108 protein-coding genes, 3 tRNA genes and 1 pseudogene (2 of these 112 only partly in view) are annotated in these 112,391 nt (G+C 63.5%); 57 read left to right on the top strand and 55 right to left on the bottom strand.

Features of this window, described 5'->3' with window-relative positions:
• The 13 genes from P9228_RS15480 to P9228_RS15420 form a co-directional block, all read left to right on the top strand.
• Positions 1-94, top strand: the final stretch of a protein-coding gene (locus tag P9228_RS15480) for a peroxiredoxin (RefSeq protein WP_095779635.1). Its footprint begins 374 nt before the window's first position; the window shows 94 of its 468 coding nt (coding positions 375-468); the start codon falls outside the window, past its left edge; it ends in the stop codon at positions 92-94.
• A 165-nt stretch (positions 95-259) separates the two neighbouring features.
• Positions 260-1,543, top strand: a complete 1,284-nt coding sequence (locus tag P9228_RS15475; protein ID WP_278054207.1) for a M23 family metallopeptidase — start codon at positions 260-262, stop codon at positions 1,541-1,543.
• A 98-nt stretch (positions 1,544-1,641) separates the two neighbouring features.
• Positions 1,642-3,114 carry an FAD-binding oxidoreductase gene (locus P9228_RS15470; RefSeq protein ID WP_278054206.1) on the top strand — a complete coding sequence of 491 codons (1,473 nt, stop codon included), beginning with the start codon at positions 1,642-1,644 and terminating at the stop codon, positions 3,112-3,114.
• Positions 3,111-3,845, top strand: a complete 735-nt coding sequence (locus tag P9228_RS15465) for a FadR/GntR family transcriptional regulator (RefSeq protein WP_066995066.1) — start codon at positions 3,111-3,113, stop codon at positions 3,843-3,845. The genes P9228_RS15470 and P9228_RS15465 overlap by 4 nt, the downstream gene beginning before the upstream one ends.
• A 2-nt stretch (positions 3,846-3,847) precedes the next feature.
• Complete coding sequence (locus P9228_RS15460) at positions 3,848-4,282, top strand: VOC family protein (RefSeq protein WP_067328264.1); 435 nt, start codon at positions 3,848-3,850, stop codon at positions 4,280-4,282.
• A gap of 65 nt (positions 4,283-4,347) precedes the next feature.
• The gene (locus P9228_RS15455; protein ID WP_278054204.1) at positions 4,348-5,400 is read left to right on the top strand and encodes an ABC transporter substrate-binding protein; all 1,053 of its coding nucleotides are present in this window, start codon (positions 4,348-4,350) and stop codon (positions 5,398-5,400) included.
• Positions 5,400-6,173 (top strand): ATP-binding cassette domain-containing protein, encoded by a 774-nt coding sequence (locus P9228_RS15450; RefSeq protein ID WP_278054203.1) that lies wholly within the window; start codon positions 5,400-5,402, stop codon positions 6,171-6,173. Before P9228_RS15455 ends, P9228_RS15450 begins: the two co-directional genes overlap by 1 nt.
• The gene (locus P9228_RS15445; protein ID WP_278054201.1) at positions 6,170-6,925 is read left to right on the top strand and encodes an ABC transporter permease; all 756 of its coding nucleotides are present in this window, start codon (positions 6,170-6,172) and stop codon (positions 6,923-6,925) included. Before P9228_RS15450 ends, P9228_RS15445 begins: the two co-directional genes overlap by 4 nt.
• A gap of 141 nt (positions 6,926-7,066) precedes the next feature.
• Positions 7,067-8,233 (top strand): ROK family transcriptional regulator, encoded by a 1,167-nt coding sequence (locus tag P9228_RS15440; RefSeq protein WP_095780641.1) that lies wholly within the window; start codon positions 7,067-7,069, stop codon positions 8,231-8,233.
• The gene (locus P9228_RS15435) at positions 8,230-8,994 is read left to right on the top strand and encodes an ATP-binding cassette domain-containing protein (protein ID WP_095779583.1); all 765 of its coding nucleotides are present in this window, start codon (positions 8,230-8,232) and stop codon (positions 8,992-8,994) included. Before P9228_RS15440 ends, P9228_RS15435 begins: the two co-directional genes overlap by 4 nt.
• A 40-nt stretch (positions 8,995-9,034) precedes the next feature.
• Positions 9,035-10,075, top strand: coding sequence for a sugar ABC transporter substrate-binding protein (locus P9228_RS15430; protein ID WP_066995049.1), 1,041 nt, complete (start codon positions 9,035-9,037; stop codon positions 10,073-10,075).
• Positions 10,076-10,172: 97 nt separating this feature from the next.
• A complete protein-coding gene (locus tag P9228_RS15425; protein WP_067328248.1) occupies positions 10,173-11,168 on the top strand; it encodes an ABC transporter permease in 996 nt (331 codons plus the stop codon).
• Positions 11,169-11,181: 13 nt separating this feature from the next.
• A complete protein-coding gene (locus P9228_RS15420) occupies positions 11,182-11,952 on the top strand; it encodes an SDR family oxidoreductase (protein WP_067328246.1) in 771 nt (256 codons plus the stop codon).
• A gap of 22 nt (positions 11,953-11,974) precedes the next feature.
• Here P9228_RS15420 and P9228_RS15415 read toward each other — a convergent pair.
• Positions 11,975-12,050, bottom strand: a tRNA-Val gene (locus P9228_RS15415).
• Between the two features lie 219 nt (positions 12,051-12,269).
• Between P9228_RS15415 and P9228_RS15410 the strand changes: the two genes are divergently transcribed.
• Both P9228_RS15410 and P9228_RS15405 read left to right on the top strand, forming a co-directional pair.
• Positions 12,270-12,346 (top strand) — tRNA-Asp (locus P9228_RS15410).
• Positions 12,347-12,575: 229 nt separating this feature from the next.
• Positions 12,576-13,922 (top strand): FAD-binding oxidoreductase, encoded by a 1,347-nt coding sequence (locus P9228_RS15405; protein ID WP_278054197.1) that lies wholly within the window; start codon positions 12,576-12,578, stop codon positions 13,920-13,922.
• Between the two features lie 451 nt (positions 13,923-14,373).
• Here the strand turns inward: P9228_RS15405 and P9228_RS15400 are convergent, their stop codons facing one another.
• The 4 genes from P9228_RS15400 to ugpC form a co-directional block, all read right to left on the bottom strand.
• Positions 14,374-14,619, bottom strand: a complete 246-nt coding sequence (locus tag P9228_RS15400; protein ID WP_067328240.1) for a hypothetical protein — start codon at positions 14,617-14,619, stop codon at positions 14,374-14,376.
• Between the two features lie 300 nt (positions 14,620-14,919).
• A complete protein-coding gene (gene rbsK, locus P9228_RS15395; protein ID WP_067328238.1) occupies positions 14,920-15,849 on the bottom strand; it encodes a ribokinase in 930 nt (309 codons plus the stop codon).
• 4 nt (positions 15,850-15,853) lie between these two features.
• The gene (locus tag P9228_RS15390) at positions 15,854-16,306 is read right to left on the bottom strand and encodes an RbsD/FucU family protein (RefSeq protein ID WP_095825238.1); all 453 of its coding nucleotides are present in this window, start codon (positions 16,304-16,306) and stop codon (positions 15,854-15,856) included.
• Between the two features lie 24 nt (positions 16,307-16,330).
• Positions 16,331-17,389, bottom strand: a complete 1,059-nt coding sequence (ugpC, locus tag P9228_RS15385; protein ID WP_067328236.1) for a sn-glycerol-3-phosphate ABC transporter ATP-binding protein UgpC — start codon at positions 17,387-17,389, stop codon at positions 16,331-16,333.
• Positions 17,390-17,667: 278 nt separating this feature from the next.
• Here ugpC and P9228_RS15380 point away from each other — a divergent pair, with 278 nt between their 5' ends.
• The 3 genes from P9228_RS15380 to P9228_RS15370 all read left to right on the top strand — a co-directional run bounded on the left by P9228_RS15380 (position 17,668) and on the right by P9228_RS15370 (position 21,532).
• Positions 17,668-19,332, top strand: a complete 1,665-nt coding sequence (locus P9228_RS15380) for a sugar ABC transporter substrate-binding protein (RefSeq protein ID WP_067328234.1) — start codon at positions 17,668-17,670, stop codon at positions 19,330-19,332.
• Positions 19,333-19,484: 152 nt separating this feature from the next.
• Positions 19,485-20,606: a sugar ABC transporter permease gene (locus P9228_RS15375; RefSeq protein ID WP_095802242.1), complete on the top strand. Its 1,122-nt coding sequence runs from the start codon at positions 19,485-19,487 to the stop codon at positions 20,604-20,606.
• Positions 20,607-20,614: 8 nt separating this feature from the next.
• The gene (locus P9228_RS15370) at positions 20,615-21,532 is read left to right on the top strand and encodes a carbohydrate ABC transporter permease (protein WP_066998838.1); all 918 of its coding nucleotides are present in this window, start codon (positions 20,615-20,617) and stop codon (positions 21,530-21,532) included.
• A 39-nt stretch (positions 21,533-21,571) separates the two neighbouring features.
• Here the strand turns inward: P9228_RS15370 and P9228_RS15365 are convergent, their stop codons facing one another.
• Positions 21,572-22,315: a creatininase family protein gene (locus P9228_RS15365; protein WP_278054195.1), complete on the bottom strand. Its 744-nt coding sequence runs from the start codon at positions 22,313-22,315 to the stop codon at positions 21,572-21,574.
• Positions 22,316-22,319: 4 nt separating this feature from the next.
• The gene (locus P9228_RS15360; RefSeq protein ID WP_278054193.1) at positions 22,320-22,886 is read right to left on the bottom strand and encodes an SIS domain-containing protein; all 567 of its coding nucleotides are present in this window, start codon (positions 22,884-22,886) and stop codon (positions 22,320-22,322) included.
• Between the two features lie 188 nt (positions 22,887-23,074).
• On the opposite strand from P9228_RS15360, the gene P9228_RS15355 reads away from it, so the two are divergent.
• On the top strand, positions 23,075-24,097 hold the full coding sequence (locus P9228_RS15355; protein ID WP_278054192.1) for an aldo/keto reductase: 1,023 nt from the start codon (positions 23,075-23,077) through the stop codon (positions 24,095-24,097).
• An 81-nt stretch (positions 24,098-24,178) separates the two neighbouring features.
• On the opposite strand, the gene hupB is transcribed toward P9228_RS15355, so the two are convergent.
• The 4 genes from hupB to clpP form a co-directional block, all read right to left on the bottom strand.
• Positions 24,179-24,451, bottom strand: coding sequence for a DNA-binding protein HupB (gene hupB, locus P9228_RS15350; protein WP_027166452.1), 273 nt, complete (start codon positions 24,449-24,451; stop codon positions 24,179-24,181).
• A 195-nt stretch (positions 24,452-24,646) separates the two neighbouring features.
• Positions 24,647-27,058 (bottom strand): endopeptidase La, encoded by a 2,412-nt coding sequence (lon, locus tag P9228_RS15345; protein ID WP_278054189.1) that lies wholly within the window; start codon positions 27,056-27,058, stop codon positions 24,647-24,649.
• A 274-nt stretch (positions 27,059-27,332) separates the two neighbouring features.
• Positions 27,333-28,607 carry an ATP-dependent Clp protease ATP-binding subunit ClpX gene (gene clpX / locus P9228_RS15340; protein ID WP_059185169.1) on the bottom strand — a complete coding sequence of 425 codons (1,275 nt, stop codon included), beginning with the start codon at positions 28,605-28,607 and terminating at the stop codon, positions 27,333-27,335.
• 295 nt (positions 28,608-28,902) lie between these two features.
• Positions 28,903-29,532, bottom strand: coding sequence for an ATP-dependent Clp endopeptidase proteolytic subunit ClpP (gene clpP, locus P9228_RS15335; protein ID WP_066998854.1), 630 nt, complete (start codon positions 29,530-29,532; stop codon positions 28,903-28,905).
• A gap of 432 nt (positions 29,533-29,964) precedes the next feature.
• Here clpP and P9228_RS15330 point away from each other — a divergent pair, with 432 nt between their 5' ends.
• Positions 29,965-30,513: a hypothetical protein gene (locus tag P9228_RS15330; protein ID WP_278054188.1), complete on the top strand. Its 549-nt coding sequence runs from the start codon at positions 29,965-29,967 to the stop codon at positions 30,511-30,513.
• 64 nt (positions 30,514-30,577) lie between these two features.
• On the opposite strand, the gene P9228_RS15325 is transcribed toward P9228_RS15330, so the two are convergent.
• Positions 30,578-30,781, bottom strand: a complete 204-nt coding sequence (locus tag P9228_RS15325) for a DUF3126 family protein (RefSeq protein WP_040969488.1) — start codon at positions 30,779-30,781, stop codon at positions 30,578-30,580.
• A 138-nt stretch (positions 30,782-30,919) separates the two neighbouring features.
• Entirely contained in the window at positions 30,920-31,768 is an 849-nt protein-coding gene (gene cysE / locus P9228_RS15320) for a serine O-acetyltransferase (protein ID WP_067328223.1), read from the bottom strand.
• A 121-nt stretch (positions 31,769-31,889) separates the two neighbouring features.
• On the opposite strand from cysE, the gene P9228_RS15315 reads away from it, so the two are divergent.
• Both P9228_RS15315 and speB read left to right on the top strand, forming a co-directional pair.
• Positions 31,890-32,504, top strand: a complete 615-nt coding sequence (locus P9228_RS15315; RefSeq protein ID WP_278054187.1) for a hypothetical protein — start codon at positions 31,890-31,892, stop codon at positions 32,502-32,504.
• A 41-nt stretch (positions 32,505-32,545) separates the two neighbouring features.
• On the top strand, positions 32,546-33,511 hold the full coding sequence (speB, locus tag P9228_RS15310) for an agmatinase (RefSeq protein WP_127215142.1): 966 nt from the start codon (positions 32,546-32,548) through the stop codon (positions 33,509-33,511).
• 122 nt (positions 33,512-33,633) lie between these two features.
• On the opposite strand, the gene P9228_RS15305 is transcribed toward speB, so the two are convergent.
• The 3 genes from P9228_RS15305 to P9228_RS15295 form a co-directional block, all read right to left on the bottom strand.
• Positions 33,634-34,401 (bottom strand): alpha/beta hydrolase, encoded by a 768-nt coding sequence (locus tag P9228_RS15305; protein ID WP_067328218.1) that lies wholly within the window; start codon positions 34,399-34,401, stop codon positions 33,634-33,636.
• A gap of 15 nt (positions 34,402-34,416) precedes the next feature.
• Positions 34,417-34,929, bottom strand: a complete 513-nt coding sequence (locus P9228_RS15300; protein ID WP_127324109.1) for a DUF192 domain-containing protein — start codon at positions 34,927-34,929, stop codon at positions 34,417-34,419.
• A gap of 192 nt (positions 34,930-35,121) precedes the next feature.
• Complete coding sequence (locus P9228_RS15295; RefSeq protein ID WP_066998870.1) at positions 35,122-35,715, bottom strand: cold-shock protein; 594 nt, start codon at positions 35,713-35,715, stop codon at positions 35,122-35,124.
• 259 nt (positions 35,716-35,974) lie between these two features.
• On the opposite strand from P9228_RS15295, the gene gloA reads away from it, so the two are divergent.
• Positions 35,975-36,415 carry a lactoylglutathione lyase gene (gene gloA / locus P9228_RS15290; RefSeq protein WP_066998873.1) on the top strand — a complete coding sequence of 147 codons (441 nt, stop codon included), beginning with the start codon at positions 35,975-35,977 and terminating at the stop codon, positions 36,413-36,415.
• 125 nt (positions 36,416-36,540) lie between these two features.
• On the top strand, positions 36,541-36,828 hold the full coding sequence (locus P9228_RS15285; protein ID WP_067328442.1) for a DUF2218 domain-containing protein: 288 nt from the start codon (positions 36,541-36,543) through the stop codon (positions 36,826-36,828).
• 12 nt (positions 36,829-36,840) lie between these two features.
• On the opposite strand, the gene P9228_RS15280 is transcribed toward P9228_RS15285, so the two are convergent.
• Complete coding sequence (locus P9228_RS15280) at positions 36,841-37,413, bottom strand: DUF1697 domain-containing protein (RefSeq protein WP_278054184.1); 573 nt, start codon at positions 37,411-37,413, stop codon at positions 36,841-36,843.
• Positions 37,410-38,666: a threonine ammonia-lyase IlvA gene (gene ilvA / locus P9228_RS15275; protein WP_067328212.1), complete on the bottom strand. Its 1,257-nt coding sequence runs from the start codon at positions 38,664-38,666 to the stop codon at positions 37,410-37,412. The genes P9228_RS15280 and ilvA overlap by 4 nt, the downstream gene beginning before the upstream one ends.
• 215 nt (positions 38,667-38,881) lie before the next feature.
• On the opposite strand from ilvA, the gene P9228_RS15270 reads away from it, so the two are divergent.
• Complete coding sequence (locus P9228_RS15270; RefSeq protein ID WP_164746833.1) at positions 38,882-39,991, top strand: alpha/beta hydrolase; 1,110 nt, start codon at positions 38,882-38,884, stop codon at positions 39,989-39,991.
• A gap of 106 nt (positions 39,992-40,097) precedes the next feature.
• Positions 40,098-41,261: an alpha/beta hydrolase gene (locus P9228_RS15265; RefSeq protein ID WP_127241123.1), complete on the top strand. Its 1,164-nt coding sequence runs from the start codon at positions 40,098-40,100 to the stop codon at positions 41,259-41,261.
• A gap of 60 nt (positions 41,262-41,321) precedes the next feature.
• On the opposite strand, the gene ade is transcribed toward P9228_RS15265, so the two are convergent.
• A complete protein-coding gene (gene ade, locus P9228_RS15260; protein WP_278054180.1) occupies positions 41,322-43,133 on the bottom strand; it encodes an adenine deaminase in 1,812 nt (603 codons plus the stop codon).
• A gap of 162 nt (positions 43,134-43,295) precedes the next feature.
• On the opposite strand from ade, the gene P9228_RS15255 reads away from it, so the two are divergent.
• From P9228_RS15255 to P9228_RS15240, 4 genes are all read left to right on the top strand, one after another.
• Positions 43,296-43,508, top strand: a complete 213-nt coding sequence (locus P9228_RS15255; RefSeq protein ID WP_278054178.1) for a hypothetical protein — start codon at positions 43,296-43,298, stop codon at positions 43,506-43,508.
• Positions 43,509-43,598: 90 nt separating this feature from the next.
• Positions 43,599-44,267, top strand: a complete 669-nt coding sequence (locus P9228_RS15250) for an outer membrane protein (RefSeq protein ID WP_278054177.1) — start codon at positions 43,599-43,601, stop codon at positions 44,265-44,267.
• Positions 44,268-44,542: 275 nt separating this feature from the next.
• Positions 44,543-45,199 (top strand): class I SAM-dependent methyltransferase, encoded by a 657-nt coding sequence (locus P9228_RS15245; protein WP_067328201.1) that lies wholly within the window; start codon positions 44,543-44,545, stop codon positions 45,197-45,199.
• Positions 45,200-45,360: 161 nt separating this feature from the next.
• Positions 45,361-45,446 (top strand) — tRNA-Leu (locus P9228_RS15240).
• A 32-nt stretch (positions 45,447-45,478) separates the two neighbouring features.
• Here P9228_RS15240 and P9228_RS15235 read toward each other — a convergent pair.
• Positions 45,479-46,057, bottom strand: a complete 579-nt coding sequence (locus P9228_RS15235) for an NUDIX domain-containing protein (RefSeq protein ID WP_095802227.1) — start codon at positions 46,055-46,057, stop codon at positions 45,479-45,481.
• Between the two features lie 153 nt (positions 46,058-46,210).
• Here P9228_RS15235 and P9228_RS15230 point away from each other — a divergent pair, with 153 nt between their 5' ends.
• From P9228_RS15230 to P9228_RS15220, 3 genes are all read left to right on the top strand, one after another.
• The gene (locus P9228_RS15230) at positions 46,211-47,314 is read left to right on the top strand and encodes an NADH:flavin oxidoreductase/NADH oxidase (RefSeq protein WP_278054176.1); all 1,104 of its coding nucleotides are present in this window, start codon (positions 46,211-46,213) and stop codon (positions 47,312-47,314) included.
• Between the two features lie 90 nt (positions 47,315-47,404).
• Positions 47,405-47,683 carry a DUF982 domain-containing protein gene (locus tag P9228_RS15225; protein ID WP_066998903.1) on the top strand — a complete coding sequence of 93 codons (279 nt, stop codon included), beginning with the start codon at positions 47,405-47,407 and terminating at the stop codon, positions 47,681-47,683.
• Between the two features lie 32 nt (positions 47,684-47,715).
• The gene (locus tag P9228_RS15220) at positions 47,716-47,955 is read left to right on the top strand and encodes a DUF2188 domain-containing protein (protein WP_067328195.1); all 240 of its coding nucleotides are present in this window, start codon (positions 47,716-47,718) and stop codon (positions 47,953-47,955) included.
• 70 nt (positions 47,956-48,025) lie between these two features.
• Here P9228_RS15220 and P9228_RS15215 read toward each other — a convergent pair whose 3' ends face one another.
• Together P9228_RS15215 and P9228_RS15210 are read right to left on the bottom strand one after the other, a co-directional pair.
• Positions 48,026-48,367, bottom strand: a complete 342-nt coding sequence (locus tag P9228_RS15215; protein WP_306462642.1) for a hypothetical protein — start codon at positions 48,365-48,367, stop codon at positions 48,026-48,028.
• Positions 48,368-48,495: 128 nt separating this feature from the next.
• The gene (locus P9228_RS15210; protein WP_095825227.1) at positions 48,496-49,464 is read right to left on the bottom strand and encodes an alpha/beta fold hydrolase; all 969 of its coding nucleotides are present in this window, start codon (positions 49,462-49,464) and stop codon (positions 48,496-48,498) included.
• A 127-nt stretch (positions 49,465-49,591) separates the two neighbouring features.
• Between P9228_RS15210 and P9228_RS15205 the strand changes: the two genes are divergently transcribed.
• From P9228_RS15205 to P9228_RS15185, 5 genes are all read left to right on the top strand, one after another.
• Entirely contained in the window at positions 49,592-50,332 is a 741-nt protein-coding gene (locus P9228_RS15205; protein ID WP_278054173.1) for a competence/damage-inducible protein A, read from the top strand.
• Between the two features lie 103 nt (positions 50,333-50,435).
• The gene (locus P9228_RS15200) at positions 50,436-51,269 is read left to right on the top strand and encodes a universal stress protein (RefSeq protein ID WP_067328185.1); all 834 of its coding nucleotides are present in this window, start codon (positions 50,436-50,438) and stop codon (positions 51,267-51,269) included.
• A gap of 211 nt (positions 51,270-51,480) precedes the next feature.
• Complete coding sequence (gpt, locus tag P9228_RS15195) at positions 51,481-51,981, top strand: xanthine phosphoribosyltransferase (protein ID WP_066998919.1); 501 nt, start codon at positions 51,481-51,483, stop codon at positions 51,979-51,981.
• Positions 51,982-52,200: 219 nt separating this feature from the next.
• On the top strand, positions 52,201-52,689 hold the full coding sequence (locus tag P9228_RS15190; RefSeq protein ID WP_095802221.1) for an NUDIX hydrolase: 489 nt from the start codon (positions 52,201-52,203) through the stop codon (positions 52,687-52,689).
• 115 nt (positions 52,690-52,804) lie between these two features.
• Complete coding sequence (locus tag P9228_RS15185) at positions 52,805-53,116, top strand: PilZ domain-containing protein (RefSeq protein ID WP_066998925.1); 312 nt, start codon at positions 52,805-52,807, stop codon at positions 53,114-53,116.
• Between the two features lie 51 nt (positions 53,117-53,167).
• Here P9228_RS15185 and P9228_RS15180 read toward each other — a convergent pair whose 3' ends face one another.
• The 3 genes from P9228_RS15180 to P9228_RS15170 form a co-directional block, all read right to left on the bottom strand.
• Positions 53,168-54,973, bottom strand: coding sequence for an ABC transporter ATP-binding protein (locus P9228_RS15180; RefSeq protein ID WP_067328181.1), 1,806 nt, complete (start codon positions 54,971-54,973; stop codon positions 53,168-53,170).
• 408 nt (positions 54,974-55,381) lie between these two features.
• On the bottom strand, positions 55,382-57,061 hold the full coding sequence (locus P9228_RS15175; RefSeq protein WP_095825225.1) for an NAD+ synthase: 1,680 nt from the start codon (positions 57,059-57,061) through the stop codon (positions 55,382-55,384).
• 104 nt (positions 57,062-57,165) lie between these two features.
• A complete protein-coding gene (locus tag P9228_RS15170) occupies positions 57,166-57,885 on the bottom strand; it encodes a DNA-3-methyladenine glycosylase I (protein ID WP_278054169.1) in 720 nt (239 codons plus the stop codon).
• Positions 57,886-58,082: 197 nt separating this feature from the next.
• On the opposite strand from P9228_RS15170, the gene P9228_RS15165 reads away from it, so the two are divergent.
• Positions 58,083-58,643 (top strand): DUF1003 domain-containing protein, encoded by a 561-nt coding sequence (locus tag P9228_RS15165; protein ID WP_127215169.1) that lies wholly within the window; start codon positions 58,083-58,085, stop codon positions 58,641-58,643.
• Positions 58,643-59,251 (top strand): DedA family protein, encoded by a 609-nt coding sequence (locus P9228_RS15160; protein ID WP_067328172.1) that lies wholly within the window; start codon positions 58,643-58,645, stop codon positions 59,249-59,251. The genes P9228_RS15165 and P9228_RS15160 overlap by 1 nt, the downstream gene beginning before the upstream one ends.
• Before the next feature lie 23 nt (positions 59,252-59,274).
• Here the strand turns inward: P9228_RS15160 and P9228_RS15155 are convergent, their stop codons facing one another.
• Together P9228_RS15155 and P9228_RS15150 are read right to left on the bottom strand one after the other, a co-directional pair.
• Positions 59,275-59,634 (bottom strand): diacylglycerol kinase, encoded by a 360-nt coding sequence (locus P9228_RS15155; RefSeq protein ID WP_067328170.1) that lies wholly within the window; start codon positions 59,632-59,634, stop codon positions 59,275-59,277.
• Between the two features lie 77 nt (positions 59,635-59,711).
• Positions 59,712-60,131, bottom strand: coding sequence for a GFA family protein (locus tag P9228_RS15150; protein WP_067328168.1), 420 nt, complete (start codon positions 60,129-60,131; stop codon positions 59,712-59,714).
• Positions 60,132-60,454: 323 nt separating this feature from the next.
• Between P9228_RS15150 and P9228_RS15145 the strand changes: the two genes are divergently transcribed.
• The 3 genes from P9228_RS15145 to P9228_RS15135 all read left to right on the top strand — a co-directional run bounded on the left by P9228_RS15145 (position 60,455) and on the right by P9228_RS15135 (position 62,695).
• Positions 60,455-61,525, top strand: coding sequence for a diguanylate cyclase (locus tag P9228_RS15145; protein WP_278054167.1), 1,071 nt, complete (start codon positions 60,455-60,457; stop codon positions 61,523-61,525).
• Positions 61,526-61,590: 65 nt separating this feature from the next.
• Positions 61,591-61,968: an MbcA/ParS/Xre antitoxin family protein gene (locus P9228_RS15140; protein ID WP_127240955.1), complete on the top strand. Its 378-nt coding sequence runs from the start codon at positions 61,591-61,593 to the stop codon at positions 61,966-61,968.
• Positions 61,928-62,695: an RES family NAD+ phosphorylase gene (locus tag P9228_RS15135; protein ID WP_066998946.1), complete on the top strand. Its 768-nt coding sequence runs from the start codon at positions 61,928-61,930 to the stop codon at positions 62,693-62,695. Before P9228_RS15140 ends, P9228_RS15135 begins: the two co-directional genes overlap by 41 nt.
• Here P9228_RS15135 and P9228_RS15130 read toward each other — a convergent pair whose 3' ends face one another.
• The 4 genes from P9228_RS15130 to P9228_RS15115 form a co-directional block, all read right to left on the bottom strand.
• Entirely contained in the window at positions 62,696-63,400 is a 705-nt protein-coding gene (locus P9228_RS15130) for a hypothetical protein (RefSeq protein WP_095825335.1), read from the bottom strand.
• 188 nt (positions 63,401-63,588) lie between these two features.
• Positions 63,589-64,962, bottom strand: a complete 1,374-nt coding sequence (locus tag P9228_RS15125) for a 3-deoxy-7-phosphoheptulonate synthase class II (protein ID WP_067328161.1) — start codon at positions 64,960-64,962, stop codon at positions 63,589-63,591.
• A 211-nt stretch (positions 64,963-65,173) separates the two neighbouring features.
• Positions 65,174-68,671: a transcription-repair coupling factor gene (mfd, locus tag P9228_RS15120; RefSeq protein WP_067328159.1), complete on the bottom strand. Its 3,498-nt coding sequence runs from the start codon at positions 68,669-68,671 to the stop codon at positions 65,174-65,176.
• 7 nt (positions 68,672-68,678) lie between these two features.
• Positions 68,679-68,966, bottom strand: a complete 288-nt coding sequence (locus P9228_RS15115; protein WP_067328436.1) for a succinate dehydrogenase assembly factor 2 — start codon at positions 68,964-68,966, stop codon at positions 68,679-68,681.
• A gap of 93 nt (positions 68,967-69,059) precedes the next feature.
• Between P9228_RS15115 and recG the strand changes: the two genes are divergently transcribed.
• Entirely contained in the window at positions 69,060-71,168 is a 2,109-nt protein-coding gene (gene recG, locus P9228_RS15110) for an ATP-dependent DNA helicase RecG (protein ID WP_067328157.1), read from the top strand.
• Here recG and P9228_RS15105 read toward each other — a convergent pair.
• From P9228_RS15105 to P9228_RS15090, 4 genes are all read right to left on the bottom strand, one after another.
• Positions 71,120-71,875 (bottom strand): DUF502 domain-containing protein, encoded by a 756-nt coding sequence (locus P9228_RS15105; protein WP_067000327.1) that lies wholly within the window; start codon positions 71,873-71,875, stop codon positions 71,120-71,122. The genes recG and P9228_RS15105 overlap by 49 nt on opposite strands.
• Before the next feature lie 290 nt (positions 71,876-72,165).
• Complete coding sequence (gene glmS / locus P9228_RS15100; protein WP_067000325.1) at positions 72,166-73,989, bottom strand: glutamine--fructose-6-phosphate transaminase (isomerizing); 1,824 nt, start codon at positions 73,987-73,989, stop codon at positions 72,166-72,168.
• Positions 73,990-74,221: 232 nt separating this feature from the next.
• Positions 74,222-75,589, bottom strand: coding sequence for a bifunctional UDP-N-acetylglucosamine diphosphorylase/glucosamine-1-phosphate N-acetyltransferase GlmU (gene glmU / locus P9228_RS15095; protein WP_278054166.1), 1,368 nt, complete (start codon positions 75,587-75,589; stop codon positions 74,222-74,224).
• Positions 75,590-75,736: 147 nt separating this feature from the next.
• Complete coding sequence (locus P9228_RS15090) at positions 75,737-76,483, bottom strand: cytochrome c biogenesis CcdA family protein (protein ID WP_278053899.1); 747 nt, start codon at positions 76,481-76,483, stop codon at positions 75,737-75,739.
• A 403-nt stretch (positions 76,484-76,886) separates the two neighbouring features.
• Here P9228_RS15090 and topA point away from each other — a divergent pair, with 403 nt between their 5' ends.
• From topA to rpmG, 7 genes are all read left to right on the top strand, one after another.
• A complete protein-coding gene (gene topA, locus P9228_RS15085; protein ID WP_278054164.1) occupies positions 76,887-79,454 on the top strand; it encodes a type I DNA topoisomerase in 2,568 nt (855 codons plus the stop codon).
• 6 nt (positions 79,455-79,460) lie between these two features.
• Entirely contained in the window at positions 79,461-81,770 is a 2,310-nt protein-coding gene (gene rnr / locus P9228_RS15080; protein WP_278053897.1) for a ribonuclease R, read from the top strand.
• Complete coding sequence (locus P9228_RS15075; RefSeq protein ID WP_278054162.1) at positions 81,770-82,210, top strand: DUF983 domain-containing protein; 441 nt, start codon at positions 81,770-81,772, stop codon at positions 82,208-82,210. The genes rnr and P9228_RS15075 overlap by 1 nt, the downstream gene beginning before the upstream one ends.
• Before the next feature lie 184 nt (positions 82,211-82,394).
• Positions 82,395-83,135, top strand: coding sequence for an NUDIX hydrolase (locus P9228_RS15070; protein ID WP_278054161.1), 741 nt, complete (start codon positions 82,395-82,397; stop codon positions 83,133-83,135).
• A gap of 19 nt (positions 83,136-83,154) precedes the next feature.
• The gene (locus P9228_RS15065; RefSeq protein ID WP_067328142.1) at positions 83,155-84,330 is read left to right on the top strand and encodes an MFS transporter; all 1,176 of its coding nucleotides are present in this window, start codon (positions 83,155-83,157) and stop codon (positions 84,328-84,330) included.
• Positions 84,331-84,427: 97 nt separating this feature from the next.
• Entirely contained in the window at positions 84,428-84,886 is a 459-nt protein-coding gene (locus P9228_RS15060; RefSeq protein ID WP_067328140.1) for a hypothetical protein, read from the top strand.
• Between the two features lie 155 nt (positions 84,887-85,041).
• Positions 85,042-85,209: a 50S ribosomal protein L33 gene (gene rpmG / locus P9228_RS15055; protein ID WP_040995604.1), complete on the top strand. Its 168-nt coding sequence runs from the start codon at positions 85,042-85,044 to the stop codon at positions 85,207-85,209.
• A 510-nt stretch (positions 85,210-85,719) separates the two neighbouring features.
• Here the strand turns inward: rpmG and P9228_RS15050 are convergent.
• Both P9228_RS15050 and P9228_RS15045 read right to left on the bottom strand, forming a co-directional pair.
• Complete coding sequence (locus P9228_RS15050; protein ID WP_278054160.1) at positions 85,720-87,093, bottom strand: PleD family two-component system response regulator; 1,374 nt, start codon at positions 87,091-87,093, stop codon at positions 85,720-85,722.
• A gap of 15 nt (positions 87,094-87,108) precedes the next feature.
• Complete coding sequence (locus tag P9228_RS15045) at positions 87,109-87,480, bottom strand: response regulator (RefSeq protein WP_027166515.1); 372 nt, start codon at positions 87,478-87,480, stop codon at positions 87,109-87,111.
• Between the two features lie 238 nt (positions 87,481-87,718).
• Between P9228_RS15045 and P9228_RS15040 the strand changes: the two genes are divergently transcribed.
• Together P9228_RS15040 and P9228_RS15035 are read left to right on the top strand one after the other, a co-directional pair.
• A complete protein-coding gene (locus P9228_RS15040; RefSeq protein WP_278054934.1) occupies positions 87,719-88,018 on the top strand; it encodes a DUF3572 domain-containing protein in 300 nt (99 codons plus the stop codon).
• Positions 88,015-88,668: a hypothetical protein gene (locus P9228_RS15035; protein WP_278054158.1), complete on the top strand. Its 654-nt coding sequence runs from the start codon at positions 88,015-88,017 to the stop codon at positions 88,666-88,668. Before P9228_RS15040 ends, P9228_RS15035 begins: the two co-directional genes overlap by 4 nt.
• Positions 88,669-88,677: 9 nt before the next feature.
• Here the strand turns inward: P9228_RS15035 and P9228_RS15030 are convergent, their stop codons facing one another.
• A complete protein-coding gene (locus P9228_RS15030) occupies positions 88,678-90,261 on the bottom strand; it encodes a hypothetical protein (RefSeq protein WP_278054157.1) in 1,584 nt (527 codons plus the stop codon).
• Positions 90,262-90,362: 101 nt separating this feature from the next.
• Entirely contained in the window at positions 90,363-90,938 is a 576-nt protein-coding gene (locus P9228_RS15025; protein ID WP_095779266.1) for a GNAT family N-acetyltransferase, read from the bottom strand.
• Positions 90,939-91,003: 65 nt separating this feature from the next.
• Between P9228_RS15025 and P9228_RS15020 the strand changes: the two genes are divergently transcribed.
• Positions 91,004-92,332 carry a DNA polymerase IV gene (locus P9228_RS15020; RefSeq protein WP_278054155.1) on the top strand — a complete coding sequence of 443 codons (1,329 nt, stop codon included), beginning with the start codon at positions 91,004-91,006 and terminating at the stop codon, positions 92,330-92,332.
• 27 nt (positions 92,333-92,359) lie between these two features.
• Here P9228_RS15020 and P9228_RS15015 read toward each other — a convergent pair.
• The 5 genes and pseudogenes from P9228_RS15015 to P9228_RS14995 all read right to left on the bottom strand — a co-directional run bounded on the left by P9228_RS15015 (position 92,360) and on the right by P9228_RS14995 (position 96,958).
• Positions 92,360-92,863: pseudogene (locus P9228_RS15015) on the bottom strand (hypothetical protein).
• 155 nt (positions 92,864-93,018) lie between these two features.
• Positions 93,019-94,197, bottom strand: a complete 1,179-nt coding sequence (locus tag P9228_RS15010; RefSeq protein WP_278054933.1) for a hypothetical protein — start codon at positions 94,195-94,197, stop codon at positions 93,019-93,021.
• 36 nt (positions 94,198-94,233) lie between these two features.
• Complete coding sequence (locus P9228_RS15005) at positions 94,234-95,244, bottom strand: succinylglutamate desuccinylase/aspartoacylase family protein (RefSeq protein WP_278054153.1); 1,011 nt, start codon at positions 95,242-95,244, stop codon at positions 94,234-94,236.
• A 9-nt stretch (positions 95,245-95,253) separates the two neighbouring features.
• The gene (locus P9228_RS15000) at positions 95,254-95,598 is read right to left on the bottom strand and encodes a RidA family protein (protein WP_067000282.1); all 345 of its coding nucleotides are present in this window, start codon (positions 95,596-95,598) and stop codon (positions 95,254-95,256) included.
• 34 nt (positions 95,599-95,632) lie between these two features.
• The gene (locus tag P9228_RS14995) at positions 95,633-96,958 is read right to left on the bottom strand and encodes an alanine racemase (RefSeq protein ID WP_278054151.1); all 1,326 of its coding nucleotides are present in this window, start codon (positions 96,956-96,958) and stop codon (positions 95,633-95,635) included.
• A 68-nt stretch (positions 96,959-97,026) separates the two neighbouring features.
• Between P9228_RS14995 and P9228_RS14990 the strand changes: the two genes are divergently transcribed.
• A complete protein-coding gene (locus tag P9228_RS14990) occupies positions 97,027-97,971 on the top strand; it encodes an amidohydrolase family protein (RefSeq protein WP_278054149.1) in 945 nt (314 codons plus the stop codon).
• Here the strand turns inward: P9228_RS14990 and P9228_RS14985 are convergent.
• The 4 genes from P9228_RS14985 to P9228_RS14970 are packed head-to-tail and all read right to left on the bottom strand — an operon-like array spanning position 97,945 to position 102,451.
• Entirely contained in the window at positions 97,945-98,916 is a 972-nt protein-coding gene (locus P9228_RS14985; RefSeq protein ID WP_127324471.1) for an ABC transporter permease, read from the bottom strand. The two genes, P9228_RS14990 and P9228_RS14985, sit on opposite strands and share 27 nt — an antisense overlap.
• Complete coding sequence (locus P9228_RS14980; protein ID WP_127248447.1) at positions 98,913-99,878, bottom strand: ABC transporter permease; 966 nt, start codon at positions 99,876-99,878, stop codon at positions 98,913-98,915. The genes P9228_RS14985 and P9228_RS14980 overlap by 4 nt, the downstream gene beginning before the upstream one ends.
• The gene (locus tag P9228_RS14975) at positions 99,875-101,374 is read right to left on the bottom strand and encodes a sugar ABC transporter ATP-binding protein (RefSeq protein ID WP_278054148.1); all 1,500 of its coding nucleotides are present in this window, start codon (positions 101,372-101,374) and stop codon (positions 99,875-99,877) included. Before P9228_RS14975 ends, P9228_RS14980 begins: the two co-directional genes overlap by 4 nt.
• 24 nt (positions 101,375-101,398) lie before the next feature.
• Complete coding sequence (locus P9228_RS14970; RefSeq protein ID WP_278054146.1) at positions 101,399-102,451, bottom strand: ABC transporter substrate-binding protein; 1,053 nt, start codon at positions 102,449-102,451, stop codon at positions 101,399-101,401.
• 239 nt (positions 102,452-102,690) lie between these two features.
• On the opposite strand from P9228_RS14970, the gene P9228_RS14965 reads away from it, so the two are divergent.
• Positions 102,691-103,491, top strand: a complete 801-nt coding sequence (locus P9228_RS14965) for an IclR family transcriptional regulator (protein ID WP_278054145.1) — start codon at positions 102,691-102,693, stop codon at positions 103,489-103,491.
• Between the two features lie 80 nt (positions 103,492-103,571).
• Positions 103,572-104,453 carry a DMT family transporter gene (locus P9228_RS14960; RefSeq protein ID WP_278054143.1) on the top strand — a complete coding sequence of 294 codons (882 nt, stop codon included), beginning with the start codon at positions 103,572-103,574 and terminating at the stop codon, positions 104,451-104,453.
• Between the two features lie 73 nt (positions 104,454-104,526).
• On the opposite strand, the gene P9228_RS14955 is transcribed toward P9228_RS14960, so the two are convergent.
• From P9228_RS14955 to dnaE, 7 genes are all read right to left on the bottom strand, one after another.
• The gene (locus P9228_RS14955) at positions 104,527-106,218 is read right to left on the bottom strand and encodes a hypothetical protein (RefSeq protein WP_278054142.1); all 1,692 of its coding nucleotides are present in this window, start codon (positions 106,216-106,218) and stop codon (positions 104,527-104,529) included.
• 193 nt (positions 106,219-106,411) lie between these two features.
• A complete protein-coding gene (locus P9228_RS14950; protein ID WP_278054140.1) occupies positions 106,412-107,545 on the bottom strand; it encodes a glycosyltransferase family 4 protein in 1,134 nt (377 codons plus the stop codon).
• A 12-nt stretch (positions 107,546-107,557) separates the two neighbouring features.
• A complete protein-coding gene (locus P9228_RS14945) occupies positions 107,558-108,226 on the bottom strand; it encodes a class I SAM-dependent methyltransferase (protein WP_278054138.1) in 669 nt (222 codons plus the stop codon).
• Complete coding sequence (locus P9228_RS14940; protein WP_095826101.1) at positions 108,223-108,615, bottom strand: GtrA family protein; 393 nt, start codon at positions 108,613-108,615, stop codon at positions 108,223-108,225. Before P9228_RS14940 ends, P9228_RS14945 begins: the two co-directional genes overlap by 4 nt.
• Positions 108,612-109,187, bottom strand: a complete 576-nt coding sequence (locus P9228_RS14935) for a methyltransferase domain-containing protein (protein WP_197504263.1) — start codon at positions 109,185-109,187, stop codon at positions 108,612-108,614. Before P9228_RS14935 ends, P9228_RS14940 begins: the two co-directional genes overlap by 4 nt.
• Positions 109,188-109,385: 198 nt before the next feature.
• The gene (locus P9228_RS14930; RefSeq protein WP_127240809.1) at positions 109,386-110,606 is read right to left on the bottom strand and encodes a glycosyltransferase family 2 protein; all 1,221 of its coding nucleotides are present in this window, start codon (positions 110,604-110,606) and stop codon (positions 109,386-109,388) included.
• A 258-nt stretch (positions 110,607-110,864) separates the two neighbouring features.
• Positions 110,865-112,391 carry the 3' portion of a DNA polymerase III subunit alpha gene (gene dnaE, locus P9228_RS14925; protein ID WP_278054135.1) on the bottom strand. Its footprint extends 2,001 nt past the window's final position, so only the last 1,527 of its 3,528 coding nucleotides appear in the window; its start codon lies off the right edge, out of view — the gene reads right to left on this strand; it ends in the stop codon at positions 110,865-110,867.

Here is a 112,391-nt window from a genome sequence, read left to right as displayed (position 1 = left end):
GATCGGCCAGGACGGACGCATCGCCCGCATCTGGCGCAAGGTGCGCGTCAAGGGCCATGCCGAAGAGGTGCTGGAGGCGGTGCGCGCGCTCTGAAGCGGGGCAGACCCAAAGCTTCCGCGATTTGCTGGCCTCCTTCCCTGCAAGCTGCCACCCGCGCTGCGGGAATTGGTTAAGCCGACATCGCGGCCAGCAAAGCTTTGTTAACCCTAATAATGTGTAATCGAGCTGTCGTTGGAGTCGTAACGAAAGCTTGGTCCCGTGAATTCAAACGGTCAGTCAGCGGTCTTCGGCAGGCGCAAGGAGCCCCATACGGTCATTATCGCCCGGGGCAACGAGATCCGGCATTTCACCATCCGCCCGTGGCTCGCCGCCTTCATCGGGTCGGCGCTTGCGGCGATCGCCATCGGCTATCTGCTCGCCACCTCCTACCTGGTGCTGCGCGATGACCTGATCGGCGCCACCACGGCCAGGCAGGCACGCATGCAGCAGGCCTATGAGGATCGCATCTCCGCGCTTCGCGCCCAGGTCGATCGCATCACCAGCCGCCAGCTTCTCGACCAGCAGCTCATGGAGACCAAGGTCAGCGAGTTGCTGGCCAGGCAGACCCAGCTCAGCCAGCGCCACGGCCGGCTCGGGCCGATCCTCGAACGCGCCGAGAGCGAGGTCGGCGATGTGCCCGCCGCAGCCAATGCCACCGCGACTAAACCCGACGAGCGCGCCGAGATCACCGGCGGCCTTTCGCAGGCCCCGACCTACTCCGTCGCATCGTTGGGCGCCGGCGACACGAGGCCATTCTCCCTGTGGTCGACACGCTCCGACCCGCTAGACAACGAAACGGCGGCGGATCGTGCCGACAAGCTCTTCGTGTCGATCAACGCTTCGCTCAAGGCCATCGAGAACCAGCAGCTCACCCGTATCACCACGCTTGCGGATAATGCCTACCGCAACGCCGACGCGATCTCGCAGGCGCTGCAAGCCGCCGGGCTGCCGGCCGACACAGATCTCGACAAGAACGGTGTCGGCGGACCGCTGGTGCCGCTCGATTCTTCAATGATCTTCGACAGCAAAGTCAAAGAGCTGGATGAAGCTCTTGATGCGCTGGATCAAGTCAAGAAAGAGGCGCGCAAGCTGCCGCTCAGCAATCCCGCGCCGGGCCATACTGTGACCAGCCCGTTCGGGGTGCGCACCGACCCGATCCTCGGCACGGCCGCCCTGCATACGGGAATGGATTTCAGGGCGCCGATCGGCATGCCGGCGAAGGTCACCGCTGCCGGGATCGTCACCAAGGCCGGCTGGAACGGCGGCTACGGCCGCATGGTCGAGGTCGACCACGGCAACGGCTTTGCGACGCGCTATGGCCACCTCAGCGAGATCGACGTGACGGTTGGCCAGAAGCTCGCCGCCGGCGACGTGATCGGCAAGACCGGCAGCAGCGGCCGCTCGACCGGTCCGCATCTCCACTACGAAGTGCGCCACAACGGCGAGGCGGTCGATCCGCTGCGCTTCCTCGCCGTCGGCAAAAAGGTCGCGCAATACCTTTAACGCACGCCTCGCGGCCGACTGAGGTCCCTCCAGACTTATCCACCGTTTTGCTTGGCAGCGCTCGCTTTGGATTGACTCAATTCAAGTTGTAGGATGATATGCATCACCCTATCGCCTCACCGATTGCGCCGCTGATGACCATTCGCAGCCTCTCACCGCAAATCCTCAGCGTTTTCGAAGACGCAGTGGGGCCGAGCGGTCTCACCGCCGACACTGCTGGAATGGCGAAGTATCTCGGCGATTGGGCCGGCGACTATCGAGGCAGCGCGCTGGCCGTGCTGCGCCCCGCGTCGGTGGCGGAGGTGCAGGCGCTGATGCGTCTGTGCGGCGAGTTGGGGCTCGGCGTCATTCCACAGGGCGGCAACACCGGCTTGGTTTCGGGCGCCATCGATGACACCAGCGCCGGCGTGATAGTCGTCAGCCTGGAGCGGCTGAACGCCATCCGCCGGATCGATCGCGCGAACTTCACACTTCAGGCGGACGCAGGCTGCGTGCTGCAGACGATCAAAGAGGCAAGCGAGGCCGAAGATTGCCTGTTCCCACTGGCGCTCGGCGCACAAGGCAGTTGCCAGATCGGCGGCAATGCCGCGACCAATGCCGGCGGCGTCAACGTGCTGCGCTACGGCATGGCGCGCGACCTGATCCTGGGGCTGGAGGTTGTTCTGGCCGATGGCGAGCTGTGGAACGGCTTTTCCGGGCTGCGCAAGAACAACAGCGGTTATGACCTGAAGCAGCTGTTCATCGGCTCCGAGGGCACGCTCGGCATCATTACCGGTGTGGAGGTCAAGCTGTTCCCGAAGCCGGCCCGTGTCGAGACCGCCTATCTCGGCCTCCTCTCGTTCGAAGCGGCCATCGGCCTTTTCAACCGAGCGCGCCGCGGCTGCTCCGATCTGATTTCCGCCTTCGAGATCATCGGCTCCGAATGCATCGATTTGGCCCGGCTGGTCGATCCTGGAATGACGGCGCCTGTCGCAGGACCCGTCCATGCGCTGATCGAATTGTCCTCCGGACCGACCATCGACCTCAACGGCGTGCTCGCCAGTTTTCTAACCGATGCGCTCGAAGGCGGCCTGGTGGCCGACGCAGTCCTCGCGACCAGCAACGCGCAGGCTAAGGCCTTCTGGGCGATCCGCGAGGGACTGGTCGAGGGCCAGGCGAAGCGCGGCTACCACGTGCGCACCGATCTCTCGGTGCGCATTTCCGATATCCCTGCCCTTGTCGAGCGCGCCCGCCGCTTCGTCGCCACCGAACATCCGGGCTGGATTGCACTGGCCTATGGCCATGCCGGCGACGGCAACATCCATTTCAATGTGCTGCCGCCGCTCGATCTCGCTGATGGCGAAGCGCGGGTGCGCGGCGAAGAAATCACGGCCGGACTCTACGACATCGCCGTCGGCCTCGGCGGCTCGATCAGCGCCGAGCACGGCATCGGCCGCAGCCGTGCCCGAGAATTCTGGGCCGGGCTTTCGCCAGCGCATCGCCGCATGGTTGCCGCGCTGAAGACTGCGCTCGACCCTAAAGGGGTGATGAACCCCGGCTGCCTGCTGCCCTCGACGGAGCGTTTTTTATGAAGCAGAGACTGGCCGCCATCGGCACCGTCGAAACCCTGCCGCACCGGGTCGCGGCCTTCCTCAGCCGCGAGATCGAATCCGGCGAGTTGAATCCCGGCGCGCGGCTGCCGACCGAGCAGGAGCTTTCCGAGAAATTCGGCGTCAGCCGCAATGTGGTGCGCGAGGCGATCGCCCAGCTCAGGGCCGACGGCATGATCGAGGCGCGGCAAGGCATCGGCGCCTTCGTGCTGGCGCCCGAGCAAAGGGCGGCGATCCGCATCGACCGCGAGGCGCTCAAGGATACCCACAATATGGAGCGGCTGTTCGAGCTGCGTTGCATCCTCGAGGCCGAGTCGGCGGCGCTCGCCGCGGCGCGGCGCGGGCAGGAGCATCTTGATTCGATCAAGGCGGCGCTCGACCGCATGGGCGGCGAGGAGCGCTGGGAAGAAGGCAGCATCGACGCCGACCTGCTCTTCCACCGCGAGATCGCGCGGGCGACCGGCAACAGCTACATCCACACCTTCATCTCTTTTGTCTGTGAGCAGATCCGCCAGTCGATCCACTATGCCCGCATGACCAACCCGCTGCACGATCTCGTCGAGATCAATGTCGGCGAGCATGTGCGCATCTACGAGGCGCTGGTGGCGGGCGATCCGGCGGCGGCGGAAGCAGCAATGCGTACGCACATCATCGGCGCTGCGAACCGCGTCGGCGTGAAGCTGCCACTCTCCAAGACCGGCGGGACGAAATAGTCATGCCGGCCAACCTCACCCGCATCTCCGACGTCTGCCTGCTGGTGGAAAATATCGAGCGTACGGTCGACTTCTATGTCGGGAAACTCGGCTTCCGGCTGCGTCGGCGTGCCGAAGGCTTTGCCGATTTCCATGGCGAGGGCGTGACGCTCGCCGCCTGGGAGCTCGACCACATCAACCGACACACCGGCGTCTCGAACCAGAGATCGCCGCGCCAAGCGCACAAGGTTTGCGTCGCCGTCCAACTCGGATCGCCAGCCGAGATCGACCGGCTGCACGGCGAATTAAGCGCCAAGGGCGTGCCCTTCTATGGACCGCCCGAAAACTACGTCTGGAATGCGCGCTGCGCCTATTTCACCGATCCGGACGACACGCTTTGGGAGCTTTACGCCTGGCTCGACGGCGGCCCTGGCGACTACCACGACCAACAGCCGTAGCGACGCCGCGCCGAGGGAGCGGCGCTTGGAAAGAAGAGACAAGAAGTCTGCAACAGGAGCGAAAAATGAGTGGGAACCAAGACTACGAATTGAACCGCCGCGCTTTCGTGAAGGGCGGCCTCGCAGCGGTCGCAGCCGCGTCAGCCGGTATGCAATTGGTGTTGACGCCGGGCGCCAGGGCCGCCGGCAAGGTCGTCATCCAGTATGACTGGCTGATGTCCAATGGCCAGATCGGTGACATCGCGGCCGTCGCCAACGGCTATTTCAAGGATGCCGGGCTCGAGGTGGAGTTCAGCCCTGGCGGGCCCAACGCCTCGACCGTGCCGCCGGTGATCTCCGGCGCCGCGCAGCTCGGCCAGTTCTCGGAAACGCCGCAGCTTTATGCGGCGCGCGCCAGCGGCGTGCCGATCAAAATCATCGCCTGCGGCTTCCGCACCGGCCCCTATGCGCTGACCTCGAAACCGGGAAAGCCAATCCGCAATGTTGCCGACCTCAAGGGCAAGAAGATCGGCATCCAGCCGACCGCGCGCTTCGTCATCGATGAGATCCTGGCCAAGAACGGCATCGACCCGTCGGAAGTCACCATCGTCAATGTCGGCTTCGACAAGGCGCCTCTGGTGCGCGGCGACGTCGACGCCATCGGCGGCTGGATCACCAACACCCAGGCGCTGAGCGCGGTCGGCGAGGACCGCATCGATCTCCTGGTGCGCGACCTCGGCCTCGCTTCCTACGCCGACGTCTATTTCGCGACCGACGCGGCGATCGAGAAGGACCCCGACACACTGGCGAAGTTCGTCGGCGCGGTCGGCAAGGGCTGGGGCTGGGTTCACGCCAACCCCCAGGAAGCGGTGAAGAAGATGGTCGCCGCGTATCCGGAGATGGATCTCGGCTGGGAAGAGAAGACCGTCAACCTAGTGCTGAAACTCTCCTTCGACGGCGCGACCGCCAAAGATGGCTGGGGCACGTTCGACCCTGCCTCCATCGAGGAGCAATTGACGCTGCTCGACAAGGTCGGCCAGTACCCGAACGGACGCCCGGCCGCCAAAGATGTCTACACCACGAAGATCCTGGAGCTTTCGGCCGCGGACCGGCCCAAGCTCGACGCGCCCGCGGCCTGATGCCGAACGCCATCGAAGCGCAGAAGCTCGATGTCGGCTATGGCGGCCGGCAGAAGGTCGTCAAGGTGCTGTCCGGCCTCGACCTCACGGTCGCGGCCGGCTCCTTCCTGTCGATCCTCGGCCCGTCGGGCTGCGGCAAGTCGACCTTACTTCGCGTGGTGGCGGACCTGCTCGACCCGCTGGACGGCACGATCAGCGTGCTTGGGGCCACACCGCACGCGGTGCGCTCGCGCCGCGACGTCGGCTTCGTCTTCCAGGATTCCACCCTGCTGCCCTGGCGCACGGTGCGCGACAATGTGCGCCTGCCGCTCGGCGTCGGCCAGCGCAGCCTCACACGCAAGATCGATGACCGCAGCAGCGAACTGCTGGAGCTGATGGGGCTTGGCGGACTCGGTGAACGCCTGCCGCATCAGCTTTCGGGGGGCCAGCGCCAGCGCGTCGCCATCGCGCGCGCCCTGCTTAGCGAGCCCAGGCTGCTTCTGATGGACGAGCCGTTCGGCGCGCTGGACGAGATCACGCGCGATCGCCTCAACGACGAATTGCTGACGCTCTGGCGGCGCACCGGCACAACGATCCTTTTCGTCACCCATTCGATCGCCGAAGCCGCCTATCTCGGCGAGCGCGTCATTGTGCTGGCTGCCAATCCGGGACGGGTGGTGAAGGACCTCGACCTGCGGCCCTTCAAGCAGGAAGGCAACCGCTGCAAGCGCGAGGATGCGGCGATCGTCGGCGCCATGGCCGAGTTGCGTGCAGCGCTGGAGCGCGCATCGTGAGACCGGCGCCGCTTGCCCCGCAAATGGCGATTGCACTTCCGGTTCTGGGCGCGGCGTCGATCCTGATTGCCTGGCAGTATCTCCTGCCGCTGCTCGGCGTGCCGGCCTATATCGTGCCGACGCCGACGGCGATCTTCGGCGTCTTCCAGAAGAATTTCGCCCTGCTCATCGACAATCTCAGACCGACGCTGATCGAGGCGCTGGCGGGCTTCGTCATCGGCAATCTCGCCGCCGTGCTGCTTGCCGTGGTCTTCGTGCACAGCCGCATCCTGCAGGCCGCCTATTTCCCGATCGTGCTGTTCTTCAACACCATTCCGATCCTGGCGCTGTCGCCGATCATCATCCTGATCTTCGGCCTCGGCATGACGCCAAAGATCGTCATCGCCGCCGTGATCTGCTTCTTCCCGACCCTGGTGAACATGATCCGGGGCCTGGATTCGGCAAGCGACAACGAACACGAGCTGTTCCGCGTGCTGTCGGCGACACGCTCGGAGATCTTCTGGGCTCTGCGCCTGCCCCGCGCCTTGCCGATGCTGTTCTCCTCGCTGCGCATCGCCTCGGCCACTGCGATAATCGGCGCCATCGTCGGCGAATGGATCGGCTCGGACAAAGGCCTCGGCGCGCTGATCATCCAGGCGACGTTCAACTATCAATCCGACCGGCTCTACGCCGCGATCGTGCTGTCCTCGTCGCTGTCGATCGCGCTTTTCTGCATCGTCGTGCTGATCGAGCGTCGCGTCATCAGATACTAGCTTTCCGCACACTGCCCGGGTCGCAAGCGCCGGGGCCGCAGGGAAACTTGCTCCGGTCGGGAAACCGGGCAATTATTTTTGAATTCCATTTGACTGAATAAATCTTCTCTGCGAACCTTGAAGCCGTCAGGAGCGCAAGCCATGGCGTTGCGGGGAACCAATCAGGAGTTCGGGCGGCCGTACAACCGGCGCATCGTGCTCGAATCCATCCGCCGCTTCGGTCCGATCGCCCGCGGCGACATCGCGCAGCACGTCGGGCTCACCGTTCAGACGGTCTCGACTATCGTGCGCGAGTTGGAGGAACAGGGTTACATACTGTCGGTCCGCGAGGAACCGAAGGGCCGCGGCCAGCCGCCGGCCACGCTGCGCATCAACCCGGAAGGCGGCTATGCCGTCGGCATCCACCTCACCCCACTGGGGATAGACGCCGCACTCATCAACCTGAGCGGCGACGTGATCGAGAGCGTCCATCGCGAAGCGCCGAGCCCGACACCCGATCTCGCCTTCGAGGCGATCGGCGCCATGGTTGCCGATCTGACCGGGCGCCGCGCCGGAGGACGGGTCATCGGCGTCGGCATGGCGCTTCCCGGCCCGTTCGGCGTCGAGTCCATGAGCTTCGTCGGACCGACCACAATGGCGGGCTGGAAAGGCGTGCCGCTGCGCGAGCGCCTTGCCGCCGCGACCGGCCTGCCAGCCTTCTTCGAGACCGATATGGCGGCGGCGGCCATGGGGGAACGCCTCTACGGCCTCGGCCTCCAGCGATCCGACTACTACTATCTCTATTTCAGCGTCGGGCTTGGCGGCGCCATGGTGCATGACGGCGGCGTGCTGCGCGGGGCCTGGGGCAATGCCGGCGAGATCGGACACATCCCCGTCGTTCCGGAAGGCGAGCTTTGCCCCTGCGGCAACCGGGGCTGCCTCGAACGCTATCTGTCGCTCGAGGCGCGCGGCCGCTGGAACGGCAACGACGCCGGATGGGTGGCCGAAGTCGCTCCGATCTTCCGCAACGCCGTCGCAGTCATCGAGAACCTTTTCGACCCCGAGACGATCGTGCTTGGGGGCCTCGCCTCGCCTCAGTTGCTCGAACGCCTGGCTGCATTGGCGGAGCCGCTGCACAATTCGGTTTCGGCTCGCAAGGATCGCGCCGCGCCGCGCATCCTCGTGGCGCAGGGCGGGCAGCATGCCGTGTTGCGCGGCGCCGCGGCACTTGCCGTTTCCGGCGTGCTTTCGCCGCGCTTCGGCCAGATCTTCACCGCCAAGCGGCAGCGCGAAGGCGACCTTCTGAACGGCGGAGACATCGCGGCATGAGCGAACCCCTGCTGGTCCTTGACAACGTCACCAAGAATTACGGCGCCATCCGGGCGCTGAGGGGCATCAGCTTCTCGATCGCGCGCGGCGAGGTGGTGGCGCTGCTCGGCGACAACGGCGCCGGCAAGTCGACGCTGGTCAAGATCATTGCCGGCGGACTCGAGCCGACCTCGGGTCGCATGCTGTTCGAAGGCAAGGAGTTCCTCGCCAAAACCCCCGCCGAGGCCAAGGCCGCCGGCATCGAGACCGTCTACCAGGACCTCTCGCTCTGCACCAATGTCGACGTGGTGGCCAACTTCTTCATGGGCCGCGAGATCACCCGCAAGGTGCTGGGCGTTCCGGTGCTCGACGAGCGCGCCATGGAGTCAGTAGTGGCGAAGGCGCTGGCCAATGCCGGCACCCGCATTCCCTCGCTGCGCACCAAGGTCGAGCACCTCTCGGGCGGCCAGCGGCAGGCGATCGAGCTCAACCGTTTCGTTCATTGGGGCGGCAAGCTGGTGCTGCTCGACGAGCCCTTCGCCGCGCTCGGCGTCGAGCAGACGCGCCGCGGCCTCGACATGATCCGCAAGGTGGCGAGCCAAGGCATCGGCGTCGTCATCATCACCCACATCATGCAGCAGGCCTTCCAGGTCGCCGACCGGATCGTGGTGATCCGCCAGGGCGTCGTGGCGGGCGACGTTGCCCGCAACAAGACAAGTCCCGATGCGGTGATCAACATGATCACCGGGGAAACGCTCGCCGGTGCCGGACCGGCGGGCTGAGGGACAAATGAGGGGTCCGGCGAAAAGAGGAGCGAACGACATGAAGCGAATGCTACTTTCTGTCTTCGGTATCCTGGCCCTGGCCATTGCCACGCTCACGCCGGCATTCGCCCAGTCCAAGGGTACCGTCTACTACCTGGTGCCGACCTTGCTCGACGAATTCCAGACCGGCTCGGTGAGCGCGCTGGAACTGTTTCTGAAACAGGTCGGCTACGAGATGAAGACGCTGAACGCCGACAACAAAACCGACGCTCAGCAATCGCAGATGAACGACGTGATTGCGCTTAAGCCGAAGGCGATCATCCTCGCCGCGGTCGATTTCAATGCGTTGAAGCCATCCGTTGAAGCCGCCCGCGCGGCCGGCATCCCTGTGGTCGAGTTCGACCGCCAAATCACCGCCACGCCGTCCGACTTCACATCGGTCGCCGGCACGGTCGAGATCGGCCACATTGCGGCGGAGCAGGCCGAAGCGCTGCTGAAGGCCAAGCATGGCTCGGTCAAGGGCAAGATCCTGCAGGTGCTCGGCGATCCCGGCGATCCCTACACGCTCGACATCCAGAAGGGTTTCGAGGAGAAGATGAAGGCGTTTCCGGACGTCAAGATCATCTCGCTGCCCGCCATGCAGTGGGAGGCGAGCAACGCCGGCACCATCGTCGCCGACCAGATCTTGGCCAATCCCGACATCGACCTGATCTTCAGCCACGCTGCGCATCTTTCGGTCGCGGGCGTTGCCTCGCTGGAGGCCGCCGGTAAGAAGCCGGGCGATGTGATGATGATGAGCTCGAACGGCGCGCCGGTCGGCCTCGACCTGATCCGCAAGGGTTGGCTCAACGTCGAAGTCGAACAGCCGCTCTACGCCCAGGCCGCGGCCGTCGCCATGTTCATGGACAAGGTCGTCAACAAGCAGGAGATCAAGCCCGGCGAATATGACGTGCTCGGCCTGAAGTCGGTGGTGACCAAGGAAGCCTGGGGCCCGAACATCAAGATCCCAGGCGCGGCGATAACCAAGGAGAATGTCGACAACCCCGCTTTCTGGGGCAACCTGAAGCCGCCGACGGACACCGTTAAGCCCGTCGAGTAGGCCTTTTCCATCGAGCTCCGGGCCTCCCGGCCCGGAGCCTCGCGGGCCCGCCCCGCGGCAGCCGCACATTCAAATCCGACGCTAACCGGATCGGCCGATGAGCCCACGCACCCGCCACAGTCTCGAGCTTGTGCTCGACAATCTCGTCTGGTTCATGCTGGTCTTCGTGCTGGCCGTGTTCTCGACCCTCATTCCGAACTTCTTCCAGCTCGGCATCTTCGCCAACATCGTCGAGGCATCGAGCGTGCTGGGCGTGATGTCGATCGGCCTGGCGCTGGTCATCATTGCCGGTCACATGGACCTGTCGGTTGAATCGGTCGCGGCGCTCAGCGCCATGGCAGTGGGCATCATGTTCTGCTCGTCAGGCATAGGCCTCGGCCTCCAGTTGCATCCGGACTGGCTGATGGTGCCGGTCTCGCTCGCCGCAGCCCTGGCGGTGGGAGCCATTATCGGCGTCATCAACGGTTTCCTCATCGTCAGGCTGCAGATGAGCGCCTTCATCATCACGCTTGCCTCCTATATCTGGGTGCGCGGCCTCGTGCTTGTCGTTTCCGGCGGACGCTCGGCGCAGGATTTGGCGCCGGCCATCCGCTGGTTCGGTATCCAGCGGCTCGCCGGCCTGCCGCTCACCGCCTGGATCGCTGTCGGCTGCTTCGTCGTCTTCTCGCTGATTCTCGCCAAGACGCCGTTCGGCCGGCATCTGGTGATGATCGGTGGCAACGAGACCGCGACCTTCCGTGCCGGCATCCGCGTCAATCGCAACCTGATCATCGCCTTCGTCCTTGCCGGCGCCATCGCCGGCCTCGCCGGCTGGCTGCTCGCCATCCGCACCTCCGGCGCCACCGCCAATCTCGGCGTCGGCCTGCTCTTCAACGCCTTCGCCGCCGTCGTCATTGGCGGCGTCAGCCTGAAAGGCGGCGTCGGCACCCTGCCCGGCGTCTATGCCGGCGTGCTGCTTCTGTCGGCCATCAACACCGCCATCAACCTCATGGCCCTGCCGGCCAACTTCACCCAGGTCATCCACGGCTTGCTGGTGCTGGCGGCCGTGCTTCTCGACGCTTTCAAGCAAACCATTCGCCAAAGACTCGCATGACAGGACGGCTGGCATGACCGGAAGCATCGAAGGCAAGGTGGCGGTGATCGTCGGGGCCGCGCGTGGCATCGGCAGGGGCATAGCCCAGCGCTTCACCGAGGAAGGCGCCAGCCTTGTGCTGGCCGACAGTGAAGCCGAAGCCGGCAGAGCGAGCGCCGACGAACTTGGTGCCGCCTTCATCCGCACCGATATTTCCAAGATGGCCGACGCCGAAGCGGTGGTGGCATTGGCGCTGCAGCGTCACGGCCGCCTCGACATCATCGTCCAGAACGCCGGCATCTATCCCTGGCAACTGATCGAGAACACCAGCCCGGAAGATTGGGACCGGGTCATGGCGGTCAATCTGCGCGGCAGCTTCAACGCCGCCCGGGCAGCGCTTCCACCGATGAAGGCTCAGGGCAGCGGTCGCATGCTCTTCACCTCTTCCATTACCGGCCCGCAGGTGAGCAGCCCCGGCCACGGCCATTATTCGGCAAGCAAGGCCGGCATCAACGGCTTCATCCGCTCGGCGGCGCTGGAGTTTTCCGGCTATGGCATCACCGTTAACGGCGTCGAGCCTGGCAACATCCTGACCGAAGGCATGAAGCTTCACCGCGATGCCGCCTTCATCAAGAGCATGGAGGACGCCGTGCCGCTCGGACGTCTCGGCACGCCGCGCGACGTCGCCAACGCCTTCCTGTTCCTGGCCTCCGACGACGCCAGCTACATCACCGGCACGACGATCGTCGTCGATGGCGGCCAGCTCCTGCCCGAAGGCCAGGATTTCCGCCTGACGCCGCCGTGAGTTCTTGATTGTGCCGGGAAAGTGGTGGGCGATGACGGGCTCGAACCGCCGACATCTTCGGTGTAAACGAAGCGCTCTACCAACTGAGCTAATCGCCCGCTCCGGGCCGGACCTTTAAGCAGTTAGAGCTCTATTCGCAAGGCCCAATGAACAGCCGGCGCACCCGCTATCGGACGGGATTTCGCCAATGCCGGCGCACTTGTCAAAAAACCTTCTGCTGATTGCTGTTATGCTCACATGCCGCGCTTGACACCCGCAAACGAACCCCTTATCCAGCGCCCCAACGACGAACACGCCTGACACGTGCTCGTCAGTGCGCGGGTGTAGCTCAGTCGGTTAGAGTGCCGGCCTGTCACGCCGGAGGTCGCGGGTTCGAGCCCCGTCACTCGCGCCAGTCTTTTCAAGGGTTTAGGCCCTGCTCTTCAAAAGCTTGAACTTTCATTTTCCGGAGAGTTTCAACTTTTTGTATTCGCTGCGGCCAACATTCGCGATCCACCGCGTCTGAATTGGCGACTACGGGAGCCGCTCGTCAGGCGCCTGTGCTCCACCTTCCCCAGAACTGCCTCAAGAAAGGTTGGCTGCCGGTGGGCCATAGCTGACGCAGCCTTTTCAGGATTCTCCCCTTGCCTACTTTCCCGTTCTCCGAAGCAGATCCGATTCAATTTCCCGGCCCCCCACCTAAAAGCGCTGACGTGGTGATTATCGGTGGCGGCGTTATCGGCGTCACGACAGCGCTTTTTCTTGCGCGGCGCAACATCTCGGTGACGCTGTTGGAAAAGGGACGCATCGCTGCCGAACAGTCCTCCCGCAATTGGGGATGGATCCGCAAACAGGGACGCGATGCGGACGAACTGCCGATCGTGATCGAGGCGTCGCGTCATTGGCGGCAGCTGGCCGAGGAATGCGGCGAAGACATCGGCTTGAAGCAGACCGGCGTGACTTACCTGGCAAGCTCCGACCGCGAAGTGGCCCGCTTCGAAAAATTCATGAAGATCGCTGCCGTCCATGAGATCGACACGCGCCTGCTGAACGCACGCGAAACCGCCGGTCTCATCAAAGGCATGTCGCGCAGTTTCAAGGGCGCGATGACAACGCCTTCCGACATGCGGGCGGAGCCTTGGCTGGCCGTGCCGGCACTCGCCCGGCTTGCCGCCCGCAGGGGCGTCAAGATTGTGGAGAATTGCGCGGCGCGAGCCCTGGAAATCTCGGCCGGGAGGATCAGCGGTGTGTGGACAGAGGCGGGTCACATCGAGACGTCGGGCGTTCTGCTCGCCAGCGGTGCGTGGTCTTCCCTGTTCCTGAGAAGACATGGCGTTTCCATTCCCCAGCTCAGTGTAAGGTCGACCGTCGCGGCAACCGAGCCGATGCCTGAAGTCTATGCAGGAGCCGCGGCAGGAGAGCATATTGCTTTCAGACGCCGTCAGGATGGCGGATACACGCTCGCTGCCGGAGGCAGTCATTTGCTCCACCTTGGCCCGGACGCATTCCGGCATGCGGGGAAATACCTTCCCGCGCTTATGGCCAATCCTTTCGGCTCTCGCTATTCGCCGGCTGCGCCGGCGGGCTACCCGGATGGCTGGTCGACGCCGCGGCACTGGGGGCCGGATTCGCAAAGTCCTTTCGAAAGAATGCGGGTGCTAAATCCGGCTCCCGAACGTTCTGGTCTGCGTTCCATCGAGCGCAATTTCAGGCGCCTGTTCCCACAGCTCGACGCGGTGCGCCTAAAGGCAAGCTGGGCTGGCATGATCGACGCGATGCCGGATGTCGTTCCTATAGTGGACAAAGTGCAGGCGATAGCTGGCCTCGTTGTCGCAACCGGCATGAGCGGTCACGGCTTCGGTATCGGACCCGGAATCGGCCGCGTCGTCGCCGACATGATCCAGGGAAACCAGATCGGGCACGATCTCACCCGCTTTCGCCTGTCGCGCTTTTCTGACGGAAGCGCCATTCGGCCAGGCCCGGCCCTCTAGAGCAGTCACCGAGCGGCCAGCCTGCAGTGAGCAGCAAAATTCTTCAGCTGCGCTTCGGCGCCCCTGTTCACTCGCCCAATATCACACCGGAGGCGACAATCTGCGCGGTTCGGGCGGTGAGCTTCTCGCGCTTTACAAGCGTGGGCTTTTTATAGGGGTTTTTCATCTCACCGTTCCGGGAAACCAGGCTGCCTGTGCTGGTCAAGACGGTGAACGCGCTGGCACTGCTTGCGTTCCGCAGGCGCGTTTGGCGGGTTGAGCCAGCCTTGGCCGGCCCCGGTCATCAAGCCATGGCACGTAATCGCAACGGCTTTACGTTTCCGAAAACCCAGGTCTTGAAAGCCTTGTCGGCTCGAACTGCTGCCCGGTCGCGCAGTTCCATGAGAAGGGCGGGACGGTTTGGTCGTCGCCAAGGGTTTACGGTCTGCACTCGCTCGGGAGGGTGAGCCCTCTAGTGTGGACGCGCTCGCTGCACCGGTGGCGCCGCATTTGCCGATATAAAGTCAGCTCCAGTGCCTTGCGATCCCCGCTTGTAGATGAGCCGCATGACCAGTCCGGCATATCCAATCTGGAGAATGATCATTGCAAGCATAGCGCAGCCGAGCGCCTTCCAGGCGGAGCCGGTTTGCAACCCGACCCAGATTGCGACGGTGAACGACGTCGCGAACATGCCCACCAGAAATTGCGGAAAATACATCGCCAGTACCCTCGACCCTTAAAGCGCCGCCGCTCCATCGCGGAGCGGCGGGCCCCCCAAAATAGCCCCCCGGCTACCGAGGCACGGTCCACCCCGGCATTGCTGACAGTGCAATTGCGATGCCAGACACGGTGGCCCATTACGGGACACCTATGCCGTTGATGCAAGGCGTTGGCGCCGATTAATATTAACCGTGGCTAATATGCAACCCTGGGGGCCGTGAGAGACCAACTTCTGTGAGTTGTGGCCAAGCCGATGGCCGGCTAGCGCCGCTGAAACGCCACGCGAGATTTGGCGGCTTCAACCGCGCGCCAGCAGCGCCTCGACTTCCTGGAGCGTCGGCATCGAAGGCGCGGTACCCGGCCGGGTCACCGAAATGCCTGCGACGGCACAGGCGAAGCGCACCGCCTCCAGCGGCTCGACGCCCTTGGCAAGCGCTGCCGCCAGTCCGCCATTGAAGGCGTCGCCCGCCCCCGTGGTTTCGATTACAGGGCCGGCAGTGACGGCGCCGACGTGATCGGATCGCTCCCTGGTGTGCAGCAGCGCGCCCTTCTCGCCAAGCGTCACGATAACGGCGCCGACGCCCTTTGCCAGCAGGCTGTCGGCGGCGCGGCGGGCATCGTCGACCGAAGAGACGGCGATGCCGGTCAGCCCCTCGGCCTCGGACTCGTTGGGTGTGACGTAGTCGCAAAGCGCGTAGATGCTGTCCGGCAGGGTGGCGGCCGGCGCCGGGTTAAGAATGGTAGTCACCCCTGCCCCGCGCGCGATTTGCAAAGCTTTCAGCGCCGCGTCAATCGGCTGCTCGAGCTGGGTGACAAAGACGCCCGCCGAGCGGATCAGGTCAGCATGCGCCTCGATGTCAGCGGACGAGATCAGCATCGCAGCACCCGGGCTGACGATGATGGCGTTGTTGCCGCTGCCCTCCTCGACAAAGATATAAGCCGCCCCGGTGTAGCTGTCCGGCGTGTCGATGACCGCGCTCTTGACGCCCGCATCCTTCCACGTCTGCTTGGCCATGTCGGCGAAGGCATCGATGCCGAGCCGGGTCAGGAAGGTGATGTCGGCGCCGAGTTTGCCGGCTGCGACCGCCTGGTTCGAGCCCTTGCCGCCGGGTCCGAGCTTGAACGAATTGCCGAGGATCGTCTCGCCCATGCGCGGCTGGCGGTCGGCGCGATAGGCGGTGTCGGCGACGAAGACACCCAGGATGACGACTGGCTTGCTGGCGGACATCTCCTTACTCCGCATCCGGCGGAATGACGCCCTTGCGGAAGGCAAAGCAGCCATAGAAGCGGCGCTCACCAGTCTGGATGACGCAATACGCCTTCTTGGCCCGCTCGTAGAAGGCGTAGCGCTCGATCGAGATCATCGGCCAGGGTTTGCCCTCGGCCGCGTCGATTTCCTGCTGCACCTCCTTCTGCACCGGCGGGATCTCGTTCGGCTTGCCGACGATCTCCATACGCGCGGCCGCGTCGTTGACGAAGCTGTCCAGCGGATAGAGCGACAGCACCGCCTTCACGACTCCAGCCGCCGGTGCATCGATGCGCAGCAGCTTGCCGAGCACCGTCTGCTTGGCGACGGAGTCGGATGGGAAATTGGTGTCGGCGATGATCAGGTCGTCGCCGTGCCCCATCGCCCGCAGTGCCTGGAGCACGTCGGCGTTGAGCAGCGGATTGATCCCTTTGAGCATGGTTTCCTCGATGTGTGTTTGCGGTCAGAGACGCTTGCCGGTCCCTGCGTCGAAGAGATGGACATGGTCGAGCCGCGGCCTGAGCTTCAGCGTATCGCCAGGCTTGAAGTCGTGACGCTCGCGGAACAGCGCCACCATCTCGCCCTCGCCGAAGCGCACGAACACCAGCGTTTCCGAGCCGGTCGGCTCGACCACCGAAATCGTGGACGCCACACCGTCGGGATGGATCTCCAGATGCTCGGGCCGCACGCCATAGACGACGGCCTGGCCGTCCGCCGCGGCGATGCTGGCAGGCATCGGAAAGGCCGAGCCTGCTATGTCGACCTCGGACCTTTCACCCTTCTTCACCGTGCCCTTGAGCAGGTTCATCGCCGGCGAGCCGATGAAGCCCGCGACGAACAGGTTGGCCGGCCGGTCGAACAGTTGCAGCGGCGCGCCGATCTGCTCGATGCGGCCGTCGCGCATCACCACGATCTTGTCGGCCATGGTCATGGCCTCGATCTGGTCGTGTGTGACGTAGATGGTGGTGGTCTTCAGCCGCTGATGCAGTTCCTTGATCTCGGTGCGCATCTGCACGCGCAGCTTGGCATCGAGGTTTGAGAGCGGCTCGTCGAACAGAAACACCTGCGGGTTGCGCACGATCGCGCGGCCCATGGCGACGCGCTGGCGCTGGCCGCCGGAAAGCTGGCGCGGATAGCGCTTGAGATAGGGATTGAGGTCGAGGATGTCGGCCGCACGCTTCACCCGCTCGGCGACGATGGCCGGATCGGTGCCGCGCAGCTTCAGCGCGAAAGCCATGTTCTGCTCCACCGTCTTGTGCGGATAGAGCGCGTAGTTCTGGAACACCATGGCGATGTCGCGCTTGGCCGGCGGCAGGTTGTTGACGATGCGGTCGCCGATCGAAATCGTTCCGCCGGAAACCGTTTCCAGCCCCGCCACCATCCGCAGCAGCGTGGACTTGCCGCAGCCCGAAGGGCCGACCAGGACGACGAATTGACCGTCGGCGATATCGACGCTGACCTCATGTAGAACCTTGACGGTTCCGAAAGCCTTGGCCACATTGGCGATCGCGACTTGAGCCATTGTCTCCCCTATCTTTTTCGGTGAAGCTAGCCATTGCCAACGGCAAGGGCAAGTCGGTATCTTATAGATAAAAAGCCAATCTTGTTGACAAGGTAATCGATTACGCGAATAGTGACGAGTGCCAATCCGAATGCCGGTCCTTGTCCCGAAAATCGGATCTCCAGGCGACGCAGGGTGGGGTCCCACGCTGCCCTATGGTATAGGAGAACCGCAGACGTTTCGACGTCGAGAGATTGGCAGAATCAATTCACGACTGAAGTTCTGGGAGGAACCTTGAGATGAGAGTCGATCTTTACGAAAAACTGGTGCGTGCCGGGGCGACCCGCCGCGATTTGCTGAAGGGCGCGGCCAGCATGGCGGCGCTCGCAGCGGCGTCCGGCACGGGGCTTGGCGCGCTGACCAGGCCGGCGGCTGCCGCCGACGACCTGCGCGCGAAAATCCTGCAGATACCCGGCGTCGGCAAAGGCCAGCCGACGGACGCCGACTTCCAGAAAGTCGGTGAGCTCTGCCTGGAAGCGACCAAGGCCAACGTCAAGCAAGGCGAGTTCGCCGGTGTCGAGCTCACCTTCATGGGCCTCAACAACCAGAACCTGCACAACGTGCTGTTCCGCGGCTTCCTGAAGCCGTGGGAGGCCTATACCGGCGCCAAGATCAGCTGGATCGACCTCGCCCAGGCCGACTACAACGCCCGTCTGCAACAGTCGATCGCGACCAAAACCGTCGACTTCGACATCATCGAGATGGGTGCGCCCTTCGAGGGCGACGTCTGCGGCAAGGGCCTCACCTCGGAGATGCCCGACTGGGTCAAGAAGCAGATCGACATGGACGATCTCGTCAACTACCTCAAGCCGCCGGTTGGCACCTGGGACGGCAAGCAGTATCGCGTGACCATCGACGGCGATACGCACAACTTCAACTACCGCACCGACGTATTCTCCGATCCCGACCTCGCCAAGGCCTGGAAGGAGAGCGGCGCGACGACCGAATGGGGCGTGCCCAAGACTTGGCAGGAAGTGCAGGCCGTCACCAAGTTCCTCAAGGGCAAGCAGTTCAAGGGCCAGGACGTCTATGGCTATCTCGACGCGCCCAAGCCCTGGGGCGGCTTCGGTTTCTACTTCCTCGGCAGCCGCGCCTCTGCCTATGCCAAGCACCCCGACGACAAGGCCTGGCTGTTCGATCCGGATACGATGAAGCCGCGCATCAACAACCCGGCTTGGGTGCGGGCCATCCAGGACGTCATCGACGCCCTGCCCTCGGAGCCGCCGGATCAGATCAACGCCGATCCGAACACCACCGGCTTCCAGCAGTTCCTGGCCGGCACTGGCTCGATGATCCCGTGGTGGGGCGATATCGGCTCCAACGTCAAGACCAACGACTCCTCGGTCATCGGCGACGTCACCGGCTTCTCGATCCTGCCGGGCTCGGACGACGTCTACAATTCGAAGACCGGCAAGTGGGACAAGCTGGCCAGCGGCCCGAACTATGCGCCGAACTGCGCCTATCTCGGCTGGGGCGTCTATGTCATGGCCCGCGTCGACAGCGACGAGAAGAAGAAGAAGGCGGCGTGGTCGGCGGCGGCCCATCTCGGCGGCAAGGATCTGTCGCTGTGGTGCGCGGCCTATCCTTCCGGCTTCCAGCCCTACCGCAACTCCCATTTCAACATTCCGGAATGGGTGGCGGCCGGCTATGACGAGGCCTTCATCACCTCCTATCTGAAGTCGGAGGGCGACTCCTACAACCATCCGAACGCCGCGATCGAGCCGCGCATCCCCGGCATCTTCCAGTACTACAGCGCCGCCGAGGACATCCTGGCCAACACCTTCGCCGGCAAGATGAAGGCGCAGGAAGGTGCGGATGCCATCGCCGCCGCCTGGGAGAAGCTGACCGACCAGATCGGCCGCGAGAACCAAATCAAGCTCTACAAAGCCTCGCTCGGCATGTAGGCTGTCCCGTGAGAAGTCGCGGCCCGGCGACCTCGTCGCCGGGCCGCATGTTGACCGGCAATGGCCGGTCATTTGGACTTCCAGCAATTCCAGGAAAAGCGTGAAGCGGTTTTCCTCCGGAATTGCATCAAAGCAAGGTAGAGGCGAGAGGCGTGGCTGAGCAGACTTCAACCGCCAATGCATGGCCGGCTAACTCCGCAGCGGCCGATCTGATCCCTCCCGGCCGCAAGCGCCTCGGCTGGGCCCTGATGATCGCCGCGACGCTCGTGCTGCTGGCGACGATCGTCATGCAGATCCTTTACAAGACTGAGGTCGACACGATCGGCTTCTATACCTGGCGTCCGGTGGTCTACGCCTATGTGCTGTGGGGCGTGGCGCTCGGCGCCTGGCAAGTGCTGACGCGCGGCGAGGACGGCCAGCGCGCGCTGTTCCTGCTGCCGGCGCTGCTCTTCACCGTCGCCATGGTGATCTTCCCGACGCTGTTCGGCTTCTATATCGCGCTGACCGACTGGAACCTCAGCTCCTTCGCTGGCCGCAGGTTCAACGGTCTCGACAATTTCTGGCAGATGCTGGCCGACCCCTACTACCGCAACGCGCTCTTCAACATGGTCCTCTATGTGCTGGCGGTGCTGGTCGAATATGTCATCGCCTTCGGACTGGCGCTGCTGCTCAACGCGCAGATCCGCGCCAGAAAATTCTTCCGTGTGGTCTTCCTGCTGCCGCTCATGCTGTCGCCGGTGGCGGTCTCCTGGATGGTTGGCAAGTCGCTGATGGAATACCGGTTCGGACCGGCATCGACGCTGGCGCGCCATCTCGGCTGGGACAATCCCGCCTTCTTCTCCGACCCGATCATCGCGCGCATCTCGATCATGGTGCTCGACGCCTGGACCTTCATTCCGTTCATGATGATCATGCTGCTCGCCGGCCTGCAGGCCATGTCGCGTGAGGTGATCGAGGCGGCGCGCGTCGACGGCGCGACGACATGGCAGACCTTCTGGCAGGTTACCTTCCCGCTGATGCTGCCCGTGTCCGTGACGGCGGTGATCCTGCGCATCATCTTCAAGCTGAAGCTCGCCGACATCATCATTACGGTGACGTCCGGCGGGCCCGGCGGCGCCACCGATTCCGTTTCGAGCTTCATCTACCGCGAATATCGCGACCGTTCGAATGTCGGCTACGGCACCATGCTCGCCATGGTCTATCTGATCATCATCGTCGTGTTCGTCACCTGGCTGCTGAAGCTCGCCAGTCGCTTCGTGCGCAACGTCAACTGAGCGTCCATATGAGCGTCCAGACCACCGAATATACCGTTTCCGATATCCGCTCCCCGGCGGCCTTCCTCGCCAGCCGCGTCTTCATCTATGGCGCCCTGGTGTTCTGGTCCTTCGTCTGCCTGTTCCCGATCTATTGGACGATCACCACTTCGTTCAAGTCGGCGGTCGATGTCACGCAGGGGCACCTCATCCCCTTCGTCGACTTCCAGCCAGACTGGAAGGGCTGGCGCTCACTCGGCCTGTCGCCGGATTCGATCGTCCAGACCTCGACGGTGCGCGACGAGTTCCTGAAACGCTTCATGAACTCGGTCATTACCTCTGTCGGCGCGTCGAGCCTCGCCATCATTATCGGCAGCCTGGCCGCCTATGGCCTGACGCGTTACCGCTACAAGTTCGCCTGGTTCAAGAACGAGGATATCTCCTTCTTCTTCCTCTCGCAGCTGATCCTGCCGCCCGTGGTGCTGGCGCTGCCCTTCCTGGTGCTTTACCGCGAAGTGGCCCTGCTCGACACCCGCATCGGCCTTGTGCTCCTCTACACGCTGATGGTGCTGCCGATCGTCATCTGGATCATGCGCGACCAGTTCAACTCCATTCCCGTCGAGCTCGAGGAGGCGGCACTCGTCGACGGCCTGTCGATCTGGGGCGCCTTCTTCCGCATTGTCATGCCGATCGCGCTCCCCGGCATGGTCGCCGCCTTCATCCTGGCGATGGTGCTCTGCTGGAACGAATATTTCTTCGCCGCCCTTCTGACGTCGACGGATGCCAAGACCATCCCCGTGATGGTGGCGAGCCAGACCGGCTCGCAAGGTATCAACTGGTGGTCGATGGCAGCCCTGGCGACGGCAGCCATCACGCCGCTGGCGATCATCGGCATCGCGCTCGAACGCTATCTGATCATGGGCATGACGGCCGGTTCGGTGAAGTAGGCGCCGTGCCCTTCCCCCTTCTTGTGGGGAGAAGTTGAGCTAGACCCGCAATATCGCCCGCAAATGCTCGAGGATCATCGCCACACCCTTCCGGCCCAGCTCGGCCGACGCATCCGATGCGCCTTTTGTGTACCAGCCGGTATTGTCCGCGAAATGACCGGCATCCACCGCTTCGGGACATAGCGCCTGCATCAGCGATGTCTCGCCGATGCCGGCATGGTCGAACGGATATTTGCCGGTCATTGTGGCCGGCATCAGCGGGTGCACCTGCACCCAGTTGAAGACGTTCTCGCCCGGGGCATGGCCGGCATAGTAATCGACCATCGTGTCCGAGCCCCACCAGCCCTCGCCGCGTTCCTTCTCCAGGAAGCGGAAAATTGCCTGCCGGCCGGCGGTCTTGAAGGCGAGATCGGTCGGCATGCCGGCAACGAAATTCTCGGTCTGGTGATGGATGATGGCGTGGATGTTGCGGAAGCCGATGCGCAGCAGGCCGTAGAACAATTCCTCCGCAAAGGGCGCCAGCACCGGACCGCCGACCTGCACCGAGCCGCTGCCTTCCGGTGGCGCCACGGCATAACTCGCCGCGCCATAATAGAAGGGCGGCAGGATGACGATGTCCCGCTCCTTCTCGATAAGCTCGAGCGTCTTGATGACGGCCAGCGTGTCCATGCCGACCGCCATGTGCTCGCCATGGTATTCGAGCACGCCGAGCGGCAGCGCGACCGGCCAGTTCTCCTCGATCGCCTTGCGGATCTGGTGCGGCAGCATCAGTTCGTAGCGCATGCCCCTACTCCATGTTGGTGTGCCGGGCGCGCATCGTCTCCGGCGTTGCGCCGGTGAGCGCCTCGAGTTTCAGCACCATCACCTCGAACAACAGGAAAAGCGCTGCCTCGAACAGCGAGCCCATCGGCAGCACCGAGCTTCTGGCGGCGCCTTGGTCGCTCGCCATGGTCTGGGCCGGAACGAGCAGCGTGAAGTCCGAAAGCTTTGCCGCGCTGCCCGCCGGTTCGGCCGTGAGCAACACCACCTTGGTGCCGGCCGCCCTGGCCACGCGCATCAAGGTGAGAACGGTGGCGGTCTCGCCCGGTCCGGAACTCGCCAGGAATACATCGCCCTGGCCGAGTGGCGGCGTGGTCATATCGCCGACCACCGAAACCGGCAGGCCGAGATGGAAGAGCCGCATTGCGAAGCCCTTGACCTGCAGCGCTTCGCGGCCGCAGCCATAGACGACGATCTTGCCAGCGCCGGCGAGCATTTCGCAGGCGGCGTCAACCCGACCGTCATCGATGCGCCCCAACACGGCGCCGAGCTCGCCCAGCGCTGTCGCAAACAACTCCGATCCGGCTTGCGTCATGGCTGCCTAATCCTGTCTGCCGATGTCTTGATAGGCATGCGGCTTTGCGGTCGCGTTCGGCGCGAAACGCTTGTTTTCGTTCATGCTATCACCGCGAAAATTCGTGTCCAACGAGCCTCGGCGCTTTTGCTGTGCCACCGGCGTGATAGTGTCATGTCAGACAAATCAATCCAGGACATCGTGCGGATATGAAGACACGGCATTTCGACCGCATTGGCAATGGCGGCATCACCTTCACCGAGCTTGGTTTCGGCACCGCGCCGCTCGGCAATCTCTACCGCGCCGTCTCGGACGAGGATGCCAATGCCACGCTGGAGGCGGCATGGAAAACCGGCTGCCGCTATTTCGACACCGCTCCGCTCTATGGCCTTGGCCTTTCCGAAACCCGGCTCAACCCCTTCCTGCGCGGCAAGAAACGCGAGGACTTTGTGCTGTCGAGCAAGGTCGGCCGCCTCATGCGCGTCTCTGCGCCCGACCAGCGAACCGGCATCGGCAAGTTCTTCGAGACGCCCTCGCGCCGGGAAGTCTACGATTACAGTTACGACGGCGTGATGCGTTCCTTCGAAGCCTCGCTGGAGCGTCTCGGCGTCGACCGCATCGACATCCTTTATGTGCACGATGTCGACATCTTCACCCATGGCAGCAAGGAGGCTTCCGACCGGCGCATCGAGGAGTTCATGTCTTCGGGCTATTACGCGCTGCTCGCGCTGCGTGACCAGGGCGTGATCAAGGCCTTCGGAGGCGGTATCAACGAGTGGCAGGTTTGCCAGACGCTCGCCGAGCGCGGCGATTTCGACCTCTTTCTGCTCGCCGGCCGCTACACGCTGCTCGAGCAGGATGCGCTTGCGAGCTTCCTGCCGCTCTGCGAGAAGCGCGGCATCGGCATCGTTCTTGGCGGGCCCTACAATTCCGGCATCCTGGCGACAGGGCCGAAGCCCGGCGCCTTCTACAACTACACAGAGGCGCCAAAAGACGTGCTCGATCGCGTGGCACGCATCGAGGCGGTCTGCAAGCGCCATGGCGTGCGGCTGATCGAGGCGGCGTTGCAGTTCCCGCTGCGGCACCCTTCCGTCATGTCGGTAATACCCGGCGGCCAACGGCCGGCCGAAGTCGAAAGCAACCGTGCGCTGCTCGACGTCAAGATCCCGGCAGCCTTGTGGGCGGATCTCAAGCAAGAAGGCCTGATGCGCGCCGACGCGCCCACCGGCTGATGCCACACATGTGCCCCTGCCGCGGGTCACAAAGGAAGAGCCGGGCAAGCCCGGCTCATCTGATCTTAAAAAGAAAAGGTCTTAGTTGACCGCGTCCTTGAGGCCCTTGCCGGCCGAGAACTTGGGCACGGTGCGCGCCGGAATCTTCACTTCCGCGCCGGTCTGCGGGTTGCGGCCGGTCGAAGCAGCACGTTTTGACACGGTGAAATTTCCGAAGCCGACAAGCCGGACATCGCCGCCCTTCTTCAGTTCGCCAGTGATCACAGAGAACACCGCATCGACGGCGGACTGCGCATCAGCCTTCGAAATGCTTGCGGAGTCGGCGACGGCGGACACCAGTTCGTTCTTGTTCATAAAAATTCCCTTCCATGAGAAAACCGGAACTACGACTCATCCGGCAGGAAACGGACTTTAGAAAGAAGCGTTCCGGAACCCAAGCCGAAAACCGCAGAATTCCGGGCTTTTTTCCACTTTTTCGGAGATTTTTCACATGAAAAAGCCGGGCTGAAAGCCCGGCTCTCTCTTTGTGCATTGCAACCTTAGAAGAAACTAATGCGCAAGCGACTTGCCGGCGTCGTCGCCGGCGTCCGCGCCGGCCGGCGGATTGACCGGCTCGACCCATTCGATCGGCTCCGGCATCCTGACCAGCGCGTGCCTCAGCACCTCGCCGACCCGCGACACCGGAATGATCTCCATGTTGTTCTTCACGTTGTCCGGGATCTCCGCCAGGTCCTTGGCATTGTCTTCCGGGATCAGCACCTTCTTGATGCCGCCGCGCAGCGCGGCAAGCAGCTTCTCCTTCAGGCCGCCGATCGGCAGCACCCTGCCCCGCAGCGTCACCTCGCCGGTCATTGCCACATCGGCGCGGACCGGAATACCCGTGAGCACGGACACGATCGCCGTCACCATCGCCACACCCGCCGACGGGCCGTCCTTGGGGGTCGCGCCCTCCGGCACGTGGACGTGGATGTCGCGCTTGTCGAACAGCGGCGGCTCGATGCCGAAATCGATGGCCCGCGAGCGGACGTAAGAGGCCGCTGCAGAGATCGATTCCTTCATCACGTCGCGCAGGTTGCCGGTCACCGTCATGCGTCCCTTGCCGGGCATCATGACGCCCTCGACCGTCAGCAGCTCGCCGCCGACTTCCGTCCAGGCAAGACCCGTGACGACGCCGACCTGATCGTCGGCCTCGACCTGACCGAAGCGGAAGCGCGGCACGCCGAGATAATCGGCGAGGTTATCGGCCGTGATCTTCACCGTCTTCTTCTTCGTCTTCAGGATCTCGGTCACCGCCTTGCGCCCGAGCTTCATCAGCTCGCGCTCGAGGCTTCTGACGCCCGCTTCACGGGTGTAGGTCTGGATGATGCCGCGGATCGCGTCCTCGCCGACCGAGAACTCGTTCGGCTGCAGCGCGTGATCGCGGATCACCTTCGGCATCAGGTGCCGCTTGGCGATCTCGATCTTCTCGTCCTCGGTGTAGCCGGCGATGCGGATGATCTCCATGCGGTCCATCAGGGGCGCAGGGATGTTCAGCGTGTTCGCCGTCGTCACGAACATCACGCTCGACAGGTCGTATTCGACTTCGAGGTAATGGTCCATGAACGTCGAGTTCTGCTCCGGATCGAGCACCTCGAGCAGGGCTGACGACGGATCGCCGCGGAAGTCCTGGCCCATCTTGTCGATTTCGTCGAGCAGGAAGAGGGGGTTGGACTTCTTGGCCTTCTTCATCGACTGGATGACCTTGCCGGGCATAGAGCCGATATAGGTCCGCCTGTGACCGCGGATCTCGGCCTCGTCGCGCACGCCGCCGAGCGCCATTCGGATGAACTCACGCCCCGTGGCCTTGGCAATCGACTTGCCGAGCGAGGTTTTGCCGACGCCGGGCGGGCCGACGAGGCACAGGATCGGACCCTTGATCTTCTTCTGACGGCTCTGCACGGCGAGATACTCGACGATGCGCTCCTTGACCTTGTCGAGGCCGAAGTGATCGGCGTCGAGCACGTCCTGGGCGTAGCCGAGATCCTGCTTGACCTTGGAGTTCTTGCCCCACGGGATCGACAGCAGCCAATCGAGATAGTTGCGCACGACCGTCGATTCAGCCGACATCGGCGACATCGACCGCAGCTTCTTCAACTCGGCTTCCGCCTTCTCGCGGGCTTCCTTGGAAAGCTTGGTCTTCTTGATGCGCGCCTCGATCTCGGCAGCCTCGTCGCGGCCGTCCTCGCCCTCGCCGAGCTCCTTCTGGATCGCCTTCATCTGCTCGTTGAGGTAGTACTCGCGCTGCGTCTTCTCCATCTGGCGCTTGACTCTGCTGCGGATGCGCTTCTCCACTTGCAGCACGGAAATCTCGGCTTCCATGAAGCCCATCGCCTTCTCGAGACGCTCCTTGACGGAGAGCGTGGCGAGCATCTCCTGCTTCTCGGGGATCTTGATGGCCAGGTGCGAGGCAACGGTGTCGGCGAGCTTGGAATAGTCGTCGATCTGACTGGCGGCACCTACCACTTCGGGCGAAATCTTCTTGTTCAGCTTGACGTAGTTTTCGAAGTCGGTGACGACCGAGCGGGCCAGCGCCTCGATTTCGACCTCTTCCTCCTCCGGCTCGACCAACGCGGTCGCGCGGGCCTCGTGGAAGTCGGCACGTTCGCTGAACGAGACGATCTTGGCGCGCGAGGCGCCCTCGACCAGCACCTTCACAGTGCCATCGGGAAGCTTCAGGAGCTGCAGCACATTGGCGAGCGTGCCGATGTCGAAAATCGCATCGGGTTCAGGATCATCGTCGGCTGCGTTCATCTGGGTGGCAAGCAGGATCTGCTTTTCCTGACCCATCACTTCTTCCAGCGCCTTGATCGACTTTTCACGCCCGACAAAGAGCGGGACGATCATGTGCGGGAACACGACGATGTCGCGCAGTGGGAGGACTGCAAACACGCCGTCGCCGGAAGCCCTGGATATTTTGGCCATTGTCCAACCTTTCATGTCGCGGCCGCTAATTGAGCCAACCGCGAATCTTATATTAACGACCGAGCGTCGTTCCGCCTACCACCGTTTGTGACGGGAATTTTACAGCGCAGAATTCAGGCCCTCGGCCTTCCGCTGTTAGGTGGATGCGGGCGGTGCAAAGATCAAGGGTTAGCATGCTTTGATCAGCCACTCCATCACCTACAGGTAAGCCCCTCACAGCAAAACGGCGCCACACGGGCGCCGTTCCATGAAAATTTGCCGGATCAGTGCCATTTCAGGCGCTGACATTGCCCTTCTTTTCCTTCTGCTCGGAATAGATGTAAAGCGGCCGGGCGTTACCCGAGACCACCTCTTCCGAGATCACCACCTCGCGCACGCCTTCCAGCGCCGGGAGCTCGAACATCGTATCGAGCAGGATCGCTTCCATGATGGAACGCAGGCCGCGCGCGCCGGTCTTGCGCTCGATGGCGCGCTTGGCGATCGCCGACAGCGCGTTCTCGTGGAAGGTGAGATCCACATTCTCCATCTCGAACAGCCGCTGATACTGCTTGACCAGCGCGTTTTTCGGCTCCGTCAGGATCTGGATCAGCGCCGGCTCGTCGAGGTCCTCGAGCGTCGCCAGAACCGGCAGACGGCCGACGAATTCCGGGATCAGGCCGAATTTCAAAAGATCCTCCGGCTCGACCTGGCGGAACAGGTCGCCCGTGCGGCGATCCTCGGGCGACGCCACGGTTGCGCCGAAGCCGATCGAGGTCTTGCGGCCGCGATCCGAGATGATCTTGTCCAGTCCGGCAAAGGCGCCGCCGCAGATGAACAGGATGTTGGCGGTGTCGACCTGCAGGAATTCCTGCTGCGGGTGCTTGCGGCCGCCCTGCGGCGGCACGGAGGCCACCGTGCCTTCCATGATCTTCAACAGCGCCTGCTGCACGCCCTCGCCCGAGACGTCGCGGGTGATCGACGGGTTGTCCGACTTGCGCGAGATCTTGTCGATCTCATCGATATAGACGATGCCGCGCTGCGCACGTTCGACATTGTAGTCGGCCGACTGCAAGAGCTTCAGGATGATGTTCTCGACGTCCTCGCCGACGTAACCGGCTTCGGTCAGCGTCGTGGCGTCGGCCATGGTGAAAGGCACGTCGATGATGCGGGCGAGCGTCTGGGCGAGCAGCGTCTTGCCGCAGCCGGTCGGCCCGATCAGCAGGATGTTCGACTTTGCCAATTCGACGTCGTTGTTCTTGCCGGCATGCGCGAGGCGCTTGTAGTGGTTGTGGACCGCCACCGACAGCACCCGCTTGGCGTAGGGCTGGCCGATGACATAGTCGTCGAGAACCTTGAGGATCTCTTGCGGGGTCGGCACGCCCTCGCGCGACTTCACCATCGAGGTCTTGTTCTCCTCGCGGATGATGTCCATGCAGAGTTCGACGCACTCGTCGCAGATGAAGACGGTCGGACCGGCGATCAGCTTGCGCACTTCGTGCTGGCTTTTGCCGCAAAACGAGCAATAGAGCGTGTTCTTTGAATCGCCGCCGTTGTTGCTAACTTTGCTCATTTTTCTGTCCTTTCACCGCCTGCCAGCCGATGGTCTGGCCGCATTGGCGTCTCATCAATCTATCGCAGGAATCCGCCGGCGCCAGTGTCCCGGCTCACACAGCGCATTCCGTCCGAAACACAATCAGAAAACGCGACAATGATTCGCAGCAACCCCATGCAAAGCTAAGCCGTCGAAAATCAACATAGCCTTAACGTAGGCAATCCCGAACCTTGAGGGAACAGGCAATTGTGGCCGAAATGCCGCAAGCCGCGCCAAAAGCGCGTTATCCCGCCATTCAGCCCCCAATCAGAGCCTATGCGGCGGGGGTTTCGCCAAGTTCGCGCGTCGTAATGACCTTGTCGATCAGACCAAACTCCTTGGCTTCGTCGGCGGTCATGAAATGGTCGCGGTCGAGCGTCCGCTCGATCTCGTCATAGCTCTTGCCGGTGTGCTTGACATAGACCTCGTTCAAGCGGCGCTTCAGCTTGATGATGTCCTGCGCATGACGTTCGATGTCCGACGCCTGGCCCTGGAAGCCACCGGACGGCTGATGGACCATGACACGGGCGTTCGGCGTGGCAAAACGCATATCCTTGTGGCCGGCGCAAAGCAGCAACGAGCCCATCGAGGCTGCCTGGCCGATGCAGAGCGTCGATACCGCCGGCTTGATGAACTGCATGGTGTCGTAGATCGCCATGCCCGATGTCACCACACCGCCCGGCGAGTTGATGTACAGGTTGATTTCCTTCTTGGGGTTCTCCGCCTCGAGGAACAAAAGCTGTGCACAAACCAGCGTCGCCATCCCGTCCTCGACCGGGCCGGTGATGAAGATGATGCGTTCCTTCAACAGGCGGGAGAAGATGTCGTAGGCACGCTCGCCGCGATTGGTCTGCTCGACCACCATCGGAACGAGGTTCATGTAGGTTTCGACGGGGTTCTTCATGGACTACCCTTGTTGGATGGATTCCGGCACCGTAGACCTGAGCAATCGGACGGAATCGGTTCTGGATCGTTGAATCCTAAATAGGATGCCGGCTCACCCTAGCGCAAGGCCGCCCCTCCTAGCCATCTGGTTAAGTCGAAGCAAGCGGCTCGGCCCAAGGAAATGCTGCAGGTTGCGCCGGAGATGGCCCTTTGCCCAAAATGCGAGGGCGCTACCCGGCCGCCACGGTAGCAGTTTCTTAACCGCGCTGCTTAACGACAAGCCGTGAAATCCCCGTCCATGGCGGACCTTCCGATACGCTCCCGCGTTGAACCGGCGTCCTTTTTTCAACGGGTGAACGTTATGTTTAGCCAGAGTTCCTTTTGCACGAGTTCCTTTTGCAAGAGCTCCCTTCGCAAGGGTGCCGCATCGCTCGCCTCGACCAGCCTCGCAATGCTTGCGGCCGTGTCGCAGGCCGCGGCCGGCGGCCGCACGCTCGAATGCTACGAGCCGGTGCATCGGCCGGCGATCTACGACACGGTCTATGAAGACGTGATGGTGAGCCCCGGCGGCCAGCTCGTCCACTATGACCCGCCGATCTACGGCACGACCGAGAGCATCGAACAGATCGCCACGCCTCGCATCAGCTATGAAGTCGTGCCGGCCGTGACGCGCACCGTCTATCACACGGTCAAGGTGGATGACGGCGGCTATGCCTGGGAATGGCGGGTCATCCACGGCCGCAAGGTGCTGTGCAAGGTGTGGCGTGAGGCGCGCTACGCGCGGGTTGCCAAAACGGTCATCGTCGAGCCGGAGCGCGTCCGGCGCGTCGTCCTTCCGGCCGAATACGAAGGCGTCGCCCGCGAGGTGCTGGTGCGGCCAGGAGAGCGGCGCATCACGGAAATCGCGCCCTCATACCGGAGGGTAGCGCGGCGGGTGGTGGTGCGGGAAGGCTCGACCGACTGGCGGCGGGTGCATATCCCGCGGCACTGCGTGGACTAGCCGGAAAATCACGCAGGGGTGTTTCCGACCGGGGCGGCATGGCGAGCCCGGCCGGAAAGCCGGCTTAGGCCAGGTCGACGTCGAGGATCGCCATCGAGAAATTATAGTCGCCGTCGTCCTCGTCCTTGAAGACGATGCCGAGGAATTCGTCGCCGACATAGACCTCGGCAGAGTCTTCCTTGCGCGGGCGCGCCTTCACCTGCAGCTTGGGATTCTGGAAGACGCGCTTGAAGTAGGCGTCCAGCTTTCTGATTTCGTCTGGCTTCAAAGGTCTTCTCCGAATGCGGCTGTTCGTTGGAACGCGCTTCTGACACGCCGACGATGGCGATGTAAAGGCAAGCCGGCAGCATAACAACCGACGCCTGGAGTGGCGACCGGACTCCGGCCGCTGGCGATGACCGCAGAATCAGATGTCGAAGCTGACGACGTGGTCCATCGTCTGCGAGGGCAGGAGCTGGTCCATCTGTCGCGAGGGCTGGTCGCAGCCGGTCTCTCCGACGACACGCGCCGGCACGCCGGCGACCGTCTTGTTGTGCGGCACGGGCGACAGCACCACCGAACCGGCCGCGATCTTCGAGCAATGGCCGATCTCTATGTTGCCGAGGATCTTGGCGCCGGCGCCGATCAGCACGCCGCGGCGGATCTTCGGATGGCGGTCGCCGCTGGCCTTGCCGGTGCCGCCCAGCGTCACGCCGTGCAGGATCGAGACGTCGTCCTCGATGACGGCGGTCTGGCCGACCACCAGGCCGGTGGCGTGATCGAGGAAAATGCCCTTGCCGATGCGGGCGGCCGGGTTGATATCGGTCTGGAACACCGAGGACGAGCGGCTCTGCAGGTAGAGCGCGAAGTCTCTGCGGCCCTGGTTCCACAGCCAGTGCGCCAAACGGTGCGTCTGGATGGCATGAAAACCCTTGAAATAAAGCACCGGCATGATGAAGCGGTCGCAGGCCGGGTCGCGATCGTAATAGGCTTGGATGTCGACGCGGACCGTCGTGCTCCACTCCGGATCGTCGGCAAGCATGGCCTTGAAGGTCTGCCGGATGAGGTCGGAGCCGATATCCTGATGCGCCAGGCGCTCTGCCAGGCGGTGAATGACCGCTTCTTCCAGGCTCTCCTGGTTGAGGATGGTGGAATAGAGGAAAGCAGCCAGCAACGGATCGCGGTTTACCGCTTCCATCGCCTCATCCCTGATCGCGCGCCAGATCGGGTCGACCGGCTGCACCATGCTGGGGCGGGCTATCGTAACGCTGTTCATCGACGGTCTCCGGCCTGCTCATTCATCCGGCGGCACATATAGGCCAGATCATAACACGGTTGAACTCAATTTTCCTTAGTGCTTTGTCAAATGGACTTGGTTCACCGAGATTCAAGCGGCGATGGAAAACGAACCCTTGATCGACGATGCGCTGAAAAGCGAGCTTGCCGCGCTCTATCAGAGCGCGGATCGCCACTACCACGGCTTGCCTCACATCGAAGCAATGCTGGCGTTGGCAGCCGAACACCGGCACCTTCTTGACGATCCAGAAGCAGTCGTAGCGGCGATCTGGTTCCATGACGCGGTCTATGACAGCCGCGCCAAGGACAACGAGGCAAAGAGCGCGGTGCTCGCAGCAAGGAAGCTCTCCGGCCGCACCGACCCGGCCCGGCTTGCCCGGATTCTGGCCATGATCAGCGCCACCGCCACGCACCAGTTGCCGCCGCTCGAAGATGAGGGTGCCGCGAGTGATGCCGCCCTTTTCCTCGACATGGACCTCGCGATCCTCGGTGCCGACCCGAACCGCTTCGACGCCTACGAGAAGGCGGTCCGGCGCGAATATGGCTGGGTCGAGGAACCGATCTGGCGCGCCGGCCGCACGGCTGTCCTGACGAGCTTCCTGGCCCGTCCGCATATTTTCAACACACAATCGTTTCGCGATCGGTTCGAGGCTCGGGCCAGGGAAAATCTGGTCCGATCGCTGCAGGTCCTGCAAGACCAGTCTCAACAGACCTGATCGCCACGCCGAACGTGAACGCCTCTGGGATGACCGAAACCATGGAAAACAACTTCTTCCAACCCGTCGACGCCGCCCAGGTGCCGCGATTTGCCGGGCTTTCCACCTTCATGCGGCTGCCGGCGGTGCCGAACGCGAAGGGGCTCGATATTGCCCTTGTCGGGATTCCTTGGGATGGCGGCACGACCAATCGGGCCGGCGCCCGCCACGGTCCACGCGAAATCAGGAACCAGTCGAGCCTGATGCGCCGCGTCCACCACGTGTCGGGAACCGAGCCGTTCAGCATTGCCAATGTCGCCGATGTGGGAGACCTCTCGGTCAATCCGATCAACTTGCTCGACGGATTGAAGCGCATCGAGGACGGCATTGCCGCCATCGTTGCTGACGGCGCTCTTCCTTTGGCCGCCGGCGGCGATCATCTGACGACCTTGCCGGTGCTGCGCGCCATCGCCCGCAAGGAACCCGTCGGCATGATTCACTTCGACGCGCATTCCGACACGAACGACCGCTACTTCGGCGACAATCCCTATACACACGGGACGCCCTTTCGCCGCGCGATCGAGGAAGGGCTGCTCGACCCGAAGCGGGTTATTCAGATCGGAATTCGAGGCTCGATCTATGAGCCGGGCGAACACGACTGGGCGACCGCTCAGGGCGTGCGCATCGTATATATGGAAGAGTTCGTCAAACGCGGCACCGCTTCCGTCATGCAGGAAGCACGCGATCTTGTCGGCGACAGCCTCACTTACGTGACCTTCGACATCGATTGCATCGATCCGTCGATGGCCCCTGGCACCGGCACGCCGGAGCTCGGCGGCTTCACCACCCGCGAGGTGCAGGAGTTGGTTCGATTGCTCGACGGATTGAATTTCGCCGGAGCCGACGTCGTCGAGGTCGCGCCTCCTTTTGATATTGGCGGCATGACGGCGCTTGCCGGCGCGACCATGATGTTCGAGCTGCTTTGCGTCATGGCGAAATCCATCGCCGACAGGAGAACGCGCGGCTAGTCTAAAGCATTCTCCCCGAAGTGCTTCCAGTTTCGGGAAAAGGACATCGCAAAGGTCAAAAGCAGGTCGCGTTTCGCGCAACCTGCTTTAGACGCGTCGTCGCCCGCAGCGGACGGTATGGGTCAGAGCGGATTTTCGGCGTAGAACTCCAGCACGCGCTGCTTGAAGCTCTTGTCGCCGACGGCGAGCATGTGGTCGCGGGCCTCGATGCGAAAAGCCTCTGCGTGGGGCATCAGCGCGGCAAGCTCGTCGGGCGAGCCGGCGATGTCGTCCTTGGTCCCGACGGCAATCAGGGTCGGCTGGGCGATCCGCGCGACATCGTCCTCGCTCATTGACGCGCGTGAGCCGACTATGCAGACGGCCAGCGCCCGGCGGTCGCTGCGCGTCTGGTCGGCGAAGGCGCGAAACGAGCCGCCGCGCGCATGGCTGATCGTACCAGGATCCTCGGCCAGAAGCGCATCGGCGATTGGATCCCAGTCGCCGACGCCGTCGACAAGACCGATGCCGAGGCCGCCGAACACCAGCGTCGCCACCTTGTCCGGATTGGACAACGCCATGAAGGCGGATACCCGCGCGCCCATCGAATAGCCCATGACATGGGCGTGCTCGATGCCGAGGTGATCGAGCAGCGCGGCCGCGTCCGAGGCCATCTTGGCCGGCGTGTAGTCCGCCTCCTGGTAGCTCTTCGTCGACGCACCGTGGCCGCGATTGTCGACGGCGATGGCGCGGTACCCCGCGTCGTTCAGCGTCTTGAACCAGCCCGGCGAGACCCAATTGACGTAGTGGCTGGAGGCGAAGCCGTGGATCATCAGCACCGGATCGCCCTGACCGGACGCCGGTCGGCGGTCGAGGTAAGCGAGTTCGAAGCCGTCATGGGAAAAATATTGCATCTGGTGCAGCCGCGGTCAGTTGGAGCCGGCGCCCGAGGTCTTATCGATCGCTGGGTGACGCAGGAGATCGCCGTCCTTCAGACCGTCCTTGGCGGCCGTTCCCGCCTTCAGCTCAAGCACGAAGCTTACCGGCTGTCCGGGCGAGATGATCGCCTCCGATTCCGGTTCGCCACGCTTGACGGCCTTGATCCTGCCGTCCTGGCCGATAAAGACCAGGTCGAGCGGCATCGGTGTATTCTTCATCCAGAAATTCACCTCAGCGGGCCGCTCGAACACGAACAGCATGCCGTGATCGTCGGCCATGTCCTTGCGGTACATCAGCCCGGCCTCGCGTTCTTCCGAGCTGTCGGCTATCTCGATTGAGAAGGAATGCTTGCCGGAGCCGGTGATCGCGACGAGCGGCGTCGGATCGGCAGGCAGCATCATCGCCTGACCGTCCGCCGAACTCGGTCTCAAGGCGCTGAAAATGGCGGCCAGAGCGATGGCGGCGCAAAGCGTGCCTGCGGTCAGCCAGTTGCGATGAGCCATGTGATACCTCGTCCAGGCCCTGTCCTAGACCATGATCCGAGCGAGTGGAACTGGTTTTTGGACAGGAACGGCCTTGCACCGGGCAGGGCATCCCGATCGTATCGACAGAGCCCGATGCATGTCGCCCAAAACTGCCAAGCGGTTTTGGGCGACCCTGCATCAAGCAAAAAATAAAGTGCGTCGGGCCGCGCTTTAATGCGAGACCGGCAAGGTGCCCATATCGGGGTGTATTTCGGCGGCCATAAGGCCTTTGTCGCCGCGTCCGAAACGGACCAGAACGACCTGGCCGGGCCTCAGCTCGGTAATGCCGTAGCGGCGCAGCGTCTCCATATGGACGAAGATGTCCTCGGTGCCCTCGCCCCGGGTCAGGAAGCCGAAGCCTTTGGTGCGGTTGAACCACTTCACCAGCGCCCGCTCGAGCCCGCTCTCGGCAGTCACGGTGACATGCGTGCGCTGCTCCTGCTCGGCCGGATGCACCGCTGTCGAGGCGTCCATGGAAAGAACCCGGAACGCCTGCAGGCCACGCTCGCCCTGCTTGACGAGACAGACGACGCGCGCGCCTTCCAGCGCGGTCTGAAAGCCATCTCTTCGAAGACATGTCACATGGAGGAGAATATCACCCGAGACGCCGTCGTCCGGAAGAATGAAGCCGTAGCCCTTGGCCACGTCGAACCATTTGATAGCGCCGGCGATTTCGACAAGCCCGGCGGAGTCGCCGCCACTGTCTCGCGTCAAGGCGTCGTCAAGGCTTCCGTCCCGCCTCGTGAAAGAGGCTTTTTCCCCCATAAGAACGCCCCCTTTTCCAACTGCAACCGCTAGTGATTCTTGCCATCAGATTAACACTGCGGCTTCCGGGGTGTGCAAGACCTGACGTGCCTTTTTTCACCGTTGAGCACCGGAAAGCCTCAATTGTTGTTTACCGGCGCGGCCTGAAGCGCAAAGGGGCGGCTGAAATCGATCCCTCCATCGGATTTGTCGGACGATTGCCCTTTGGCGGAGCGGCTCCTATGGTGCGCCGCAAACGTAACGCCGCGAGGAATCCGATATGCGCTATCTTCACACAATGGTCCGCGTCGCCGACATCGATCAATCGCTCGATTTCTACTGCAACAAGCTCGGCCTCAAGGAAGTGCGTCGCTACGAGAACGAGCAGGGACGCTACACGCTGATCTTCCTCGCCGCGCCCGATGACGAGCAAAGCGGCATTGCAGAGAAGGCGCCGCTGGTCGAGCTGACCTACAATTGGGATCCGGAGGAGTACAAAGGCGGCCGCAACTTCGGCCACCTCGCCTATGAGGTCGACGACATCTACGCCACCTGCCAGAAGCTGATGGACAATGGCGTGACCATCAACCGGCCGCCGCGCGACGGCAACATGGCCTTCATCCGCTCGCCGGACGGCATCTCCATCGAGCTGCTGCAGAAAGGCCCGGCCAAGGCAAAGGCGGAGCCATGGGCCTCGATGTCGAATACGGGAAGCTGGTAGGCGCCTGCCCCTCCCGGGGATTTGACCGGCCGGTCTATGGCGTTTTGCCGGATCGCGCCTATCTAAGCGCTTGTGGCGCCAGCCAGATCAGGCTGGCGCTTTTCTTGATCCGCCGGGAGAATTTCATGCCGACCAGCCGCGCCGACGTCGCCACTGAAAACGCCAGCCGCTATCTGCAGCAGCTCTGCAAGCACTGGGCGCACAAGTTCCCGGTCGAATTCGACCCGCATCACGGCGCCATCCAGCTCTCGCTCGGCCGCACCGTGATGGATGCAGACGACAAGGCTCTCCACATCGCGGTCGCCGCTGACGACGCCGCCTCGCTCGAGCGGCTGGAAACCGTGGTCGCCGACCACATCAAGCGCTTCGCCTTCCGCGAGGAGCTGACCTTCGACTGGCAGAAGGCTGCCTGAAAGAATTGAGCGTCAGCCGGCGGCCTTGCTGGCCATTTCGAGCAGCGCAAGCACGCTGCGCCAGTTGCGCGCCGTGCCCGGCACCTTGAGCGTTCGCCCAATAAGATTGGCAAACACCGATTTGCCAAGCCCTTCCGGCGCATGCAGGTAAAGCACGTCGCCTTTGATCTCGAAGCGCTCTGGGCCGGCACACTTTTCCGCCAGCCGCTTCGCCTCTTCCGCGGTCGGCTCTCGCTCCAACGCATAGGCATGCAGCTTGGTAGGCTCGCCCGCAACCTCCGGATAGGGATTGTCCTTCACCAGGCGCTCGAACCAGCCGGTATTGCGCACCATGATGCGGGAATTGAACCCCCATTTCTTCTCGAAGGCCGCTTCGAGTGCTTTGGTCAGCGCCGCAGCATCGCTGTTGTTGGCACGAAACACGACGTTGCCGCTTTGCACGTAGGTCGATACATCGGTGAAGCCGAGGTCTTCGAAGAACGACCTCAGCTCCGCCATCTTGACGATGCGGTTGCCACCGACATTGATGCCGGAAAACAGGGCTACGAACACCGTTCCTTTGTCGCCCGTTTTTGGCCCGCTCATATGATGAACCCCGCGAGCGTCTCGTTGTCGGTGATGTCCTGATACTGCACGCCCTCGGCGTCGAAATTGGCCTTCAGCAGATCGAAATTGCGCCGGTCCTTGGTCTCGATGCCGATCAGCACCGAGCCGAAATTGCGCGCCGACTTCTTGAGATACTCGAAGCGCGTGATGTCGTCGTCCGGGCCGAGCATTTCGAGGAAATCGCGCAATGCGCCCGGCCGCTGCGGGAAGCGGATGATGAAGTACTTCTTTAGCCCTTCGAAACGCAGCGCTCGTTCCTTGACGTCCGGCAGGCGCTCGAAATCGAAATTGCCCCCCGAGACGATCGCGACGATGGTCTTGCCCCTCATCTCCTTGCGGGAAAAATCCTTGAGCGCGTCGATCGCCAATGCGCCGGCTGGCTCCAGCACCACGCCCTCGACATTGAGCATCTCGATCATCGTCGCGCAAAGCCGGTTTTCCGGGACAAGGCGCACCGCGTCGGCGGTGAATTCCTTGAGATGGCGCAGCGGCTCGCGGCCGATTTCAGCCACCGCCGCCCCATCGACGAAGTTGTCGACCTTGGCGAGCCTGATCCGCTTGCCGCCGGCGAGACTCTCGCTAAGGCTAGGCGCGCCCGCCGGCTCGCAGAATACGAAGCGCAATTCACGCTGCTGGTCGGCGAAATAGTGGGTGACGCCTGCAGCCAGGCCGCCTCCGCCCACAGGCAGCATGACGATGTCGGGCATGCGTCCGCCCGGCATCTGGGCTGCGATCTCATAGGCAACGGTCGCCTGCCCCTCGATGATGTCCTTGTGGTCGAAGGGCGGCACCATATGCGCGCCGGCGGCTTCTGTGAACTCGAAGGCGGCGCGATAGCAATCGTCGAAGAAGTCGCCGACCAGCCTGATCTCGACGAAATCGCCGCCGAAAAGGCGCGTCTTGTCGATCTTCTGCTGCGGCGTCGTCACGGGCATGAACACCACGCCCTTTTTGCCGAAATGGCGGCAGACGAAGGCAAAGCCCTGCGCGTGGTTGCCCGCCGAGGCGCAGACGAACAGCTCGGCATTGTTGCCGGCGGCGAGCGCCTTGCGGAAGAAGTTGAAGGCGCCCCTGATCTTGTAGGAGCGGACCGGCGTCAGGTCCTCGCGCTTCAGGAGGATGCGGGCGCCGGTCTTTTTCGACAGGTAGTCGTTCTCCTGCAGCGGCGTTTCCGGAAAGATCCCGCGGATCGCCTCCGCGGCGCCTGCGACGCGGGAAGAAAAACTGTTCATGAGGCAACCGGCTCCGAGACCATGTGGTTCGCAGCCCAAGCCTATTGCATAGTTTGGTTTTCGCGGCCACCGATGCAGCCGCTCGCCGGCCTGCTGCCGCCACTTTGGTTTTCGCGCAACAGTGCCAAGGCCGTTGGCACCCGCCGATCAAATTTCCGCTGGACACGACTTACTTCCGCCGCACTTCCCCTGTCCGGGAGATTTCGCGGAGGCAGATGGCCAATTGCGGCCGGAATGGAAGTTTCGACGTGCATTTGAAGACGATTTGCATCATTGCCCTGGCCTTGCTGGTTGTAGGCTGCGCGGGACGACCGTCACAGGAAATCCTGGGCAGCGTCGTGGTGCCGACGACGGCGACCGAGATCGCCGGCAACCATTCGATCTTCATCGCCACCACCCGCAAGCGCTCAGACGACCCGAACAAGGTTTTCGACGGCGAGCGCTCGGCGACGCTCAATTACGCCCGCGTCAACGTCACCGTCCCGCCGGTTCATGAGACCGGTCAGATCGAGCGTCGCTCGCGCGGGACGTCGAACGATCCGACCAAATATTTCATGGCTTCCGAGGTCGTCGGCTACGACACGCAGCCGAAATTCTCCAGCGCGCTCAATGCCGACATCGACGCCCGCGGCGGCCGCGTCATGGTCTTCGTCCACGGCTACAACACCGGCTTCGACGATGCCGTCTACCGTCTGACCCAGATCGTCCATGATTCCGGCTATCCCGGCACGCCGGTGCTTTTTTCATGGGCTTCGGGCGCCAAGACCACCGACTATGTCTATGACAAGGAAAGTGCCGCCGCCGCCCGCGACCAGTTGGAAGTGACGCTGAGAATGCTGGCGCAGACCGGTGCGCGCCGCATCGACATCGTCGCCCATTCGATGGGGACGTGGGTGACGATGGAAACACTGCGACAGCTCGCCATCACCGGTGACCGCGACCTCGGCGGCAAGCTCGGCGATGTTCTCCTGGCCTCGCCCGACATCGACGTCGATGTCTTCAAGAGCCAGATGCGCCGCTACGGCAAGCCCGACAAGCCGTTCATCCTGCTCCTGTCGGACGATGACCGCGCTCTCAGGCTCTCCGGCCTGATTGCCGGTGCACGGCCGCGCGTCGGCGACTACAGGGACGCGGCCGACCTCGCCTCCTACGGCGTCACGGTGGTCGACCTCTCCAAGGTGAAGGGCAACGACAGCTTCAACCACACCAAATTCGCCGACAACCCGATGCTGGTGAAGATGATCGGCCAGCGGCTGCGCGAGGACGACGGCTTTGCCAGCGACCGCGACGTCACCGACCGGATCAGCCAGCTCGCCACTCAATAACCGTGTTCACGCGGTTGCCGCCCTGCACGGACTTTGAACTGGACCAGACCGCTCGCTGGCTTTATCGAAGGAGCCCGAGAGGTTTGCCGCCCTTGGGGGATCCCGGGTGATCGTGCGTTGGAAGATCGTCCTTGGCCTTGCCTTCACGCTCGCCCTGACGGGCTGCGCCGGGCAGAACGCGCATGACCTGCTCAATCGGAAGGCCGTTACCGCGCCTGCATCCGAAATTGCGGCCAAGCACGAGATCTTCGTCGCCACGACCCGGCAGCAGGCGACCAAGGACCCGCGGCAGGTTTTCGACGGCGACCGTTCGCTGACCACCAGCTACGCGCGCGTCGATGTCACGGTTCCAAAGACCCACCAGGTTGGCGCGATCGAGCGCGCCAAGGGTTCGGCCGACAGCATTCCGGCCAGGCAGTTCACCGCAACCGATGTCGTCCACTATGGGAACGCTTCGCAATTCGCCAAGGCGGTCGGCACCGATATTGCCATACGCGGCGACCGCGCCCTGGTCTTCGTGCACGGCTTCAACAACGGCTTCGACGATGGCGTTTACCGCCTGACGCAGATCGCGCACGACACGAATTATCCGGGCACACCGGTGCTGTTCTCGTGGGCGTCGAGCGGCAAGACAACCGGCTACATTTATGACAAGGACAGCTCCACCGCCGCGCGCGACGACCTGGAAGCGACACTGAGGATGCTTGCCAAGTCACGCGCCAAAAGCATTGACATCATTGCCCATTCGATGGGGACCTGGCTGACGATGGAAGCTTTGCGCCAGCTCGCCATCACCGGCGACCGCGATCTCAACGGCAAGCTCGGCTACGTCATCCTCGCCTCGCCTGACATCGACGTCGATGTCTTCAAGAAGCAGATGATCCGCTACGGCAAGCCCGACAAGCCTTTCGCCATCCTGCTCTCGGGCGACGACCGGGCGCTGAAGCTGTCCAGCTTCATTTCCGGCGAAAAGCCGCGCGTTGGCGATTACGACAACGCGGCTGATCTCGCCAACTACGGCGTGACGGTTGTCGATCTGACCCGAACCAAGGGCGGAGACCGGTTGAACCATGCCAAATTCGCCGACAATCCGATCCTGGTACAGTTGCTCGGCAATCGGCTGCGCACGCCTGCCGGTCTTGCCTCCGACGAGCCGGATCCAACGCAGCTCAACAATATCGGTCAGGGTCTCGGCAAGGCGGTCGGCTCGGTCGCCGAGGTGGTCATCACCACGCCGTTCAGGGTGCTGACGATCGCCACCGGCGGCTGAGCACCGGTTAGGGCGTGTCGAGGTTCGGTCAGGCTGACCTCACCCGAACATCGGCACATGCTAGACGAACAGATTGACCTTCTGGAACGACGTCACATCGACAAGTCCGACATCGGAAATCCTGAGCTCCGGGATAACGACCAGCGCCAGCAGCGAATGCTGCATGTAGGCGTTGTTGAGCGAACAGCCGACCTTGCGCATCGCTTCCGTCAACTGCTCGGCTTTGGCCGCGACGATCTCGGCGCGCTCGTCCGACATCAGCCCAGCGATCGGCATTTCCACCAGCGCCAGTTCCTTGCCCTTGGAGTAAAGCACGACGCCGCCGCCGACCTCGCTCAGCCGGTTGACGGCTAAAGCCATGTCCTCCTTGTTGGTTCCGACGGCGATGATGTGGTGCGCATCATGCGCCACGCTCGAGGCCATCGCGCAGTCTTCCACATAGCCGAAGCCCGACACGAAGGCGTTGGTGACGCCGCCCGTGCCCCTGTGGCGTTCGACCAGGGCGATCTGGCAAATGTCGTTGCGGCGATCCATGGCGACCAGCCCGTCCTCGACGGGCAGGTCGGCCTCGAGCGCTCTGGTCGGCGCCTGGTTCTCGATCACGCCGATCACCCGCGCCCGCACCTCGTTGGCACCCTGTGGCGCGGCGATGTCAAAGTCAGACGCCTTGAGCCTTTTGCCGAGCTTGACCGTGTTTTTCGCCGTCCCGGGATAATCATAGGCCGGGATGTCGATCTCGAGCTTGCCGGCTTTCGCCAGCCTGACGCCGCGGCCATACACCTCGTCTATCGTCATTTGGGCAAGATTGGAGACGATCAAAAGATCCGCCAGCCGCCCCGGCGCGATCGAACCGACCTCGCGTTCCAGCCTGAAATGCTGGGCGGTGTTGAGCGTCGCCATCTGGATCGCCGTCACCGGCTTCAGGCCCTGGCTGATGGCGTGCCGCACCACACGATCCATATGGCCTTCGTGCACCAGCGTGCCGGAATGGCTGTCGTCGGTGCACAGGATGAAGTTGCGCGGGTCGATGCCGCCTTCGGTGATCGCCTTGATCTGCGCAGCGACGTCGTACCAGGCGGACCCCAGCCTAAGCATCGCCTTCATGCCCTGGCGCACGCGGGCGATCGCATCCTCGGCGCGCGTGCCCTCGTGGTCATCTTCGGCGCCGCCGGCGACATAGCCGTGGAACGGCAACCCGAGATCGCGCGAGGCATAGTGGCCACCGACGGTTTTGCCGGCCTTCACCGTCTCGGCGATCTCGCCCGACATCACCGGATCGTTGGCGGCGACTCCCGGGAAATTCATCACTTCGCCAAGGCCGATGATATTCTCCCAGGTCATCGCCTCGGCGACGTCTGCGACCGTAAGCTCCGCGCCGGCATGCTCCAGGCCGGGCGCCGAAGGCACGCAGGACGGCATTTGCACATGGACGTTGATCGGCATCGCGACCGCCTCGTCATGCATCAGCCGAACGCCCGGCAGGCCCAGAACGTTGGCGATCTCGTGCGGATCGATGAACATCGAGGTGGTGCCGTGCGGGATCACCGCGCGGCAGAATTCCGTCACCGTGACCATGCCGCTTTCGACGTGCATGTGCGCATCGCAGAGGCCGGGCACCAGATAGCGGCCGCCCGCATCGACCACCTTGGTCCCCTGCCCGATCGTGTGGCCGGCATTCGGCCCGCAATAGGCGAAACGTCCGGCCGCGACGGCGATGTCGGTGCCCGGAATGATCTCGCCCGAATGGACATTCACCCAGCGTCCGTTGCGGATCACGAGATCGGCAGCCCGGCGCCCCATCGCGACGTCGACCAGTTGCGTCGCCACTTCGGTCCAGGGCTTGGGTTTCGTCGGATTGGTGCGGCTCGCCATGAAGAAACTCCTGTTTGCCCGACTGTGCCAAGCTGGCGCGGTTTTGACCAGTTGGCAAAACTGCTTTGTTTTTAAGGCAGGACCGGTTCCCGACAGATCTCTCCTGCGGCAGGGCGAAATCTCGCCTAGACTGGATCTCCGGCTATTTGGGTTGCAGAAGAGATGGCAAAAACGATCCGGTTCGCAATTTTCATGCTGTCGGCATGTAGCGCCGGCCTGGCCTTCTTCACCTTGCATTCATTCTGGGCATGGGCCGCGCCGATCGCCATCTTCATCGCCGGTTCGTTACTAGCCGAATATGCTTTCACGCGGCTGGCCACTCCCGAGGAGAAACAGCGCGACCTGGAGGATCGCGTGCGCAGCCCGCCGAAGTAACCCACTGTTGCAGGAATACAATTCCGTTTTCGGGCGAATAACGCTAGGTTGCACCGAGAAGTTTTCGAAACCGCCATTTCGGAGCGCTCGATGGGTCGCCTGACACTTGCCAGTGCCGGCTTTTTCGCCCTGCTGTCCGGGCCGGCCTTGGCCGCGGACGCGATCGCCGACCTGCCCATGACTGCGCCGGGCTTCGATTGGACAGGCTATTATGCCGGCCTGCAGGCCGGCTATGGCTGGGGCTCATCTGACATCTCCGGCACGGAAGCCGAGCCGTTCGCCGCTTCTCCCGATGTCGACGGCGGCTTCGTCGGCGGCCATGTCGCCGGCCTCTGGCAGTTCAATCAGGCGGTTATCGGCGCGCGCGCTGAGCTCAACTATGCCTCGATCGACGCTTCGGCCTTGCTCGACCCTGGCAATGCCGTCGGCACCGAGGTCAAATGGCTGGGATCGATCAATGCCGAAGCCGGCTTGGCGGTCGATCGCTGGCTGATCTATGGCGTCGGGGGCGTCGCCTTCGCCGGTATCGAGACCTCGCAAGACGTCGGCGGCAGCGGCTTCGCCAAGACACGCACCGGCACCGGCTGGACGATCGGCGCCGGGGTCGACTATGCGCTGAGCAGCAACATCGTCGTCGGCGCCCAATACCGTTACTACGATTTCGGCAAGGAGCATTTCGACGTCCCGGACGACTTCTCCGATCGTGATCAGGACCTGAAGCTCCATACCCTGGGCGTAAGCTTCAGCTACAAATTCTGATTTGCGGAGCAGCACGGAACGAAGGTGGCCGGCGACCGCGGGATCAAAACAGAGTCGACCCACCGGGTTATTTGATGTCCGCCCTATAAGCAGCTCTCGAAGCGGCCGGCGCCGACTTCATTCCCGAGTACGGCGGCGGTGCCGGGGTGAGAACTGCGGAAGCCATGAAGCGGATAGCTGCTCCCCTTGGCAAGCCAGCTTGCGTGCGCCTCCTTTGCCTTTGACGGCCAATCCCTCTAAAATGTGCGGCCAAGAAGAAAGAGGGGGGAAGGCTTATGACTGAGCCTGACGCTGCGCACGAAGCAATCGTCGATACGTGGCGTAGTTTTGGCGCCTCTGATTATGAGTACTTTGAGAAATACGAAAACCCTGAGTTGGTGGCTTGGTTTTGGGCACCGGCGAGCCGCTTTCGCAAAGCTTTTGAGCGATATTTGAACTTGGATGATGTGCTCGAAATAGCCAGCGGTGCCGGACGTCATTCGGCGCAGATCGTCGGCCGTTGCAGGCGACTGACGTTGATCGATACTTCGGTCGATGCCACTGCATTGGCTAGGAAACGGTTTTCAAGCGCTTCTCATGTGACCGTGACGCTTTCACCGGACGGCAAGAGTCTACCGTTTGAAAAGGGGCGCTTTTCCTCCGTTTTCAGCTACGACTCGATGGTTCATTTCGAACCGCTGACCGTGGCGTCCTACATCATGGAAGTCGCCTCCGTCTTGAAACCGGGGGGACGAGCTCTCCTTCATCATTCGAACTACTCGGATAATCCAACCGCATCCTTCAAGGAAAATCCCGATTGGCGGAATTTCATGCCAAAGGGATTTGTCGAGCATGTCAGCGCGCGTGCAGGGCTGACCGTCATCGAACAGCAGACGTTCCCGTGGAACGGGAACAGCGAGACTGACGCTCTCACCGTCGTGGAGAAGGGTTAACAGCGCGCCCTGCGCTGGTCTTCTGCGGCCCGGAAGGCGAGCCATAGCCGGTCCAGTTGCGATGAGAACCGATGCGGAAGAGCAATATTCGGTGGCAATACGGTGCCATCCCGCCCACAAGGCTGGACTCGTGTCGGCCCAAGTGCTTGAAATCGCGGCGCGCGGACGTGGCGGAATTGGTAGACGCAAGGGACTTAAAATCCCTCGATCTCTGATCGTACGGGTTCGATTCCCGTCGTCCGCACCACCCTTCGCTCCTCGCTTCGGATGGCAGGCCACTCAACCCTTGATCGGATTGAGCTTCAGGTGCTGGATCAAAATGATGGTCTTGGCGTCGACGATACGGCCGTCGGCGATGCCGGCCAGCGCCTCGTCGAGCGGCATTTCCAGCACCTCGATGTCTTCGCCCTCTTCCGGAGCTCCGCCGCCGTCGGAAATACGGTCGGCCGGCGAATAGCGCGCGGTAAAGAACCAGAGCCGTTCCGTCACGCTCCCGGGGCTCATATAGGGCGCGAACAGCCGCTCAACGTTCTTCAAATGATAGCCGAGCTCCTCTTCCGCTTCCTTGCGGATGCAGGTTTCCGGATCGTTTTCGTCGAGCAGACCGGCACAGGCCTCGATCAGCGGCTCGCGATGACCGGTGACATAGGCCGGATAGCGGAACTGCCGCACCAGCAGCACCGTCGAGCGCTGCGGATCGAAAGGCAGGATCACCGCGCCGTCGCCGCGATCGTAGGTTTGGCGGATCTGCGTCTCCCAGCGCCCATCACGGCGGCGATAGTCGAGCACCGTCTTCTTGAGCACCGCCCAATCGTCGGACAGGACTTCTTCAGACTGGATGCGGACGCGATCTTCCATGATTGGCTCCGTGCTGTCGGCAAGCGTTATCGGCGAACAGGCGCGGGCGCAATCCTGGAAAGCGACTGGTCCAGCGAGACTTTCACCAGCTGTTGTCTGGCGCGAAGTGCCGCGGCTGCCTAGATAGCGATATCTCTCCCAGGAGCCGTTTCCATGACATCATCGCTTTTCCAGCCGATCACCCTCGGCGGCCTGACCTTTCCAAACCGTATTGCGGTAGCGCCGATGTGCCAGTATTCGGCCGAGGACGGTTCCGCCAGCGACTGGCATCTGCACCACTGGATGAACCTGGCCATGTCCGGCGCCGGCATGGTGACCGTCGAGATGACCGACGTCGAGCGGCGCGGCCGCATCTCGCATGGCTGCCTTGGCCTCTACTCCGACGACAACGAGGCGGCGGCCAAGCGCACGCTCGATGCGGCCAGGCGCGTCGCTGCGCCCGGCACCAAATTCGGCGTCCAGCTCGCCCATGCCGGCCGCAAGGCATCCAACAGAAGGCCTTGGGAAGGCGGCGGCCCCCTGCAAGCGGGCGAGGATCCCTGGCAGACCGTTTCGGCTTCGGCCATCGCCTATGACACAGGGTGGAATATACCGCACGCATTGGGCGAGGAAGAGATCCGGCAAGTCATCCAACATTTCGCCGATGCGGCCAAGCGGGCCGAGCGCGCCGGCTTCGACTTCATCGAGCTGCACGCCGCTCACGGCTATCTGATCTTCCAGTTCCTGTCGCCACTTTCCAACCAGCGCACCGACCGCTGGGGTGGCTCGCTGGAAAACCGCATGCGCTTCGCCGTGGAGATCGCCAGGGCGGTGAAGAAGGCAGCGCCGGGCCTGATGCTGGGGGCCCGCCTTTCGGTGAAGGAATGGGTCGACGGCGGCTTCGAGATCGAGGAGGCAATCGAAGTGGCCAAGGCGCTGAAGGCGGAAGGCGTCGCCTATCTGTGCTGTTCCAGCGGCGGCAATTCGCCGTTGCAGGAGCTGCCCAGCGGCCCCGGCTACCAGGTGCATCTGGCCGAAGCTGTGCGCAAGGGCGCCGGCATTCCGACGCGCGCCGTCGGCCTGATCGACGATCCAGAGCAGGCCGAGGCGATCGTGGCCGACGGCCGCGCCGACATGGTGGCTCTGGCGCGCGCCTTCCTTGCCGATCCGCGCTGGGGTTGGCGCGCGGCGGCGACGTTCGGCGAGGAAATCCGTCCGGCGCCGCAGCTGGCACGCTCGGTCACGACGATGCAGCACTGGATGAAGGCCGCGGGCTGAACGGCTTGCACAGGTGACGATTGGCTGAGACCTTTGGGCGCAGCCTTCCGCCACCATTGCAACCAAATTGGCCGTTTTACGTTGGCGGCCATGACAGACAGCAAGCCATTTGAGAAGCCGGTGGTGGTCGAACTCGGCCATGTCGGCAAATATCGCCAAATAAGCAGCACCCGCGAAGCGGCCGAGTGCCTGATGACCGTATGGCCGCTCAATCGCGGCCAGCGGCATCGTGATGCTCTCGATACTTGCCTGAAAGCACTGGAGGGGTATCGTTCGACGGCGGACGCGCGCCGCGCGCTGATCGAGGCAGCCGAGGAATCTGAAGTGCTGGTTCCCGAAGAAAGGCTGTCCGACGGAAAGCTGCATTGAGCAGGCAAAGGGCTTCTCGACCGGAGGATTCCATGGCGAAACTGACCTACAAGATCGTCGAGCATGACGGCGGCTGGGCCTACATGGTCGGCTCGACTTTTTCAGAAACATTTCCCACCCGCCAGGACGCGCTGCGCGCGGCTGAAATTGCTTCGGCCGAGCAGCAGGTCGCCGGCACCACGGATGGCATCCAGTATGAGGATTCCGAGGGTGTCTGGCATGACGAACTGGCCGATGGCCGCGACCGGCCGCAGACCGAAGTCTCAGATTAATTTCCGTCGCTCGACCTTGCTGCGACCGACGCTGTAAAAGCTTCACGTCGGTCGCTCGCTGGCGAACGGACTACTTGCCGCAATACTGGTCGTTGACGTTCGGGCCGGCATTCGCATCGGGGCCGGCCGTATCCGAGGCGCATGGGCCGACGGCACCGTTGCCGAAGCTGTTTAGCGCGCTGGCGTCGCGATCGGAATAAATGCTGCCCGTGGTGTAGGGATCAACCGGCGCTTGCTCGCTATGGACCGGGCGATCACGATGCCACCACCACCAAGCGTCCGACGATTGTGCCATAGCCGAGGTGCCCATGCCAAGGACAAGCGCCGAGGCTGCAAAAATCTTCGTAAGCATATTGGTCTCCATCTGGTGAATTGCCGCATTCTTGCTGGCCGGAAATTCGCCAGCCGACACGGATTAAAACCGAGGGTTGGAGCCGAAGTTCCCGTTGCAAGTGTAGGTGAGGCGGAATGTCCGACACTTTTGTGTGACGGTTCGTGAACGGACGCGATCCCTCTCGGCCTTTGACTCGAACGGGATCCTCACGCTGGGAATGCGCGCGCGGCGATGCGCTCGATAAAGGCTACGACGCGTTCCGGTTCCACGAATTGCGGCATGTGCCCGAGCCCTTGGACGCGTTCGAAATCGAGCTCTCTGATCCTGCCCGGCATCGGTTCGCCATGAGCCGCGATGCCGATCACCCGGTCATCCGCGCCGAACAGAATGCCGGCCGGCATCAGGATCTCGCCATAGCGCTGTTCGAGGCGGCCGAGATCCTCTTCCACCGCCACGATATCGGTGGAGGTCGCCTGGAAATGGGCGGGCCGCAACCCGAGCCAACCACCTCCGGCGATCATGTAGTCCCCCGGCACGGCTTGCGGCGCAAAGATGAACTTCATCGTCGGCTCCGCATATTTCAGGCTGTACGGTATCGCTAAAGTATGGGCCAAGATCCAGCGCTTCAGGCGCGAGGGAACATAGAGCAGGTCGAATTTCTGGCGCACCCTCGCCTCCAGATGCGTCAGCGGCGCGATGAGCGCGATGCCGGAAATCGCCGTCGGATGCTCGATCGCAAGTGCAAGCGCGATGGCGCCGCCCAGCGAATGACCGACGATCAAAGGCCGTTCGAGCCCAAGCTCCTCGATGAAGCGCCGCACCACTTCCGCCTGTTCGGGCAGACGGCCGCTCGCCCCGCCCGCCCGCACCGAGTATCCCGAGCCCGGCCGGTCGAGAGCGATCAGCCGGTAGCCGGCGCCGAAGCGGCCGAACAGCGTGTGCCGGAAATGATGGAGTTGCGCGCCGAGCCCGTGCAGGAACACGATCGGCCTGCCCTCGCCTGTTTCGACATAGTGGATGCGGCTGCCGCCGATCTCGATGAACTTGCCGCACGCCGGTACCAGCCTCTCGGCCTTGGTCGCGATCCACGATGTTGCGAGCATGAAGCCGAGCACGACGGCGGCCGCCGCAACGAGCAGACCACCGATCAGCCATGGCAAAATCGATATCAGCATCTTGCACCCGAGCCGTACCGACGCACCTTACTCGCAACCGTGTCTGCCACAAGAGCCCCGCCTCGCGTGCGCATTGCGGCCGGCTGTCCGCCGCGTTATTTCAGGCAACCTGCAGCCGGAGTGAGCCATGCCCGAAATCGTCACCGCCGCCATGCTCGTCATCGGCGACGAGATCCTCTCCGGCAGGACCAAGGACAAGAATATCGGCCATCTCGCCGATATCATGACCGCGATCGGCATCGACCTGAAGGAAGTGCGCATCGTTCCCGACGAGGAGGACGAGATTGTCGCCGCCGCCAACGCGCTGCGCGCCCGCTATACTTATGTCTTCACCACCGGCGGCATCGGCCCCACGCATGACGACATCACCGCCGATTCGATAGCCAAGGCCTTCGGCGTGCTTTGCGAATACGATGCCAGGGCTTACGCCATGTTGGAGGCAAGCTATGCCGAGCGCGGTATCGAATTCACCGAGGCGCGCAAGCGCATGGCGCGCATGCCGCGCGGCGCCGACCACATCGATAATCCGGTATCGATCGCGCCAGGCTTCCGTATCGGCAACGTTCACGTGATGGCCGGTGTGCCGTCGATCTTCCAGGCGATGCTCGACAATGTCGTGCCGACGCTGAAGACCGGCATCAGGATGCTGTCGGCCACCGTGCACTGCCCGTTCGGCGAAGGCCTGATCGGCGGACCGCTGGCCGACATCCAAAAAGCGCATCCCGACACCATTATCGGCTCCTACCCGAAATATGGCGAGGGCAAATTCTGGACCGAGCTCGTCGTGCGCGCCCGCGACGAAGCGGCGCTAGAGGCCGCGCGCAAGGATGTTGCGGCCATGGTGGCGGGCCTGTCGGTCGCGAGCTGACCCCGGAACCAGAAGGCGCGCGCCGACGTTTCTGGCACGGCACTTTCGTTGCGGCCATTGATGCCGGTGGCGATCTTGCGCCGATAAATTTGAGGGATCTGCCATGCGCTTCAAGACGATCGTCGCCATTCTGCAGAACGAACAGGACGCCGAGCGCGTGCTCGATTGCGCCATCCCGCTTGCCGAGCGATTCGAAAGCCACCTCGTCGGCATCCACGCCGAAGCGCTTCCCGTCCCCTATACGTCGGCAACAGGTTTCCCCGACACCGAATTCCTGCAGGTCTCGGCCGAGATGAACAAGGAGCGCGCCGAGAAGCTGCAGGCGGTCTTTCTCAGGCGCGTCGAGGATTCCGACCTGTCCTTCGAGTGGCGGAGCCTCGAAAGCTTCTCCGGCGACAGCGCGCTGACCGGCATTTCGAGCGTGCGGGCGGCTGACCTGATTATCGCCGCGCAGCGCGACACCGGGGGCGATCCGGGCGCCGATGTCGATACGCTGGTCTACGATGCAGGCCGGCCGGTGCTTGTCGTTCCGCATGCCGGGCCGCTCGTCACCACCTTCAGGCGTGTACTGCTGGCCTGGAACGGCAGTAAGGAAGCGGCTCGTGCAGCATTCGATGCCTTGCCCTTCATCAGCGAGGCGGACAAGACCGACATTCTCGTCATCGATCCGCCGGAAACGCTCGACGAGGCTCCCGAGGCGGCGGGCGCCGAGATCGCGGCTGCCTTGTCACGCCACGGCGCCAATGTCAGCGTTTCCGTGCAGAAATCGGGGGCAAGCTCGGTCGACGACATCATCCAGGAGAGGATCGCCGAATCCGGCGCCGATCTGCTGGTGCTCGGCGCCTACAGCCACTCCTGGCTGCGACAGCTCCTGTTCGGCGGCGTCACCCGCACCGTGCTGCGCACGGCAAACGTGGCAGCCTTCCTGTCGAGATAAGCCTGTCTCCGCGAAGTGGGAATCGGGTTCGGGGGACAAGGACATGTATCAAACAGGGAACTTGCACCGCGTCGCCTGAACAGCGCGACGCGGTATAAGTACACAGCCATCCCTGGCGGCCACCTTGCCAAGGCCGGCGCTTTCCGGCTAATTCCGGCTGCATTCCATCGTATCTGCGCGCTGCGGCGCGCGCTTGCGGAGTGCACGAACCATGTCCCTTCCCGAAAAAGCCTTTCCGGTCTCCTGGGACCAGTTCCACCGCGATGCCCGCGCGCTCGCCTGGCGGCTTTCCGGCACCAACAAAGGCCAGTGGAAGGCGATCGTCTGCATCACCCGAGGAGGACTGGTGCCCGCCGCGATCATTTCGCGCGAGCTTGGCATCCGCGTCATCGAAACGGTCTGCGTCGCCTCCTATCACGACTACACGAGCCAGGGTCAGTTGCAGGTGCTGAAGGAGATCTCGCCTTCGCTTCTTGCCGATGACGGCGCGGGTGTGCTCATCATCGACGACCTCACCGATACCGGCAAGACGGCCGGCATCGTGCGCGCCATGATGCCGAAGGCGCATTTCGCCACCGTCTATGCCAAGCCGAAGGGAAGGCCTCTGGTCGATACATTCGTCACCGAGGTCAGCCAGGACACCTGGATCTACTTCCCGTGGGACATGGGTTTCACCTATCAGAAGCCGATTGCCGACGATCACGCCGGCTGATCGTTGGAAGCTGCTGTTTCCGTCCAGCGCCCGCCCAAATCACTGTTTGCCGCATAGAAAAGGCTCTCGGGGAGAAGGCTCACGGGGCGATGTTTCTCGATTGCCTGGCCCTGGCCGGGTTAACCAACCCGAGTGAAGTTTTTTACTTTTATCGTCCACAATACGTCGTAAGATTCGTTTGATGGCAAATGATTCTAGAGGCTCGGGGCAGCTTCTACGATGTTGACGAGGCCAACGACGCACAACCAGATGGCCGAAAGAGTCCGACGACTCTTCGGCTCAGTGCCTTGCCGCCTGCAGGTTGCAGCCCTGCCTTGGCGTGAGAACGAAAACGGCGTCGAGATCATGCTGATCACCAGCCGCGATACCGGGCGCTGGGTGCTGCCGAAAGGCTGGCCGAAAGCCAGGGAGCCGCTTTGCGTAGCTGCCGCCCGCGAAGCGGGCGAGGAAGCGGGGTTGCACGGCACGGTCTCGCATCTCGAAGCCGGCCGCTATTTCTACGGCAAGGTCCTGGCATCCGGCGAGGAAGTGCCTTGCGAGGTCCTGGTGTTCCCGCTCAAGGTGGACCGCGTCGCGGACCGCTGGAAGGAAAAGCGGGCTCGCACGCGCAAATGGGTCGGCTCCGCCGAGGCCGCCCGCATGGTCAACGAGCCCGATCTTTGCCAGATCATTGCCTATTTCTGCGCCGATCCGCGAAAATTCGCCTGAGTCATCGCTCACATAACGCATATGTGACCCGACGAGCATGCCGCGCGTTGCGGTGCGCGAACATCGGTGCTTTGTGTGGTTAATGCAGTGCCGATTCGGCTAATGGCGTCGATCGATGACGAACTCCGCGCAACCACTTGAAGAAAACTCCGGCGAACACCGGCGCGAGCACCGCCAGCGCGTGCTCAAGGGCGGGACGATCATCACCGGTATCCAGAATTCCGAGGTCAGTTGCACGTTGCGCAATCAGAATGCCGGTGGCGCCGAGCTGAAAGTCGCACCGGAATCACGCGTTCCCGATCGTTTCCTGCTCTACGTCCCGCTCGATGGCGTGGCTTATCGCGCGGAAGTCCGCTGGCGCCGCAACGACCGCGTGGGCGTCAAGTTCACCGGTACCGAGGCCAAGCCCAAGTTGCACTACGGCTGACGGTCGGCCCGCAGGGCGGGAAGGCACCCGGCCGAAGCCGGATGCCTTTCCTCAGGCGACCAGGCCTTTGGTGAGTTCGAGCGCCTGGCGCTCGAACAGCCGCCGGTAGATACCGCCGTTCAGCCGGATAAGCTCGTCATGCGAGCCTTCCTCGATGATGCGGCCGCGGTCGAAAACCAGCAGCCGGTCGAGTGCCCGCACGGTCGAAAGCCGGTGCGCGATGACCAATGTCGTGCGCCCGACCATCAGCCGCTCCATCGCCTTCTGGATGAGCACCTCCGATTCGGAATCCAGGCTCGATGTCGCCTCGTCCAGGATCAGGATGCGCGCATCGGCCAGGAAGGCGCGCGCGATCGCCACGCGCTGGCGCTCGCCGCCCGACAGTTTCACACCGCGCTCGCCGACCAGGGTTCCGTAACCCTTGGGCAGATCGGCAATGAAGTCGTGCGCGCTGGCGAGCTTCGCGGCATGCTCGATCTCGGCCTGCGTTGCGCCCGGCCTGGCATAGGCGATGTTCTCGGCCAGCGACCGGTGAAACAGGATCGGCTCCTGCTGCACGATGGCGATCTGGCTGCGCAACGATGATTGCGCAACCTTCGAGATGTCCTGGCCGTCGATCAGGATCCGGCCCCCGTTCACGTCATAGAGACGCTGGATCAGCTTGACGAAAGTTGTCTTGCCCGATCCCGAATGCCCGACCAGCCCGACGCGTTCACCCGCGGCGATCTCGACCGAGAAGTCGCGATAGAGCGGCAGCCGGTGATTGCCGTAATGGAACGTCACCTTGTCGAACGCAATGCTGCCGTCGGTGATCCGGATCGGAGCGGCACCGGGCCGGTCCTCGATGCCGAGCGGTTCGGACTGGAAGTCGACCAATTCCTCCATGTCGTTGATCGAGCGCTGCAGGTTGCGGATATGCGTGCCGATATCGCGCAGATAGCCCTGCAGGACAAAGAACGACGTCAAAACAAAAGCGATGTCGCCGGCACTCGCCTCGCCCCAGGCCCAAAGCATGAGCGCAAGGCCGATCACGGCCGCCCTCATCAAGAGCAGCATCGTGCCTTGCGCGGTGCCGTTGAACGTGCCGCGCACCCAGGTACGGCCCGTGCGCAGACGCCATTTGGCGACCACGCGGGCAAGCCGCGCTTCCTCGCGCGCCTCGGCGCCAAAACCCTTGACCACGGCATTGCAGCTCACCGCGTCGGCCAGCGCGCCGCCGAGGCGTGTATCCCAGCTGTTGGCGAGGCGTGCCGCCGGCGCGACGTAGCCAAGCGACAGCATGGCGGTGACGGCGATGAACAGCACCGAGCCGATCGCGACCACCAACCCCATCATCGGCCAGAACCAGCCGAGCAGCAGCGTCGAGCCGACCAGCATGACGAACGACGGCAGCAGCGCGATCAGGATCGTGTCGTTCAGCAGGTCGAGCGCCCACATGCCACGCGTTATCTTGCGCACCGTCGAGCCGGCGAAGCTGTTGGCGTGCCAGTCCGTCGAGAAGCGCTGGACGCGGTGGAACGCGTCGGCGGCGATGTCCGACATCATCTTCAACGTCAGTTCGACAATCCCCATGAAGGCGGCGTTGCGCAGCACCACAGCCGCCAAGGCCAGCGCCATCAGGATGGAGAACGCCGTCATTGCGGCGTGCCACGCAACCTCGTCGGCGCCGGCGCTGCTGGCGACCGCGTCGACCAGCCGGCCGGAATAGAGCGGCGTCAGCACGTCGGCCAGCGTCGAGAGCAGGAATGCGCCCATGATGAGCGACAGGCGCCACGGCTGGCGGCGCCAGTGGCCAAGCGTGAAGCCGAGCACGCTGCGAAAGGCGCTGGCGCGCAGATCTATTCTGAAACGAGCCATGATGTCATCCGGGCGCAGAGAGGCCCGGTCCCGCTAAAATCAAATTGGAAAACCCGCGCCGGCGCCCTATGGCGCCCTTAGAACGGGGAGGTTCAGTATGGCTGGTCGCGCGCCCTCGGTGGCGACCGGCAGAGCCAGATGCCTGCCTGCGGATGGCCTTCCGAACGGAGTTCGGACGGCCGGTGCAGATCTAGGCTTCGCGGCCTCGCATAACGATGTCAAATCCTGCCATACGGTCCTCCCGAAAGGGAATCGCGGAAGCGCTCTTATAGAGGCGGCTCACCATCTCGCCAAGGCAGGGCGGCGCCAGGAGGGCGTCTTGTCCGGCCACTGAGACGATTTTGCAACAATGGTGGGTTGCGCTGCCAACAGCGCCGGTTCAGGCGAACAGCTTTGCGTTTCAGCGGACTAGCTGCGATCCCGGAACCGATTGGTGATCGGGTAGCGGCGGTCGCGGCCGAAATTCTTCTTCGTGATCTTCACGCCTGGGGCCGCCTGCCGGCGCTTGTACTCAGCAATGTAGAGCAGATGCTCGACGCGCGTCACCGTCGCCCGGTCGTGGCCGCGCGCGACGATGTCGTCAACGCCCATCTCGTGCTCGACCAGGCATTCGAGAATGTCGTCCAGCACCGGGTAAGGCGGCAGCGAATCCTGGTCGGTCTGGTTTTCGCGCAGCTCCGCCGACGGCGCCTTATCGATGATGTTCTTCGGAATGACCTCGCCCGATGGGCCGAGCGCCCCCGGCGGCACATGCGCGTTGCGCCAGCGCGCCAGCGCATAGACCTGCATCTTGTAGAGGTCCTTGATCGGGTTGAAGCCGCCATTCATGTCGCCATAGAGAGTGGCGTAGCCGACCGACATCTCACTCTTGTTGCCGGTGGTGACGACCATCGAACCGAACTTGTTCGAGATCGCCATCAGGATCGTGCCGCGCGCACGGCTCTGCAGGTTTTCCTCGGTGATACCTTCCTGAGTGCCCTCGAAGAGCTGGGTCAGCGCATGCCGGAAACCTTCGACCGGCTCGGAGATCGGCACGATGTCGTAACGGCAGCCGAGCGCGCGGGCGCAATCCTCGGCGTCCTTCAGCGAGTCCTTCGAGGTATAGCGATAGGGCATCATGACGGTGCGCAGCCGCTCCTCGCCAAGCGCGTCGACCGCCAGTGCAGCGCAGATCGCGGAGTCGATGCCGCCGGAGAGGCCGAGCACCACGTTCTTGAAGCCGTTCTTGTTCACGTAGTCGCGCAGGCCCAGCATGCAGGCCCGGTAGTCGGCCTCCTCCCGCTCCGGAATCTTCGACATTGGGCCTTCGGAACAGACCCAGATGCCATCCCTTCGCTTCCAGGTGGTGACGTCGACCGCTTCCTCGAACTGGCTCATCTGGAAGGCAAGCGTCTTGTCCGCGCCGATGGCGAAGGAGGCGCCGTCGAAGATGAGTTCGTCCTGGCCACCAAGCTGATTGGCGTAGATCATCGGCAATCCGCATTCGATGACCTGACGGATCACCACCTGGTGGCGGACGTCGATCTTGGCGCGGTAGTAGGGCGAGCCGTTCGGCACAAGCAGGATCTCGGCGCCGCTCTCGGCCAGCGTCTCGCAGACGGCGATGTCGCCCCAGATGTCCTCGCAGATCGGGACACCGATGCGCACCCCGCGGAAATTCACCGGCCCTTGCAGCTCCGGCCCGGCCTGGAAAACGCGCTTCTCGTCGAACTCGCCATAGTTCGGCAGGTCGAGCTTGTAGCGCTCGGCGATGATCTTGCCGCGATCGGCGAAGACGATGGAGTTATGCGTGCCGGTCCGGCGCTTCAGCGGCGTGCCGATGATGACGCCAGGACCGCCATCGGCGGTGTCGGCGGCGAAATCCTGCGCCGCCTTTTCGCAAGCCTTCAGGAAGGCCGGCTTCAGCACCAGGTCTTCCGGCGGATAGCCGGCGAGGAAGAGCTCCGTGTAGAGCACCAGATCGGCGCCCTGGCGGGTCGCATCCGCCCTTGCCTCGCGCGCCTTGGCGAGATTGCCGGCGACATCGCCGACGGTCGGGTTGAGCTGGGCGACGGCAATGCGCAGTAGGTCGGGAGCGGTCTGGGTCATGAATTGGATTTAGCGTGGCGGCAATCGCCGGGCAATGGCGATTGCTTGTGCCACCCAGGACTGGCCGGCGAATGCCGGTCATGTCCCGCCTCAGCCGGAGGCGATCAGGCCTGCTCGCCCATGTATTCGCGCAGCGTCTCCGGCGAATGGTTCTCGCCGATCGACATCGCCAGAATGCGCGAGATGTGCCGGCGCGGCAGCCCGGTCGCGGCGGACCATCGGTTGATCTGCGCCTGGATCTTGTCGAGATCCCGCTTCGAAGTCGGGCTTTCGGCGATGTCGAGACCGGCGTCGCGCAGCGCCGCCGCCATGTCGGCGGAAACAATGAAGGTGTCCCACTCCAGCCAGCGCAGAAAATACTGGCCGGTGTTGCCGCCGAGCCGGCTGCCATGCTTGCCGAGATAGGCGGTCAGCCCGACCTGGTCGTCGGCCGGCCAGTCGGCCAGGAACTTGCCGAAGCCGCCATGTTCCTTCGAGACGCGGTCGACGAAAGCCGCGTTGTCGCGCACGGATTTGATCTTTTGCGGGTTGCGCACGATGCGCTTGTCGGACGCCAGCTCGTGCCAGAAGTCGTCCGGCTGGAACAGGAGCCGCTTGGGCTCGAAGCCAAGGAACGCCTCCTCGAAACCAGGCCATTTCTGCTCGATCACACGCCAGACGAAACCGGCGGCAAAGATGCGCTCGGCCATCGTGGAGAGGATGCGGTCATCATGAACTTTCGCCACGGCAGCGTTGTCGGGCATAGGTCCGAGCAGCGACGCCAGCGCCTCTTCACCGCCCTTGCGTTTTGCCGCCCGGGCACGAATTTGCTGGAAGTCGGCCATTTCCGCCCTCGCCTGTTCCGACCAATCTATCACTTCCCGTCAGGCTCGGTAGCCTCTACCTCTATAAGCAATTCCAGGAAAAGTGCGCAGCGGTTTTCCGTCCGGAATTGCGTGAGGTAAGTGAGCAATCTCAGGAAAAACGCGCAGCGGTTACCATCCGGATTCTTGGAAACGCGGGCCTGACGACGGAGAGGACGATGAACAAGACGGTCGAGGATCTGTCGAACCGCTGGCTGAAGCGACAGCCGGACGGTCTCTCTCCTCTCGAGAGCCGCGTGCTCAAGTCGACGCTGGAACGCACCACCATCACCAGGGACACCAACGAGGCAGTCGCCTTCCATCAGAGCTATGGCGATCGCGTTGCCGACACGATCGCCCGTATCGGGGGCTCATGGTCCTTCATTCTGGGCTTCATCGCCTTTCTGGTGCTGTGGACCTTTGGCAATGTCTGGCTCTTGTCGCGGAACGCCTTCGATCCCTATCCCTTCATCTTCCTCAACCTCGTGCTCTCGATGGTCGCCGCCTTGCAAGCACCGGTGATCATGATGTCGCAGAACCGCCAGACCGAGCGTGACCGCATCGACGCCGCCCATGACTATGAGGTCAACCTGAAGGCCGAGATCGAGATCATGGCGCTGCATGAGAAGCTCGACGAACTGCGCCACAGTGAGCTCATCGGCATGCGCGACGAGATCCTGCGCATGGCCGAGCAGATCAGGCGGATCGACGAGAAGCTGTCGGCGCGGTCGGCGGGCTGATGACCGAGGCCATCCATCGTCTCATCGAGCAATACGGGCTGATCGCGGTCTTCCTTGGCTGCGTCGCCGAGGGCGAAAGCGCTGCCATCCTCGGCGGCTTCTTCGCCCATCAGCACATATTCGTGCTCTGGCAGGCTTTCCTGGCCGCGTTTCTCGGCGCCTTCGCCGGCGACACGGCTTTCTTCACCCTCGGCCGCAGCTTTGCCGATCATCCCTATGTCGTCAGGCTGCGCAGGCGGCCGGGTTTTCGCCGCGCCTACCGGCTGCTCAACACCCATCCCAACATCTTCGTGCTGACGAACCGCTACATCTACGGAATGCGGCTTGTCGGCGGCATCGCCGCCGGGCTGTCGACCGTGTCGGTGCCGCGCTTCGTCATCCTGAACGCCATCTCGTCGGCAGTCTGGGCAGCCCTCTTCGGCACGGTCGGCTATGTCTTCGGGCTGGGAGCGGAGCGCATGGTCGGCCAGGCATTTGCCCGCCATGAGCGCGTGCTCGTAGCCCTCGCCGTCGGCATCGCTGTGGCCGTCCTGGCCGGACTGGTTGCCCGCCATTTTGCCGGAAGGGAGCGCGCAAAGGACGCAAAAGAGGATCAGGCCGAATCCTAAGCTGTCGGACCGATGCCTCCCGGTCAGATCGGCGCGCCGATGATGCGCTCGATGATGGCAATGCCCCAGACGCCCCCCGCGATCACGATCGAAATCAGCACCGCCAGCGAGCCGCAGTCCTTGGCGAGCTGGATGTCGATGTGGAACTCGCGGGAGATCGCGTCGCACGCAGCCTCGATGCCTGTGTTGAGCACCTCGACCAGAATCATCAGCAGAACCGCGCCGATCAGCAAGGCGTAGCCGCGCCAGGATACCGAGATGAACCAGCCGGCCGGCAGAGCGAGCGCAAGCAGCATCAACTCCTGCTGGAACGCCTTTTCGTGAGCAGCCAGCTTGCGGAAAGCCCGCACCGAGTTGATGAAAGCGTCGATCAGCCGCTGCATGCCCAGCCCCGTTTCGAATCACCGTGAGGGGATATCGCAACAGCCGGGTCAAGGGAATAAGGCAGGCGGCCCAAAAGTCACTCGTCCGCGACCTTTATCGACGGCGTCGACTTGTCGAACTGCGGCAGGCCGTCGTCGATTGCATAATAGTCGCCCTTGTCGCCGACGAAGATGTGGCTTTCGGCCGAAAGCCCGGTCGGCTTGTCGAACGAGCCGGCCATGATGGAGATCGTGTCGAGCTCGTTGTGCTTCCAGAACAGCACCGAGCCGCAGCTGCGGCAAAAACCGCGTTTCGCTATGTCGGACGCGCCGTACCAAGCAAGCGCGTCGGCCCCCTCGATGTCGATGTCGGCGTCCCTCGAAGAAGTCGCTGCAACGAAATGGCCTGTTTGCTTGCGGCACTGCGAGCAGTGGCAATAGACCACCCCGCGCAACGCTCCTCTCGTCGTGAAGCGCACCGCTCCGCACAGGCACGATCCCGTGTGATTTTCGCCCATCCCCGGCCTCCTTCAACGCCATACGCCTCGATCGCGCCACACAAGATTCCAGTTTTGCGCTCTTCCGGCGCAGGCAAATGCGACACCGAAGCGGCGCGTTTCAAAAGCTGCGCCTGCACCGCAGTGCAATCTGAAGCAGCAAAAACGGTCTGGAAACGCCCGCCATTAAGGAAACTTTAGCGCAGCTGCATTTATGGTTCCTGCAGGCGATGGTCGTGTTGGGGACGCGGCCTAGCATCGCAATTCTGATTCGATCCCCGCATTGGCGGCTCCCGGCGGTGGCAGGTCTCCGGTCGCGCACTGAAGGGGGTAGTGAACAGACTATGCAGCCGGCAGCCGTCCCGAGCGACAGAAATGGCGACATCGCCAGCACCGTTGTGGCGACCATGCGCCAGCTCGGCCTGCTCGGCCTGCCGCGCAACTACGAAATCTTCTATGAAGCGCTGAGCGGCAGCAATCACGAGCTCAGCCTCGCTGTCGTCTCGTTGAGCAACCGCCCGACGCAAGAGGATCTCGATCGCATCGGACGCACCTTCTTCCCGCAGCACCACGGGCCTGCGATCGTCGAACACGCCCGCGAGGTGGTCGCCAAGGAGCTTGAGGACGTCGCCGCGCTGCTGCGCAGCGAGCGCAGCCATATCGAAAAGTACGGCCGCATCCTCGACGAGACGTCGAGCGGCCTGAGCAATCGCAGCCTGCTTTCCCAGGATCTGCTGCAAAAGATCGCCGGCGCGATATCTGCCGCCACCAGTTCGACGCTGGACCACAACCGCCAGATCGCGAGCACGCTCAGCGAAAAGACGGCCGAGATCGAGAGCGTCAAATCGAAGTTGGAGGAATACAAGCGGCTCGCCAATACCGATCCGCTGACGCAGATCTGGAATCGCCGCGCCTTCGACAAGGAAATCACGCGCATCTACAACAGCAACCGCGGTATCCTCTTCAACGCGCTCATCCTTGCCGACATCGATCGCTTCAAGGATATCAACGACCGTTACGGCCATCCGGTCGGCGACAGGATCATCCAGATCATCGCCGACATCTTCCAGTCCAGCATCCGCGCCGACATGTTCGTGGCGCGCACCGGCGGCGAGGAGTTCGCGCTGATCGTCGAAGGCGCCAGCGAGGACACCACCTATGAAATCGCCGAGCGCATCCGCGTGCTGATCGAACAGACGCCGTTCACAAGCAGCCAGACCGGGATGAACTATGGCACGGTGACTGTCTCGATGGGCATTTGCATGGCTTCCGAGGCCGACACCCCCGAAGACCTCTACACCAAGGCCGACCGCGCGCTCTACCGCTCCAAGATCGGCGGCCGCAACCGCGTCACCAGCCATTCCACAATGGCCGGCCGTGCCGGCAAGGGCTGGCTGCTCTACAAGAAGGACTGAGGGCACACCCTTTCCAAATGAATTTCTGTGGACTATATTTTCCACGGAAATGAAAAGGTGCGCTCATGCCACGTCCAGTCGCTGCCGCGACGGCGGCAGAAAATGCCGTCATCACCAAGGCCACGCTGCGCGCGGCCGACCTGCTCGAGATCACGGCGCGAACGCTTGCTCTGGTCATCGGCGTCTCTGAGGCGACGGTCTCGCGCATGCGCAAGCAGGAGTTCCTGCTCGAGCGCGGCACCAAGCCGTTCGAGCTTGCGGTGCTGTTCGTGCGGCTGTTCCGCTCGCTCGACGCCATCGTCGGCGGCGACGAGACGGTCGCCCGGGCATGGCTGAAGAAACCGAACACGGCGCTCGACGGCACGCCGCTCGAAAAAATCCTGACCATTGCCGGACTTGTCGATGTCATTGCCTACCTGGATTCCCGACGCGCTCTCGTCTGAGGCCGTCAGGCTCGAAGGCAAATATTGGCGGATGGTCGAGGCGCAGCATCGCGTCTCGACCCTGAAGCTGGTCGACAGGCTCGACGAGCAGGGCCTGCTCGAAGACCTCATCGAGGAAAGCAAGCCGCGGATCCCGCTGGAATGCCGCCACCTTCACTATCTTCTGGCGACGCCATTCCGCTACGGCTCGATTTATCCGTACGGCTCGCGCTTCCGCCGCGCCGGCAAGACCAAGGGCGTCTATTACGCCGCCGAGACGGTGCTGACGGCAGTGGCGGAAATGGCCTTCTACCGCTTGCTGTTCTTTGCGGAATCGCCGCAAACGCAATGGCCGAACGACGCGGCCGAATATACCGCCTTTGCCGCGGCCATCAGATGCGAGAAGGCCGTCGACCTCACGCGGCCGCCGCTCGACCGCGACGAGAAGGCGTGGACGGATCCGACTGACTATGCCGCCTGCCAGGCCATCGCCGACGTGGCGCGCGAGGCGGGGATGCAGGCCATCCGCTACCGCTCGGCGCGCGATCCGAAGGGCGCCAACATCGCGCTCTTGACGTGCAGCGGTTTTGCCAAGGCCAAGCCGCTGGAGCCTCATACCTGGCGCATCCGCATCGGCTCGTTCGGGGTCCAGGCAATCTGCGAATTTCCAGACAGGCGGCTGGAATTCTCAAGGACGAGCTTTGTCGATCCGAGGCTGGCGAATATGCGCTGGGAGCGCGGGCGCTAGTTAAGCCAGAATGTTGACCGCACGCGCGGCGACCAGCGCGATCGTCAGCAGCGAGATCATTGCCTCGGCCATCATCAGGAGCTTGGCGCGCTGAGTGAGCGGCAATGTGTCGGTCGGCGAGAACGCCGTCGCATTGGTGAAGGCCAGGAACACGTAATCGACAAAGCCGGGCAGCCAGTCGCGGATCTCGCGATCGGCCAGCGTCATCTGCGGGAACAGGAAATCGGCATGCGCGCGCTTGACCAGGCCGCAGGTCGGCGGGCCGCCGCGGTCGGTGCTCCAGAACCACAGCGCGAAGACGATGACGTTGGTGACCCAGATGTTGAGCGCGTCGACAAGCAGCGTCGTGCCGGCGCCGGCATGGCCTGCCAGCAGCTTCTGGACCAGAAAGACCAGCGAGCCGCAATTCATGATGCTGATGACGCCGGTCATGACCAAGGCGGTACGGCGGATGAAGACGCGAAACCGACCGATCGCATACCAATGCTCGTGATCGACGGCCTTCTGAGTCGCCATTTGCGTCCAGGCCGTTGCGATCGACAAAGGCACGAGCAGCGCCGCCTCGATCGCGGGCGCGAGCCAGCGCGGACCGAAGGACAGGTCGTTGATGACCAGAAGCTGCAGGCAGATGACGACAAGCACCGCCGCCCGCGCCGACCAGAAGTCGATCGCGCGGTGATGAACGATGGCATGCTCGTGGCGCATGGGGGGACCTGTGTCGTGTGCGCGGTTTTCGACCGCGGGCGACACCTCCACCTCAATCTTGGTCTTGCGATGGTCGCGTAACTATAAATTTTCGTAAGGTTTCGGCGGCCGGCGCCTCGCAGGATCGGCCCAAACGAAAAGGGTGTCGGACTTTGTCCGACGCCCCGGTTCGATCGCTGGCAAGCGGCTTAGGCGTTGGCGGCTTGCTTGTGCTGGATCGTATGGCTTTTCTTGAGCAGATCCGAGACCAGGAAGGCCAGTTCGATCGCCTGGTCGGCATTGAGGCGCGGATCGCAATGGGTGTGATAGCGGTCCTGCAGGTCTTCCGCCGTGATGGCCCGGGCGCCGCCGGTGCACTCGGTGACGTTCTTGCCGGTCATCTCGACATGGATGCCGCCCGGATGCGTGCCTTCGGCGCGGTGCACCTCGAAGAAGGTCTGCACTTCCTTCAGGATACGGTCGAACGGCCGCGTCTTGTAGCCGGCCGCCTCGATCGTGTTGCCATGCATCGGGTCGGAAGACCACACCACGTTGCGGCCCTCCTTCTTCACCGCCCGCACCAGCTTCGGCAGATGCTCGGCGACCTTGTCGGAGCCGAACCGCGCGATGAGCGTCAGCCGTCCGGGCTCATTCTCGGGGTTGAGCAGGTCGATAAGCTCCAGCAGGCCGTCCGGCGTCAGCGACGGACCGCATTTCAGGCCGAGCGGATTCTCGATGCCGCGGCAATATTCGACATGCGCATGGTCGGGCTGGCGGGTGCGGTCGCCGATCCAGATCATATGGCCCGAAGTCGCGTACCAATCGCCGGAAGTCGAATCGACGCGGGTCAGCGCCTCCTCGTAGCCGAGCAGCAGCGCCTCGTGGCTGGTGTAGAAATCGGTCTCGCGCAGCGCGAAATTGGTTTCCGACGTGATGCCCACCGCGCGCATGAAATCCATCGTCTCGGTGATGCGGTTGGCGAGCGATTCGTATTTCTCGCCCTGCGGGCTGTCGGCAACGAAGCCCAGCATCCAGCGATGCACGTTCTCCAGGCTGGCATAGCCGCCTTGCGCGAAGGCGCGCAGGAGATTGAGGGTCGCCGCCGACTGGCGATACGCCATCTCCTGCCTTGCGGGATCCGGGATGCGCGACGCGGCGTCGAACTCGATGCCGTTGATGATGTCGCCGCGATAGCTCGGCAGCGTCACGCCGGCCTTGGTCTCGCTGTCGGAGGAGCGCGGCTTGGCGAACTGGCCGGCGACGCGGCCGACCTTCACCACCGGCTGCGCGCCGGCGAAGGTGAGCACCACCGACATCTGCAGGAAGACGCGGAAGAAGTCGCGGATGTTGTCGGCGCCATGCTCGGCAAAGCTCTCGGCGCAGTCGCCGCCCTGGAGCAGGAAGGCCTCGCCGGCGGCGACCGCCGCCAGTTGCTTCTTCAGCTTGCGCGCTTCACCGGCAAACACCAGCGGCGGATAGGTGGTGAGCCGGGCTTCCGTGGCCTCCAGCGCCGCAAGGTCCGGATAGGCCGGAACCTGCTTGATCGGCTTTGCTCTCCACGAATTCGGCGACCATTTTGTCATCGCTGCACCCAAAACTCTTCAGAGCAATTCCAGGAAAACTGTGAACGGTTTAGTCCGGAATTGCGTCAAAACAAACTGGCGAGCGGTCTCGCCCGCCATTCCCGCCCCAATCAGAGGTCGCGGCTCCTTACACGAAGCCGATTTTCTATTCTAGCCGGGAATTTCAGCAGCGGCGAATGCCTTGAACTGCTCGGATGCCAGTGTGAAGCCGTCAGGCAGCTTTGTCGACCAGCCGCGCCAATTGAGTCATGACAACAGCCGAGCCGGCCAGCCGCTTCTCCGCATTCGGCCAATCACGCATGAAGACGACGCTGTGGTCGGCCCTGATCTTGGCCAGCGAGCCCTGCTCGCCGATGAATTTGACCAGTCCGACCGGATTGGGGAATTCGCGCTTGCGGAAGTGGATGACGACGCCCTTGGGGCCGGCATCGAGCTTCTCGACATTGGCCTTGCGGCAAAGCGCCTTGATGAAGACGATCTTCAACAGATGCGTCACTTCTTCCGGCAGCGGCCCGAAGCGGTCGATCAGCTCGGCGCCGAAGCCGTCGATCTCCTCGGTGGTCTCCAAGTCGCCAAGGCGGCGGTAGAGCGCCATCCTGAGCTGCAGGTCCGGCACATAGCTCTCCGGGATCATCACCGCGGTGCCCACCGCGATCTGCGGCGACCAGCCGCCATCCAGCACTTCGCCGGAATCCTTCACTTCGGCCACCGCTTCCTCCAGCATCTGCTGGTAGAGCTCGAAACCGACCTCCTTGATGTGGCCGGATTGTTCCTCGCCGAGGAGATTGCCTGCGCCGCGGATATCGAGGTCGTGGCTGGCAAGTTGGAAACCAGCGCCGAGCGTATCGAGCGACTGCAGCACCTTGAGCCTGCGCTCGGCCGTATCGGTGAGCTTGCGGTTGGCCGGCAGCGTGAACAGCGCATAGGCTCGCACCTTCGAGCGGCCGACGCGGCCGCGCAACTGATAGAGTTGGGCCAGACCGAACATATCGGCTCGGTGGATGATGAGCGTGTTGGCGGTCGGAATGTCGAGGCCGGATTCGACGATGGTCGTCGACAGAAGCACGTCGTACTGGCCGTCATAGAAGGCATTCATGATGTCGTCGAGTTCACCGGCCGGCATCTGGCCGTGGGCGACCGCTACTTTCAGTTCCGGCACGGATTCTCTCAGGAAATCATGGATTTCGGCAAGATCGCTGATACGCGGCACGACATAGAAGGAATGGCCGCCGCGGTAGCGCTCGCGCAGCAGCGTCTCGCGGATGACCAGCGGATCGAAGGGCGAGATGAAAGTGCGCACCGCCATGCGGTCGACCGGAGGGGTGGCGATCAGCGACAGCTCGCGAACACCGGTCAGCGCCAACTGCAGCGTGCGCGGAATCGGCGTCGCCGAAAGTGTCAGCACATGCACGTCGTTCTTGAGCTCCTTCAGCCGCTCCTTGTGCTTGACGCCGAAATGCTGCTCCTCGTCGATGATCAGCAGGCCGAGATTTTTGAAGGAGATCGAGCTACCGAGCAGCGCGTGCGTGCCGACGACGATGTCGACCGTGCCGTCGGCGACGCCCTTCTTGGTCTCGGCCAGTTCCTTGGAGCCGACCAGGCGCGATGCCTGCGCGACGCGGATCGGCAGGCCGGAAAAGCGTTGCGAGAAGGTCTTGAAATGCTGCCGCGACAGCAGCGTCGTCGGCACCACGACGGCGACCTGGAACCCTTCCATCGCCGCGATGAAGGCGGCGCGCAGCGCCACTTCCGTCTTGCCGAAGCCGACGTCGCCGCAAACCAGCCGATCCATCGGCTTGCCGGCGCCGAGATCGTCCATGACGGAATCGATTGCCGTCTGCTGGTCGTCGGTTTCTTCATAGGGAAAGCGCGCCGCGAACTCGCCATAAAGGCCGTCGGCCGGAATCATGGCGGGTGCTGCGCGCATCTGCCGCTCGGCGGCGATGCGGATCAATTGCCCGGCCATGTCGAGCAGCCGCTTCTTCAGCCGCGCTTTGCGCGCCTGCCAGGCGCCGCCGCCGAGCTTGTCGAGTGGCGCTTCCGCCGAATCCGATCCGTAGCGTGAGAGGAGCTCGATGTTTTCGACCGGCAGGAACAGCCGGTCGTCGCCGGCATAGTGGATTTCGAGACAGTCATGCGGTGCGCCGACCGCTTCGATGGTGCGCAGACCAATGAATCGGCCGATGCCGTGGTCCGCGTGAACGACGATGTCGCCGGATGACAGCGACGATGCTTCGGCAATGAAGTCGGAGGCACGCTTTTTGCGCTTGGAGCGGCGGATCAGCCTGTCGCCTAGAATGTCCTGTTCGGCGACGACGACCATCCCGTCGGTCTCGAAGCCGGATTCGAGCGGCAGCACGGCAAGACCGGCCTGCCCCGGCTCGAGCTTTTCGACCTCGGAAAGAGTCGCCACCGGTTTCAGGTTGCCGAGATGATGCTCGGCGAGGATCTGGCCGAGGCGGTCGAGCGAGCCCTCGGTCCAGCCGGCGACGATGACGCGGCGGCGCGCGGCGCGCTCGTCGGCAATATGCTTCACCACCACGTCGAAGACATTGCTGTTCGGGTCGGCGCGCTCCTCGGCGAAGCTGCGGCCTTGCCGCGAGCCCGCATGGAAGACCTTCTTGCCGCCGACATCGGGTGCGTCGAAGACGGTGAAATCAATGTCCTCGCGCGGTCCGAGCGAGGCTTTGAGATTTTCCGGAGAGAGATAGAGCAGATCCGGCGCCACCGGCTTGTAGGGCACGGCATCTTTCAGCGCGCCGTCAGCCTGCTTCCGCCGCGCCTCATAGTGATCGAGGATCAGCGTATGGCGCTCGGCCAGCGCCTCATGCGCGAGATGATCGAAGATGACAGGCGCGTCCGGCAGATAGTCGAACACCGTCTCCAGTTGCTCGTAGAAGAAAGGCAGCCAGTGCTCCATGCCGGCAAAGCGCCGTCCTTCGCTGACGGCTGCATAGAGCGCATCGTCGCGCGACGGCGCGCCGAAGGCTTCGATATAGGAGCGGCGGAAGCGGCTGATCGTTTCCGGCGTCAGCGCCACCTCGCTCATCGCCTGCAGCGCCATCGACTTGCGCTGGCCGGTCGTGCGCTGGGTCGCCACGTCGAAGACGCGGATCGATTCCAGCGTGTCGCCGAAGAAGTCGAGCCTCAGCGCCTCGCTCCAGCCGGGCGCGAAGAGGTCGAGAATGCCGCCGCGCACCGCGAACTCGCCGACGTCGCGCACCGTCGGCACGCGCTCGAAACCGGAATTCTCCAGCCGCGCGATCAGCACGTTCATGTCGATCTGGTTGCCGGGCTTGGCGTGGAAGGTCTGCGCCTCGATCAGTTCGGCCGGCGGAATGCGCTGCAAGAGCGCATTGGCCGTCGTGAGGATAACGGCGCGGTGCGGCTTTTTCGCCAGCGCAACGATTGCGGAGAGCGCGTCGAGGCGCCGCGCGGCGGCATCCGCGCCCGGCGAGACACGATCGTAAGGCAGGCAGTCCCAGGCAGGCAGTTCCAGAACCGGCAGGCCGGGAGCGGCAAAGGCGAGCGCATCGATGATCGCCGGCAGCCGCTGGCCGTCGCGCGCGACGAACAGCACCGGCTTGTCGGGCGCGATCTCCTGCGCCGTCCGCGCCAGCGCGAAAGCTTCGTAACCGTCGGCGACGCCATCGACGATGAACTGGCCGGCGCGGCCCTTCGGCAGGCCAATGGAGGGAATGAGACTCATGCTTCTTTCAAAATGTCATGGTCCGGCGCGACGCCAGGATCTTCTGCAGCACCGCGCAATCGATATCGGGCGGAACCGGGCGCTCGCCGGTGATCATCGGCAGGAATTCGGTGTCGGAGATTTCGAGGAGCTTTTCATATTGGTCGATTTCGTCGGCGGTCAAGGCGCCGATCTCGGCATCGGCGAAGGATCCCAGGATGAGATCCATCTCGCGCATGCCGCGATGCCAGGAGCGGAACAGCAGCTTGCGGCGGCGGACGTCCAGTCCCTCGCTTGATCGCTGTGTTCCGGTCATCGCGCTGCATCCCTGTTCGAAGCGGCGCATATAGCGTGGATAGCGATTGGTGTCAGCCTTTGCGCTGCGGCCTCCGCGACATAAGCTGACGAGATGCGTCCTTCCATCCTCGATCCCCTGTTCGTCCCGATCACCTCGCTCGCCGGCGTCGGCCAGAAGGTCGGGACCATGATCGAACGTGTCGTGCCGGCCGATCTCGGCGACCGCGCCGCGCGCGCCGCCGATCTTCTGTTCGTGCTGCCCAACACGGTTATCGACCGCCGCAACCGGCCTGGCATCGCGCTAGCGGCCGAAGGCCAGATCGTAACACTCGAGGTGCGGGTCGACCGCCACCAGCCGCCGCCGCGCGGCAACAGGTCCGTGCCCTACCGGATCTACGCCCATGACGACACCGGCGAGATCGCCTTGACCTTCTTCCATGCCCATGCCGCCTATCTGCAGAAGATGCTGCCTGAGGGCGAGCGCGTCGTAATCTCCGGCCGCATGGAATGGTTCAACGGCCGCCCGACCATGGTTCATCCCGACCATATCGCGCCGCTCGACGAGGCCGAGGGCCTGCCGCTGGTCGAGCCCGTCTATCCGCTAACCGCCGGCCTGTCCGCAAAAGTGCTGCGCCGCGCCATCGGACAGGCGCTCGGCCGCTTGCCGGAACTGCCGGAATGGCAGGACGACGCCTTCATGCGCCGCCACACCTTTCCGTCCTTCGGCGATGCGCTGACCCGCATCCACTATCCCAAGGACCCGATCGACGTTGCCGTCGAGGGTGCGGCCTGGCGGCGCCTGGCCTATGACGAGCTCCTGGCAGGGCAGGTGTCGCTGGCGCTGGTGCGCGCCAGAATCCGCCGCCTTTCGGGCCGGCCGCTGGTCGGCGACGGGCGCGTTGTCGAGAAACTGCGCGCTGCCCTGCCCTACAAGCTCACCCTCAGCCAGGAATTCGCGCTCGGCGAAATCAACGCCGACCTGGCCGACCCCGAACGCATGCTGCGTCTGCTGCAGGGCGATGTCGGCTCCGGCAAGACGGTGGTCGCGCTGCTTGCCATGGGGCGCGCGGTCGAGGCAGGCGGCCAGGCTGCGCTGATGGCGCCGACCGAAATCCTGGCGCGGCAGCATCTGGCGACCATCGCCCCGCTGGCGGAAAAAGCCGGCCTCAGCGTCGCCGTCCTTACCGGCCGCGAGAAGGGCCGCGAACGCGCCGAAACACTGGAAGGCCTCGCCAGCGGTGCGATCGACATCGTCGTCGGCACGCACGCGCTGTTCCAGGAGACGGTGACCTTCCACGACCTCGTGCTTGCCGTCGTCGACGAGCAGCACCGCTTCGGTGTCCACCAGCGTCTCGCCATCACCGCCAAAGGCGACGCGCCCGATATGCTGGTGATGACGGCGACGCCCATTCCGCGCACGCTGGTGCTGACCGCCTTCGGCGACATGGATGTCTCGAAGCTCACCGAAAAGCCGGCGGGCCGCCAGCCGATACGCACCGTCACTTTGCCAATGGAGCGGCTGGACGAGTTGGTCGGGCGCATGGTCGACGCCGTCGCCGAGGGTCAGAAGATCTACTGGATCTGTCCGCTGGTCGAGGAATCCGAAGAGATCAAGCTGATGTCGGCGGAAGACCGCTTCGCTTCGCTGAAGCCGCTCTTCGGCGAACAGATCGGCCTCGTCCATGGCCGCATGAAAGGGGCAGAGAAGGACGATGCGATGCGCGCCTTCAAGCAGGGCGAAACGCGCATATTGATCGCCACCACCGTCATCGAGGTCGGCGTCGACGTGCCGGACGCCACGATCATCGTCATCGAGCATGCCGAGCGCTTCGGCCTTGCCCAGTTGCACCAGTTGCGCGGCCGGGTCGGGCGCGGCGACAAGCCCTCGTCCTGCGTGCTGCTCTACAAGGATCCGCTCGGTGAGACGGCGAAGCGCCGGCTGTCAGTGATGCGCGAGACGGAGGACGGCTTCCGCATAGCCGAGGAGGATCTGAAGCTGCGCGGCGAAGGCGAACTGCTGGGCACCCGTCAGTCCGGCACGCCAGGTTTCCAGGTCGCGCGCATCGAGTTCCATGCCGACCTGCTCGAAGCCGCCCGCGACGACGCACGGCTGATCCTGTCGCGCGACCCCGAATTGCAGTCTGGGCGCGGCGAGGCGCTTAGGCTGTTGCTCTACCTGTTCGGGCGCGACGAGGCGGTGCGGCTGCTGCGCGCCGGCTGAGCCGCGCCCAGCGCCGGATTGGCAAGCGGCCCTTCGATCGGCTCGCCGTTCAGCGTCACCAGCTTGGCCTTGACCTCCGGCGCCACCATGCCGGCCGAAACGATCAGCTTGGCGCCGTCCTCGATCGTCATGTCGAGCAGCACGATCTCGGATTTATAAACATACATCAGGAAGCCTGTGGTCGGGTTCGGCGTGCAGGGCATGAACACCGCGATCAACGGATCGCCTTCCTGGTCGAGCTTCTGGTTGATCTCGGTTTCCTTCTCGCTGGCGACGAAGACCAGCGACCAGACTCCCTTGCGCGGATATTCGACCAGCCCGACCTGGCGGAACATGTCGCCCTTGTTTGACAGCACCGTCTCGAAAATCTGCTTCAGGGAGCGGTAGATACCGCGCACCAGCGGCATGCGGCCAAGCAGCCGCTCGCCGAAATTGACGATTGCGCGGCCGACGATGTTGGCCGTCATGAAACCGATGAACGTGATCAGCACCAGCGCCACGATCAGCCCGAAGCCGGGGACCGGAAACGGCAGATAGGTGTCCGGATTGTAGCGGGCGGGAATGTAGGGCTTCACCCAGGAATCGACCCAGCCGATGAGCGACCAGGCGATATAGGCGGTGATCGCCAGCGGCGCGCAGACGATGAAGCCCGTCAGGAAGTAATTCCTGAGCCGGGTCATGCCAGAGGTCTTCAGGGCGTCGGACATAGGATCACCGCGGCGCAGATTGCGGTTGAACTTTAGTGAACCGCAATTCGGTTTGGAACTGCGAAGTTTTTAAAGAGCGCTCTCTATGAAGCGGCTTTCAGCGTTCCAAATGGAAGCTCCTGCGTTCGCGACTGGCTGCAACACCCCTCCCTTCGTCATCACGCGCGGAGCAAGGAGCGAAGCGACGCGGCGTAGACCCAGGATCCATTCCGCGACGCCCCTCGAGGAGTGAAAGGGCCATCGGCAAGCCATACTTCGAACTACGGTGCCCAAAAGAAGCAGTGACAGTGCTATTCCACCGTGACCGATTTCGCCAGATTGCGCGGCTGGTCGACATCGGTGCCCATGAACACTGCGGTGAAATAGGCGAGCATCTGGATCGGCAGCGCGTAGATGATCGGCGCGATGATCTCAGGTACTTCGGGCAGGATGATCGTCTCCATCGACTTGATGCCGGCCTGGGCCGCGCCCTTGGCGTCGGTGATCAGGATGATCTTGCCGCCGCGCGCCGCGACTTCCTGCATGTTGGAAACCGTCTTTTCGAAGATGCGGTCATGCGGCGCGATCACGATAACCGGCATGTTTTCGTCGATCAGCGCGATCGGTCCGTGCTTCAGCTCGCCGCCGGCATAGCCTTCGGCGTGGATGTAGGAGATTTCCTTGAGCTTCAGCGCCCCTTCCATGGCTAGTGGAAAATTGGTGTCGCGGCCGAGATAGAGCACATCCTTGTAGCGGGACAGCTCACGCGAGATGCGTTCGATCTGCTCGTCGAGCTTCAGCACCTGTGTGGCAAAGCGCGGCGCCTCGGAAAGCTCGCGCACCAGCCGCTTCTCCTCATCGCGCGAGATCGTCCCGCGCGCCACGCCGGCCCGCACTGCGAGCGAGGCCAGCACGGAGAGCTGGCAGGTGAAAGCCTTCGTCGAGGCGACTCCGATCTCCGGCCCGGCAAGCGTCGGCAGCACGACGTCGGATTCGCGCGCCATGGTCGATTCGCGCACATTGACGACCGCGCCGATCTTCATGCCGGCCTGGCGGCAGTAGCGCAGGGAAGCCAGCGTGTCGGCGGTCTCGCCCGACTGCGATATGAAGAACGCCGCGTCGTTCCCGGACAACGGCATCTCGCGGTAACGGAATTCCGAGGCGACGTCGATGTCGACCGGCAGCCGCGCATAGCGCTCGAACCAGTATTTGCTGATCAGCCCGGCCAGATAGGCGGTGCCGCAGGCCGAGAGCGCCAACCGGCCGATCTTGGCAAAGTCGAAGGGCAGATCGAGCGGCCTCGACACGCCGGAGACGAAATCGACATAATGCGCCAGCGTGTGCGAGATCACCTCCGGCTGCTCATGGATTTCCTTTTCCATGAAATGGCGGCGGTTGCCCTTGTCGACCATGAAGCTGGTCGAGAGCGACTGCTGGCGCTTGCGGTCGACCTTGTTGCCGTCGGCGTCATAGATGGTGACGCTGTTGCGACGCACTTCCGCCCAGTCGCCATCTTCGAGATAGGTGACTGCGTTGGTGAAAGGCGCCAGCGCGATCGCGTCCGAGCCCAAAAACATCTCGCCGTCGCCATGGCCGACGGCAAGCGGCGGACCGTTGCGGGCGCCGACGATCAGATCCTCGTCGCCCTTGAACATGATCGCCAGCGCAAACGCGCCCGAGAGCCGCTTCAGCGCCTGGTGCGCTGCCTGGACCGGCTTCAGCCCCTTGGCGAGCTCCCGCGCGACCAGATGCGCGACGACCTCGGTATCGGTCTGAGAGGCGAATTTGTAGCCATCGCGGGAGAGCTCGTCGCGCAGCTCGGCGAAGTTCTCGATGATGCCGTTGTGGACAATCGCGACGCCTTCGGAAAAATGCGGATGCGCATTGGTCTCGTTCGGCACGCCATGGGTCGCCCAGCGGGTATGGCCGATGCCGATCGTGCCTTCCAACGGATCTTCTTTCAGCCGGCGTTCGAGATTGATGAGCTTGCCTTCGGCGCGGCGGCGGCCGAGCGTGCCATTCTCGATGGTGGCGACGCCGGCCGAGTCATAGCCGCGATATTCGAGCCGCTTCAGCGCATCGACGATCAGCGGCGCGACCTGTGAATGGCCGACAATTCCAACGATACCGCACATACGCTGCCCCCGATTCCCCGCGAAAACCCAGCGCTATTTACGGATGGCCGGCCTGCCGCGAAAGTCACTTTGCGTTTCGTTCGGTGTCACCCGGAACGGTTTTGCGACTGATGCACCATGACACGCCGCGCTTGCAATCCGGTTACTGCAAATGGTTGGTTTTTCGCGGCGCGGTGCTCGATCATTTATGGTTGGCGCCAGCGGCGCCGGCCCAGCAAACGTCCTTTGACGATCATTCCGCTGCTCTCCTCTTCGCCGCGGCCGCCGAGGCGAAGCGCTCGCGCAACTCCTTGCCTTTTCCGGGCAGCGTCTTCTGTCGGGCGCGGCCGAAGGCCAGCGCATCGTCGGGCACGCTCTCGGTGATCACGCTGCCCGAAGCGATGTAGCCACCCTTGCCGATCGTGACCGGCGCCACCAGCGCGGAGTTGGAGCCGACGAACGCGCCCTCGCCGATATCGGTGAAGAATTTGGAAAAGCCGTCATAGTTGCAGGTGATGGTGCCAGCGCCGATATTCGCCCCAGCACCGACCCGCGCGTCGCCGATATAAGTCAGGTGGTTGACCTTGGCGCCTTCCTCGATCGTTGCCTGCTTGACCTCGCAGAAATTGCCGACCTTGGCCTTTTGCCGCAGATCGGCGCCCGGCCGCAGCCGCGCGAACGGCCCGACATCGCAATTGGAAGCGATCGTGGCGCCTTCGATATGGCTGAAGGCGTGGATTTTTGCCCCTGAAGCGATCTTGACGCCCGGGCCGAACCAGACATGCGGCTCGACAATCGTATCGGCACCGATCTCGGTGTCGTGCGAGAAGTAGACGGTTTCAGGCGCGATCAGCGTCACGCCGGCAAGCATCGCCTCGCGCCGCTGGCGCGCCTGCCAGATAGCTTCCGCCTCGGCGAGCTCGGCCCGGTTGTTGATGCCGAGCGCGCTGTCGAAGCTCGCCTCCGTGGCCACCACATCGAGCCCGTCCGCGCCGGCGAGCTCGACGATGTCGGTGAGATAGAACTCGCCCTTGGCATTGTTGTTGCCGACCTTGTCGAGCAGCCGAAGCGCCTGGTTGCCGGCCACCGCCATCATCCCGGCATTGCAGAAGCCGAGCTTTTTTTCCGCCTCGGAGCAGTCCTTCTCCTCCCTGATGGCGACGAGACGCCCGCCCTTCTCGATCAGCCGGCCGTATCCCGTCGGATTGGGCGGGCGGAAGCCGATCACCGCAACGGCAGCACCCTCCGCCAGCTTCTGCCGCGCGGCAGCCAGCGCTGCCGCATCGATCAGCGGCGTGTCGCCGAACATGACGAGGATGTCGTCGTAGCCCTTCGCTATCGCTTCGCGCGCGGCAAGCACCGCATGGGCCGTGCCGAGCCGCTTCTCCTGCACGAAGGTCTCGGCTTTCGGCGCGAATTTCTGCACCGCCTTCCGCATCTCGTCGGCGCCGTGGCCGATCACCAGCGCCAGACCCGTTGCCCCGGCGGCCTCAGCGGCCTTCACCACATGAGCCACCATCGGCAGGCCGGCAATGGCGTGCAGCACCTTGGGCATCGCGCTCTTCATGCGCGTACCTTCGCCGGCGGCGAGGATGACGGACAGGCAGGATCTCTGGCTCATAGGGCAACCGTATGAAAGGATTCAAATCATCGCATGCTAGCAGCGGCGTGATGCTGCACCAATGCGGTTAAATTCCGGTGAGACAGCGGATCACCTGGACTCTTGATCGGCGGGTCCACAATTCGATCCTGTGCACGAAGTGGCAGATCACCCGAGCCGCCCGAGCGCCGGGAAGTTTTCCAGCAGCCAGTAGGATGCGCTCTGCACGCCACCGGTGAGAAAAAACACGCCGGCGACGACCAGCAGCGCGCCGATCGCTTTTTCCACGCGACCGAGATGGACGCGAAATTTTCCCAGGAAGCGCATGAAGGCGCCGGAAAACAGCGCCGCGATCAGGAAAGGGATGCCGAGCCCGAGCGAATAGGCGGCGAGCAGCAGCGCGCCCTCGCCCACCGTCTCGCGGCCGCCGGCTAAGGTCAGGATCGGCCCCAGCACCGGGCCGATGCAGGGCGTCCAGCCGAAAGCAAAGGCCAGCCCCATGACATAGGCGGCGATCATGCTGGCCGGCTTGCCCTGCGACTGGAAGCGCGCCTCGCGCGACAACAACGGGATGCGCAGGATGCCAAGGAAATTCAGGCCCATGATGATGATCAGCGCGCCGGCCACCATTGCCAGCGGTTCCTGCCAGACGCGCAGCAGCCGGCCGACCGTAGAGGCGCCGGCGCCAAGCGCGACGAAGACGGTCGAGAAGCCGAGCACGAAGGCCAGAGAGGCATAAAGCAGCGCCCCGCGTGCGCCTTCGCGCGCCGTCGCGCCGGCGTTGCCGCGGAAATCGTCGACCGAAACGCCGGCCATGTAGCAAAGATAAGGCGGCACCAGCGGCAGCACGCAAGGCGAAAGGAACGAGATCGCCCCTGCCCCGACCGCGCTGACATAGCCGATGTCCAATGCCATTTCACGATGCCCCGGTTTTGCTGGCGCCGATATAGCGATGCCGGCGCCTTCGTGCCAATCACCATTGTGTGGCGCGTGGTCGCTACCGAGGAAGAAGCGGCGGCAGCTGCCCGTTCCTTGGACGGCGCGATTGCCGCGTGCCCGTCCGCGTACGGTCCGGGCGGATGCTGGTTCTGTCGGCGACTCCTTCGGTAAAGACCGATCCAGGACACGATCCGTCAGTTCGCCAAAAAATGTGTTCTCCGCCATACACTCTAAGAGTGTATCGCTGTCGGCCAGTTCGCAAATTGGGCCCCTCCCCTTGACCGATTGCAAAAGCACGGCCATGTGAGCGACGAAAAGAGTGGGATTTCGTCGCGCGCCGCGGAGCTCTTCCGCCGCCTCACAGCTGATAAGAGACCTCATGGACGTCGTCGTCGTCGAATCGCCGGCCAAGGCGAAGACAATCAACAAATATCTGGGCAAGAACTATAAGGTCCTGGCCTCGTTCGGCCATGTCCGCGATCTGCCGGCCAAGGACGGCTCGGTGCGCCCGGACGAGGACTTCGCCATGTCCTGGTCGGTAGACACCGCCTCCGGCAAGCGCCTCGCCGACATCGCCAAGGCGGTCAAGGACGCCGACGGGCTGATCCTCGCCACCGACCCGGATCGCGAGGGCGAGGCGATTTCCTGGCATGTGCTGGAAGTGCTGAGGCAGAAGCGCGCGCTGAAGGACAAGCCGGTCAGCCGCGTCGTCTTCAACGCCATAACAAAGACCTCGGTAATGGAGGCCATGGCCAATCCGCGCCAGATCGATGCGCCGCTGGTGGACGCCTATCTCGCGCGCCGCGCGCTCGACTATCTCGTCGGCTTCACCCTCTCGCCGGTGCTGTGGCGCAAGCTGCCGGGCGCCCGTTCCGCCGGGCGCGTGCAGTCGGTGGCGCTGCGGCTGGTCTGCGACCGCGAATCCGAGATCGAGCGCTTCATCCGCGAGGAATACTGGCAGATCGCTGCCATCCTCAACACGCCGCGCAACGATAGTTTCGAGGCGCGGCTGACCGCCTATGCCGGCAAGAAGCTGCAGAAGCTCGACATCGCCAACAAGGCCCAGGCCGACGACATCAAGGCGATGCTCGAAGGCGCGACCTTCAAGGCGCTGTCGGTCGAAGCGAAGCCCACCAAGCGCAATCCGGGTCCGCCCTTCACCACCTCGACGTTGCAACAGGCCGCCTCCTCGCGGCTCGGCTTTTCGGCCAACCGCACCATGCAGGTGGCGCAGAAGCTCTACGAAGGCATGGATGTCGGCGGCGAGACCGCCGGCCTCATCACCTATATGCGAACCGACGGCGTGCAGATGGCGCCGGAGGCGATCACCGCGGCGCGCGATGCCATCGCCAGCGAGTTCGGCGCGAAATACCTGCCCGAAAACCCACGCTATTATTCGGTCAAGGCCAAGAACGCCCAGGAAGCGCATGAGGCGATCCGCCCTACCGATTTCAAGCGCACGCCGGCATCGGTCAGGCAATATCTCGATGCCGATCAGGCGCGCCTCTATGAGCTGATCTGGAAGCGCGCGATCGCCAGCCAGATGCAGCCGGCCGAGATCGAGCGCACCACGGTCGAGATCGAGGCGGTCAACGGCGCCCGCACCGCCGAGCTTCGCGCGGTCGGCTCGGTCATCCGCTTCGACGGCTTCATCGCCGCCTACACCGACCAGAAGGACGAGGACGCGGAGGACGAGGAAAGCCGCCGCCTGCCCGAGATCCGCGCCGGCGAGCAGCTTGCCCGCGAGGCGATCAACGCCACCCAGCACACGACCGAGCCGCCGCCGCGCTATTCCGAGGCGTCGCTGATCAAGAAGCTGGAAGAGCTCGGCATTGGCCGGCCGTCGACCTACACGGCGATCCTGAAGACGCTCGAGGACCGCGACTACGTCGCCATCGACCGGCGCAAGCTGGTGCCGCAGGCCAAGGGCCGGCTGCTGTCGGCCTTCCTCGAAAGCTTCTTCGAGCGCTATGTCGAATATGACTTCACAGCCTCGCTCGAGGAAAAGCTCGACGAGATCTCCGACGGCAAGCTCGCCTGGAAGGACGTGCTGCGCGACTTCTGGAAGGATTTTTCGGGCGCCGTCGACGACATCAAGGAACTGCGCGTCTCAGACGTGCTCGATGCGCTCAACGACGAGCTGGCGCCGCTGGTGTTCCCCGCGCGGGAGGACGGCTCAAACCCGCGCGTCTGCCCGAAATGCGGCACCGGCAATCTGTCGCTGAAGCTCGGTAAATTCGGCGCCTTCGTCGGCTGCTCGAATTATCCGGAATGCTCCTATACCCGCCAGCTTGGCGACGCCGCCAATCCCAACGGCGAGAACGGCAACGGCGACGACGGCGTCAAGCTGCTCGGCAAGGATCCATACACCGCCGAGGAGATCACGCTCAGGAGCGGCCGCTTCGGCCCCTACATCCAGCGCGGCGAAGGCAAGGACGCCAAGCGCTCGAGCCTGCCCAAGGGCTGGACCGCCGAGTCGATCGACCATGAGAAGGCGCTGGCGCTGCTGGCATTGCCGCGCGATGTCGGTAAGCATCCGGAAACCGGCAAGATGATCTCGGCCGGTCTTGGGCGGTACGGACCCTTCGTGCTGCACGACGGCACCTACGCCAATCTCGAAAGCATCGAGGACGTGTTCTCGATCGGCCTGAACCGCGCCGTTTCGGTGATCGCCGAGAAGCAGCAGAAGGGCAAGGGCGGCCGCAACGGGAGCACGCCGGCTGCGTTGAAGGAACTGGGCGAGCATCCCGACGGCGGCGGCAAGATCGTCGTGCGCGACGGCCGCTACGGACCCTACGTCAATTACGGCAAGGTCAATGCCACGCTGCCCAAGGGCAAGGATCCGCAATCGGTGACGATGGACGAGGCAATCGCCCTGATTGCCGAGAAGGAAGCCAAGGGCGGAGGCGGCAAGAAGCCGTTCCGCCGGGCGGCAAAGAAAGGATAGCACGACGTGGCGCGCAGGATCTCCGGAAGAAGTCACGGCGATCCGCGCAGCGCCGACACCAGGGCGAAGGTGGTCAAGGATGACTACCGGCCCTCGCGCGACGAAATCCTGCGCTACATCGCTGAGAACCCCGACCGCTCCGGAAAACGCGACATCGCCAAGGCGTTCGCGCTGCGCGGCGACGACCGCATCTGGCTCAAGGATCTGCTGCGCGACCTGCAGGATGAGGGCCTGCTGACCAGGAACCGCAAGCGGCTCACCCGCGCCGGCTCCCTGCCCCATGTCGCCGTGCTCGACATTTTCGGCCGCGATAACGATGGTGTGCTTCTGGCGCATCCGAGCGAATATACCGGCCCGGGCTCGCCGCCCGTGATCGCCATCCGCATTTCGCGCGGCGCCAGCGGCCCGGTTCCGGGCATCGGCGCCCGCGTCCTCGCCAAGACCTTCCCGACCGACGATCCCTCAGGCCCCGCCTATACCGGGCGGGTCATGAAGATTTTCGAGAAGCGCAGCGAAGCCGTGCTCGGCGTCTTTCGCGTGCTGAAGGACGGCACCTTTCGCATCGAGCCGGTGGAACGCCGCCAGCCCGAGCTGATCGTCGACAAGGAATTCCAGAACGGCGCCAAAAATGGCGATCTGGTCGAGGTCGAGCCGGCGCGCGCTTCGCGCTACGGCCTGCCGCGGGCCAAGGTGCTGGCGGTGCTGGGCTCGCTGACTAGCGAGAAGGCGGTCTCGATGATCGCCATCCACGCCCACGACATACCCCACGTCTTTCCGGCCCATGTGATCGCCGAAGCCGACGCCGTGAAGCCGGTTTCGCTTGCCGGGCGCGAGGACTGGCGCGATCTGCCGCTGGTTACCATCGATCCGGCCGACGCCAAGGACCATGACGACGCGGTGTTCGCCACGCCCGATACGGATAAGAAGAATCCCGGCGGCGTCATCGTCACCGTGGCAATCGCCGATGTCGCGGCCTATGTCCGCTACGGCACGCCGCTCGACCGCGAGGCGCTGAAGCGTGGCAATTCGGTCTATTTCCCGGACCGCGTCGTGCCGATGCTGCCCGAGCGCATCTCCAACGACCTCTGCTCGCTGCGCGAAGCGGAGGACCGCCCGGCGATCGCCGTGCGCATGACCTTTTCGGCGGAAGGCCGCAAGCTCAGGCACTCGTTCCACCGCATCATGATGAAATCGGCGGCCAAGCTCGCCTATCCGCAGGCGCAGGCGGGGATCGATGGCGTGCCCGACGACAAGACGGGGCCGATCCTCGAAGGCGTTCTGAAGCCCCTCTGGGACGCCTATGCCGTGCTCAAGCGCGGCCGCGACAGCCGCCAGCCGCTCGAACTGGAGCTGCCGGAACGCAAGATCCTGCTCAAGCCCGACGGCACCGTCGACCGGGTCGTCGTGCCGGAGCGCCTCGACGCCCACAAGCTGATCGAGGAGTTCATGATCCAGGCCAATGTCGCGGCCGCGGAGACGCTTGAAGGCAAGAAAGAGCCGCTCGTCTACCGCATCCACGACGCGCCGTCGCTGGCGAAACAGGAATCGCTGCGCGAGTTCCTGCACACGCTTGGCCTGTCGCTGGCGCGCGGCGCGCAGATGCGGCCCGGGCAGTTCAACGGCATTCTGGAGCGGGTGCGCGGCGCCGACAACGAGGCGCTGGTCAATGAAGTGGTGCTGCGCTCACAGAGCCAGGCCGAATATTCGCCGAAGAACATCGGCCATTTCGGTCTCAACCTGAGACGCTACGCGCATTTCACCTCGCCGATCCGGCGCTATGCGGATCTCATCGTGCATCGCGGACTGATTGCCGCGCTCGGCCTCGGTCCCGGCGGCCTGACGCAGCAGGAAGCGGATCGCCTGGAAGAGGTCGGCGCGCTGATCTCGGCCACCGAACGCCGCGCCATGGCGGCCGAACGCGACACGGTCGACCGGCTGATCGCGGCCTATCTCGCCGAGCGCATCAACGACACCTTCGACGCTCGCATCTCCGGCGTCGCCAAGGCGGGACTCTTTGTCCAATTGCCGCAGTATGGCGCCGATGGTTTCATCCCGGTGTCAAGTTTGGACGGCGATTACTATATCTACGATGAAACCGCTCGATCGCTGTTCGGAGAGCGCACCGGCAAGGGCTACCAGCTAGCCGACCGCGTCGAGGTGCGGCTGCTCGAGGTTGCGCCGATGGCGGGCGCGATGCGTTTCGAAATGCTGAGCGACCCGAAGCCGCTGCCAGGCTCGCGACGGTCGTTCCACAAGACCAAGGGCCGCGCCCGCGCGTCGCAGTCGCGCACGGGTCCCCGCGGCAGGAGAAGATGATGTCGAAGGGCATGGAAGAACAGGTTTTCGGCGGCGAGCACCATTCGGGCCGCGTCGCGCGTCCGCTGTGGACGGCAATCAAGCGCGGAATGCTTGGCCGGTGCCCGCATTGCGGCGAAGGCAAGCTGTTCGGCGCCTTCACAAAGCCCGTCGACAAATGCGGCGTCTGCGGCGAGGAGCTTCATCACCATCGCGCCGACGACCTTCCCGCCTATCTGGTGATCGTCATCGTCGGCCACATTGTGGTTGGCGCCTTCATGACTGTGGAGGCCGCCACCACGCTTTCGACCTCGCAGCACGCGCTGATCTGGGTGCCGCTGACCATTATTGTGGCTATCGCGCTGTTGCAGCCGGTCAAAGGCGCCGTCATCGGCCTGCAATGGGCGCTCTATATGCACGGCTTCGGCGGCGAGAAGGACGAGTTCGAGCCGCATCCCTAAGCCTGCAGCGGTTCTGCCCTTGAGACAAACAACGACCATCTCCGAGCAGTGGAATTCCAGATCGAGAACCGCTGCGCGTTTTTCCTGGAATTGCTCCGGCAGCGACGTTTGGTCCGGGGCTGGTGCAAAGGCCCGAACACGTAAGCCACTTTCGCGTTCGAGAAGTTTCCGCTAGGTCGAGCGCATGGAAGGAATGACCAAGGCGGATGTCGACAAGCTCGATAAAGGCTTGGCCGTGCACGGCGGTCGGCCGCTTCGCCCGCGCGATGCCGCAACCTTGATCCTGCTCGACAGGAGAGCCAGCGACGTTCTGGTGCTGATGGGCCGGCGCCATGCCGGCCACGCCTTCATGCCGGGAAAAATCGTCTTCCCCGGCGGCCGCACCGATCCCGCCGACAGCCGCGTTCCGGTGGCTGCCCCGCTGCATCGTGAGGAAGAGGCAAGGCTTGTGAGCGGCCCCGGCCGCGCGAGCGCCGCACGGGCGCGCGCCATCGCCATGTCGGCAATTCGTGAGACTTACGAGGAAGCCGGCCTGCTGATCGGCCGTAAAGGCCCGTTCGCGACCGCCAAGCGCGATTGGCAGGGTTTCGTCGAACACGGCGTCGCACCGTCGCTGGACGCCCTGCGCTTTATTGCGCGCGCCATCACGCCGCCCAACCGCGTGCGCCGCTTCGATACCCGGTTCTTCAGCGCCTGGCGTGAGGATGTTGCCGTCGAATTGCCCGACGGCGGTCCAACCAACGAGTTGGAAGAGCTCGTCTGGCTACCGCTTGGCAACGCCCGCAAGGCCGACATTCCCGACATCACCCGCATGATCCTGGAAGAACTGGAAAGGCGCCTCGCCCGCGATCCGTTACTGCGTCCGGGCGGCGCAGTGCCGTTCTTCCGCCTCATCCGAAACCGCTTCGTTCGCGAAGTCCTTTAGAAGCAGAGCATCCCCATCGATGACGGTCGATACCCAGCAACAGGGCGACGAACGCGTACACTGGCTGCCGATGACTGCGGCGATCTCCTCGATCAGCGTGGTCGGCATTGCCATCGGCCTCGGCATGCCGCTGCTCAGCGTCATCCTCGAATCGCGCGGCCACTCGGCCTCGATGATCGGCCTCAACACGGCGGTCGCCGGGCTCGCCTCGATCGCCGGCGCGCCGCTCGCCACGCCGCTGGCCATGCGCCTCGGCGTCGCCCAGACCATGCTTTTGATGATCGCCGTTGGCGCGCTCGCTTTTGTCGGCTTCCATTTCGCGCCGGCCTTCTGGATGTGGTTTCCGCTCCGCGTCGCGCTGCACATCTCGCTGACGGTGCTCTTCATTCTGTCGGAATTCTGGATCAGCACCTCGGCGCCACCGCATCGTCGCGGCCTTGTGCTTGGCATCTACGCCACGGTGCTTTCCCTGGGCTTCGCTGCCGGGCCGTGGCTGTTCGCCCATGTCGGCTCCGGTGGCTTCCTGCCGTTCGGCGTCACCATTGCGCTGGTGACGCTCGCTGCCATCCCGGTGCTGGCGGCTCGTAACGAGAGCCCGGCGATCGTCGCCGACGGCGAAACCAGCCATTTCCTGCGCTATATCTGGATGGTGCCCACAGCAACCTTCGCCGTGCTCGTATTCGGCGCCGTCGAGACCGGCGGCTTTTCGCTATTCCCGGTCTATGGCAGTCGCATCGGCTACTCGGAGGCCGACGCCGCGCTGTTGCTGACCATGATCGGCCTCGGCAACGTTCTGCTGCAGATACCGATCGGGATGATCAGCGACCGCGTCTCGGACCGCCGCTACCTGCTTCTGGCCTGCGCCACGGTCGGCCTCATCGGAACCGTGTTCATGCCTTTCTTCGCCAAGGACTGGCACCTGATGGCGGCGCTTCTGTTCGTCTGGGGCGGTGTGGTCGCGGCCATGTACACGATCGGCCTTGCGCATCTGGGTTCCCAGCTTTCCGGCCATGAGCTCGCCTCCGCCAATGCCGCCTTCGTGCTCTGCTACGGCGTCGGCATGGTGATCGGTCCGCAGGCGATCGGCATCGGCATGGACGCCTTCGGCCCTTCGGGCTTCGGCTGGTCGCTGGCGCTGTTCTTTGCCGCGTACATGCTCCTGGTCCTCGTCAGGCTGGTGCGAAAGATCCTCTAGTGAAAATGTCGCCCAGCGCCGGGCATGCTGACATCACCGTGTCAGCAGGCCCCCTGCTATACCCTCGCTCCGATGCAGGAAGAGCGAGGATATAGCGATGATCGACAGCGGCTTTGAAACCAAATCCCTCAGGATGGAACTGCTTCTGCTCGTCACCTTCCAGGCGCCGGCAGCCGATGTCGAGCGCATCATGGAGGCGGTGGTGGCGATCACGCCGCTGCGCATGGGCAAGTATGACGGCAATGCCTACCAGTCGGCGCAAGGAATAGAGCGCTACCGGACGCTCGAAGGCGCTGCCGCGGGCGCCGAGATCGAGTTGCGCAGGCGGCCGGGCACGGTCGAGGTGTCGTTCGAACTGCCCGACGATCAGGCGCTCGCCGCCCGTGTCGCCGAAGCGATATTCCAGGCCCATTCCTACCAGGAGCCTGTGATCCGCATTCAGCCGCTGCTGACCAGCCGTTCCAAGGGACTCGACGACCATACCAATCCGAACCGCTGGTGGAACACCACCGGCGACTGGAAGAAGGCCGATCTGCAGGTCAGGGAGAACGCCTGACGCGGCGAGTTCCGCCGCGTCAAAACGGGGCAAGAAGGCGCTTGGACTTGACTTTCCGGGCGCGTTCTTTATGTGTCGCGCCAAGTTTCCCGCGTCCGGGTGTTTTCCCCGTGCTCCAGCGGCCAAAACTCCACGAACATTAACGGACGAACATCATGGCCAAAGCCGCAAACATCAAGATCAAGCTTCTGTCGACCGCCGACACCGGTTTCTTCTACGTGACCAGCAAGAACAGCCGCACCAAGACGGACAAGCTGTCGTTCCGTAAGTACGACCCGATTGCCAAGAAGCACGTCGAGTTCAAGGAAACCAAGATCAAGTAATCCGGTTTATCCTGAAATGCCGAAACGCCGCCCCTTGGGGCGGCGTTTTTGTTTTCAGCGGGCGGACGCTCGAGCAAGAAAGCCCGCGGCTGCCTGACGCTGAATCCTGCATGAGAAAAAGGGGGCCGGTCGGCGGTTGGCAGCGGTACGAGGAGGCCACTATGTGCCAGCGCCGGCCGGCCGACCCCACGGACCCAGGAGATGCGGCGGACCTGAGCATCATGGGGTATTTTTTGGATCGAGCCGGGCAGTCCACCCTCGTGCCGGCTTCGTCTTCGGTCTATGCCAAGCAGATTTGCGCAAGAACGTATGAAAATCAACCATTTCTTAACCACGGCTCCCGAATCGCTTGGATTAAGGTAAATTCCTAACCCTATCGGGTTGACGCGGAATTGGGGCTTCCGTGCGTAACCGCTTCACGGCGCAACGATTTCAGGCAACGCGCTTAAGTCTTCTGGTCTTGTCCATGTCGATGCGGCAAAACTGCTGCGCACCATTGGGTGGCATGGATTAGGCGGCCTTGGCGACAACCCGGTTGCGGCCGCCGCTCTTGGCCTCGTAGAGCGCAAGGTCGGCTCGCTTCATCAACCCCGCGACCGTATCGGCTCCCCTCAGCACCGATGACACGCCGACGCTGACCGTCACCTCGATCGTCTTGCCACTGCTTCCGATTGCGAAGGGCGCCTGCGCGATCTCGGCGCGGATACGCTCGGCCACCTTCTCGGCGATTGGCCCGTCGGTATCCGGCATGACCACGACGAACTCCTCGCCGCCGAAGCGGCAGGCGAGATCGATGCCGCGCACGTTCTTGCGCAGCCGCCTGGCGAATTCACGCAGAACGTCGTCGCCGCCGTCATGGCCATGGGCGTCATTGATGGATTTGAAACGGTCGAGGTCGGTGATCATCACCGAGAGCGGCCGCCGCCGCGCCACGGCGCGGTCGAACAGCGTCTCAAGATGGCTATCCAGGTAGCGGCGGTTGTGCAGGCCGGTCAGCGCGTCGGTCACCGCCATCTCGATGGTCTGGGTGACGCTGGCGCGCAGCTGATCGTTATAGTGCTTGCGCCGCACCTGCGTGCGCAGCCGGGCCGTCAGCTCGTGCTGATCGATCGGCCGCGTCAGATAGTCGTTGATGCCGAGTTCGAGGCCGCGGATGATGCGGCCCTCCTCGCCCTCATCGGCCAAGAGCATGATCGGCAGGAAGCGGGTGCGGTCGAGCGAGCGCAGTTGCGAGCAAAGCCGGAGCGCATCGAAATCGGCGAAAGCCGTCGAGATCAGCACGCATTCATAGGCGGTCTCGGCGGCCTGGAAGAATCCGGCATTCGGATCGGTGGCGACGTCGAGATCGGCGCTGCCGCGAAGCATCTTCTGGATACGCTCGATAGACGACTTGCGCTCGTCCACCAGAAGCACCTTGGGCTTGGTGTCTTCCGTCGCGAAGTTGCGGCTGAGCAGCTCCTCAATGCCGATGTTACGGGTGGTCGAGGCGCGCAGCCGCAATTCGTCGGTCAGCGACTTCAGCCTGACCAGGCTCTTCACCCGCGTCATCAGTTGCAGATCATTGACCGGCTTGGTGAGGAAATCGTCGGCGCCCGCCTCAAGGCCGCGCACCCGGTCGGATACCTGGTCGAGCGCGGTGATCATGACCACCGGAATATGCGAGGTCGCCGGGTCGCTCTTCAGCCGCTTACAGACCTCGAAGCCGTCCATGCCCGGCATCATCACGTCGAGCAGCACGACATCGACTTTGCCGTTTTCGCAGGTCTCGATCGCATCCGGGCCGTTGCCGGCCGTCAGCACCTCGAAATATTCGGCCAGCAGCCGCACCTCCAGCAGCCGCACATTGGCGGGGATGTCATCGACGACGAGGATCCGCGCGGTCATCTCAAAGGCTCCGGCTCAGGCATCGCCCAGATAGGATTTGATCGTTTCGATGAAGCGCGGCACCGAGATTGGTTTGGAAATATAGGCCTCACAGCCACCCTGGCGGATGCGCTCCTCGTCGCCCTTCATCGCGAAGGCGGTGACGGCGATGACCGGGATCGAGTGCAATTCGTCGTCTTCCTTCAGCCACTTGGTCACTTCCAGGCCAGAAACCTCGGGCAGTTGGATGTCCATCAGGATCAGGTCCGGCCGGTGCTGGCGCGCGAGATCCAGCGCCTCCAGGCCGTTGCGCGTGCGGACCGTTTCGTAACCGCTGGCTTCGATGAGGTCCCGAAAGAGCTTCATGTTGAGCTCATTGTCCTCGACGATCATGACCTTCTTAGCCATCAATTTCCCGTCCCGACGGTCCCCTGAGCCGAAGACCGCCGTCATGCGTCCTTGCCGGATCGCACCCAACCCGCCTGTACCCTACGTCAATATGATTGACGAAACGCAAACCTGCCGTTGGAAAAGCACACCCATTCCACTTGCGGCTGCAGGGCTGAAGCGGCTGAGACTTGCCGCAAGCGACGCTTGCCATTACTGCGGAAGAAAGACTCAACATGCACATCGGCAAAAGGTAATGATGACGAACGCAGCGTCAATGCGCGCGGAGGCGGAAACCCTTGCCGTCAGGGCGCTTGGCTTCGTCGCCCGCGATCCGGAGCTGTTGCCTCGCTTCCTCGCGATAACCGGCATCGAGGCGCGGTCGATCCGCCACGCTGCCGCGGAGCCGGGCTTCCTTGCCGGCGTGCTGCAGTTCATCCTCGCCCACGAGCCGACGCTTTTGCGCTTTGCCGAGGAAACGGGCACGCCACCGGCTGCCGTCGGCAAGGCTTTGCGGGAGCTGCCGCTCGGCAACGACGATCATGAGCGCTCGACATGAGCGACGATCCCGAGACCGCGCGCCAGATCGAGGAGTTGGCGGCCGACGACCGGCCGCTGCTGGTGCTCGATGTCGATGATGTCGTGCTCGAATTCATCCGGCCCTTCCCGCGCTACCTGAAGTCGCGCGGCTTCGGGCTGACTCTCGCCTCCTTCCGGCTCACCGGCAACATCGCCGAGATGGCGTCCGGCCGGCTGATCGAGCAGGCGGAAGTGACGGCGCTTCTCGACGATTTCTTCGAAGCCCAGGCCGATTGGCAAAGCATCACCGACGGCGCCGCGGAGGCGCTGGCGTCGCTCGGACAGCGCGCCGAGATCGTGCTCCTGACCGCGATGCCGCACAAGCACCGCGCCGTGCGCCGGGCGCATCTCGACGTGCTGGGCCTCAACTACCCGCTGCTGACCACGGAAATGGCAAAGGGCCCAGCCATCGCCAAGCTGCGCGGCGCCAAGGGCCGGCCCGTCGCCTTCGTCGACGACCAGCCCTCCAACCTGCTGTCGGCGCGCAGCTCTGTCGTCGACGCGCACCTCTTCCACCTGATGGCCGACAATTCGCTGCGCGCTTTCCTGCCGCGGACGCCGGACGACATCATCTCGGTCGATAACTGGCGCGAGGCGGCGCCGAGGATTGCGGGCGCGCTCGGGCTATAATTCAGGCGCTCAGGGCTGCAGCTTCGCTCCAGCCCCGCCATTGTCGCCGCCGTCCGAATCGGCCCCGCCGGTTGAATTGTCCGTTCCGTTCGCGCCGTCATCGCCGCTCGAATTGTCGTCCTGCCCCGCGCTGTCGTCCTGGACTTTATCCGGGCCCTTCAGCATGGCGCCGTTGACGACGATGGACCCATCGGCCTTGGTGTTGATCACCCACTCCAGGCGACCGTCAGGCAGTGTCTTGCCAAAACCCTTGACGGCAAGCGCGAACGGGAAGGCCTGCACCATTTGCTCATCGCTCTTTGCCGCTTCCTTCAGGGCATCGACGATCCTGTCGTAGCCGGCGACGTCGATGGTCACGCTCCCATCGGCTTTCTTGCTATCCGGGAAATACACCTCGCCTTCCATGGCGACTTCGATACCGCCATTCTTCACTGTCGAGTGCCCGAACACGATCTTGGGCTTCTTGGCCTTGAAATCCTCGACCAAAGCCTTGCCGAATGCATCCGGCAGCGACGGATTCTTATTGAGATCAAAGGCTTCGATCGTCTTCCTTGCCATGGTATCGAGATCAATATTGGCGCCACCGAAGTTGAGGTCGATATCCGTCGGCAGCAACGCGACGCTCCAGGCGGGCAGCGCTTGCTGCGGGATCGTCAGGCCGGAGGCCTTGATCGAGTAATCGACTCTACCGTTCGGTGAGATTCCGTCCATCGCGAACGCGGTGCTGAACTGCTTCGCCGCGAATTGGCCGACAGGGCTCTCCACCTCGAAATCCTTAAAGCTGTAGTTGCCGTCGATCCTTTCCCAGACGGGCAGCGCGGCCAACAGGAGCGATTTGAGCTCCGCCTGGTTAGCCTTGAGCTTGGCTTCGTCCTCGTTGGCGACGGCAAAGGCAAGAAGGTCGAGCAACGGCTTCGTCCGTACGCCCTTGCCATTCGCATCAACGGAAAGTTCGGGCGTTTTCAGGGTGACCGGAAAATTCATTCCGCTGTTGGGATCGTCCATCTTGATAGTCTCGACGAAGCTCGAGACCTTTTGCGTTGCCTTGAAGTCGACGCCGCCATTGGCCGACTTGGTGGCGGCAATCGTCGCGGTGCCGGCACCGGCGGTGACGTCCGCCTGCTGCTTGGCTTCCCGAGACGTCATCGTCATGCCGGCCATCGAGCTGGCGCCGCTGGTGAACGCCGCCAGGTTCGGATCGTAGACGGCGGAGCCCTTGCCGTCCTTGACCGAAACTTGCATGCTTTGCGGGCCTTCGGGTCCGTTGAATTCGAAGGACATGGTGTGGGAAAAATCCGAGGTGACGTCCCAGAATCCATCGCTGCGCGGCTTCACCATCAAGGCATAGGGCGCGAGGTCGATCTTGAACGGCTTCTGCTCCGGCAGGGCGCTGACCAGGGCCTTGACGTCCACTGCGATCTTGTAGGCGTCGCCTTCGACCGAGACCTTGAGCACGCCCTTCTCGAACGCCTGCTTGCCGAAATAGCGCGCCAGATTGTCCGAAAGCTGTTTGGCGCCCTGGCTGTCGACGGTCTGCGCAACGGCCGGCGCGCTGAAAGCAAGAATGAAAACAAGTGGCAAAACACGCTTCACGTCAGTCTCCGTCGGTCTCGGAAGGCAAATCGTTTCGTCTTCTGGTGGAAAAGAAGCATTACAGCCGCAAGACGATGACTGTAAGCCAAATCATCAAGCGGCTAAAGCACCAGCCGCATCAGCGGCCTGCCGGGCTTGCGCTCCAGAAGCCTCTCGAACCCGGCCTTCTCGAACACGCGCGACGAGCCGACGAACAGCCCGATCGAACGCGAATCGCGCGACAGATCGATCGGGCAGGCTTCCAGCAGCCTGGCGCCATTTTCGCGGGCAAAGGCGATGCCGCCGTCGACAAGGCGATGAGTGATGCCCCTGCCCCGCGCCTTGGCGCGAATGAAAAAGCAGGAGATCGCCCAGACGTTCGGGTCTTGGGCATCCGCGGGATCGACAGGCGCCGAGCCCCGGCCTTGATTGTTCCATTCGGGCACGTCGGCGCGCGGGCCGACCTGCATCCAGCCGACGGCCTTGCCGTCCTCGAAAGCTAGAAGCCCGGGCGGCGGGCCGGCTTCGATGCGCGCCTTGATGTGATCCTTGTTGCGCTCGCGGTCGCTCGCCCGCCGCTCCGCCGGGGTCAGCCGGAAATGCGTGCACCAGCAGCCGTAACAGGCGCCCTGCTTGCCGAAGAGATCCTCGAAATCGGTCCAATGCTCAGGACTCAGCGGTACTATGGTCGTGCTCATACGTTCTCCCCAGGCCAAGCTTGTTGCCGGCCCTGCACTGTCGTACCATTGCGTTTGTTCTCTTTATGTTCGCAGCGATGGCGGCTCCTGTCAACAATCCCGAACACGGCTTTTGTCGCGACTGCCTGGCTTCTCAGCGCAGCGAGACGCGCCGTTGCGAGCGCTGCGGCAGCCCGCGCCTTGTCCGTCATCCGGAACTCTACCGGCTGCACATCGCTCACATCGACTGCGACGCTTTCTATGCCGCCATCGAAAAGCGCGACAATCCGGCGCTGAAGGACAAGCCACTCATCGTCGGCGGCGGCAGGCGCGGCGTCGTCTCCACTGCCTGCTACATTGCCCGCATCCAGGGCGTGCGCTCGGCGATGCCGATGTTCAAGGCGCTCGAGGCCTGTCCCGAGGCCGTGGTGATTGCGCCGAACATGGAAAAATATGTCGGTGTCGGCCGCGAGGTGCGCGCGCTGATGCAGGCGCTGACGCCGCTGGTCGAGCCGCTGTCGATCGACGAAGCTTTTCTCGACCTCGCCGGTACCGAGCGGCTGCATGGCATGCCGCCGGCGCTTGTGCTGGCCCGCTTCGCACAGACCGTCGAGAAGGAACTCGGCATCACCGTTTCCGCCGGTCTCTCTTACTGCAAGTTCCTGGCCAAGATCGCGTCGGACTTCCGCAAGCCGCGCGGCTTTTCAGTCATCGGCGAAGCGGAAGCGCCAAGCTTTCTTGCCGGGCAGCCGGTCACGCTGATCTGGGGCGTCGGCAAGGCCTTGGCCGCGACGCTCGAGCGCGACGGCATCCGCACCATTGCCCAGCTGCAGCGCATGGAGCGCGGCGAGCTTATGCGCCGTTACGGTGTCATGGGCGACCGGCTCTACCGGCTTTCGCGCGGCGAGGACGACCGCCGCGTCGACCCCGGCGGCGATGCCAAGAGCGTGTCGGCCGAAACCACCTTCGACAACGACATCGGCTCGCTGGCAGAATTGGTGCCGGTGCTGCGCGGCCTGTCGGAAAAAGTCTCGGCGCGGCTGAAGAAATCCGGCATTGCCGGGCGCACCGTGGTGCTGAAGCTGAAGACGCAGGATTTCAAGCTGCGCACCCGCAACCGCCAGCTTGGCGATCCGACACGGCTGGCCGATCGCATCTTCCAGACCGGGCTCGATTTGTTGCGTCGCGAGACCGACGACACGAAATTCCGCCTGCTCGGCATCGGCGTCAGCGATCTTTCCGACGACGGGAAGGCCGATCCGCCGGATCTGGTCGACGTCCAGTCGCGCAAGCGCGCAATGGCCGAAACCGCGATCGACGAGCTGCGCGACAAATTCGGCAGGAAGGCCGTCGAGACCGGTTACACCTTCGGCAAGGGCCGTGCCGCCAACCCGCCCGAGCCGCTCGAGGACTGAGACCGGCTGGCATTCATGGGGACTTGATCAGGTGCGCTGCAGGTCGATCCGGCTCGTCACCATGGTCTTGCCAGTTTTTGGATCCGTGTCGGTCACCGTCAGCCGCATGCTGTCGCTGCCGGTCTTTTCGACGGTCAACTGCGCTTTGCGGTCGCCATTGACCTCCTTTGCCCAACGGATGCCGAGGTTGAGCGCGTTGCCCGAACGGCTGCCGTTCAATTGCGCCGGCCCGGTACGTGAGCCGATATAGACGCCGCTATAGCCCCTGCCGGTGGCCTTCAGATCCGCGCTGATCTCCCGCGTCATCAAGATCAGCCCGCGGCATTTGCCGTCGAGCGACAGCGAGGTCGAGGTAGCGCCGGATTTGAAGTCGCAGGAGATATTCACCGTCGGCGCATTCGCGCTCACCTTGAAGGTGCCGTTGCCGGCGAAGCTGCCCTAGAACGAGCGCAGGAAATCTGCATCGTCGGCGTAGGCGCTCGCGGCAGTCATCAGGCAGCCGGCGAGAACGAGCGGAACCACTGGTCTCATCGAAATTCTCCCCCGTTGGAGCCGAAACACGCCTCCTGGCTTCGGAAGGCGCAAGCAGACTCAGGAACGCAAGCGATCTTGGCAGGTTCCCCCGCCGATATGACCGTTTTGAAACAAGGCCGGTTGGCGTGAGGGTATTTTAAGCCGGCGGCGGCTCAGGCCGAGAGCGCGGCCTTCACCCAATCCAGCCGAGCTGCCGGCACCAGCCCGTAATTATAGAAATTGATGCCATCGACATCAGTTGTCCGCCCCGGGCTGACCTTCGCCGCTAGCAACTGCGGACCCGCCATTTCCGGGTAGAAAAGCCGGTAGCCGGTGCCGAGAAATTTGCCGGCGCCGAGCGCGGCGCGGCCGTCCGTCACCAGGCTTGCGACATCCTCGGCCTGCATGTCATAGGCGCACAGGATCGCCCCGTCGCAGACCTTGCCGACAGCCGCCAGATCGCAGCCGCCCAGCCAGCCTTCCTTGAGGTCGATGATGAGGACCTTGGTGACCGGATGCGCCACCTCGCGCAGCTCGGCGATCAGACTGGTCACCGGCTCGAAGCGCCAGACCAGATAGGCGTGTAGCTCCGGCCATGGCCCGAAAACCTCGAGTCCGCTCGCTGGAAAGCTGGGGAAGCGCCGCTCCGGCACTGCGCGCTCGCAGGTCTCGACAATCCATTGCCGGACGAGCGCTCGCGCCGGTTCGGCGTTGACGCCGGCTTTAGCCGCGCGATCGACACAGGAGGGACAGAAGCACAGCGACAGCAGGAAATCCTCCTCGGGCGTGAGGCCGACGCCGTCCTTTTCGTGATGGTACTCATGGGCAAATCCCATGAAGGAAGGGCTTTCGAGTTCGATCCTGTCCGGTTTGTAGCCGTGCGAGATGTCTGCAACCAGCGCCCGGACATAGGCGCGCGCGTCGGGATGCGAGGGACAGAGATTGTAATAGTTGGGATCGCCGAAGGCGTTGCGAGTGACCGCCTCGGGATGAAGCATGCCGAGGCGGGTGTTGTGCAGGCACACCGTCCAGCAAGAGACCCCGGGGCCGCCCTGTTCCCGCCGGCGGACGAGTTGGCCAAGCACGTCGCCGCCTTCGCTGATCACATCCGCGACCTTGGGCTGGATGGCGAGGTCGGCCCATCGCGCCGCTGACGGCTTGAAATAGATGGTGCCATCCTCTGGAAAATAGGCTTTTCGCCGCGGGCTACGCGGCTGCAGGAAGCGACCGGCATGATAGGAGGTGGCCAGGCTGATCATGTTGAGGCCGGCGCGCTGGACAATATCGCGCTCGACCGTCTCCAGGCCGAGATCCTGAATGTCCCAGGGATAGGTCCACATCGAAAGCTGCATGCTCATCCTCGGTTCTTCGTCCCTTCCGGGCCGGCGTCAGCCTTCGACCGGCTCGGCCACTTGCATCAGGCAGTCGCCCGCCTCGCACATGGTGTGCAGCCGGCGCGACAGCACAACGCCGCTTTCGGAGAAACGTATCGCCTCCTCGGCAAGCTCCAGCCGTTCGAGATCGTGATACCATCCCGCCAGCTGGCCAGCACTGACGCTGTCGCCGAGGCGGACCGCAGGCTCGAACCAGCCGCGCCGCGTCGAGTAGATGCCCTGGCTGTGCCTCGACAGCGAAAGCAACCGCGTCGGCTTCGCCGGCTCTGCGTCCGATGTGAGCACCGGCGCCGCGACCACGCCCAGCTCGACCATCAGGCGATCGAGCGCGCGAGCGGTAAGCGTCATCGAATCGACGGTAGCGGTTCCGCCGCCGCCGAATTCGCCGCTGACGCCGATGGCGCCAGCCCGGCGCGCGGCACCCATCGAGGTCGGCGAGGCCTGGCCGTTGTCTGCGACGAAGCCGAACGGCATCCCGAGCGCGCGCATTAGCTCGACACCCCGCCGATGGCGCTCGGCATCGGCATTGCGCTCGACCAGCGCCGTCGGCAGATGCTCCATCGAGGTGCCGCCCGAATGGATGTCGAAGACGACATCGTGACGGGGAAACAGTTCCGTTTCCAGGAAATGGGCGAGCCGACTGGTCGGCGTGCCCGTCGGATCGCCCGGGAACGCGCGGTTGAGGTTGCCGCCGTCCAGCGGCGAGCAGCGCTTGGCGGCCATAACCGCCGGCGTATTCGCCATCGGCAGGATTGTGATGCGACCGCTGATTGCGGCCGGATCGAGCCGGCGGATCAGCTTGGCCAGCGACAGCTCGCCCTCATACTCGTCGCCGTGGTTGCCAGCCATCAGCAGCAGTGAGGGACCCTTCCCGTTGCGAATGGTGCAGATCGGTACCTTGACCTGGAAATAGGGTGAGCGGTCGACCGAGAACGGAATGCTGAGATAGCCGTGCGTTTTGCCTTCGCGGTCGAAATCGAGCGTGTGGACAAGGCCGGTATGCATGCTGTCCTCTCAGACGGCCGCGACGGCGGTGACTTCGATGCGCAGGTCCGGGTCGGCCAGACGCGCTTCGACGCAGGCGCGTGCCGGCAGGCGCTCGGGATCCACCCAGGCATCGTAGATCTTGTTCATCGCGTCGAAATCGCCGATCTGCGGCAAGAAGATGTTGACCGCCACGAGCTTCGACTTGCTGCTGCCGGCCTCATGCAGCAGCGCCTCGACTTTGGCCAGAACATCGCTGGTCTGCGCTTCGATGCCCCCCTTGCGGTCGTTGGCGACCTGGCCGGCTATATGCACCATGCCGCCATACACCACCGCCTGCGACATGCGAGAGCCGGACTGGAAGTATTTGATCATCTCGGATCCTTTCGAGTTCTTTTTGAAGGCCTGGTCAGCCGAAATAAGTCGGAATGGCATGGGCCACACGACCGGTCGCGTCCACGCCGAAAATAACGCGATAGCGGTCGAGGCAGGTGCAGGGATGCGAAATGCCGAATTCGATGACGTCGCCGACCGCGATGTCGTCGCCAGGCCGGAGCGCCAGGAAGGCATGCTGATCGTTGAGCTTGACTACCTGCGATTTCTCAGGTGAAGCCGGCAGCGGCTCGCCCGAACGATACACCCTGAGCGGCTTGGGAAAACCCTGGTCGAAGGAGACGTCGCGCATGCCCATGCCGCAAATGACGAGATCAGGTTCCGGCCGCGAAAGCACTTCGGCCCAGACACGCAGGACCGGACGGAAAGAATTGCGCGCCGAGGCGGTGGCGCCGCCGAGCTCGAAACCGCTGCGGCTGTCGACCGCGCCAAGCGATCGGTCATAGACGCCGTGGTCGTGGAAGAAGATGGCACCGCTGCGCAGCACCAGCGTCGCCTTGCCGTCCTGTTCCACCAGCGGCGAAAGCGCCGCCACCACCCTGTCGAAGAAGACCGACCCGCCGGCCGTCACGACCAGGGGAGCCTCGCCGCCGAGGCGAGCGCGGAGCCTGAGGAACATGTCGCCCACCGATGCCAGCAGCGCAGAGACCGCTTCATCGGTGCGCAGCGGATCAGGTTGAGCGGCAGCGCCTTCATAGGTGCCGACGCCGGCAATGCGCAGCCGTCCGCCGGTCGCAACGACGGCATCGGCGATTGCCTCGGCCTCGGCCGTGGTTCGTGCGCCCGCCCTCGCCGCGCCGAGCTCGACCAGGACACCCAACGGCGGGAGATCGGCAGCTGCCCGCCACGCATCCGCCAGTGCCCGCACGGCCGCGACCGAGTCGGCGAAGACATAGAGCTCGGCATCCGGCCACGCGCCAGTCAGTTTCGCGAGCCGGCCTGCACCACCGGCGCCGCCGACCTCGTTGGCAATGATCAGTCTCGAGAGACCCGCCTTCAGCATCACCGTTGCCTGCCTTATATCGGCGACCGTCGTGCCCCAGGCACCGGCCTTGACAAGCGAATGGGCGAGATCCGGCGCCATCGGCGTCTTGGCATGCGGCGCGACCGCAGCGCCCTGCTCGCGCACATAACGCAGGAACAAGTCGCGATTTGAGGCGAAGGCCGCTTCGTCAAGGCTGAGCAGCGGCAGCGACATGCGGCCATCGGCCGGATGCCAGCCTTGCTGTCCGGCCAGGCTGGAATCCAATCCGGACGTGCCGGCGGGCACGCCACGGATACGATCGTCGAGCATGAAATTTTCATGCACGACAAGCGATTGGGCCGGTGTGTTCTCGCTCATCCGATGCTAACCCTTCCGTCGCCGAACAATGGCTCAACCGATTGCCGGCCAAGGCCTGAGGGAACCGCGTGCCAAATCCCTACTCCGGACCCATCATCGACGCCCATCACCATCTCTGGGATCTCAGCCTCGGCCGCCATCCCTGGCTGACCGACTCTGCCGGCGAACGCGGCGGCCTCGGCGAGCTTGGTGCCTTGCGCCGCAACTATCTGCCCGAGGATTATCTGCGCGACGCCGCGCGGCACAATATCGTCGCCAGCGTCCATGTCGAAGCCGGCTGGGCGAGCGACGACAGCGTCGGCGAGACCCGCTGGCTCGAGACGCTCGACAAGTCGTGCGGCGGCGTAGCGGCGCGCTACGTCGTCCATGTGCCGTTGGCGAGCCACAACGCGGCGGAGTTGATCGAGGCGCAGGCCGCGTTCGACCGCGTCATCGGCATACGCGACATTCTGAGCTGGGACCCTGATCCCGCCCGGCGCTTCGCCGCTCGCGACGGCATAATGGACGATCCCGCCTGGCGCGCCGGCCTTGGCTCGCTCGCCCGGTACGGGCTCTCCTTCGACCTGATGGTGTTTCCACGCCAACTGGCCGAGGCAGCGCACCTCGCCGCGGCCTTTCCCGACCAGCAATTCGTCCTCAACCATTGCGGCAGCCCGATCGACCGTGATCCCGAAGGCTTGCAGAGATGGCGAGACGGGCTGCGGCGGCTGGCCGAGCGCGACAACGTCGCCATCAAGATATCCGACCTGGTCGCTTACGATCATGACTGGACGCTCGAAAGTCTGCGGCCGATCGTTCTGCATTGCATCGACTGCTTCGGCATGAAGCGCGCCATGTTCGGCTCCGACTTCCCGGTCGCCGGCCTGCACGCCTCGTTCAATGAGGTATATGACAGCTTCAAGGTGATCACCGCCGATCTTTCCCGGGACGAGCAGGCGGCGCTGTTCTTTGGCAACGCCGCTCGCATCTATCGCCTGGACGCCGGGTCATCGCCGGGCTTGCTCCCTGCCTGAGAGCAGCAGCAGCCCGAGGATCAACGAACCGAACAGGATGCTGCGCCAGCCGGGCGATGCATTGACCACGGTGATCAGCGCAGTGATTGTCACCAGCAGGATGGCTCCCGGGATGGTGCCGGCATAGGTGCCGAGCCCGCCGAGGATCGAGGTGCCGCCAAGCACCACTGCGGCGATCGAGGCGAGCAGATAAGGATCGCCGATCCCGACATAGCCCTGCCCGTTCATGCCGAGCACCAGCACGCCCGCGAGCCCCGCCGTGAATCCGCTGATGCCGTAGACAGCCAATGTCGTGGAAGTGATCGGCACGCCCGACAACGACGCCGCAAGCGGATTGGCGCCCATGGCGAAGATGCGGGCGCCGAAAGGCGTTGCATGCATCAGTGTCAGCACGAGCACGGAAACCGCGATCCATAGCAGGATGCCGGCCGGAATGCCGGCCGGCCTCGCATTGCCAAGCCAATGAACCAGCGGGTTCTCGGCGGTGACGGCACTGCCGCCGGCAATGATGATCAGCAGACCCTGCAGGAATGTCGCCATGGCCAGCGTCATGATCATCGGATGGACGCGCAGCAGCGCCACCCCTAACCCGTTGACCACGCCGATAGCTGTGGTCAGCGCAAGCACCGCGAGCACGGAGGCAAGGCCGGTCGGATCGGCCTGCCATGACAGCAGCGGCAGGCTGATGGCGCTGACGGTGACGATCGCTGCCACCGAGAGATCGATCCCGCCGGCGATCACCACGAAGGTCTGCCCGGCCGCCACGAGGCCGATCACCGCGCCAAGTTCTACCAGGTAGCGCAGATGTCCGTAGGCGCCGAAGCCGCGCGATGCGATGCTCGCCGCAATCCAGACTGCGACGACGATGGCAAGGGTGAGGAACGGTCGGCTGGTGAGGATCGCCCTGGCGCGTCTGCCGCCGGGGCTGTCGGTCCACGCTGTCATTGCTGCACCTTGCGGAATTGCGGGATGGCGACCGCGCCGATGATGATCAGCCCTTGCGCGACATACTGCGCTACCGGGGTGAAGCCGAGGAAGAACATCACGCTAATCATCAGGCTGAGCAGCAGGCTGCCGGCGAGCGCGCCTCGCATGGTGCCCTGCCCGCCGAGAAAGCCAATGCCGCCAAGCACGGCAGCGGCAATGGAATTGAGCGTGAAGGCGGTGCCGATGACCGGATCGCCAGAGCCCGTTTGCGCGGCGACGAACAGCCCGGCGCCGGTCGACAAGAGGCCGCTGATCGCATAGGCGGCCACACGCGCCGCGTCGACCGGCACACCGGAACGGTAAGCCCCGACCGGATTCTCGCCGGCGGCATAGAGGCTCAATCCAAGCGGCGTGGCGAGATAGAGCTTCCACAGCAGGACGACCACCACCAGCAGCACGAACGCCGCTGGCGTGTCGCCGGCAAGCAGGTCGGACAGCCAAGCCGGGATGGAGCCGCCAGGCCTCGGCAGGATCAGCAGTGCGGCGCCACCGATGATGAACGAGCCGGCGAGCGTCACCACGATCGCCGGCAGGCGCAGCCTGACCACGATGAAGCCGGTCGCGGCGCCGATGCCGAGCCCGGCAAGCGCCACGGCGGCCGCGCCGCCGGCGACGCCCAGCGGTCCGCCCATGGTGGTCGCGGCAATGACCGCGCCGAGGCTGACGGTCGCGCCGATCGCAAGGCTGATGCCGCCGGTGAGCATGAGGATCGCCTGCGCCATCGCCACCAGCGCCAGCGGGAACCAGCTCTGGGTGAACTTGGCAAAGCCGGAGACCGTGAACAGGCCCGGAAAAAGCACGGCATAAGCGATGAGAAACGCCAGCACCACCAGGAAGAGGCTGCGAACGCCGATGTTGCGGCGCGCCTGCACCTGCCAGTAGAGCGCGCCGTCGGCTCTCGCGGATGGAATGATGCTCATGCCGCCACCTTCCGCCTCTCTGCACCCATCGCCGCCGACACGATGGCTTCCTCGCTCAGCGCGGCACGCTCGAGCATCCTGGCGACCCGGCCTTCACGAACCACCGCGACGCGGTCGCATAGATGCACCAGTTCCGGCGTATCGGAACTGAGCAGCACGACCGCCTTGCCAGCGGCGGCGAAGGCGCGAAGCATCAGATAGATTTCGCGCTTGGTCTCGACGTCGACGCCACGCGTCGGATCGTTGAGCAGCAGCACCAGCGGATCGTGCGGCATCCACTTCGCCAGCGCGACCTTCTGCTGATTGCCGCCCGACAAGGCCTGCGCCGGACGCTGCAGGTCGCCCTTGATGGAAAGCTGGGCGGCGAGATCCCTTCCCTTCTGGCGTTCAGCCTTGCGGCTGCGCAGCTTCAACGACGGAAGCCTCGCGAGGGAAGGCAACATCATGTTGGTGATGATCGGATGAATAAGGTGGAGGCCCTCGCGCTTACGGTCGGCTGGCACATAGGCGAGCCCCAGCGCGTTGGCTTTCGGCAGATTACCCGGCAGGCCCGACACGCCGTTTACCGTCGCCGAAACCGTCCTCGCCGGGATGGCCCCATAAAGACCGAGCAGCAGATCCTCCTGCCCCTGACCGACCAGGCCGCCTATGCCCAGCACCTCGCCGGTCCCGATGTCGAGGTCGACGTCGTGCATCAGGCCGGCCGAGAAGCCGCGGATCGAGATGGCGGCGCCGGGCGATACCGACGGCTGCCATTTCGGAAAGAGATCGCCGGGGTCGCGGCCGACCATCAGGCGCACCAATCCAGTCGCGTCGGTTCCCTCCAGCGACCGGTCGGCCGTGCAGGTGCCGTCCTTCAGCACGGTCACATGCTGGCAGAGCGCCATCACCTCGTTGAGCCGGTGCGAGATGTAGAGAATGGCGACGCCTTCTCCACGCAACCGTCCCAACAGGGCGGTGAGGATTTTCGTTTCCGTCGCCGAGAGCGACGAGGTCGGCTCGTCGAGGATGAGCACGCGCGGCCGGCGATAGAGAGCCTTGGCGATCTCCACCATCTGCCGTCGCCCGAGGGATAGATTCCCAACTGGTGTCGACAGCGGCTCGTCGAGGCCGACAAGTTTGCATGCCGCCTTCGCCCGCGCGGCAAGCTCCTTGTAATCGACTAGCCCGAAGCGCTTGGGATAGGCGCCGATGCCGATGTTCTCGGCTATAGAAAGGCTGGCCGTCAGGCTGAGCTCTTGCTGCACGACGGCGATGCCGGCCCGCCGCGCGAGCGCTGGCGTCATGCGCGCCACGGCACGCCCATCGACCTCGATGGTCCCGCTGTCCGGGCGCAAGCCGCCCGACAGGAGGTTGATCAAGGTCGACTTTCCGGCGCCGTTCTCGCCGAGCAGCGCATGCACGCGGCCCGGCTGGAGAGCGATGGAGACGTCGCGCAGGACGGGGTTGCCGAAGAACGCCTTCGACACCCCCCTCGCGGCAAGGAGCGGAGCCATGGTCAATGCTGCGACCTTTCCGGCCTACTTCTGCGCCAGCAGCTTCTTGAACAGCTCCTCATCGTAGGGCGAATAGATGTAACCGTCAGCCGGGAAATCTTTCGCCCGGGCGAGGTATTGATCGATGTTGGAATTGTCGATGACCGGCAGCGGAATCTTGACGAAGGCCGGCACGTCCTTACCCTCCAGCGCCTGGACCGCGGTGTAGGTGGCAAAGGCGCCGAGCCAGTTCGGCTGCATGGTCGCCCAGCTCTTCAGGCCCTTTTCCTTCCACAGCTCGAGGAACTGGCGCGCATTCTCGCCGGTGATCGGCACCTGGTCGCGGCCCTGCTTGTCGAGCGCGAGCACCGCACCGGCCGAGAGCGCGCCGCCGAGCGACAGGATGCCGTCGATCTCGGGATTGGCGAACAGCAGGCTGGTGACGGCTTCCTGGGCCGGCGCCACATTGTACGGCGTGTTGGTCTCGGCGAGGATTTTCACGTCGGGGTGGGCCTTGAGCTCGGCATCGGCGCCCTTGCGGCGGTCGTCGCTGACCGAAACGCCGGCCGGGCCGTTGAGGATGAGGATCTTGCCCTTGCCGCCGATGGCGTCAATCAGGAACTTCGCAGCCTGGTCGCCCCACTGCGAGGAATCCGTGTTGACCTTGGCCGTCACCTGGTCGGTATCGACCAGGCTGTCGAAGTTGATGATCGCGATACCCTTGGCGCAGGCATCCGCGATCACACGCGCCGGAGCGGTCGAGGAACCGGCGATCAGAATGATGGCGTCGACATTGGAATCGATCATCGACTGGATCTGCTGGATCTGCACATTGGCGTCGCCCTGGGCGTCGGTCACGACCAGCTTGTCGACCAGCCCCTGCTTCTTGAGCGCCTCGACCTCGGCTTCGATCGTGCCCTGGGTCTGCTTCATCCAGGTCGGCACGGAATAGATGTTGGCCCAGCCGATCGTATACGGCGCCTTGCGGTCGCCCTTGATGCACTTCGCGGCCGCATCGGCCTGCGAGCCGACACCGACGGCCAGGATGAGACCGAGGCAAAAGGCGCTGACGGATGCGAAAAACGATGACTTCTTCATGACAGTTCCCCTTCTGTAGCTCTTGTCCGGACGTGCGGAGTCGGGACGGCGAAACACCGCGGTTGCCGCGTCGCGGAAACCGCTCGTTCGTCGGCTGGACTTCTTCTGCCCGGCTCGTTAGTTTATCCGATATTCCAGACAACATGTCTGTATATCGGACAGACGGGATGCTAGACTGAGCCTTGACATCTTTCAAGCGTCTTGAGACGAGAGCCGAAAATGATTTTTGAGCGGCTGGCATGAGCGAAGGCGCAACTGGTTTGATCAAGGCAGGCGCCGGGGCACAACCGCAGGCCGGCGAGCGCCGCCGCGGCATCGACCGCGTCATCATGCTGCTCGAGGCCCTGCTGAAGCATCGCGCGCCGATGCGCATCGGCGACATCGCAAAGATGATCAACGCACCCCGTTCGACGACCTATGAGATCGTCAACAGCCTGCTCGAAGCCGAGATGCTCGAAAATGTCGGGTCCGAGGGCTACGTCTATTTCGGGCGGGCGATGCACTTGTTCGGATGGGCGTACTCGCATCACAACGCACACTATCGCCGCATCCTTGAAACGCTGGACAGGATGGCGGCCGAGACCGGTGAGACCGTTCAGCTCTGTGGTCTGCGCGGCAACAAGTATGTCGTTCTCGATTGCCGGGATTCTCCCGGCCCTTTCCGCATCTCCAGCGATGTCGGCGTCGAGGTGCCGATCCCCTGGACGGCGTCGGGGCGGCTGCTGGTCGGCCATATGCAGGAGAGGGAACTCAAGGATTTCATTCCTGCCGCCGACTACGAACTCCCCGACGGTCGGGTCATTGCTCCCGACGAATTCTTCGCCGATGTCGACCTGGCTCGCCGGCAGGGCTTCAGCGAGACCTCGGCGCTCGCCGACCGTTTCACCTGGTGCATGGCGGCTCCCATCCGCGACAGCCACGGCGCCATCAACACGACGCTTTGCTTTGTGCTGCCGGTCGATACGCCGGAGCCGCGTCGCAACCAGTTGCTTGAGCTGCTGCGCGAGCGCGCCAGCGCACTGTCGCTCGCCGGAAGCTGAGCCGGAATGCGGCCGTCTGGCCCAGTCGAATGCCGCGACTACCGGTTGCGGCACAACGACGGTCTTGCGACATAGCGCCAATGGCACCCGCTCCCTCGATCACCAAGGCCGCGCTCTGGATGGCGCTGTCGATCGCCTCGTTCCTGGCGATGTCGGTCGCTGGCCGTACCGCGACGGCCGCGCTCAATGTCTTCCAGGTGCTGGAGCTGCGCTCGGTGATCGGCTTCTTCATCCTGCTGCCGCTGGTGCTGACGGGCGGCGGCTTTAGGGCGATGCGCACCCAGCGCCCGCTCGCCCACATCGCCCGCAACGTCGTCCACTATGCCGGCCAGGCCGCCTGGCTCTATGCGCTGACCTTGATTCCGCTGGCCGTGCTGATCTCGATCGAGTTCACGACCCCGATCTGGACCGCGATCCTGGCGGTGACCTTTCTCGGCGAAAGGCTGTCGCGGGCCAGGCTGACGGCAATCGTGCTGGGTCTGATCGGCGTGGTGATCATCGTACGTCCCGGCGTCGGCTCGGTCGATCCCGGGCATCTCGTCGTGCTGGGAGCCGCAATGTGCTTCGGCGTCTCGGTGGTCATGGTCAAGTCGCTGACGCGAACCGACAGCGTCGTACGCATCATCTTCTGGATGCTGATCATTCAGTCCGTGGTCGGCCTCGTCCCGGCGCTCTATGTCTGGCGCAACCCGGCAGTCGAACTGTGGCCGTCGATATTGGTGGTCGCCTTCACCGGCATGTCCTCCCATTTCTGCATGGCCCGCGCGCTCAGCCACGCCGATGCGACCGTCATTTCGCCGATGGACTTCCTGCGCGTGCCGCTGTCTGCGCTGATCGGGTGGCTGCTTTACAACGAGCAGATCGATGTCTTCACCGCCGGCGGCGCCTTGCTGATCCTGACCGGCAATCTGCTCAACCTGCAGCGCAAGGCGCCTCAGCCTGCCGAAGTCGCGACCTCCTAGCTGCCAGGTCAGACGCCCGGTTGGGTTGCCTGCGAACTGGCGTCGGCGGGACCGTCATCACTCGCCTCACCGCTCAATCGTAGACGCCATCAAATAGAAGATCATTGTCGCCGCCGGCCTTGAAATGTCCGGCGTAAGAGCCCGCTGGCAGCAGCAGGGCTTCGCCCGCACCGTTGCGTAATGTTACGGTCTTTGGCCCGATCGCAAGGTGAAATGGCGGATCAAGCACGGTGCCGTCGATTTCGACCCGGCCCCGCAAAGGCGTTCCATCGGCGCTGTAGAGCGCATAAGTTCCAGCAATAGGAACATCAAAGATCTTCCGCTCACCGGGTTGCAGGCGGAAACCAGCGATCCTGAGGTTTGGAGCCACACGGACATAGCTGTTCAAAATCAGGGGCGCGACTACCGGATAGATATAGTCCATCCGGTAGGACCACAGGATCAGCTTCGGGCGAGACTTGCTAAGCACATTGTAAGCCTCGGAACGCCCGCTTTCCCGCAAGGTCGCGAGCACGTAGTGTTTGTCGAGCCACAAAGTTGTTGGCTCCATTCGATTGGGCAACATTCCTATGCCGTCGAAGTACCACTCGTCGGGTGCAAGCAATGACTCCGCACGCGCCACCAGCTCAAGTTGGGCCGTATTGTCGAAGCGAAAGTAAAGTATATTGGCAACGAAGCTTATGGCCATCGCCGTGACCAAGGCTATCCACGCCAGGCGCAGATAACGCGCGCGGGCTGCGAGGCCGTCGAGCATCGTCAACGACCATAGCGACATGAACGGCAACGCCATGATGAACACGTAGGGCCACGGCTGGTCGTGCGCGAAGACCAGCACCGTGATGACGACAGAGAAGATCAGCGCAATTCGCCTCCGCTCGTCGAGCTTCATGATCTGTATCAGAGACAGAGCCATGCCGGCGAAACAGAAGACGTAAAGAACATAATTGCGCGCGAGCGTCTGAACCACGAAGCGCCTCAGCCCCCCGTAGTCACCGCCGCCGCGCGTCGCGACCTCAACAGGGCCGAACACCAGGCTCTTGGCGACGGGAACAGGGTCGGCGCCGCCGAAGATGAAGCAATATGCGATTATAGGGAGAGTCCATCCCAGCACGAGCCATGCCCCGCGGGCCATGCCTGCCAGATAGCGTCTCATCAAAGCCGCGTCGGCGACCAGGCCAAGGCCTAGCGCAAGGTTGAAGTAGATTGATTTCTGCGTTGCGAGAAACGACAGGCCGCTCAAGGCGCCGGCAGCGACAAGCTGCCATCCCCTCAATTCACGGGCCCGTAGCACGACCAGCAGCGCCCCTACGGCGAAGAACACCGCCAGCGGTTCGGCGATAGTGCGAAAGATGCGCTCCATGAAATTCGAGAAGCACAAGAGGACGAGGACAATGGCCAAGGCACGAACCCGATCCTCCCCAAGCGCGCGAGCGCAGGCGTAGAACAAAGCAATGGTCGCGCATGCCAGCAATGCGGTCTGCATACGACCGACAAGCAGAATGGACGTGGCATCCCAACCGATCAGGTGAGCCAGCTTGTAAAAGGCGGTGGAACCGACCGCCTTGCTTGGCTGCACGGTGGCGAACAGCCCATTAAACAAATGCTTCGCGTATCCAAGCTGACCAAATTCGTCCATGACGAATCGGCAATTCCAAGCCGAGGCGAACAACAACGCGATCTTCAGTACGATCAAAGCGCGTAGAAAGATCGTTAAGCGGCGCGATCCTGCACCGAATAAATCAGCCAGACCTGCTTCTGATCGCATTCAATCCCGCCCTGGAATGAACCTCAGATTTAAGCGACGTTAATTAAGAAAATTGGCTAGGCCACACCGCCCAGACGTTTGAAGCCCTGTTCGGTGTTCGTTGCTGGAAGGCCTCAAGCACAGGCCAGGGCCGAAAGCGCCTGAACTTCGGCCAGATGCGGACGCGAAACCGCATCGACCATGGCGAAGTAGGTCAAAGTTTGGCCACTCCTCCGCCTGCCAAGGTCAGCACGCCGAGCGCCGTTGCGCGCCAGTCGTACTGCGCCAACGCGTAACGAGCCATGGCGGCTCGCTCCTCGGAGGTGAGGGCAAGGCTGTCGATGGCATCGGCGCAACGCCTGGCCGACCCGTCGGGATTGGTGAGGTCGATGGCAACGCCACGCAGCCATTTGGCCGCGCCCGGGTCGGCACGGTTGCTCGGTTCGCCGCAGACGACAGGCAGTCCGCAGGCCATTGCCTCTTGAATAACGAGCGGAAAGCCCTCTCCGACGCTCGGCAACAGCAGGAAGTCAGCCCCCCGATAAAGGTCCGCCAGGGCCTGAGGGCTCTGGACACCAAGGTCGTGAACATTGGCAAGTCCCCATTTGCCGGGGTGGATCGGGCCGCTGCCGACCATCAGAAATGCGAGATCCTGGCGGAACGCGGCCAAAGCCCGCAGCACCGACAGTCCTTTCTTCTCGACGTAGCGACCAACGAAAAGAACGCGACGCGTACCCGGGGGGATCGAGTTCGCCGCAGGGGCCTCCGGCACAGGCAGCGGGCCTGAAGCGGGATGAAAAATCGCACCGTCAACACCGTTGAACAGCAGTTGGAAGGGAATGCGCGCTGGCGTGCCCACAAGATCATGGCGCACGGTGTCGCTGATGAACACAACTGCGTCAGCGGCTCGGAGCATCGGGCGCGTGATGACGATGTTGGCTAGTGCCATCACGGAGCGGAGAATGCGCGAAGAAAAGGGGATGCCGGCGATATGCTGGATCAGCACCACGCGCTTGCGGAAAGCCTTCGACATCAGCAATGCCAGGATCGATGTCATGTACAGCGCATCGTGCACTACGACCGCATTGCTACGGTGCATTTCGCGGGCCAGCGCGCGAATCGCACGGACGCGCGCCAGCGGCATTGGCAGCCCAATGACCTTCTCGATTGGGTCGACGCAGGCAAGAGGGACCGCTTCAACGTCGCTTTCCGGCGGCTGATCGGCATCGCTGGCGGCCCAAACAGCCTGAACGCCCAGTTGCGTGAATTGTCGGCACAAATGCCCGGCCACACGCTCTATGCCGCCGCCGTGACCTTCATAGAAATGGCTGACGGTCAAAATGCGCATCGGACCGACCCATCAAGCGGGCTCGAAGCGCATTGTCACTTCGAGACGATTGGGAAACAGCAGTTCATGGATGCTTTTTCGATATTGCTTCGGCGCAGCGCGACGAGCAATGCGGTAGCCACTTTCGGTTGCTAACTTCCCCCATTCTGCCCGCTTCAAGTAGCGCGCCCAGATCATTCCGCCAAATGGGATATTGCCTATCGCATCCATTGCGGTGAGGCGCAGGTCGTCCAGCCTTCCGCAGCTTTCGTGATCCTTTATGTAAAGCGGACCATCAACCACGCGCCGAATTTCACGCAGCAAGTCCGTACGTGCTGTGACTGGAACGTGATGTACTACATTGTTGAGTGTCGCCGCATCAAAACTACGGTCCGCGAAAGGCAGGGTTTTGCCGTCATACTGCTTGGTCAGCACGCTCAGCGAAGGGCAGAAACGGTCAACCATGTCCACTGTCTGCACCTCATCCACCGGAAAGAGTTCGGCTATGGCTTGAGCGATCACCCCAGTGCCACCACCGACGTCGAGCAATTTGCAATACTGCTTGTCCCACAGCTCGCCTAGACTATCGAGCATAACCGCCTGATAAGTCGGCGCCTTGTTTCGATAAAAGGCGAGGTGACGCGACAGGATGTCCTGCAGAAGCTTCGGATCGATCGGGCCCATTGCCGTGGCCAAGGTCATGGTCCCCCCGTCATCCAGCGGTTTGGCGTGGCGATAGCCCATCGACCAAGCAGGAAGTTCAGCGCCAGCATGCAGACCGAGGCAAGTGGCGAGGCGAACACCATCGGCAGGCCGGCCTGCTGATGCCAAAACCATATGGTGACAAATGCCAATGGTATGTTGGCGATCATTGCAATGACGTACCGTGCGAAGGTTATGGGAGCCAATGGTCGCCGAAAGGTGAATACGCTATGAAGCACATAGCCAGTGCCCGCCACGACGCAGAAGGACAACAGTACGGCCAGCCACAAACGTATCCCGACCCTGTCAGACAAGATGATGACCACGTTGTGCAGAGCGATGCAGATGCCGGCGATCACCATATAGGCGAAGGGCGTGCGCACGCTCATATCGCTGCCTTCCGAGCGCGGACCAAGAAAACGCAGGCATTGTCGTCGCGTATCTGGGCGGGCGTTAGACGATCTTCCAATTGAGCGCGCAGGTTCATCAACAGGGCAAGGAGCGACGCCAAAATTGCGCCTATGATCGGTAGGCGGCGAAGGAAGAAAGCAAAGCCCGTAAGGCGGATTAGCGTCGTGGTTGCCAAGGGCCCGGCAATCGCATGCACCTCTTCGACTTCGAGGCCGCGATCGGCAAGATCTACGACAAGTCCGGTGCGTGTCCAACGACGATGGTCCTCAGGGTGAGGGTGGTAGAGCCAGCTGCCGTGAGTAGACAACAACAGCACACCGTCATCGCGCAACAATCTCCGAATCTCGGCGCAGTACGAGTCAAGGTCGCGCACGTGCTCCAGGACCTGTACTGAAAGTACTGCTCCAGCGATGCCATCTGCTAGTGGCACGCGGCCCTGCTCGTCAATTTTCAGGAAGCTGCCCTCGCCGATATCCGCGCCCCGATAGTCGATCTTCATCTCGAACATCATGTCAGCATAGGGCATGTCACCACAGCCGAGATCGACCATTAGTGTGCCCGGCCTAACATGCGCCCTCGCCTCTTTTCGCAACAGCCGAGCTAGCCCGCGCAAGACCAGCCAGTCCGTATCCCAAATCCGCGGAACCGACCTGCTTCCCCTCATCCCACCAGCTTTCAATGCACCACCGACCTGCTGGCGCCGACTCTATCTTTTTTCCGTCGCGCCAGGCGCTCGATGTCGAAGCGCTCAGAACGCACGCCTATCGTCCAGATTATCAAGCAGCAACTTGAGAACGAAGCCGGACAGCACCATGGACATCCCGGCCACGCAGGCGGTGGTGATCACGAAGGTCAGGTGCACCGATTGCTCCATCGGGCCGCCTATGAAGATCCAATGCAGTGCCAGCAATACGTCCGCGACAAAGCCCGCCACCGCGAGCATGCCGCCGGAAAAGACCAGCCATTCCAGCGGGCGGCCGCGCATCAGCCAAGGCACGACCCGGCCGCCGTGGCCCGGGTGATAGATAGCGATCGCCACCTTGGCCAGCATACCGAAAAGGATGGCCGAAAGGCCAATCAGCGTCGCCATCGCGGAGAGCGCGACGAAGTGAATTCCGAAATACCACCCTCCGATCCGGACAGGTCCCGCCGCGAGGACCGCAAGACCAGCAATACCGGACACCAGCAAGGTCGCTCCCGGTATGAGATACATGGTGTTGGGTGCATGGGCCACGATCAGCCGCAGATGTCGCCAACCGTCGCGGAACGAACGCAGGTGAGGTGGGCGGCCGCGCTTGTCCGGATAGAGCTTGATTGGCACCTCGCGGATCACCAGGCCCGCGCGATGCGCGTTGATGACCATCTCCGAGGCGAATTCCATGCCAGGCGAGCGCGCGCCCATTTGGCGAAACGCATCGCGGGTGAATCCTCGCATGCCGCAATGAAAATCGTGTATCGGAGAATGATGAAGCCAGCGGGCAATTGTTGAAAGCGCAGGATTGCCAAGATACCGATGCAGAGGGGGCATGGCGCCGGGCTCGATACCGCCGGCGAAGCGATCGCCCATCACCAGTTCGGCACCACCCTCCAGCGCGTCGATGAAGTCGCCTAGGCTGCTCCAGTCGTAGGAATCGTCCGCATCCGCCATGACGAGGTACTTGCCTCGTGCAGCTTCAGCCGCCGCGCTGATCGCCGCGCCGTATCCCTTGACCCGCTGGTGCACGACACGCGCGCCGAGGGACTCGGCAATCTCCACCGACCGATCGGTCGACCCATTGTCCCCGACGACGACCTCGCCCTTAATGCCCCGCTTCGAAAAAACGTCAAGCGCCTTGCGAATGCAGATGCCGAGCGTGCGCTCTTCGTTCAGGCAAGGGATAATGGCCGACACGAGAGGGGCCCCTGCGTCATCGGCGTGCTGCCCATCGAGATCAGTTGCGACGATCGCGAGATTCGACTTGTCGACCATCGTGCCCGCTCCTGCCCAATCGTCAGCCTTGCTTACAGCTTGGGCCCCAACATTTCCGCAGCCCAGTTGCAAGATTAGCAAGAACAAGTTAGGCAAAGATATACAGAACCATACGTCGTTGAGCGAATGACGTGGTTTGGCCAGTACGGGTGATCGTGGCGGGGCTTGAACTGGTGGCCACGCCTCGCGCCAAAGCATTCAAGGAAAGCGCTAGCCGGTTTCTGTTCGGAGTTGCGCGAAAACAAGTCGTTGGAACGCTTACACCAGTTCCACTTCGACGACACCCGGCACCGCGCGCATGGCCGACGCGACCTGCGGCGAGATACGATAGCGGTTGGGCAGTTCGATCTCCACCTCGCCCTGGCCGGCTTCCTTGATCAGCACGAAGCTCACCTGCCCCTCGCCCTTCACGGCAAGCTGGTTGGCAAGGATGTTGATCGGTTGAGCATCGCGCACGAAGATGCGCAGCGCCTTTTGGATGCGGCTTGCTTCGTCCTCCAGCGACTGCACCGTCTGGATGCGCAGATTGATCCCCTCCGGCCGGTCTTCGGCCGAGACGGTGATCACCACCGAACGGCCAGGCTCCAGCATGTCGCGATACTGCGCCAGGCCTTCGGAGAACAGCACCGCCTCGTACTGGCCGGTGGTGTCGGAAAACTGCACGACGCCCATCTTGTTGCCGGTGCGGGTCTTGCGCTCCTGCTTCGTGGTGACGGTGCCGGCGAGCCGGCCGGCCGCAGCGCCGCGTTTGACCGCGGCGGAGAATTCCGCCCAGTTCTGCACCCGCATCTTCTGCAGCGCCGCCTTGTATTCGTCGAGCGGATGCGCAGAGAGATAGAAGCCGACCACCTGGAACTCGCGGTGCAGCCGGTCGGCGGCAAGCCATGGCTCGGCCGCCGGCAGGTTGAGCGCCTGCGATTGCGCGCCGAGCGAGGCGCCGAAAATATCCGTCTGGCCCGAGATGGCATTCTGCTGCGCCAGCGACGCGAGCCCCATCATCCGCTCCACGCCGGCCATCATCACGGCGCGGTCATGCCCGAAGCAGTCCAGGGCCCCCGCCATGATCAGGCTTTCGAAGACGCGCTTGCCGACGATCTTCGGATCCACGCGCTCGCAGAAGTCGGCTAGGCTCTTGAACGGCCTCTCACCGCGCTTCTCGACGATGTGCTCGACCGCGGCGTCGCCGACGCCTTTGAGCGCCGCCAGCGAGTAGAAGATCTTGTTCTCGCCGACCTCGAACGGTCGGAAGCTGGTCATCACCGACGGCGCCACCACCTCGATGCCGAGGCGTAGCGCGTCCTGGCGGAAATCCGCCAGTTTGTCGGTGTTGCTCATGTCGAGCGTCATCGACGCCGCCAGGAACTCGACCGGATAGTGCGCCTTGAGGTAGGCGGTCTGGTAGGAAACGACCGCATAAGCCGCGGCGTGCGACTTGTTGAAGCCGTAGTCGGCGAATTTCGCCAGCAGATCGAAGATGAAATCGGCCTGCGCCTTGCCGACGCCGCGCTCGACGGCGCCGGTGACGAAGCGCTCGCGCTGCTTGTCCATCTCGGCGCGGATCTTCTTGCCCATGGCGCGGCGCAGAAGATCGGCTTCGCCGAGCGAATAGCCGGCAAGCTCCTGCGCGATCTGCATCACCTGTTCCTGGTAAACGATGACGCCTTGAGTTTCCTTCACAAGGTGGTCGATCTTGGGGTGGATCGAGGCCATCTCCTCCTCGCCATGCTTTCTGGCGTTGTAGGTCGGGATGTTCTCCATCGGGCCTGGGCGATAGAGCGCGACCAG

The organism is Mesorhizobium sp. WSM4898 (assembly GCF_029625845.1).
Lineage (GTDB): Bacteria > Pseudomonadota > Alphaproteobacteria > Rhizobiales > Rhizobiaceae > Mesorhizobium.
The sequence above is the reverse complement of the archived record's forward strand: the minus strand, read 5'-3'. Positions and strand labels throughout refer to the sequence as shown.

Excerpts from the sequence above, each read along its gene's own strand:
- P9228_RS15470 (WP_278054206.1), top strand. The coding sequence starts at position 1,642 with ATGCATCACCCTATCGCCTCACCGATTGCGCCGCTGATGACCATTCGC.
- P9228_RS15465 (WP_066995066.1), top strand. The coding sequence starts at position 3,111 with ATGAAGCAGAGACTGGCCGCCATCGGCACCGTCGAAACCCTGCCGCAC.
- P9228_RS15460 (WP_067328264.1), top strand. The coding sequence starts at position 3,848 with ATGCCGGCCAACCTCACCCGCATCTCCGACGTCTGCCTGCTGGTGGAA.
- P9228_RS15455 (WP_278054204.1), top strand. The coding sequence starts at position 4,348 with ATGAGTGGGAACCAAGACTACGAATTGAACCGCCGCGCTTTCGTGAAG.
- P9228_RS15450 (WP_278054203.1), top strand. The coding sequence starts at position 5,400 with ATGCCGAACGCCATCGAAGCGCAGAAGCTCGATGTCGGCTATGGCGGC.
- P9228_RS15440 (WP_095780641.1), top strand. The coding sequence starts at position 7,067 with ATGGCGTTGCGGGGAACCAATCAGGAGTTCGGGCGGCCGTACAACCGG.
- P9228_RS15435 (WP_095779583.1), top strand. The coding sequence starts at position 8,230 with ATGAGCGAACCCCTGCTGGTCCTTGACAACGTCACCAAGAATTACGGC.
- P9228_RS15430 (WP_066995049.1), top strand. The coding sequence starts at position 9,035 with ATGAAGCGAATGCTACTTTCTGTCTTCGGTATCCTGGCCCTGGCCATT.
- P9228_RS15425 (WP_067328248.1), top strand. The coding sequence starts at position 10,173 with ATGAGCCCACGCACCCGCCACAGTCTCGAGCTTGTGCTCGACAATCTC.
- P9228_RS15420 (WP_067328246.1), top strand. The coding sequence starts at position 11,182 with ATGACCGGAAGCATCGAAGGCAAGGTGGCGGTGATCGTCGGGGCCGCG.
- P9228_RS15400 (WP_067328240.1), bottom strand. The coding sequence starts at position 14,619 with ATGTATTTTCCGCAATTTCTGGTGGGCATGTTCGCGACGTCGTTCACC.
- rbsK (WP_067328238.1), bottom strand. The coding sequence starts at position 15,849 with ATGTCCGCCAGCAAGCCAGTCGTCATCCTGGGTGTCTTCGTCGCCGAC.
- P9228_RS15390 (WP_095825238.1), bottom strand. The coding sequence starts at position 16,306 with ATGCTCAAAGGGATCAATCCGCTGCTCAACGCCGACGTGCTCCAGGCA.
- ugpC (WP_067328236.1), bottom strand. The coding sequence starts at position 17,389 with ATGGCTCAAGTCGCGATCGCCAATGTGGCCAAGGCTTTCGGAACCGTC.
- P9228_RS15380 (WP_067328234.1), top strand. The coding sequence starts at position 17,668 with ATGAGAGTCGATCTTTACGAAAAACTGGTGCGTGCCGGGGCGACCCGC.
- P9228_RS15370 (WP_066998838.1), top strand. The coding sequence starts at position 20,615 with ATGAGCGTCCAGACCACCGAATATACCGTTTCCGATATCCGCTCCCCG.
- P9228_RS15365 (WP_278054195.1), bottom strand. The coding sequence starts at position 22,315 with ATGCGCTACGAACTGATGCTGCCGCACCAGATCCGCAAGGCGATCGAG.
- P9228_RS15360 (WP_278054193.1), bottom strand. The coding sequence starts at position 22,886 with ATGACGCAAGCCGGATCGGAGTTGTTTGCGACAGCGCTGGGCGAGCTC.
- P9228_RS15355 (WP_278054192.1), top strand. The coding sequence starts at position 23,075 with ATGAAGACACGGCATTTCGACCGCATTGGCAATGGCGGCATCACCTTC.
- hupB (WP_027166452.1), bottom strand. The coding sequence starts at position 24,451 with ATGAACAAGAACGAACTGGTGTCCGCCGTCGCCGACTCCGCAAGCATT.
- lon (WP_278054189.1), bottom strand. The coding sequence starts at position 27,058 with ATGGCCAAAATATCCAGGGCTTCCGGCGACGGCGTGTTTGCAGTCCTC.
- clpX (WP_059185169.1), bottom strand. The coding sequence starts at position 28,607 with ATGAGCAAAGTTAGCAACAACGGCGGCGATTCAAAGAACACGCTCTAT.
- clpP (WP_066998854.1), bottom strand. The coding sequence starts at position 29,532 with ATGAAGAACCCCGTCGAAACCTACATGAACCTCGTTCCGATGGTGGTC.
- P9228_RS15330 (WP_278054188.1), top strand. The coding sequence starts at position 29,965 with ATGCTTGCGGCCGTGTCGCAGGCCGCGGCCGGCGGCCGCACGCTCGAA.
- cysE (WP_067328223.1), bottom strand. The coding sequence starts at position 31,768 with ATGAACAGCGTTACGATAGCCCGCCCCAGCATGGTGCAGCCGGTCGAC.
- P9228_RS15315 (WP_278054187.1), top strand. The coding sequence starts at position 31,890 with ATGGAAAACGAACCCTTGATCGACGATGCGCTGAAAAGCGAGCTTGCC.
- speB (WP_127215142.1), top strand. The coding sequence starts at position 32,546 with ATGGAAAACAACTTCTTCCAACCCGTCGACGCCGCCCAGGTGCCGCGA.
- P9228_RS15305 (WP_067328218.1), bottom strand. The coding sequence starts at position 34,401 with ATGCAATATTTTTCCCATGACGGCTTCGAACTCGCTTACCTCGACCGC.
- P9228_RS15300 (WP_127324109.1), bottom strand. The coding sequence starts at position 34,929 with ATGGCTCATCGCAACTGGCTGACCGCAGGCACGCTTTGCGCCGCCATC.
- P9228_RS15295 (WP_066998870.1), bottom strand. The coding sequence starts at position 35,715 with ATGGGGGAAAAAGCCTCTTTCACGAGGCGGGACGGAAGCCTTGACGAC.
- gloA (WP_066998873.1), top strand. The coding sequence starts at position 35,975 with ATGCGCTATCTTCACACAATGGTCCGCGTCGCCGACATCGATCAATCG.
- P9228_RS15285 (WP_067328442.1), top strand. The coding sequence starts at position 36,541 with ATGCCGACCAGCCGCGCCGACGTCGCCACTGAAAACGCCAGCCGCTAT.
- P9228_RS15280 (WP_278054184.1), bottom strand. The coding sequence starts at position 37,413 with ATGAGCGGGCCAAAAACGGGCGACAAAGGAACGGTGTTCGTAGCCCTG.
- ilvA (WP_067328212.1), bottom strand. The coding sequence starts at position 38,666 with ATGAACAGTTTTTCTTCCCGCGTCGCAGGCGCCGCGGAGGCGATCCGC.
- P9228_RS15270 (WP_164746833.1), top strand. The coding sequence starts at position 38,882 with ATGGCCAATTGCGGCCGGAATGGAAGTTTCGACGTGCATTTGAAGACG.
- ade (WP_278054180.1), bottom strand. The coding sequence starts at position 43,133 with ATGGCGAGCCGCACCAATCCGACGAAACCCAAGCCCTGGACCGAAGTG.
- P9228_RS15255 (WP_278054178.1), top strand. The coding sequence starts at position 43,296 with ATGGCAAAAACGATCCGGTTCGCAATTTTCATGCTGTCGGCATGTAGC.
- P9228_RS15250 (WP_278054177.1), top strand. The coding sequence starts at position 43,599 with ATGGGTCGCCTGACACTTGCCAGTGCCGGCTTTTTCGCCCTGCTGTCC.
- P9228_RS15245 (WP_067328201.1), top strand. The coding sequence starts at position 44,543 with ATGACTGAGCCTGACGCTGCGCACGAAGCAATCGTCGATACGTGGCGT.
- P9228_RS15235 (WP_095802227.1), bottom strand. The coding sequence starts at position 46,057 with ATGGAAGATCGCGTCCGCATCCAGTCTGAAGAAGTCCTGTCCGACGAT.
- P9228_RS15230 (WP_278054176.1), top strand. The coding sequence starts at position 46,211 with ATGACATCATCGCTTTTCCAGCCGATCACCCTCGGCGGCCTGACCTTT.
- P9228_RS15225 (WP_066998903.1), top strand. The coding sequence starts at position 47,405 with ATGACAGACAGCAAGCCATTTGAGAAGCCGGTGGTGGTCGAACTCGGC.
- P9228_RS15220 (WP_067328195.1), top strand. The coding sequence starts at position 47,716 with ATGGCGAAACTGACCTACAAGATCGTCGAGCATGACGGCGGCTGGGCC.
- P9228_RS15210 (WP_095825227.1), bottom strand. The coding sequence starts at position 49,464 with ATGCTGATATCGATTTTGCCATGGCTGATCGGTGGTCTGCTCGTTGCG.
- P9228_RS15205 (WP_278054173.1), top strand. The coding sequence starts at position 49,592 with ATGCCCGAAATCGTCACCGCCGCCATGCTCGTCATCGGCGACGAGATC.
- P9228_RS15200 (WP_067328185.1), top strand. The coding sequence starts at position 50,436 with ATGCGCTTCAAGACGATCGTCGCCATTCTGCAGAACGAACAGGACGCC.
- gpt (WP_066998919.1), top strand. The coding sequence starts at position 51,481 with ATGTCCCTTCCCGAAAAAGCCTTTCCGGTCTCCTGGGACCAGTTCCAC.
- P9228_RS15190 (WP_095802221.1), top strand. The coding sequence starts at position 52,201 with ATGTTGACGAGGCCAACGACGCACAACCAGATGGCCGAAAGAGTCCGA.
- P9228_RS15185 (WP_066998925.1), top strand. The coding sequence starts at position 52,805 with ATGACGAACTCCGCGCAACCACTTGAAGAAAACTCCGGCGAACACCGG.
- P9228_RS15180 (WP_067328181.1), bottom strand. The coding sequence starts at position 54,973 with ATGGCTCGTTTCAGAATAGATCTGCGCGCCAGCGCCTTTCGCAGCGTG.
- P9228_RS15175 (WP_095825225.1), bottom strand. The coding sequence starts at position 57,061 with ATGACCCAGACCGCTCCCGACCTACTGCGCATTGCCGTCGCCCAGCTC.
- P9228_RS15170 (WP_278054169.1), bottom strand. The coding sequence starts at position 57,885 with ATGGCCGACTTCCAGCAAATTCGTGCCCGGGCGGCAAAACGCAAGGGC.
- P9228_RS15165 (WP_127215169.1), top strand. The coding sequence starts at position 58,083 with ATGAACAAGACGGTCGAGGATCTGTCGAACCGCTGGCTGAAGCGACAG.
- P9228_RS15160 (WP_067328172.1), top strand. The coding sequence starts at position 58,643 with ATGACCGAGGCCATCCATCGTCTCATCGAGCAATACGGGCTGATCGCG.
- P9228_RS15155 (WP_067328170.1), bottom strand. The coding sequence starts at position 59,634 with ATGCAGCGGCTGATCGACGCTTTCATCAACTCGGTGCGGGCTTTCCGC.
- P9228_RS15150 (WP_067328168.1), bottom strand. The coding sequence starts at position 60,131 with ATGGGCGAAAATCACACGGGATCGTGCCTGTGCGGAGCGGTGCGCTTC.
- P9228_RS15145 (WP_278054167.1), top strand. The coding sequence starts at position 60,455 with ATGCAGCCGGCAGCCGTCCCGAGCGACAGAAATGGCGACATCGCCAGC.
- P9228_RS15140 (WP_127240955.1), top strand. The coding sequence starts at position 61,591 with ATGCCACGTCCAGTCGCTGCCGCGACGGCGGCAGAAAATGCCGTCATC.
- P9228_RS15135 (WP_066998946.1), top strand. The coding sequence starts at position 61,928 with ATGTCATTGCCTACCTGGATTCCCGACGCGCTCTCGTCTGAGGCCGTC.
- P9228_RS15130 (WP_095825335.1), bottom strand. The coding sequence starts at position 63,400 with ATGCGCCACGAGCATGCCATCGTTCATCACCGCGCGATCGACTTCTGG.
- P9228_RS15125 (WP_067328161.1), bottom strand. The coding sequence starts at position 64,962 with ATGACAAAATGGTCGCCGAATTCGTGGAGAGCAAAGCCGATCAAGCAG.
- mfd (WP_067328159.1), bottom strand. The coding sequence starts at position 68,671 with ATGAGTCTCATTCCCTCCATTGGCCTGCCGAAGGGCCGCGCCGGCCAG.
- P9228_RS15115 (WP_067328436.1), bottom strand. The coding sequence starts at position 68,966 with ATGACCGGAACACAGCGATCAAGCGAGGGACTGGACGTCCGCCGCCGC.
- recG (WP_067328157.1), top strand. The coding sequence starts at position 69,060 with ATGCGTCCTTCCATCCTCGATCCCCTGTTCGTCCCGATCACCTCGCTC.
- P9228_RS15105 (WP_067000327.1), bottom strand. The coding sequence starts at position 71,875 with ATGTCCGACGCCCTGAAGACCTCTGGCATGACCCGGCTCAGGAATTAC.
- glmS (WP_067000325.1), bottom strand. The coding sequence starts at position 73,989 with ATGTGCGGTATCGTTGGAATTGTCGGCCATTCACAGGTCGCGCCGCTG.
- glmU (WP_278054166.1), bottom strand. The coding sequence starts at position 75,589 with ATGAGCCAGAGATCCTGCCTGTCCGTCATCCTCGCCGCCGGCGAAGGT.
- P9228_RS15090 (WP_278053899.1), bottom strand. The coding sequence starts at position 76,483 with ATGGCATTGGACATCGGCTATGTCAGCGCGGTCGGGGCAGGGGCGATC.
- topA (WP_278054164.1), top strand. The coding sequence starts at position 76,887 with ATGGACGTCGTCGTCGTCGAATCGCCGGCCAAGGCGAAGACAATCAAC.
- P9228_RS15075 (WP_278054162.1), top strand. The coding sequence starts at position 81,770 with ATGTCGAAGGGCATGGAAGAACAGGTTTTCGGCGGCGAGCACCATTCG.
- P9228_RS15070 (WP_278054161.1), top strand. The coding sequence starts at position 82,395 with ATGGAAGGAATGACCAAGGCGGATGTCGACAAGCTCGATAAAGGCTTG.
- P9228_RS15065 (WP_067328142.1), top strand. The coding sequence starts at position 83,155 with ATGACGGTCGATACCCAGCAACAGGGCGACGAACGCGTACACTGGCTG.
- P9228_RS15060 (WP_067328140.1), top strand. The coding sequence starts at position 84,428 with ATGATCGACAGCGGCTTTGAAACCAAATCCCTCAGGATGGAACTGCTT.
- rpmG (WP_040995604.1), top strand. The coding sequence starts at position 85,042 with ATGGCCAAAGCCGCAAACATCAAGATCAAGCTTCTGTCGACCGCCGAC.
- P9228_RS15050 (WP_278054160.1), bottom strand. The coding sequence starts at position 87,093 with ATGACCGCGCGGATCCTCGTCGTCGATGACATCCCCGCCAATGTGCGG.
- P9228_RS15045 (WP_027166515.1), bottom strand. The coding sequence starts at position 87,480 with ATGGCTAAGAAGGTCATGATCGTCGAGGACAATGAGCTCAACATGAAG.
- P9228_RS15040 (WP_278054934.1), top strand. The coding sequence starts at position 87,719 with ATGACGAACGCAGCGTCAATGCGCGCGGAGGCGGAAACCCTTGCCGTC.
- P9228_RS15035 (WP_278054158.1), top strand. The coding sequence starts at position 88,015 with ATGAGCGACGATCCCGAGACCGCGCGCCAGATCGAGGAGTTGGCGGCC.
- P9228_RS15025 (WP_095779266.1), bottom strand. The coding sequence starts at position 90,938 with ATGAGCACGACCATAGTACCGCTGAGTCCTGAGCATTGGACCGATTTC.
- P9228_RS15020 (WP_278054155.1), top strand. The coding sequence starts at position 91,004 with ATGTTCGCAGCGATGGCGGCTCCTGTCAACAATCCCGAACACGGCTTT.
- P9228_RS15010 (WP_278054933.1), bottom strand. The coding sequence starts at position 94,197 with ATGCAGCTTTCGATGTGGACCTATCCCTGGGACATTCAGGATCTCGGC.
- P9228_RS15005 (WP_278054153.1), bottom strand. The coding sequence starts at position 95,244 with ATGCATACCGGCCTTGTCCACACGCTCGATTTCGACCGCGAAGGCAAA.
- P9228_RS15000 (WP_067000282.1), bottom strand. The coding sequence starts at position 95,598 with ATGATCAAATACTTCCAGTCCGGCTCTCGCATGTCGCAGGCGGTGGTG.
- P9228_RS14995 (WP_278054151.1), bottom strand. The coding sequence starts at position 96,958 with ATGAGCGAGAACACACCGGCCCAATCGCTTGTCGTGCATGAAAATTTC.
- P9228_RS14985 (WP_127324471.1), bottom strand. The coding sequence starts at position 98,916 with ATGACAGCGTGGACCGACAGCCCCGGCGGCAGACGCGCCAGGGCGATC.
- P9228_RS14980 (WP_127248447.1), bottom strand. The coding sequence starts at position 99,878 with ATGAGCATCATTCCATCCGCGAGAGCCGACGGCGCGCTCTACTGGCAG.
- P9228_RS14975 (WP_278054148.1), bottom strand. The coding sequence starts at position 101,374 with ATGGCTCCGCTCCTTGCCGCGAGGGGGGTGTCGAAGGCGTTCTTCGGC.
- P9228_RS14970 (WP_278054146.1), bottom strand. The coding sequence starts at position 102,451 with ATGAAGAAGTCATCGTTTTTCGCATCCGTCAGCGCCTTTTGCCTCGGT.
- P9228_RS14965 (WP_278054145.1), top strand. The coding sequence starts at position 102,691 with ATGAGCGAAGGCGCAACTGGTTTGATCAAGGCAGGCGCCGGGGCACAA.
- P9228_RS14960 (WP_278054143.1), top strand. The coding sequence starts at position 103,572 with ATGGCACCCGCTCCCTCGATCACCAAGGCCGCGCTCTGGATGGCGCTG.
- P9228_RS14955 (WP_278054142.1), bottom strand. The coding sequence starts at position 106,218 with ATGCGATCAGAAGCAGGTCTGGCTGATTTATTCGGTGCAGGATCGCGC.
- P9228_RS14950 (WP_278054140.1), bottom strand. The coding sequence starts at position 107,545 with ATGCGCATTTTGACCGTCAGCCATTTCTATGAAGGTCACGGCGGCGGC.
- P9228_RS14945 (WP_278054138.1), bottom strand. The coding sequence starts at position 108,226 with ATGACCTTGGCCACGGCAATGGGCCCGATCGATCCGAAGCTTCTGCAG.
- P9228_RS14940 (WP_095826101.1), bottom strand. The coding sequence starts at position 108,615 with ATGAGCGTGCGCACGCCCTTCGCCTATATGGTGATCGCCGGCATCTGC.
- P9228_RS14935 (WP_197504263.1), bottom strand. The coding sequence starts at position 109,187 with ATGGTCGATCTCGGCTGTGGTGACATGCCCTATGCTGACATGATGTTC.
- P9228_RS14930 (WP_127240809.1), bottom strand. The coding sequence starts at position 110,606 with ATGGTCGACAAGTCGAATCTCGCGATCGTCGCAACTGATCTCGATGGG.